The sequence below is a fragment of the Vibrio sp. ED002 genome, from assembly GCF_023277445.1.
GTDB lineage: Bacteria > Pseudomonadota > Gammaproteobacteria > Enterobacterales > Vibrionaceae > Vibrio > Vibrio jasicida.
Genome location: NZ_CP080239.1, coordinates 2,188,057 through 2,296,652, shown reverse-complemented (window position 1 = coordinate 2,296,652; position 108,596 = coordinate 2,188,057). Strand labels below are relative to the sequence as shown.

General features: G+C 45.5%; 97 protein-coding genes and 1 pseudogene (1 of these 98 running past the window's edge). 45 read left to right on the top strand and 53 right to left on the bottom strand.

What is annotated here, in order from left to right; all coding sequences use genetic code 11:
- Positions 1 to 17 precede the first annotated feature (17 nt).
- The 9 genes from ITG12_RS27010 to ITG12_RS26970 all read right to left on the bottom strand — a co-directional run bounded on the left by ITG12_RS27010 (position 18) and on the right by ITG12_RS26970 (position 13,813).
- On the bottom strand, positions 18 to 674 hold the full coding sequence (locus ITG12_RS27010) for a hypothetical protein (RefSeq protein ID WP_038873301.1): 657 nt from the start codon (positions 672 to 674) through the stop codon (positions 18 to 20).
- The gene (locus ITG12_RS27005) at positions 658 to 3,072 is read right to left on the bottom strand and encodes a DUF2235 domain-containing protein (protein ID WP_038876301.1); all 2,415 of its coding nucleotides are present in this window, start codon (positions 3,070 to 3,072) and stop codon (positions 658 to 660) included. The genes ITG12_RS27010 and ITG12_RS27005 overlap by 17 nt, the downstream gene beginning before the upstream one ends.
- Positions 3,073 to 3,260: 188 nt before the next feature.
- On the bottom strand, positions 3,261 to 3,833 hold the full coding sequence (locus ITG12_RS27000) for a DUF1566 domain-containing protein (protein WP_038876303.1): 573 nt from the start codon (positions 3,831 to 3,833) through the stop codon (positions 3,261 to 3,263).
- Position 3,834: 1 nt separating this feature from the next.
- Entirely contained in the window at positions 3,835 to 5,286 is a 1,452-nt protein-coding gene (locus ITG12_RS26995) for a DUF1566 domain-containing protein (RefSeq protein WP_038876306.1), read from the bottom strand.
- 25 nt (positions 5,287 to 5,311) lie between these two features.
- Positions 5,312 to 7,564, bottom strand: coding sequence for a proprotein convertase P-domain-containing protein (locus ITG12_RS26990; protein ID WP_038876308.1), 2,253 nt, complete (start codon positions 7,562 to 7,564; stop codon positions 5,312 to 5,314).
- A gap of 9 nt (positions 7,565 to 7,573) precedes the next feature.
- Entirely contained in the window at positions 7,574 to 9,715 is a 2,142-nt protein-coding gene (locus tag ITG12_RS26985; protein ID WP_038876310.1) for a TonB-dependent hemoglobin/transferrin/lactoferrin family receptor, read from the bottom strand.
- The gene (locus tag ITG12_RS26980; protein ID WP_248874595.1) at positions 9,716 to 11,728 is read right to left on the bottom strand and encodes a prolyl oligopeptidase family serine peptidase; all 2,013 of its coding nucleotides are present in this window, start codon (positions 11,726 to 11,728) and stop codon (positions 9,716 to 9,718) included.
- Positions 11,729 to 12,111: 383 nt separating this feature from the next.
- On the bottom strand, positions 12,112 to 12,285 hold the full coding sequence (locus ITG12_RS26975) for a hypothetical protein (protein WP_164492035.1): 174 nt from the start codon (positions 12,283 to 12,285) through the stop codon (positions 12,112 to 12,114).
- A 184-nt stretch (positions 12,286 to 12,469) separates the two neighbouring features.
- Positions 12,470 to 13,813: a DEAD/DEAH box helicase gene (locus ITG12_RS26970; RefSeq protein ID WP_248874594.1), complete on the bottom strand. Its 1,344-nt coding sequence runs from the start codon at positions 13,811 to 13,813 to the stop codon at positions 12,470 to 12,472.
- Between the two features lie 422 nt (positions 13,814 to 14,235).
- Between ITG12_RS26970 and ITG12_RS26965 the strand changes: the two genes are divergently transcribed.
- Positions 14,236 to 14,484, top strand: a complete 249-nt coding sequence (locus ITG12_RS26965) for an Lpp/OprI family alanine-zipper lipoprotein (protein ID WP_005441096.1) — start codon at positions 14,236 to 14,238, stop codon at positions 14,482 to 14,484.
- 26 nt (positions 14,485 to 14,510) lie between these two features.
- On the opposite strand, the gene ITG12_RS26960 is transcribed toward ITG12_RS26965, so the two are convergent.
- The 4 genes from ITG12_RS26960 to ITG12_RS26945 are packed head-to-tail and all read right to left on the bottom strand — an operon-like array spanning position 14,511 to position 18,625.
- Entirely contained in the window at positions 14,511 to 15,437 is a 927-nt protein-coding gene (locus tag ITG12_RS26960; protein ID WP_081634923.1) for a L,D-transpeptidase family protein, read from the bottom strand.
- Positions 15,438 to 15,443: 6 nt separating this feature from the next.
- Positions 15,444 to 16,859, bottom strand: coding sequence for a deoxyribodipyrimidine photo-lyase (gene phrB, locus ITG12_RS26955; RefSeq protein WP_038876317.1), 1,416 nt, complete (start codon positions 16,857 to 16,859; stop codon positions 15,444 to 15,446).
- A 22-nt stretch (positions 16,860 to 16,881) separates the two neighbouring features.
- Positions 16,882 to 17,685 (bottom strand): MerR family transcriptional regulator, encoded by an 804-nt coding sequence (locus tag ITG12_RS26950; RefSeq protein WP_038876318.1) that lies wholly within the window; start codon positions 17,683 to 17,685, stop codon positions 16,882 to 16,884.
- Positions 17,675 to 18,625, bottom strand: coding sequence for a DUF523 and DUF1722 domain-containing protein (locus tag ITG12_RS26945; protein WP_038876320.1), 951 nt, complete (start codon positions 18,623 to 18,625; stop codon positions 17,675 to 17,677). The genes ITG12_RS26950 and ITG12_RS26945 overlap by 11 nt, the downstream gene beginning before the upstream one ends.
- Positions 18,626 to 19,023: 398 nt before the next feature.
- On the opposite strand from ITG12_RS26945, the gene deoD reads away from it, so the two are divergent.
- The 4 genes from deoD to ITG12_RS26925 all read left to right on the top strand — a co-directional run bounded on the left by deoD (position 19,024) and on the right by ITG12_RS26925 (position 24,496).
- Positions 19,024 to 19,734 (top strand): purine-nucleoside phosphorylase, encoded by a 711-nt coding sequence (gene deoD / locus ITG12_RS26940; RefSeq protein WP_248874592.1) that lies wholly within the window; start codon positions 19,024 to 19,026, stop codon positions 19,732 to 19,734.
- A 68-nt stretch (positions 19,735 to 19,802) separates the two neighbouring features.
- Entirely contained in the window at positions 19,803 to 21,272 is a 1,470-nt protein-coding gene (locus tag ITG12_RS26935; RefSeq protein WP_038876325.1) for a lactate dehydrogenase, read from the top strand.
- Positions 21,273 to 21,444: 172 nt separating this feature from the next.
- Complete coding sequence (locus ITG12_RS26930; RefSeq protein WP_038868473.1) at positions 21,445 to 22,929, top strand: hypothetical protein; 1,485 nt, start codon at positions 21,445 to 21,447, stop codon at positions 22,927 to 22,929.
- Complete coding sequence (locus ITG12_RS26925) at positions 22,913 to 24,496, top strand: GGDEF domain-containing protein (RefSeq protein WP_038876327.1); 1,584 nt, start codon at positions 22,913 to 22,915, stop codon at positions 24,494 to 24,496. The genes ITG12_RS26930 and ITG12_RS26925 overlap by 17 nt, the downstream gene beginning before the upstream one ends.
- Positions 24,497 to 24,559: 63 nt before the next feature.
- Here the strand turns inward: ITG12_RS26925 and ITG12_RS26920 are convergent, their stop codons facing one another.
- Complete coding sequence (locus ITG12_RS26920) at positions 24,560 to 25,450, bottom strand: DMT family transporter (RefSeq protein ID WP_038876329.1); 891 nt, start codon at positions 25,448 to 25,450, stop codon at positions 24,560 to 24,562.
- Positions 25,451 to 25,596: 146 nt separating this feature from the next.
- On the opposite strand from ITG12_RS26920, the gene ITG12_RS26915 reads away from it, so the two are divergent.
- From ITG12_RS26915 to ITG12_RS26895, 5 genes are all read left to right on the top strand, one after another.
- The gene (locus tag ITG12_RS26915) at positions 25,597 to 25,983 is read left to right on the top strand and encodes a DUF3302 domain-containing protein (protein ID WP_038868469.1); all 387 of its coding nucleotides are present in this window, start codon (positions 25,597 to 25,599) and stop codon (positions 25,981 to 25,983) included.
- Positions 25,983 to 27,113 (top strand): HlyD family secretion protein, encoded by a 1,131-nt coding sequence (locus ITG12_RS26910; RefSeq protein ID WP_248874590.1) that lies wholly within the window; start codon positions 25,983 to 25,985, stop codon positions 27,111 to 27,113. Before ITG12_RS26915 ends, ITG12_RS26910 begins: the two co-directional genes overlap by 1 nt.
- 312 nt (positions 27,114 to 27,425) lie before the next feature.
- Positions 27,426 to 27,974, top strand: a complete 549-nt coding sequence (locus tag ITG12_RS26905; protein WP_038868496.1) for an ECF-type riboflavin transporter substrate-binding protein — start codon at positions 27,426 to 27,428, stop codon at positions 27,972 to 27,974.
- 6 nt (positions 27,975 to 27,980) lie between these two features.
- Positions 27,981 to 29,762: a DUF3744 domain-containing protein gene (locus tag ITG12_RS26900; RefSeq protein ID WP_038876331.1), complete on the top strand. Its 1,782-nt coding sequence runs from the start codon at positions 27,981 to 27,983 to the stop codon at positions 29,760 to 29,762.
- Positions 29,759 to 30,598, top strand: coding sequence for an energy-coupling factor transporter transmembrane component T (locus ITG12_RS26895; RefSeq protein WP_038876333.1), 840 nt, complete (start codon positions 29,759 to 29,761; stop codon positions 30,596 to 30,598). Before ITG12_RS26900 ends, ITG12_RS26895 begins: the two co-directional genes overlap by 4 nt.
- Positions 30,599 to 30,702: 104 nt before the next feature.
- On the opposite strand, the gene ITG12_RS26890 is transcribed toward ITG12_RS26895, so the two are convergent.
- Positions 30,703 to 31,884, bottom strand: coding sequence for an MFS transporter (locus tag ITG12_RS26890; RefSeq protein WP_038876335.1), 1,182 nt, complete (start codon positions 31,882 to 31,884; stop codon positions 30,703 to 30,705).
- A 331-nt stretch (positions 31,885 to 32,215) separates the two neighbouring features.
- Between ITG12_RS26890 and ITG12_RS26885 the strand changes: the two genes are divergently transcribed.
- Positions 32,216 to 32,962 (top strand): metalloregulator ArsR/SmtB family transcription factor, encoded by a 747-nt coding sequence (locus ITG12_RS26885; RefSeq protein ID WP_038876533.1) that lies wholly within the window; start codon positions 32,216 to 32,218, stop codon positions 32,960 to 32,962.
- Between the two features lie 835 nt (positions 32,963 to 33,797).
- Complete coding sequence (locus ITG12_RS26880) at positions 33,798 to 34,043, top strand: hypothetical protein (protein WP_038876337.1); 246 nt, start codon at positions 33,798 to 33,800, stop codon at positions 34,041 to 34,043.
- Positions 34,044 to 34,080: 37 nt separating this feature from the next.
- Here the strand turns inward: ITG12_RS26880 and ITG12_RS26875 are convergent, their stop codons facing one another.
- From ITG12_RS26875 to napG, 3 genes are all read right to left on the bottom strand, one after another.
- Positions 34,081 to 34,332 (bottom strand): hypothetical protein, encoded by a 252-nt coding sequence (locus ITG12_RS26875; RefSeq protein ID WP_038876536.1) that lies wholly within the window; start codon positions 34,330 to 34,332, stop codon positions 34,081 to 34,083.
- Positions 34,333 to 34,536: 204 nt separating this feature from the next.
- A complete protein-coding gene (gene napH / locus ITG12_RS26870; protein ID WP_038876339.1) occupies positions 34,537 to 35,391 on the bottom strand; it encodes a quinol dehydrogenase ferredoxin subunit NapH in 855 nt (284 codons plus the stop codon).
- On the bottom strand, positions 35,391 to 36,161 hold the full coding sequence (napG, locus tag ITG12_RS26865; RefSeq protein WP_038876341.1) for a ferredoxin-type protein NapG: 771 nt from the start codon (positions 36,159 to 36,161) through the stop codon (positions 35,391 to 35,393). Before napG ends, napH begins: the two co-directional genes overlap by 1 nt.
- Before the next feature lie 405 nt (positions 36,162 to 36,566).
- Here napG and ITG12_RS26860 point away from each other — a divergent pair, with 405 nt between their 5' ends.
- Entirely contained in the window at positions 36,567 to 37,067 is a 501-nt protein-coding gene (locus tag ITG12_RS26860) for a GNAT family N-acetyltransferase (protein ID WP_038876343.1), read from the top strand.
- Between the two features lie 96 nt (positions 37,068 to 37,163).
- Here ITG12_RS26860 and ITG12_RS26855 read toward each other — a convergent pair.
- Positions 37,164 to 38,137: pseudogene (locus ITG12_RS26855) on the bottom strand (phosphotransferase).
- Entirely contained in the window at positions 38,137 to 38,412 is a 276-nt protein-coding gene (locus ITG12_RS26850) for a GNAT family N-acetyltransferase (RefSeq protein WP_063344707.1), read from the bottom strand. Before ITG12_RS26850 ends, ITG12_RS26855 begins: the two are co-directional and overlap by 1 nt.
- Before the next feature lie 150 nt (positions 38,413 to 38,562).
- Between ITG12_RS26850 and ITG12_RS26845 the strand changes: the two genes are divergently transcribed.
- A complete protein-coding gene (locus ITG12_RS26845; protein ID WP_227741120.1) occupies positions 38,563 to 39,300 on the top strand; it encodes a flagellar brake protein in 738 nt (245 codons plus the stop codon).
- A 111-nt stretch (positions 39,301 to 39,411) separates the two neighbouring features.
- Here ITG12_RS26845 and ITG12_RS26840 read toward each other — a convergent pair whose 3' ends face one another.
- The 3 genes from ITG12_RS26840 to ITG12_RS26830 form a co-directional block, all read right to left on the bottom strand.
- Positions 39,412 to 40,392: a porin gene (locus tag ITG12_RS26840; protein ID WP_038876351.1), complete on the bottom strand. Its 981-nt coding sequence runs from the start codon at positions 40,390 to 40,392 to the stop codon at positions 39,412 to 39,414.
- A 407-nt stretch (positions 40,393 to 40,799) separates the two neighbouring features.
- Positions 40,800 to 42,428: a methyl-accepting chemotaxis protein gene (locus ITG12_RS26835; protein ID WP_038876354.1), complete on the bottom strand. Its 1,629-nt coding sequence runs from the start codon at positions 42,426 to 42,428 to the stop codon at positions 40,800 to 40,802.
- Between the two features lie 226 nt (positions 42,429 to 42,654).
- Positions 42,655 to 45,015 (bottom strand): ATP-binding protein, encoded by a 2,361-nt coding sequence (locus tag ITG12_RS26830; protein ID WP_038876357.1) that lies wholly within the window; start codon positions 45,013 to 45,015, stop codon positions 42,655 to 42,657.
- 197 nt (positions 45,016 to 45,212) lie between these two features.
- Between ITG12_RS26830 and ITG12_RS26825 the strand changes: the two genes are divergently transcribed.
- Both ITG12_RS26825 and ITG12_RS26820 read left to right on the top strand, forming a co-directional pair.
- The gene (locus ITG12_RS26825; protein ID WP_248874588.1) at positions 45,213 to 45,710 is read left to right on the top strand and encodes a hypothetical protein; all 498 of its coding nucleotides are present in this window, start codon (positions 45,213 to 45,215) and stop codon (positions 45,708 to 45,710) included.
- A gap of 80 nt (positions 45,711 to 45,790) precedes the next feature.
- Entirely contained in the window at positions 45,791 to 47,422 is a 1,632-nt protein-coding gene (locus ITG12_RS26820) for an ABC transporter ATP-binding protein (RefSeq protein WP_248874586.1), read from the top strand.
- Between the two features lie 220 nt (positions 47,423 to 47,642).
- Here ITG12_RS26820 and ITG12_RS26815 read toward each other — a convergent pair whose 3' ends face one another.
- Both ITG12_RS26815 and ITG12_RS26810 read right to left on the bottom strand, forming a co-directional pair.
- Positions 47,643 to 49,682, bottom strand: a complete 2,040-nt coding sequence (locus tag ITG12_RS26815; RefSeq protein WP_248874584.1) for a prolyl oligopeptidase family serine peptidase — start codon at positions 49,680 to 49,682, stop codon at positions 47,643 to 47,645.
- A gap of 137 nt (positions 49,683 to 49,819) precedes the next feature.
- Positions 49,820 to 50,719 (bottom strand): LysR family transcriptional regulator, encoded by a 900-nt coding sequence (locus tag ITG12_RS26810; RefSeq protein ID WP_042601209.1) that lies wholly within the window; start codon positions 50,717 to 50,719, stop codon positions 49,820 to 49,822.
- Positions 50,720 to 50,875: 156 nt separating this feature from the next.
- On the opposite strand from ITG12_RS26810, the gene ITG12_RS26805 reads away from it, so the two are divergent.
- Both ITG12_RS26805 and lldD read left to right on the top strand, forming a co-directional pair.
- Positions 50,876 to 52,567, top strand: coding sequence for an L-lactate permease (locus tag ITG12_RS26805; protein WP_042604831.1), 1,692 nt, complete (start codon positions 50,876 to 50,878; stop codon positions 52,565 to 52,567).
- A 290-nt stretch (positions 52,568 to 52,857) separates the two neighbouring features.
- A complete protein-coding gene (lldD, locus tag ITG12_RS26800; protein WP_005439035.1) occupies positions 52,858 to 53,997 on the top strand; it encodes an FMN-dependent L-lactate dehydrogenase LldD in 1,140 nt (379 codons plus the stop codon).
- Between the two features lie 74 nt (positions 53,998 to 54,071).
- On the opposite strand, the gene ITG12_RS26795 is transcribed toward lldD, so the two are convergent.
- Positions 54,072 to 55,127 carry a glycosyltransferase family 9 protein gene (locus tag ITG12_RS26795; RefSeq protein WP_248874582.1) on the bottom strand — a complete coding sequence of 352 codons (1,056 nt, stop codon included), beginning with the start codon at positions 55,125 to 55,127 and terminating at the stop codon, positions 54,072 to 54,074.
- Between the two features lie 92 nt (positions 55,128 to 55,219).
- On the bottom strand, positions 55,220 to 55,567 hold the full coding sequence (locus ITG12_RS26790) for a helix-turn-helix transcriptional regulator (protein ID WP_005439037.1): 348 nt from the start codon (positions 55,565 to 55,567) through the stop codon (positions 55,220 to 55,222).
- Between the two features lie 349 nt (positions 55,568 to 55,916).
- Here ITG12_RS26790 and ITG12_RS26785 point away from each other — a divergent pair, with 349 nt between their 5' ends.
- On the top strand, positions 55,917 to 57,020 hold the full coding sequence (locus ITG12_RS26785; RefSeq protein ID WP_039988581.1) for a mechanosensitive ion channel family protein: 1,104 nt from the start codon (positions 55,917 to 55,919) through the stop codon (positions 57,018 to 57,020).
- Positions 57,021 to 57,086: 66 nt separating this feature from the next.
- On the opposite strand, the gene ITG12_RS26780 is transcribed toward ITG12_RS26785, so the two are convergent.
- Positions 57,087 to 57,806 (bottom strand): carbonic anhydrase, encoded by a 720-nt coding sequence (locus ITG12_RS26780; RefSeq protein ID WP_248874581.1) that lies wholly within the window; start codon positions 57,804 to 57,806, stop codon positions 57,087 to 57,089.
- Between the two features lie 574 nt (positions 57,807 to 58,380).
- Between ITG12_RS26780 and ITG12_RS26775 the strand changes: the two genes are divergently transcribed.
- Positions 58,381 to 59,361, top strand: a complete 981-nt coding sequence (locus ITG12_RS26775; protein WP_248874579.1) for a cytotoxin — start codon at positions 58,381 to 58,383, stop codon at positions 59,359 to 59,361.
- Positions 59,362 to 59,491: 130 nt separating this feature from the next.
- Here the strand turns inward: ITG12_RS26775 and tdh are convergent, their stop codons facing one another.
- The 9 genes from tdh to ITG12_RS26730 all read right to left on the bottom strand — a co-directional run bounded on the left by tdh (position 59,492) and on the right by ITG12_RS26730 (position 71,115).
- Entirely contained in the window at positions 59,492 to 60,523 is a 1,032-nt protein-coding gene (gene tdh, locus ITG12_RS26770) for an L-threonine 3-dehydrogenase (RefSeq protein ID WP_248874577.1), read from the bottom strand.
- Positions 60,524 to 60,726: 203 nt separating this feature from the next.
- Complete coding sequence (locus ITG12_RS26765) at positions 60,727 to 61,920, bottom strand: glycine C-acetyltransferase (protein WP_248874575.1); 1,194 nt, start codon at positions 61,918 to 61,920, stop codon at positions 60,727 to 60,729.
- A 212-nt stretch (positions 61,921 to 62,132) separates the two neighbouring features.
- A complete protein-coding gene (locus ITG12_RS26760; RefSeq protein WP_038876373.1) occupies positions 62,133 to 64,460 on the bottom strand; it encodes an EAL domain-containing protein in 2,328 nt (775 codons plus the stop codon).
- Positions 64,457 to 65,389, bottom strand: a complete 933-nt coding sequence (locus ITG12_RS26755) for a transporter substrate-binding domain-containing protein (protein WP_248874574.1) — start codon at positions 65,387 to 65,389, stop codon at positions 64,457 to 64,459. Before ITG12_RS26755 ends, ITG12_RS26760 begins: the two co-directional genes overlap by 4 nt.
- 63 nt (positions 65,390 to 65,452) lie before the next feature.
- A complete protein-coding gene (locus ITG12_RS26750) occupies positions 65,453 to 66,859 on the bottom strand; it encodes an aminotransferase class V-fold PLP-dependent enzyme (protein WP_038876377.1) in 1,407 nt (468 codons plus the stop codon).
- A gap of 491 nt (positions 66,860 to 67,350) precedes the next feature.
- Positions 67,351 to 68,745: a HAMP domain-containing sensor histidine kinase gene (locus ITG12_RS26745; RefSeq protein ID WP_038876379.1), complete on the bottom strand. Its 1,395-nt coding sequence runs from the start codon at positions 68,743 to 68,745 to the stop codon at positions 67,351 to 67,353.
- A 103-nt stretch (positions 68,746 to 68,848) separates the two neighbouring features.
- Complete coding sequence (locus ITG12_RS26740; RefSeq protein WP_038876381.1) at positions 68,849 to 69,580, bottom strand: response regulator transcription factor; 732 nt, start codon at positions 69,578 to 69,580, stop codon at positions 68,849 to 68,851.
- Between the two features lie 146 nt (positions 69,581 to 69,726).
- Entirely contained in the window at positions 69,727 to 70,422 is a 696-nt protein-coding gene (locus ITG12_RS26735; RefSeq protein ID WP_038876384.1) for a spondin domain-containing protein, read from the bottom strand.
- A gap of 9 nt (positions 70,423 to 70,431) precedes the next feature.
- On the bottom strand, positions 70,432 to 71,115 hold the full coding sequence (locus tag ITG12_RS26730) for a spondin domain-containing protein (protein ID WP_005384002.1): 684 nt from the start codon (positions 71,113 to 71,115) through the stop codon (positions 70,432 to 70,434).
- A gap of 297 nt (positions 71,116 to 71,412) precedes the next feature.
- Between ITG12_RS26730 and ITG12_RS26725 the strand changes: the two genes are divergently transcribed.
- The 3 genes from ITG12_RS26725 to ITG12_RS26715 all read left to right on the top strand — a co-directional run bounded on the left by ITG12_RS26725 (position 71,413) and on the right by ITG12_RS26715 (position 73,269).
- Positions 71,413 to 71,886 carry a hypothetical protein gene (locus ITG12_RS26725; protein WP_038876386.1) on the top strand — a complete coding sequence of 158 codons (474 nt, stop codon included), beginning with the start codon at positions 71,413 to 71,415 and terminating at the stop codon, positions 71,884 to 71,886.
- A gap of 77 nt (positions 71,887 to 71,963) precedes the next feature.
- On the top strand, positions 71,964 to 72,893 hold the full coding sequence (locus tag ITG12_RS26720; RefSeq protein WP_038876388.1) for a LysR family transcriptional regulator: 930 nt from the start codon (positions 71,964 to 71,966) through the stop codon (positions 72,891 to 72,893).
- Entirely contained in the window at positions 72,886 to 73,269 is a 384-nt protein-coding gene (locus ITG12_RS26715; protein ID WP_038876390.1) for a VOC family protein, read from the top strand. The genes ITG12_RS26720 and ITG12_RS26715 overlap by 8 nt, the downstream gene beginning before the upstream one ends.
- 51 nt (positions 73,270 to 73,320) lie before the next feature.
- On the opposite strand, the gene ITG12_RS26710 is transcribed toward ITG12_RS26715, so the two are convergent.
- The 5 genes from ITG12_RS26710 to ITG12_RS26690 form a co-directional block, all read right to left on the bottom strand.
- Complete coding sequence (locus tag ITG12_RS26710; protein ID WP_038876392.1) at positions 73,321 to 74,760, bottom strand: PepSY domain-containing protein; 1,440 nt, start codon at positions 74,758 to 74,760, stop codon at positions 73,321 to 73,323.
- 415 nt (positions 74,761 to 75,175) lie between these two features.
- A complete protein-coding gene (locus ITG12_RS26705; protein WP_038876394.1) occupies positions 75,176 to 75,535 on the bottom strand; it encodes a hypothetical protein in 360 nt (119 codons plus the stop codon).
- Positions 75,536 to 75,708: 173 nt separating this feature from the next.
- Entirely contained in the window at positions 75,709 to 76,098 is a 390-nt protein-coding gene (locus tag ITG12_RS26700; protein WP_005436021.1) for a cytochrome b562, read from the bottom strand.
- A gap of 100 nt (positions 76,099 to 76,198) precedes the next feature.
- Positions 76,199 to 76,951 (bottom strand): phosphatase, encoded by a 753-nt coding sequence (locus ITG12_RS26695; RefSeq protein WP_038876396.1) that lies wholly within the window; start codon positions 76,949 to 76,951, stop codon positions 76,199 to 76,201.
- An 87-nt stretch (positions 76,952 to 77,038) separates the two neighbouring features.
- Positions 77,039 to 77,479, bottom strand: coding sequence for an SRPBCC domain-containing protein (locus tag ITG12_RS26690; RefSeq protein WP_038868406.1), 441 nt, complete (start codon positions 77,477 to 77,479; stop codon positions 77,039 to 77,041).
- A 256-nt stretch (positions 77,480 to 77,735) separates the two neighbouring features.
- Between ITG12_RS26690 and ITG12_RS26685 the strand changes: the two genes are divergently transcribed.
- Both ITG12_RS26685 and ITG12_RS26680 read left to right on the top strand, forming a co-directional pair.
- Complete coding sequence (locus ITG12_RS26685) at positions 77,736 to 77,921, top strand: hypothetical protein (RefSeq protein WP_038876398.1); 186 nt, start codon at positions 77,736 to 77,738, stop codon at positions 77,919 to 77,921.
- A 7-nt stretch (positions 77,922 to 77,928) separates the two neighbouring features.
- A complete protein-coding gene (locus tag ITG12_RS26680; RefSeq protein WP_038876399.1) occupies positions 77,929 to 78,639 on the top strand; it encodes an EAL domain-containing protein in 711 nt (236 codons plus the stop codon).
- A 6-nt stretch (positions 78,640 to 78,645) separates the two neighbouring features.
- Here ITG12_RS26680 and ITG12_RS26675 read toward each other — a convergent pair whose 3' ends face one another.
- On the bottom strand, positions 78,646 to 79,596 hold the full coding sequence (locus ITG12_RS26675) for an XRE family transcriptional regulator (RefSeq protein ID WP_248874571.1): 951 nt from the start codon (positions 79,594 to 79,596) through the stop codon (positions 78,646 to 78,648).
- Between the two features lie 356 nt (positions 79,597 to 79,952).
- The gene (locus ITG12_RS26670; protein ID WP_248874569.1) at positions 79,953 to 80,891 is read right to left on the bottom strand and encodes a DMT family transporter; all 939 of its coding nucleotides are present in this window, start codon (positions 80,889 to 80,891) and stop codon (positions 79,953 to 79,955) included.
- A gap of 143 nt (positions 80,892 to 81,034) precedes the next feature.
- Here ITG12_RS26670 and ITG12_RS26665 point away from each other — a divergent pair, with 143 nt between their 5' ends.
- From ITG12_RS26665 to ITG12_RS26655, 3 genes are all read left to right on the top strand, one after another.
- Positions 81,035 to 81,925: a LysR substrate-binding domain-containing protein gene (locus tag ITG12_RS26665; RefSeq protein ID WP_248874567.1), complete on the top strand. Its 891-nt coding sequence runs from the start codon at positions 81,035 to 81,037 to the stop codon at positions 81,923 to 81,925.
- 127 nt (positions 81,926 to 82,052) lie between these two features.
- Positions 82,053 to 83,093, top strand: coding sequence for a serine protease (locus tag ITG12_RS26660; protein ID WP_042601229.1), 1,041 nt, complete (start codon positions 82,053 to 82,055; stop codon positions 83,091 to 83,093).
- A gap of 123 nt (positions 83,094 to 83,216) precedes the next feature.
- The gene (locus ITG12_RS26655) at positions 83,217 to 85,442 is read left to right on the top strand and encodes an EAL domain-containing protein (RefSeq protein ID WP_039975785.1); all 2,226 of its coding nucleotides are present in this window, start codon (positions 83,217 to 83,219) and stop codon (positions 85,440 to 85,442) included.
- A gap of 23 nt (positions 85,443 to 85,465) precedes the next feature.
- On the opposite strand, the gene fliJ is transcribed toward ITG12_RS26655, so the two are convergent.
- The 8 genes from fliJ to ITG12_RS26615 are packed head-to-tail and all read right to left on the bottom strand — an operon-like array spanning position 85,466 to position 93,496.
- A complete protein-coding gene (gene fliJ, locus ITG12_RS26650) occupies positions 85,466 to 85,906 on the bottom strand; it encodes a flagellar export protein FliJ (RefSeq protein ID WP_248874565.1) in 441 nt (146 codons plus the stop codon).
- Positions 85,907 to 85,914: 8 nt separating this feature from the next.
- On the bottom strand, positions 85,915 to 87,267 hold the full coding sequence (gene fliI / locus ITG12_RS26645; protein WP_042601230.1) for a flagellar protein export ATPase FliI: 1,353 nt from the start codon (positions 87,265 to 87,267) through the stop codon (positions 85,915 to 85,917).
- The gene (gene fliH / locus ITG12_RS26640; RefSeq protein ID WP_039975788.1) at positions 87,260 to 88,015 is read right to left on the bottom strand and encodes a flagellar assembly protein FliH; all 756 of its coding nucleotides are present in this window, start codon (positions 88,013 to 88,015) and stop codon (positions 87,260 to 87,262) included. Before fliH ends, fliI begins: the two co-directional genes overlap by 8 nt.
- A gap of 4 nt (positions 88,016 to 88,019) precedes the next feature.
- Positions 88,020 to 89,039 carry a flagellar motor switch protein FliG gene (locus ITG12_RS26635; RefSeq protein WP_038868389.1) on the bottom strand — a complete coding sequence of 340 codons (1,020 nt, stop codon included), beginning with the start codon at positions 89,037 to 89,039 and terminating at the stop codon, positions 88,020 to 88,022.
- Positions 89,002 to 90,753 carry a flagellar basal-body MS-ring/collar protein FliF gene (gene fliF / locus ITG12_RS26630; RefSeq protein WP_038868387.1) on the bottom strand — a complete coding sequence of 584 codons (1,752 nt, stop codon included), beginning with the start codon at positions 90,751 to 90,753 and terminating at the stop codon, positions 89,002 to 89,004. Before fliF ends, ITG12_RS26635 begins: the two co-directional genes overlap by 38 nt.
- 3 nt (positions 90,754 to 90,756) lie before the next feature.
- Positions 90,757 to 91,113: a flagellar hook-basal body complex protein FliE gene (gene fliE, locus ITG12_RS26625; RefSeq protein ID WP_038868386.1), complete on the bottom strand. Its 357-nt coding sequence runs from the start codon at positions 91,111 to 91,113 to the stop codon at positions 90,757 to 90,759.
- A 14-nt stretch (positions 91,114 to 91,127) separates the two neighbouring features.
- Positions 91,128 to 92,459, bottom strand: a complete 1,332-nt coding sequence (locus ITG12_RS26620; protein ID WP_248875094.1) for a sigma-54 dependent transcriptional regulator — start codon at positions 92,457 to 92,459, stop codon at positions 91,128 to 91,130.
- Positions 92,459 to 93,496, bottom strand: a complete 1,038-nt coding sequence (locus ITG12_RS26615; protein ID WP_248874563.1) for an OmpA family protein — start codon at positions 93,494 to 93,496, stop codon at positions 92,459 to 92,461. The genes ITG12_RS26620 and ITG12_RS26615 overlap by 1 nt, the downstream gene beginning before the upstream one ends.
- A 385-nt stretch (positions 93,497 to 93,881) precedes the next feature.
- Here ITG12_RS26615 and ITG12_RS26610 point away from each other — a divergent pair, with 385 nt between their 5' ends.
- From ITG12_RS26610 to lafA, 9 genes are all read left to right on the top strand, one after another.
- On the top strand, positions 93,882 to 94,700 hold the full coding sequence (locus ITG12_RS26610; protein ID WP_248874561.1) for a flagellar motor switch protein FliM: 819 nt from the start codon (positions 93,882 to 93,884) through the stop codon (positions 94,698 to 94,700).
- The gene (gene fliN, locus ITG12_RS26605) at positions 94,697 to 95,065 is read left to right on the top strand and encodes a flagellar motor switch protein FliN (RefSeq protein WP_038868377.1); all 369 of its coding nucleotides are present in this window, start codon (positions 94,697 to 94,699) and stop codon (positions 95,063 to 95,065) included. Before ITG12_RS26610 ends, fliN begins: the two co-directional genes overlap by 4 nt.
- Positions 95,066 to 95,083: 18 nt before the next feature.
- A complete protein-coding gene (gene fliP, locus ITG12_RS26600) occupies positions 95,084 to 95,851 on the top strand; it encodes a flagellar type III secretion system pore protein FliP (protein ID WP_042604855.1) in 768 nt (255 codons plus the stop codon).
- Between the two features lie 11 nt (positions 95,852 to 95,862).
- Positions 95,863 to 96,132 (top strand): flagellar biosynthesis protein FliQ, encoded by a 270-nt coding sequence (gene fliQ, locus ITG12_RS26595; RefSeq protein WP_038868373.1) that lies wholly within the window; start codon positions 95,863 to 95,865, stop codon positions 96,130 to 96,132.
- On the top strand, positions 96,132 to 96,908 hold the full coding sequence (gene fliR / locus ITG12_RS26590; RefSeq protein ID WP_248874559.1) for a flagellar biosynthetic protein FliR: 777 nt from the start codon (positions 96,132 to 96,134) through the stop codon (positions 96,906 to 96,908). The genes fliQ and fliR overlap by 1 nt, the downstream gene beginning before the upstream one ends.
- A complete protein-coding gene (gene flhB, locus ITG12_RS26585; RefSeq protein WP_042604856.1) occupies positions 96,905 to 98,032 on the top strand; it encodes a flagellar biosynthesis protein FlhB in 1,128 nt (375 codons plus the stop codon). The genes fliR and flhB overlap by 4 nt, the downstream gene beginning before the upstream one ends.
- A gap of 31 nt (positions 98,033 to 98,063) precedes the next feature.
- On the top strand, positions 98,064 to 100,154 hold the full coding sequence (gene flhA, locus ITG12_RS26580) for a flagellar biosynthesis protein FlhA (protein WP_038868367.1): 2,091 nt from the start codon (positions 98,064 to 98,066) through the stop codon (positions 100,152 to 100,154).
- A gap of 19 nt (positions 100,155 to 100,173) precedes the next feature.
- Positions 100,174 to 100,944: an EAL domain-containing protein gene (locus tag ITG12_RS26575; protein ID WP_042601236.1), complete on the top strand. Its 771-nt coding sequence runs from the start codon at positions 100,174 to 100,176 to the stop codon at positions 100,942 to 100,944.
- Positions 100,945 to 101,180: 236 nt separating this feature from the next.
- Complete coding sequence (lafA, locus tag ITG12_RS26570) at positions 101,181 to 102,050, top strand: lateral flagellin LafA (protein WP_038868362.1); 870 nt, start codon at positions 101,181 to 101,183, stop codon at positions 102,048 to 102,050.
- Between the two features lie 108 nt (positions 102,051 to 102,158).
- On the opposite strand, the gene ITG12_RS26565 is transcribed toward lafA, so the two are convergent.
- Positions 102,159 to 102,449 carry a hypothetical protein gene (locus tag ITG12_RS26565; protein WP_038868358.1) on the bottom strand — a complete coding sequence of 97 codons (291 nt, stop codon included), beginning with the start codon at positions 102,447 to 102,449 and terminating at the stop codon, positions 102,159 to 102,161.
- A 415-nt stretch (positions 102,450 to 102,864) separates the two neighbouring features.
- Between ITG12_RS26565 and fliD the strand changes: the two genes are divergently transcribed.
- The 8 genes in view from fliD to ITG12_RS26525 are tightly spaced (at most 23 nt apart) and all read left to right on the top strand, a layout consistent with a single transcriptional unit that may run on beyond the window.
- A complete protein-coding gene (gene fliD, locus ITG12_RS26560) occupies positions 102,865 to 104,202 on the top strand; it encodes a flagellar filament capping protein FliD (RefSeq protein ID WP_042601237.1) in 1,338 nt (445 codons plus the stop codon).
- Between the two features lie 19 nt (positions 104,203 to 104,221).
- Positions 104,222 to 104,608: a flagellar export chaperone FliS gene (gene fliS / locus ITG12_RS26555; protein ID WP_038876432.1), complete on the top strand. Its 387-nt coding sequence runs from the start codon at positions 104,222 to 104,224 to the stop codon at positions 104,606 to 104,608.
- A complete protein-coding gene (locus ITG12_RS26550; protein WP_038876435.1) occupies positions 104,592 to 104,912 on the top strand; it encodes a hypothetical protein in 321 nt (106 codons plus the stop codon). The genes fliS and ITG12_RS26550 overlap by 17 nt, the downstream gene beginning before the upstream one ends.
- Positions 104,909 to 105,961, top strand: coding sequence for a flagellar hook-length control protein FliK (locus ITG12_RS26545; RefSeq protein WP_248874557.1), 1,053 nt, complete (start codon positions 104,909 to 104,911; stop codon positions 105,959 to 105,961). The genes ITG12_RS26550 and ITG12_RS26545 overlap by 4 nt, the downstream gene beginning before the upstream one ends.
- Positions 105,962 to 105,984: 23 nt before the next feature.
- Positions 105,985 to 106,494, top strand: coding sequence for a flagellar basal body-associated FliL family protein (locus tag ITG12_RS26540; RefSeq protein ID WP_038868346.1), 510 nt, complete (start codon positions 105,985 to 105,987; stop codon positions 106,492 to 106,494).
- A 12-nt stretch (positions 106,495 to 106,506) separates the two neighbouring features.
- Entirely contained in the window at positions 106,507 to 107,235 is a 729-nt protein-coding gene (locus ITG12_RS26535; RefSeq protein ID WP_038876441.1) for a FliA/WhiG family RNA polymerase sigma factor, read from the top strand.
- A 9-nt stretch (positions 107,236 to 107,244) separates the two neighbouring features.
- Positions 107,245 to 108,102: a flagellar motor stator protein MotA gene (motA, locus tag ITG12_RS26530; protein ID WP_038876444.1), complete on the top strand. Its 858-nt coding sequence runs from the start codon at positions 107,245 to 107,247 to the stop codon at positions 108,100 to 108,102.
- Positions 108,102 to 108,596 carry the 5' end (the start) of a flagellar motor protein MotB gene (locus tag ITG12_RS26525; RefSeq protein WP_248874555.1) on the top strand. It continues 498 nt past the right edge of the window, so the window shows 495 of its 993 coding nt (coding positions 1–495); its start codon is at positions 108,102 to 108,104; the stop codon falls past the right edge of the window. Before motA ends, ITG12_RS26525 begins: the two co-directional genes overlap by 1 nt.

Sequence of the window (108,596 nt, the reverse complement as noted above, 5' to 3'; positions counted from 1 at the left end):
CTGGCGGAGCTTTTTATTTAATATGATTCACTGAATGGCTTATCGGATTCTTCACCGTATCCATCATAGAGAATAACAGCGGTTCCTTTTCCGGTCTTACTCCAAGGAGGTGGCACAACCCAGCCATGAGGATCGGCATTTTCTTTAATACTACAGTCATACCCTCGCTTAGGGTTGCAGAGCTTGACATAGGCTAATACAACCCGCTTACCGTCAACATATACTTCCATTGCTCCACGGCCTAACTCATCCTCATTGAAATAGTTATCCATTATCTCAATTTTCTTGGCGGCAAGATCGCTGTCTATCGTATCTTTGATATAAAACCATTTGTCTTTAATATAGTTTTCTTCAAAGTTTCCCCAAGCAGGCTTCCAACGCTGACGCCATTTTTCTTCCCATTCGCCGCCAGTATCCCAACCTTGTGACCATTCCCCTTCAATGCCATTTGGTACACTTAATTGAATACCAGATCGCGCACAACAACCAGATACAGCCCCCGCTATAAATCCCGAACCTTTGCCGCGAACATCCGTGACAAGCATTTTCGAAATCCAATGCGGTTTTCCTAATGTTCCCGCACCGCCAGAAGTCGCCACAATGTCCGGCTGAGCTATAGAGCAAGCTGACAGAAACAACATAAGCCCTGTGATTATTTTACCCTTCATTTTCATACACCACTCGTTTTAATTCGTTTCCTTCTCTGGTCACAGCATTGACTAATTTTTCATAAGCAGAATCATAACCAACGTTAATTAACGCATCATGAGGTCGGTGTATCCACATTGAACCATATTGACGAATTTCACTATACCAATGGGACCGTGTCACTTCCCCTAGAGGCTGCGCAAGTAACTTCTGGTTTAACTCGACCAATTTGGAATCAATCCCCTTTAAAGCGGTAAAATCTTGAGGAAGGATGTAATTACGCTCCAGCCAAGAAATTCCCATCTGTTCGCCTTGTTGTTTCATTCGTTCGAGTGCAAGCGCTGATAGCCCGTTACTGACTGGCTGTAGCTCATAGTAATACAGCATATCGCGGTCTAACTTCACTTCACCGTATAAACCTTTCTGTTTACAGATTACGGACCATCGCTCTTGTTCTTGCTTGCGAATTGCGATTCGTTTTTGTGTACCAAGATCAGAGCGAGCATTGTCATAAGGTCGCACTTGGCCAGCGATTGATTCAGTATTTATGAGCTGACGGTTAAATGTCGAAGACAGAGGCATACCGTAACGGTCAGGTAAACCTTGCTTGTCATACTGCTCTTTCGATGGGTAACCACCACCAATATCAGAATGGCTACCCGCAAATTCTTCTTCGAAGAAATGTGCAGGGTTGACGCCATTTTGTTTAACTGAAGTCAAAGGAAAGTTTTTGCGAAACTCATGTTGTGCCGTGATTTGAAATACCCGCTCGGCACAATTCATATCGAGATCCAGTTCAAAGTTCCCCTCATCCTCATTACCCGCCATATAGAACGAACCAACCGTATCAAATAGGCCTAAGAATCGTACTGTACTTGTACGAATTTCGTCAGGGTAATACCCCTGATTATTATCATATTGCTCAATAGATGCTTTACCGAGCAAGTTGGGGTGAACGCTGCCAAACATCTCACCGTCTCTTGGTTTGGCTACGTCTGGTAATCCATCTTTAAGTGCATTAACAAAGTGACGTGCCAACGCTGCGCCACGGCTAAACCCAAAGACATCAAATTCAATATGAGTGATGCTCTCGAATTCTCCATTTAGTTCTAACGTATCCGTGATTCTTGCATACTCATCAGCCCACTTTTGCCATTTATAGAACGCGCCTGTTCTTGAACTGGTGTAATCTGCAATGAGATTCGGTAAAGAAATCTCCCACAACAACGAATCACTGACATTGTTAACGTCTACACCAAAGGCTTGCGCAGCATTTGATTCATCATCACCATCATCAATCGTTTTTGGGGTTTGCCACGCACCATCAACTGTCCCCACACCGGATATGTAGATTTTTTCGTGTTCCTCATCTATCGGATACGCCTCAAATAATCGTGCCACATTGGTCCGCGATTTCACGCCGCGCTGTTCTTTGTACGCATCGTTTAAGTTGTTCTGTCCCGTACCATCAAAGAACACACCAATGCGCAGCACCTTCTCAATCACTTGCTTAACGTTCATTACCGGAGTATTCACTAACGATTTTGATTGCGGGTAAATATGTTTAACGGTCGGGGACAACTTCGGATCATCATGTTCTTTACTGACGCTACCAAACGGGCACGCTTTCCCCACCTCGACGGTCGTTATTGAACCTTCATCTGTTGGTTGCCCTACTGCATCAACCAGCAAGCACGGGTCGATCAGTGTGGCGTTCTTGTCTAACCATGATTGATTAACTTCACCTAAACCGTCAGTGGTTAATCGCGCGCGAGTGTAGTAGATATATTGCGTTGGAGGCGCAGCCCCTTCGATAGATACCGGAACAGTGATCGATGTATAAACCTTATCGCTCACGTAGTCGTCGCTGATAATATCATATGTCGAGCGGGTGACACGCCAAGCCCAACGCCCCTCCCCTAAAATATCCATTTCATAGACTAGCTTCCCATCCACAAAGTAATACAAATAACCATGTGTTGGATAACCTAACTGTCCGTTCACATCTACTGCTGGGATAAACGGTACAAACTCGGCATTAATATGTTTTTCGTCAGTTTCTTGTGGGTTGATCTTGAACGGCTCACTCATACCAACCATCGAAAAAAGTTCATGAACTAGAGATTTTTCCTCCTGCTCATTACAGGAACAAACTAAATTGACGTGCCGATATGGCTCATTGATTTCTTCTTTACTCCAAGCAGTAATTTCTTCTTCGTTACTGGTTTTGCTAAGTGAAAACACGCCCGTTTGTAATTGTTCCAAATCTACTTTGGGTGCATGTATCTTAATGCGACACTCAAACTCAGCGTCCTTGCTTTCGTCGTCGTCACTCATAAGTGGCATCGGCGTCAGTGCTGTTGTGTCTTGCACTGGCGCATAGCCTCCACCTAACTTATTAGGCTTAGGTACATTGTATTTCAAAGCAACTTCCTATCCTTTAGGGTAAAAGGTCAGTCTAGCAACGCACCCAATATGAAGCTCTAGGCATAATAACGGTTTACATATCCTTTCTATCTGAATTAGAAAAAATGAGAACATCGGCACATACAAAAAGCTCCGCACTGGCGGAGCTTCTTAGTAACAACATTATTAACTGTTTAAGGTGACGATTACTCTTCGTCTGTCACTAGAAGAAGAGAGAATATATAGGTCGGTTCTAGTGGGCTCCAGTTGTAAACCTCACCATTAACTGAATCAAACACCATGACGTTTGAGCCATCACCGTTCGGTGTGTTACTCCAGATGTAACCTGCATAGTCACCCGCTTCTATCGTGTAACCACTTTCGAATGCAGTGCCGTTCATCGCAGGGCTGTGGCAAGCACGCTCCGTCAACGCGACCAGCTCCTTAATATTTGGTAAGCGCCAGTTCTTTTTGCCCGCGAAGTCATGCAAAGCATGGTTACCAGATTCATTACGGATTTGCTCAGCGGTTGATAGCGCTAACTGCCATGACATCTTAGTCGCAGCGCCATCACAGGCTTCATTTGCCGCATTCCACGTTGAGCCAACAGGGCAACGCATCCATGTAAGACCTGTTTTTAAGTCAGTTACGGTACCGTTATCAGAATATGTATAACGCGTGTTAGGTGCCGTTTTAGCAAAGTCAGTAGAACACTCTTGTGCAGCCATTGCAGTTTGAGAAGCCAAAGCAAGAGATAGTACAGTTATTAATTTCTTCATCTTATTGGCCCTTTACTGCTACTAGACGGATTGGAAATTGGTATGAGTCATCGGCGTCTGCACTTGTGTTGCTTGAGCGAATATCGACGAGTGAAATAGTGCCTCTATCTACGCCCCGAGAGATAATAGCAGGGAAATAAACCTCAGCATCAACGAGCTGTGGTGATGTATTCACAAACGTAAAGTCGCTATGCCAAAACGCACCATACTCTAAATAAGGACTGCCTATCGTTTGCTGTGGGAAGTATTTAACATTAAATCCATACACGTTGTGTGGCGCATATTCCTCGTTCGGAGCGAACAGTGTTTGTTCACCAAAATCTAATAAGTCATACGTTTCACGGTAAGTAGGCAAGCGCCAACCATTGATTCCACATAACGATTGTTTGTTTATGTACTCAACATATTGGCTAGTGGTACAAACTTCATCACCAGCGTCTTTACAACCTGCAAGCTCTACATCTTTGCTAAATGGCTTAAATGTTTCAGATTCAAACGCAAATAGGCGGTCTTTAAATTGAACCGAGCTCGCATCCGCACTCTTGTTTTCCCAAACAAGACCAGTACGCTCGTCCATAGTACAAGCCCACTCAGTCGCATCTGCAGCTAAAGCAGCACCTTGTGAATCTAGCTTAACGAACTTAAAGCCAGCGCCTGTCGACGTTTGCTTGTCCTCTTTGTCGAAGCCGTATTCCGCATCTTGACCAGGGTAAGCAGCTTGAACCTCAGCAACGTCTGCTGCGCCATCAGCAAAATGGAGAACGGCGCCCGTATCGTTGCTGCCAACCGTTTGTTCAGCAACCGCTGCAATTTCTTCTGCAAATGCAACCACTTCCGCTTCAGACAGAAGAGAAGAGGCCAACGATTTACCTTGGAAGCTAAGGCTTTGAGCAAGCAGCGCTACACCTTTGGTCATTTGTTGTGGCTGCATCGCAGCTAATAGTGCAACCGTGTTTTGCTCTAGCTTATCTAGCTCGCTGGCTTCTGCGTTAGACATCACCGTACCAGACAGAGAAACGCCGGCATCGGTGAGTTGCGCTTTCACAATCTCTTCAGCTTGAGCAACGGTTTTACCGTCAACCACAAGACCTGCGAGCAACGTTGTTACACCATTGACCGTGTTACCCGTTGCTAAGTTTTGGCCCGGAGCCGCAAGACGCAACGTTTGGTTCGAACCTTGATTAACTTGAGCAAGAATGGTGCTGGTTAGTACGTTTTTGTCGCTTGAAGTCAGGCTAAATTTACCGGCATTATCCGTTTTAGCACTCGGCTCGGTCGTATCACAAACGTAGTTTTGGTTTAAATCGATGCACACTGGCGTATCAAGAAGTGTACCTGCAGAAACGATGGTGCCAGCTACATCATAGGTCGGTGCCGACGTGTCACCACCAGAACCACCGCCACAGCCAGCTAGGGCTAGTGACATAGCAACGAAAGAATATTGAAACTTCATAGATTTTATCTTCTTTTGATTTTAATTAACGAGAGCGAATCACTCTCACCATTGAAAGCAGGAAAAGTCCTAACAAGGTCCAAGGCGAACCACTGCCACCTGAACCACCACCACTGCTTTCTTTAGTGGTATCAGCACTGCACTGATACTGAGCAAAGTGACTCACACCCCACTCTTTCAACACCCCAGAGTTTCCTGACACGCGGTCAGACACTTCGAGACGCCAAGTTCCCCAACTCGGTTGACCGACAAGTGCTTGTAACTCCTCGTCATACTGAGCTGTGAAGTAACCTTTAAATCCATTGGTATTGCTTGATTGATGACTAAGTAGCACGACCGATTTGCCTTGTGGAGACACAATCGTCACTTGCAGATCCTGCAGTGAGTCATGTTCGATGTTCAGGTAAACCGCAAACGAGTCATCAATCGTGAGTGACTTGTCCGATAGCGTCTGAGAGAACAATCTGTCGCCTTGCTCTGGCAAAGCGGAATTCACTGATTGAGGCTGGATATCTAGCTCTGGCGTACCATTAACCAACATCGCCTTTTCACTCCACTGGTGAGTCTTTAAGCCTTCTGCAAATTGGTAATCCAATGAAATAGAGGAATCGAATTGCGTACCACATGTCAGCCCGCTTGGTAACGCCACCTTCATTGAGGTCGAGTCAGAAAGCGCTTCATCAAAGTCGAAAACGGATGCGTTGTTTAGCTGCCATTGCCCTTTGATGCTCGCTTCGCGGCCAGTTTGGCTCAAGCTCACACCAACGTCTTGACCTTGTGCGATGTATCGAGCGTCATAGCGAACGCGAAGAGGCGCTTTAAGTAAGTTGTGTCTGTTGAAGCTGTCCGTCAGGAATTGGGCGTAATCTTTATTTGGGAACAAGGTATTTGCGGCAAACACGGTCGATTCCGCCAAATCATGCATTTTAACGCCACGACCAATGCCATACATGCCTTCAAGAACAATGGCGTCAAACTCTCGGAACACGTTATCGGTATCATCACCGTATCGTTCAACCGATGCTTTAAGTGCTTGGAACAGTGGCGTTGACCATAGCTCGTCACCTAGTTCACCGCCCACACTAACGTGCGCTGGATACTCTGAGCCCTCAAAGTAACGCGCTCTTTGGTTCCATAAGCTACGAGTTGTTTTGCGTGTTCCGAACACACCGTCCCAGTTGAACACCGTATCTAACTCGAATTCTTGACCACGACGCGAAGCATCCAAATATTGAGTGCGGTAGCTCGCGCTGCCCGCCCAGTAATCAGCAAAACCTTCTGCGATAGCACCAGTGTGACCGTACGCCCAATCCGGTACTATTTGGTAATGAATGCCATGCCCAAGCTCGTGTATCACGACATCAGCATCGACTGCATCCGGAGAAACACCACCGACACCCAGCATGAGTGCTTTCGGGCCGTAATAGTAAGTAGAGTTATCTTTTGATAAACCGCGAGCATCAAAACGAAGCGGTTCGTCAAACAAGTCGTAAGTCAGGCTTGTCAAATATTGGATCGAGCTATCAAGATGATAAAAAGCCATCAACTGTGGGAACGCATTGTCACCAAACTCGGTGCTTTGCATCTCATCAACACTGTCAAATGCTTGAACCCCTTCTGCGCTGAGAAAGTCCAACGTATCAAGTACAGGTGCTTCACCAGGTGCTGGGGCTGCAAATAAACCCGTCGCATCCACTTGCTTTAATCTTGGGTTAGACAAATAGAACTTGCCGCCCGACTGTAAAACCTCAATCGACTTGGTGACGTACTCGATCGGCTGAGGGTAATCGGACAGTGCTGACCACGTCGATTCTGGTGCCGCTTGCTGTTGCATGGTACGAAGATCTGGGTTGAATAAAGAAACCTCAACATCAACCAGACTTCCAGAGCTCAGAGCAGGTGGCTCTTGTGCTTGCAGTTGGCGAGGCGATTCCAATTCCATTGCAACCGTTGGTTTACCGTTGCGAATTATCGTATCTTCAAGGCTCTTAAACACTCGCACAACGTGATGATTTTTATCGGTTGTTACTACTAGGGCACGCTGTGCTTGATATTCACCGTTTACCCAAACATCAAAATTGTAATGCTCACCAAGCTGAGACTGGGTTTTGTAACGGAACTTAAACTCGCCCGCTTCTGAGTAGTGGCTGTCTAGATAAGTTTTCGCTTGCGCTTCATTCGTTACCACAGAGTCCGTTGCGGGATAATCCCACTCTGCAGACTGCACCGCTGGGGTACATGCAATAAGCAGTGAAAACGCCAATGGTTTTAGCTTCATGATTTCGTCCTAGAATTCGTATTTTGCATTTAGCGTGAAGTAGCGCCCAGGCTCAGTTGAGTAACGCTTACTTTCCTCAGCGATACCCGCTACGTCTTGGTATCGGATGTACTCTTTGTCGAACAAGTTGACGATGTTTGCGCTAACACGAAGGTCTTTGGAAACGTGGTAAGTTGCGCCAAGATCAAACGTATTCCACGCGCTTGTCTGCGCACACTCTGTCGCTAGGCCAAGCGTGGTCTGGCATTTAGGAACGCGATCCATAGCTGCGGCCCAGTTCCAAGCCACGTAAGCGTTGAAGTCTTGGTTGGCGTATTTCAGTTGAGCGTTACCTTCGAATGGCGTAATGCTTCGAACGTATTCGCCTTCCGCGTCTTTGCCATCTACGTAGCCAAACTTAGTGCTGATGTCCCATTGTTTGGTGAGCGCGTAACCCGCAGAAAGCTCTGCGCCATAAGTCTCTACGCCATCAAGGTTTTGGTACTGTTTGATGTAATTACCAGTGCTTGAGTCAAAGCCTGTGGTCACAACATCGATGAAGTTTTCAAACTTGTTGTAGAACACAGACGCATAGACATACGCACGACCGTTATCGAACTTGTTACCGATTTCAAATGAGTCCGAAGTCTCAGCTTCTAGGTCTAAGTTAGGTGCGATAACAAAAGGCGTTAGCGGTACGAAATCATGGTTCACGAAGCCATATGCTTTGTCGTATTCCGGAGCACGGTAACCGTGGTTGTACGACACATAAACGATGTTGTTGGCAAACATTTCACGAGAAACCGACAGGCTTGGAGACACCTCTGAGCTATCCATGTCTTTTAATGGGAAGCCGCCCACTTCGCCCTCACCGTCCGGCGTTAAACGGTGCGAATCAAAGCGCAGGCCACCTGTGATGGTCCATTTATCCAGTTCCACCATGTCTCGAACGTACAAACCAATGTTATAAGCACGAGCAGGAGCGAAAGGTTGTTTGGTCGAAGGCGTTACGCCGTTCCAATCAATCTTGGAATCGCTATCTGTGCGTTCATAATAGTCAGTAGCAAGCTCAACACCGTAAGCCAATTGGTGCTCAGCATTTGCTGCATAAATCGTATTGGTGAAGTCGCCACGAAAACCAATTGTCTCGTCGATGAAGGTTTTGTGTTCCAGCTCGCGACGTTTGGTGACCAAACCATTATGATCCACTTGGCGCATTAAACGGTTGGTGTCTTCCACAACTTCGGTGTGACGCCAGTAAACTTTGGTATCCAACTCTTCGAACCAAGTTGGATTAATCGGGGTTACCTCTGCACCAATGTAAGCACTGTACTCTTCGGAAGTTTCATCTTCAGCAAAGTCTTCAATGTGCCAGATTCCATCAGGTTGAATGGACGGTGAACCCTCCAAACGCTCTTGATTCTGGGTGTAGAGTTCCGCTTTGGCTTTCAACATCACCTCTTCATTGAAAAAGTGGTTGATCGTATAAGCACCGCTGTAACCATCTAGATCGCGGTTATACAAATCTTCATCAAAGTTACGCGTCTCTTGCCCTTGCCAATATGAAACGTTGAACAAACTCTCTGTATCACCGGAGCGGAAAGCTAGGTTGCTCGTACCTTTGTACTTGTTGCTGATATCGGTGTAAGTACCAGAAACATCGGTGTAGAAGTCTTTGTCTTTTAAGAAATCACCCGGCTGACTGGATTCTAAAATCACCACACCGCCGATCGCGCCAGAGCCATGCACCGAAGAGCTTGCACCTTTAATGATTTGCAGCGATTCAAAATTGGATAAATCAAAAGTATCTCGCCCAACTGCATCATTAATGTCGTTCGCACCGAAGCCATCCGCAGAACGAATGCCATCACGAACGATCATAATGCGGTTACCTGTCATACCACGGATGGTAATGTTTTGCGGACGTCCTGCACCGCCCGTCACGCTTACACCAGGTTCGCTACGCAGCACATCATAAAGCTCGGTTTCGCCTCGCTCTTCGATTTGCTCGTTTGTGATAACCGCGACACTACCTGCCACTTTTGACAATGGCTGATCGATTTTATTAGCGGTTACGACCACCTCTTCCATTGAGAAAACCTTAGATTCGGCGTGCACTTGACTGGCAGCAAGTACCGAAAGTACTGCCGCTGACACTGGGGTAAGCTTCATTTACTGCTCCGCTTTAGATGTTTTAATTAGTGATAGTAGAAATGCGTATTCCTTCGCTTGTTGCTCTTTTGCCTGCCTTGGATCCATGCGGTGGCCAGAGTGAAAATCCGTTTGCAACAAATAAGGGCCTGTCGATTCACTGGTCGACGAAATTTGAGCGAGATACTTCGCGCCTTCCCAATAAGGCACACGTTGGTCGTTTAATCCGACTTGAACCAACATGGGTGGATAAGCGTCTTTGTGGATATTGAGAATAGGATCATAAGCTTGCATCGCTTTGAGCTGCTCTGGGAGTGTCGGATTCCCCCATTCCCCATATTGTTGTGCGGTAAGTGGTAACGTCGTATCGGACATGCTAGCAACGACATCGACAAACGGAACCTTCATCACCGCGCCAGCAAACAAGTCCGGAGCTTGGTTGATCGAGCCGGCAACTAAAGTACCACCCGCACTCGATCCAATCGCGTAGACATCACGTTCACCACCATCAAAGTGCTTAAGTGCTTGTGCAGCCGCCGTGAAATCATTGATAGAGTTAGCTTTAAGAACGCCTCGGCCTTGCTCGTGCCAGTCGGCACCAAAGTAACCGCCACCACGGACATGCGCTATGGCGTAGATAACGCCTTGATCTAGTAGGCTCACGGTTTGAGGCATGAAATAAGGTTTCATGGTAAACCCGTAAGCGCCATAGCCGTACAGCACAACAGGAGCGTTGTCGCTGAGCTTATCTTTGCGGTAAGCAAGAGAAACGGGCACTTCCACACCATGACTTTTGACCATAATGCGTTGAGAAACATAATCTTGGCTGGAGAAGCCGTGATAAACATCTTGAGAGAGATTTGCCTTTGTCAGTGCTTTAACATCAAACTCTTCCCACAGCGGCGGTGTCGTCATCGACATACTACGAATGCGGATTTTGTTGGAGCGGTAGTCACCAAGAGTGCTCAACCAAGCAACGCGACCTTCCGACTCTAAAGGCAGAGATTTCTTCGCCTTGCCATCGTAAGAGTAAACCGAGATTGTCGTTTGATTGTCTTGCTTGGTTAATACCACAAGTCCCGCTTCATACAAATAGAATTGCTCTACGCTATTTTCCGAGCGTAAGAAAGACTTCCAATTAGATTCAGCAGTGTCCGCATGTTTCTCGGGCATCGTAGCTTCAAACAAACCAAACTGACCATTAAGATTGCTGTTGATAAAGACTTGGTCTTGAGCAACATCTGCATAATACTCCACACCGGTTTCTGGTTTACGTAGCGAGGCCGTTAGCTCTCCAGAATCAAGGTTTAGGATCTTTTGTTCGGTGGTCGATTCATTGTTACTTTGTACCAGTGCGAAACGCGCGTCGGCTGAGGGATAGAAGGACATGAGCCAATCGGTCTTGTCCTCTTGCCAAAGTACTTTCTGCTCGTTGGTTTGAGTATTAATTCGAACGATTTGGTAGGGACGCTGAGCTTTCGCTTCTTTTGATACAGCGAAAGCAAACTTGCCATTTGATGAAAGCAGAACCCCATTATCAATGTTGCTGATAAGCTCGCGTGCTGCACCACTCTTTAGATCAACTAACACAGCACGATACTGCTCGCTGCCATCAATATCTTCTGTAAACAACAAAGAATCGCCTTGAATACGCCATTGACCAATTTGGAAATACTGACGTTCTTCTTGGCGAGAAGAGAAATCGTAAACCACTTTCTCTTGCGCGTTGTTATCAGCTCGCGAAAGCAAAACAAAGTTGCCTTGTCGACGAGTGAGATTCCATTCTTGGCCGTTTTTAATCACCCAAGGCTTCTCGCCTTTTTCTGCTGCCATGGCTTCCCATTGGCTCAAGAGATTTTGGGTAATCTCGTCATAGCGTTTCTGAAATTGTTCTGTTTTTTGGTTCTGTTGCTTGAGGTAAGAAAGGACTCGCTCATCTTGTCTGGAATCGTCTCTCAGCCAATCAAAGTTATCCGAGGCAACACTGGGCATAGAGGTGACTAAAAGCCCCAAAAAAACATGACTAAATTTCATATAAATGGCACAACTATTTATAGGATTAATATTATGTCGCGTATTCTGCCCTTAAATAAAAATGAGATCAATTATCATTTACATATTTTCGTGACATTTTTATCGGTTTTTATTATGCCAAACGTTTAAATCATGGATGAATGCACTGTGATGCAAAGCTATTGTTAGATAAGTCATCTATTGCTATGCAATTAAGAATCTAGAAATGAAAACGTCACCTAAAGAAGGTGACGAGGGTAACTTTTTTACTTTAGTCAGTAGCTCAAAAGAGGTAGAAAAACTAGAAAAGATGACTAGTTACAACCCAAAGTAAAGCAAGAAATCCAACAAAATAAAGGGAGGAAAAAACGACCGATTTAATCAATTCACCCATTTGAGACTTTTCAGTAATCATGTGAGCCTCTGCGATTGTGTACTAAGGTACAACTCACCAACGCTACGCAGAGAAACGCCAACATCTCAACCCAAACGTCTTTCTTTCCCCAACCTAACGATTTGCATTGTTGTTCTGTAAGGCTCAGATCGATGTCTTCTAACCACTGTTCTTCTTGATACATATTCTGTCTCCTCTTCTGGAAACCTATGCTAAGCAAAATTGGCGTTCAGAAAAATCAAAGACTATTTAACCCTTGTTTAGAGCAGCTAAACAATAGCCCTTGAGAAGACAAATTCCAGATATAAAAAATCCGAGCTCGTAAGCTCGGATTTGAATTCAGTTAACCTCTAACGCTGAGTTGAGGATTAATCTTCAGCTTTTGATTCCGCTGGCTTTTTCTTCGGGATAAACACATTGTCACCCACTGCCACGTTTTGATAGAAACCTTTATCACGCTGAGCGGGTTTCTTCGCCACTTTCTTCGCTTGAGGGCGAGCCTTCTTCGGTGCTGCTTTATTACCACGGAAATCAGGTTTACGCGGCTTCAAACCTTTAAATTTGCCCTTTAGGTCATCAAATACCGAGAATTGTAAATCTTGTTGTAGGTAGAGCTCAACACGCTTGAAGCTGTCCCAGTCTTTAGGGCCAACCAGCGAAATCGCATCACCTTTGTTACCAGCACGGCCTGTACGACCAACACGGTGCACGTATTCTTCTGTGTGTTTCGGCATATCAAAGTTGATAACGTGCGTAACTGTTGAGATATCAAGACCACGTGACGCTACATCTGTCGTAACGAGGATCTTAAAGACTGCGCGTTCAAACTGACTCATGATGGTATTACGCTGAGTCTGGTTCAAATTACCACTCAATGCGACTGCTTTTAGCTTTTTCTCGTTAAGCTTAGTAGTCAAACGTTCAGTATCGTCACGAGTCGCCGTAAAGATGATCACTTGACGATATTCAGCTTCTTCCAACACACGCTCAAGAATCGCTTCTTTGTGGTCAAGGTGATCACACAAATAGAATTTCTGAGTAATGTCTTTGTGCTCTTCGTTTGAAACACCTACAGCAATGCGTTTTGGTGCATTCAACATCTCTGATGCAATACCGTTCACTTCTGCGTGGTCCAATGTTGCAGAGAACATCAACGTCTGACGACGGCGGTGTTTAGCTGCGTTGTGGATGCGGCGAAGCTCTGGTGCAAAGCCAAGATCGAGCATACGGTCAGCTTCATCAAGAATCAGCGTTTCCAATCCATCTAGGTACAATGAACGGTGTTCTAGATGGTCAGCCAAACGTCCTGGTGTAGCAACGATAAACTTAGGGTAACGACGCAATGCTTTTACTTGGTCGTTAAAGTTTTCACCACCTAAGATCAAAGTAGCATCGTAAGACAAGCCAACTAACATTGAGCGTAGCTCGCCATATACCTGTTTCGCTAACTCACGCGTTGGCGCAAGAATGACCGCACGTGGGTCTTTCGCAGAAAACGACTTCGTCTTTAATGACTTGTGAAGCATTGGTAATACAAACGCCAAAGTCTTGCCAGAGCCCGTTTTCGAAGATGCCAATAGATCCTTGCCTGCAATCGCAACAGGAATCGCCTGCTGCTGAATATCAGTCGCTTTTTTGAAATCGTAGTGTTTTAGGTTCTTCAACAATCGGTTGTCTAGGCCTAGATCTTTAAATTGCAAAGTATTCTCCAATAAATAGTCATCGTTTGAGCGCTTTTTCGGTGTCGTTTCCGCTCTAACGCAGCAAAAAATAAAAGCTCGGTATAATACCGCAAATCATAGGAGTATAGATAGAGATCACACAAACTAAATGTACAAGAAATAATAAAGTTTCATGTTAGAAACTTTCATTTGCGTCAATATCGTCTAAATTATTGATATCAGGAACGTGGCGAGAGAGTTGCTGTACTACCTGATACAGGCGTTAAAGGTGAGTAAACGCTCACTTATGTAAATTAAAGGTTAGCGTCCGTATCAGGTACTCTATGAAATCCTTGGATTTTTTTGACTTTTGCTACATCATGTACTGATAGAATGTATTCACATTTACCACTACGACTATATGACACAAAACGTATAGCGTAGGAATTTAACTATAGGCAAGGAGTTCTAATATGAACAAAACGTTGATCGCAGCTGCAGCAACTTCAGTACTTCTACTAGCAGGTTGTGCTTCTTCTGACGAAGCAGCAACAGCTACTAAACTAGACGAACTAAGCAACCAAGTTAGCCAACTAAGCCAAGACGTTCAGTCTCTACAATCTGACGTTCAAAAGTCTAACGACGCGGCTATGGCAGCTCAAGAAGAAGCTGCACGTGCTAACGAGCGTATCGACAACATCGCTCAGTCTTACACTAAGTAAGATGTGATTCCGCGCTTTAACGCTTGTTAAGGCGCGGTTATTTCTACTGGAACACCATTCTGAGCAGCAATCGTTGCTTTAGCTTTCGCATTCGTCATCCCATATTCATCCAACCACCAATTCAACTCTTGTGGAATTTGTAGGTGATCTTTCTCGCCGTTACTGCGAGTCAATGGTTCATGCGCCTCAACAAATACACTGCGGTCTGGTTCTAGCGTGACTTTAACTGGCTGATTGATGATTTTCACTTTTTCACCACGACGTACCTTGTCGAATAGCCACTCGATGTCGTTAGGGTCCATACGAATACAACCCGCACTTACACGCATGCCAATACCAAAGTCTTTGTTAGTACCGTGGATCAAGTACTCACCATGACCATACGCCAAGCGCAGCGCAAACATACCGAGTGGGTTATCAGGCCCAGCTGGTACGACTGCAGGTAGGTCAATGCCCTTCGCCTTGTATTCCGCACGGATAGATGAAGGTGGTGTCCAGGTTGGGTTTGGACGCTTCTGGCTGATGCTCGTTGTCATCTCTGGCGTGTCTCGACCAATACGGCCAATACCTACCGGGAATACATGAACCACATTTTCTTTAGCCGGAAAGTAGTAAAGACGCAGCTCTGCCAAGTTAATAACGATTCCTTTATGGGGAACGTCTGGGAGAATAAGCTGAGTAGGAATAGTCAGAACGTGGCCTTCTTTTGGCAGAAAAGGGTCCACGCCTTTGTTGGCCGCCATTAACGCCAGCATGCCAACATCGTACTGCTTAGCAATGTTTGCCATGGTTTCGCCTTGTTCAACCACGTGGTTTTCCATGCGGCCGATCACACGAGCGCCGTCTTCTGGCAGTTGATACATTTTGGCGAATGACAATCCACTCACTAAAGACAACGATATCGACAACAGGGTGCGCTTTGCGATACTCATAGGACGCTTCTTGCTTGGCATCTCTCTCTATTCCTTGGCGTTTTTAAAGAGCCGTAAGGTTATCTCTCTTTCTACCTTGTGATCAACCATCGGCTTGTGATAATCCAGTAAATTAAAGCCGCTCCATAACCAAGGGCTATGAATGAATTTATTCGGTACCTCTTTTATTTCCGGTACCCAATGGCGAACAAAGATCCCATCGGAATCAAACTTTTCGCCTTGGCTTGTCGGGTTAAATATACGGAAATAAGGTTGGCCGTCACACCCCGTTGACGCTGACCATTGCCAGCCACCATTGTTTGCCGCGAAATCACCATCCACCAGCTTACTCATGAAGTACGCTTCCCCCCAACGCCAGTCGATATGCAAATCCTTGGTCAGAAAGCTCGCGACAATCATGCGCAGACGATTGTGCATCCAACCAGTCGTGTTCAGTTGGCGCATAGCAGCATCAACAATAGGGTACCCTGTTGTGCCTGTTTTCCAGCGTTCGAAAGCTTGCTCATCATAAGACCATTGGATCTTCTCTTCCCATGGAATGAAGCCCTTTCCTCTAACAAGCTTTGGTTCAAACACCAATAGGTGTTGGTAAAACTCTCGCCAGATAATTTCACTTAACCAAGTGGCCTTCCCTTCAGTGAGATCAGGAATTTGGTTTTCTGCATAAAGCCTTGCGATACATTGTCTTGGTGACAGCGCGCCAATTGCAAGATAGGGAGATAACTGACTCGTGCCATCAACCGCAGGCAGATCTCGCTCAGATTGATATGCATTGCTGCGCTCACGGGCGAACTCTCTCAGTTGCTGGACAATGTCTGTGGTTGAGGCATGCCAACGTTCACTGGACTCGCGCGGATAAGAAAAAGGCACATCAGCATGATAGCGATAGGCTTCAACCTCTTGGAGCACGTGTTTAGGCAGCTCGGCTTGCGGTTGTGGCTTGAACACCATTGGCAGTTGGAATTTCAACAACCATGCACGTTTAAATGGTGTGAAGACTTTGAAATACTGCCCCTGCTTGTTTAACACCGTGGTTGGTGCATGAACACATTTGTCGTGGAAAGCTTCAAACGTAACTTCGCTTTCAGCCAGAACTCTCGCTACGTCTCTATCTAAAGCTTGCTCGTTGACCTCATAATGAATATTCGCCATGACACTTTTCACGCTCAACGATAATGCCCAGCTCTTGATGACCTCAGTCACGTCGGTAAATTCATGCACTTCTTTATACAGAAGCGGGATATTAAGATCAGCAAGCTCTTCTTCGAGATGCATTAAACGTCTCGCAATGAGGTCTGCTTGCATTGGTGCCATATGGTGCGTTTTCCATTGCTCTGGCGTTGCAACATAGCAAGCGACCACAGGGTGCCCAGTATCAAGGGCGGCCTTCAATGCAGTGTGATCTAACGTTCTAAGGTCTCGTCGAAACCAAACCAGAATCATGTCGTCTCCTTACGAGGGTAAGCTAGTTAGCAAAATGCAACTTCTCAATAACTTCAGAGAACTGAACTTGCTCAGGGCATTGCGTTTTCAGCGTGGATAACGCTTCTACTTGCTTAATTGGCAGGGCCTTGTTTGAGAAGAAATGAAGTTTTTGGTATAGAGCCACTACATCATGATCGATAAGACCCGAAACATCTTCGACTTTGTCTATCAAACTAATATGGAAGCCTTGCTCGCATAATCTTGCCGCTTGTACCCAGCTTTCAAATTCTCGAGCTTGCTCGAAACTAATAAGCAGACATTTGCCTTTCGAAGAGGCTTTGTTTTCAGACTCAACAACCATTGCAAGGCGTGTAATTAAGCAAGTTTGAAAGAGGCCCGACTGAAGTGAGCGTAGTGAGACCTTCACGAGTTCAAGAGCTTCCACCACCGGCGTGATCAGCGAATCGATGACAATAGTTAATGGGTACTCTTTCAAAACGTTGGTTAGAAGCTTCTCCGTTTTACCACGGTTTAGTTCGGCAAGAGCTTTGAGCAAAGATTCCACTTCTTCTAAAGGCTGCACACTAACAGCAATATCAGCATTTTCTTCTTGTCCAAGCAGACCTTTTACTTTGCCAATGGCAACCCCTTTCGACAACCAACCTTGTATCTCTTTAATCGTATCTAGATCTTGTTGGCGGTATAAACGATGACCCTTTTCGGTTCGTTGAGGTTGGATCAAGTTGTAGCGTCTTTGCCAAGCTCTGAGTGTAACGGGCTTAACACCCGTTAACTCAGATACATCTCGAATGGCGTAGAGTTTTTCTTCTTGGCTACAATCCATAACGTAATCTCATCTCCTGCGGGTATGGTTCTAGATATTTTTGCTCTTGCAAATACTCATCTGGGTATGTGTTGAGATAATGCTTAATAAGCGTTAACGGGGCAAGTAATGGTAACAATCCTGTGCGGTAATCACTGATGACTGTCGCGAGTTCTTCTCTTTCTTTACCAGTTAATGAACGCTTGAAGTAACCTTGTAGGTGCATCAGAACATTGGTGTTGTTCTTGCGACTCGCTCGGTTTTGCAGCGCTTTCATTAAGCCCAAACGATACTCGTTAAAGAAGTCGTCAATCTCATAGCTCGCGACATCTGCCACCAACCTACCCAGAGAGCGGTAGGATTCTGGGTGGTGTGCCATCAACGTCAGTTTGTAACGAGAGTGAAAAGCGATGATTTTACCGCGTGTTGGTTCTCCACCCATGGATTCATAGAAGTCGTTCAAACAGTAAATGCGCGTAATGAAGTTTTCTTTTAATACTGGGTCGTTAAGGCGGCCGTCTTCTTCTACCGGTAACCACGGCATTTTTTCCATCAAAGTTTTGGTGTACAAGCCAATGCCTTCTTTCGCAGCACTGTTCTTGCTGTAAACCTTCACTCGTTCCATGCCACAAGTTGGAGACTTAGCACATACGATGTAGCCACACAGCTGTTCCCCTTGGAGCTCGTTCACTTTGTTTTCTGAGTACGTCAGCATTTTATCGGTATGGTCGTTTTCAGGATTCTTTGTTTCGACCAAAGCAATACGCTCTTCGTTGCTCACTAGACGAATGGTTGGGCGAGGCACTGTCATGCCAACACCGACTTCCGGGCATACAGGCACGAAGCTGAAGTACCCATCTAATTCTTTAGTAACGAAGTTGCTGATTTTGTGCCCAGAGTCGAAACGTACACGTTCACCTAACACACAAGAGCTGATACCTACTTTGATTGACGATTCCATGATGACGCATCCCTATACAAAATGTTTTGTTGTATAACTTATAGCAAGCCTTTCCAGATTGTACAAGAAAATAAATTGTACAATTTAACCGTTTTACTCACTTATATGGGAATTCGATCAGCACAATTTCAGAAAAAATTTTGGCGAAGAAAGGAAGAATTTGTGCGCGCAATCGACAAACTGCTCAAAAGCAAATCGATTGCCTTTTTGCTTTCAACAGATTTAGTTATCAACAGAATATTTAAACACTAAAACCGACCGTTTTGTGACTTAACTCTCAAGTCCCCTTACCCTGTCCCGATATTATGGCCTCAACGAAAACGAACAAGTTCAACAGAATTGGTAATAGCATTCTATAATTGATGCGTTTTACCTGAACAAAACTTTGGAGAGCACTTATGGCAACCCCACACATTAACGCACAACTAGGTGATTTCGCTGAAACAGTTCTAATGCCAGGCGACCCGTTGCGCGCTAAATACATCGCAGAAACGTTCCTAGAAGATGTGAAACAAGTTTGTGACGTTCGCAACATGTTCGGCTTTACTGGCACTTACAAAGGCAAGAAAGTTTCTGTAATGGGCCACGGTATGGGTATCCCATCTTGCTGTATCTACGTACACGAACTAATCGCTGAGTACGGCGTGAAAAACGTTATCCGTGTAGGTAGCTGTGGTGCAGTACGTGACGACGTGAAACTAATGGACGTTGTTATCGGTATGGGTGCATCTACAGACTCAAAAGTTAACCGTATCCGTTTCAACAACCACGACTTCGCTGCAATCGCTGACTACGGTCTTCTAGAAGAAGCGGTTAACCAAGCACGTACTCAAGAAGTACCGGTTAAAGTTGGTAACGTATTCTCTGCAGACCTGTTCTACACACCAGAAGCAGACCTGTTCGAGAAAATGGAAAAACTAGGCATCCTAGGTGTAGACATGGAAGCGGCTGGTATCTACGGCGTTGCTGCTGACCTAGGCGCGAAAGCTCTAACTATCCTAACAGTTTCTGACCACATCATCCGTGGTGAAAAACTAAGCTCTGAAGAGCGTCAAAAGTCGTTCAACGACATGATGAAAGTTGCTCTAGAAACAGCAATCAACATCTAAGAAACACCTAAGTAGTAAATAGCAGCCGGGGCCTGACCGGCTGCAAGAATTATCCCGAGGGGGCGATTGTGTCTAACGGCGAACTGCCAAGGGACGCAGATGGGTTACAACTCAACTTTTGTAAAACATTGGCGTGTGACAACTTTGGATTGAGTGATGCGAAGCGATACGTTTTGCAACATGCTAACCCTAAACGTCCGGCGATGGTATGCCGTGAGTGTGGAGCTTTCCCCCCCTTACTTAATAACCGCGATGTAGTGAACGAACTTCATCGTCTGCGTCACGTCCACAGTGACGGGTTACCTGCTTGTCGCAACGATGACTGCGATAACTTTGGGCTTTCTGTCCATACTCATAAACACCTCTATCATGCTTTCGGTTACAGTGGCGACCGCCAACGTTACCGCTGCAAAGTGTGTCAAAGTACCTTTGTCGATAAATGGTCTGGTGCCAATAAAAAGCTTCAGTTCCAAGAGAACTTGATGGGCTTGTTGTTTACCGGTTATTCCGTTCGCGAGATCTGCCGTAAACTCAGCATTAATCCAAAAACCTTTTACGATCATGTTGATCATATTGCTAGCCGCTGCCGCCGCAAACTGGCAACGATCGATGCTCGCTGGGTAAACCATGCCGAGCACTATGAGTTGGCGTCGAACTATGTTTCCCTGCAACCACATAGCAACAACGGCGTATACTGGATCGCTTCTGGTGAAGCACACTCTGGCTATATTCTATGTCAGCATGTGAACTATTCTTCTAATGATGAGCCGGTCGCAGCACTGGATCATAACCCTTACGATGAAGTGTCACGTTTTGTATCACAGGAATACACCGCAGAAGCAAGTGAAGCACCCGGCGAACCTTCGAAGAAACTTCGCGAGCGTATCGACCAGAAGTACCAAACCATTTTGGCGCGTGGTAACGTAGAGGACCCACTGGGCAACCTTTCTGTTTTCCATTACCCGTCAAAAGGTGCTTTGATTCGCCCGCCTTACACCTCTTACGCTCACTACCTACATGTATTGGATATGTGCTGCCCAGAGAAACGGGTTTCTATTTACATGCCTCAAGATCCCCTGCTCCGCTCTGCCGCGTTGAGCGTTTGTTTATCTCGTATTCAAGAGAAAAACGTTGACTTGATGTACGTTGAAGAAGATGCAAACTGGGATATGACTGCGCCATTTGGCAAAGTAGACATTGCTTACATGAGTTGGTGGCGAGATCGTTGGGCGATTTCACGTCAATACGAAGCAAACAAAGGCATTTGTTACTTAGCTGGCGACAATAACGAACCTGAGTCATGGTTCAATGTTGCGACAACACGCCACATTCAATTCTATCAAAATCGTTTTCAGCTTCTGTTTGAGAGCTTCATCAACGAGCCACGTCGCAAATTACGACCTGCTGGCATATTACCTCTTTTAGATATATTCAGAGCTTGGCATAATTTGTGCTATCAAGATAAGCAAGGGCTTACCGCCGCTCAGAGGCTGAAAGTAACGGACGCACCTCTGACGATCAAACAACTGCTGTCGTGACTATTTAACACTTTACTCATTTAAATGTGGTAAATAGATGCTGACCACGGTATATATTACGGTACCCAATACCTTATTGGTGTAGCATTCTTCCTACACCTGAAATGATAGTCGCATCTAACCACATAATATTTAGGTGTAAATTCCAGTTCGATAGTCATGGATGTGAACGTTGGATAAAAGCCAAATTCAGCTAGAAGCAGAGCTAAACGCCCTCGATGGCCAGATAAAATCTGATCCGGAACGCGCATTTCGAATCGCCGAACAATGCAGAATTCGTGCGGAGCAAATCCTATTTGTTGATGGCGAAATTCGAGCATTGATCATCATGGCACATGCCTGTTGGTGTAGCATGGACTACCGACACGGGCTCAAACTCGTCAAAGACGCCTACAGCCTTCAAATTCAACTCGACACCGACGATCATTTACCTGAAATCCTTCACCTCTTCGCCTTGCAATACTGGGGACAAGCTAAATACTACTCCGCCCAACAGTACTGGATAAATGCGTTAGAACAATCCGCATTGGTTGATGACATTGAAATCCAAATCGAGGCCCTTATCGGACTTGGTAACGTTTGGCGCATCACCAACGAACACAAACTAGCCGCATCCACACACGAATTAGCCGTCAAAGTGGCAAACAACGTCCGTATTGCATGGTTAGAAGGCAAAGCTCGAATCCTACTCGCATGGGATTATTATCTGCTGAATAACTTCGTTGAAATGCTGACGGTGCTAGATGGCGCTACCGAGGTACTTCGTGATCATGACGACAACACATGGCAAGCTGAAATTTGGGATTTTAAGGGATTGGCATTACTGGGATTAGAACGTCTCGATGCAGCAGAAGAGGCGACTCAGAAAGCACATCAACTCGCGATTGAACAAGACCTAACTTGGATGAAGGCGCACTCCTTCATCAGCCGAGCCCGACTCGAATTGCTGCGCAAGAATACCGAAAACGCCGCCTCCTTACTGCAATCTGCAGAGCAGTCCGCCCTGAGCTTTGATAATGGTGAACTGCTCAGCCAAATCTGCTTTCAGCAATCGCGCGTCGCAGAAGAACAAGGCGATTATGAAGGCGCTTTCCAAGCCTTCCAAAAATATCGCAAACATGCGCTTAAAATGCTCAAGGAGCAGACGCATCGAGTAAGTATGGATAAAGCGCGAGGATCTAAACGTCAGTTAGAGCAACGCGCGAGAAAGCTCATTAACCGTATTCGTGCCCAGCATGAATACGATCCAGAAAAACAGTTCTCCAACGTTGTATCCGAAACCTATTGGTGGGAGCAACTGGTTCTATTCAAAACAGAGCTTAAGCAATCAAACCACGCGATCATTATGATCCGCCATACTGAGCCAGCTTTCCTTGATGTGTGTACTGAGCTCGTTCACTCATTAACGACATCCAGTGACTTGATCTCTCGTTTGAGCAGCGATCGCTTAGCTATGTTGATCGCAGAGAAAGATCAAGCGGCAGAAGACTTGTACCGCACGGTTTGTGCCATGTTAGACATTTACCCTTGGAAACGACGTGGCTTAGCCGGAGCTAAACCGACCCTCTATCTGCAAGATATCCTGACCTTCCCGTTCACATTGGAGCAATTGGAAGAAAGCCACATTGAGGTAATGAAGAATGGAACAACTGCTTAGTAAAGTGACCGATGCAGGCATGGACCCTTCTTCTGTTACTGGCGAAGAAGCGCTGAACCTTTGGGAACATATCCGCTTTCATATCGCGTCAACAAATCGTGAAAAAGCCCATTGCCACATCATCAGCGCAGAATATCGCAGCAAAATCAAACAGCTGAGTACCAGCATTGAAGAGCTTAGACAAGCTTTAGACTTACTCAAATTGCCTGAGGATGTCGAAGACATTCTATCCGTCAAAGCGAGCCTGAGCGATCGTCTGGTTGAAAAGGGCGATTACAACGCAGCGTTAACGGAATACATAGCTTCCACCAACATTGCGGTGGAATACGGTTATATCGACGAATACGTACTTGCCATTATTGGCATGGGCAACTTGTGTGACGCTTATGGTGACCATAACAAGGCGCTACGCTACTACCAAAAGATTGATGCTATAGACCATGCTATTGGCAGTCGTTCGCTTAGGTTGCGTTACAAGCTTTACATGTTAGCTTGCTATATCAGTATACAGCGCATTGGTTCAGCAACTGACTTACTTAGCGAATGTGAAGAGTTGAGTATTTTGGTGAGTGACAAAAACCTCACCAGCCAAATTCATTTATACCGTGCTAAGTTATTGCGTCTACAAAACGAGTGCAACCAAGCCCTGATTGCGATTTCACATATTCAATACTCGACAGGTAAGCAGCACACTCAATGGCTATCGACCATGGTGAAAATCGAAACGGCTTACTGCTTGAACGAAATCGGACACCAATCTCTGGCAAACCTGCTTTTATCCTCGACAGGCAAGCGCATTAATGAGTATTCCTCTCCACTGATCGCCAATCGCTTTTACAATGCAATGAGTCAAGTGTGCTCTTCTCAAGGCCAATTTAAAGAAGCTCTCAACTACGAGAAAAAAGCATTCCGTGTTGAATCCGACCTCATCAAACATATCCCAATCGGTGAGCTAGGTGCAGCCCAATTACGTCGCCTCACTCGCTTTGAGTTGCAGCTTAAATTGATTCTTTCTGAGATTGAAAACAAAGAGCTGAAAGAAACCACTAAACAACACAAAAATACCGTAGCGCAGCTACAGCAGGATGTATTTACCGACCCACTCACTTCGCTGCACAACCGCCGTTGGTTAGAAGTGAAGCTGAAAGACTTGTTGTTGCATGACACGTCATTTGCACTGATGGTGATTGATATTGACCATTTCAAATCAATTAACGATGAACTGAGTCATTTAGTCGGTGATAAAGCAATTCAGAACGTATCAAAAGAGCTGTCTGGCTACTTTAAATTCCGAGGGTCATCTTGCGTTCGCTTTGGCGGTGAAGAATTTTTGGTGATTCTGGAAAATACAGAACTTGCCCGTGCAGAGATGCACGCAGAAAACTATCGCGAACGTATCTATCAGTTTGGTTGGCATGAAATATTAGGTGAGCGTGGCTTGACCGTTTCCATCGGTATCACACTTCATCGTGAAGGTGAGAACACACAACGTACCTTCTATCGCGCTGACAAAGCCCTGTACCGAGCCAAGGCCAACGGCCGGAACCAAGTGTGTACGGAGCTTTAAAGCAATCAATAAAAAACGCCCCAGCATCAACTGGGGCGTTTTCTTTGGATTCAATCAACAATATTACAGGAAGAAAAGCGAAATACCGCCCAACGCCATCAAGGTTCCCATGACACTTTTCACACCCACCTTTTCCCCGCGCACAGCATAGATCACCAAGATAAACAACGGACTGGTTGCAATGAGAGTTTGTGCAATCGCTGGATTGGCGTATTTCAATGCAACTTGCTGTAACCATAACGCTAGGAAAGTCCCAACGAAAATCGCCAGCAATAGCCAACCCATGGCTTTATTCCCCATTGTTGTGATGTGCCGTTTAATCCCTTTAAATGGTTCAGGTTCGACAACCTTAATCACAAGACACACGGCAAGCACACCAATGCTCAATCGAATCAATGCGCCTAAGAGCGGCGGCAAATCACCCGCGACGAGGGCATAGTGAGAAATCACCACACCTGAAGCTTGGCAGACACTGGCCAATAAACCAAAACCAATGCCACTCCAATTTGTCGCCTCACCGGAAGAAGAAGGCTGGAACACAACAAAAGTCACCGCTGCGGTGGTAACCACCACACCCAGCCAACTCTGCAAGGTTAACTCCGAACCTAAAAAAACCAACGCAAGCACACCAGACAACGGCGGAGCTAGAGATTCCAACAGTAAGGTTTTGTTTGGCCCAATGCGCTTGAGCGCGGCGAAATAGGCAGAATCACCAATCGCAATACCAATCACCCCAGACACCGCCAACACCGCCAGATGCAGAGGCTCGATCTGGGTAGGTAAACCTTGCGGCAGTAATGGCATCACCACCAGCATCATCATTGATGCAATGATGCCTTTCACAATGTTCAGCTGCATCGCCGAAAAGCGGTGGCTAAATTGGCTATATATCCAAGTGGCCAAAGCCCATACTATCGCAGCGCCAATGGCCGCGATCTCACCAGAATATTGCACTGCTTACTCCTTCGTATTGCATGCCGTATCTCTCAATAACAGTGAATCAAATTATAAATAACTTGATTCACTTATTGTTCTATCAAATACTTAAACAGTTAATTTACGTAAGTTTTTCTATTTGGCAACAAGCACAGGGAAGTAAGATGTTTCTAGACTATTTTGCACTTGGGTTACTCATTTTCGTTGCTTTGGTTATCTTCTACGGAATCATTGTGATTCACGATATTCCTTATGAAATAGCGAAAGAGCGCGAGCATCCTCACCAAGATGCGATTCATTATGCAGGCTGGGTTAGCCTTTTCACATTACATGCACTTTGGCCGTTTCTGTGGATTTGGGCAACCTTGTGGCGTAAAGAACGTGGCTGGGGCTTTAAGCAGCTCGAACAAGAAACACATGATATACATCATCGACTTGAAGAGCTAATTGATGAAGTCAACGAATTGAAAAAAGAAGTCTCAACGCTGAAAGGTAAACAACCTGTATCAAGCGTTTCAGTTCAAAAAGAACAAGGTAAGGAGGAACAATAATGGATTTACTACTGGTTCTGACTTACGCAGCGCTATGTATCGCGATTTTTAAAATCTTCAATATCCCATTGAATAAGTGGACAGTACCAACGGCTGTACTCGGTGGCGTAGTGTTGGTCGGTACACTTATCTTACTGATGAACTACAACCACCCATTCACACAGATTGGTAACCAAGTATTCTCAACCTCACCGGTGGTATCAGGTGTCCGTGGTCGAGTGATTGAAGTACCTGTTCAAGCAAACCAACCGTTGCAAAAAGGCGATGTTCTTTTCCGTATCGACCCGATTCCGTTCCAAGCAGAGGTCGATAAGCTACGCGCGAAAGTGAAAGAAGCAAGCCAAGGTGCATTGGGGTTAGAGTCGGGCGTTCAAGAAGCAGAAGCTGCGGTCATCAAAGCCCTTGCAGAGCGTGATAAAGCGCAACGCGAATTCGACCGTTATCAACGTGGTTTTGATCGTGGCGCGTTCACTGAGCAACAACTGGATACTCGTCGACAAGCGTTTAAAGCCGCCCAAGCAGCACTAGAGGTGTCGCAATCTAAACGAGAACAAGCACAAATCGCACTTGACTCGGAAGTTGGTGGAGAGAATACGCAAGTTGCCTCATTGCTAGCAGAACTTCGCCAGGCTGAATTCAATCTTGATCAGACCGTTGTTAGAGCCCCAACCGAAGGCTATGTAACGCAGCTTGCTTTGCGCCCGGGAGTGATGGCGGTGCCTTTACCGCTAGCACCGGTGATGACTTTTGTGCATACCGAGCAAAAACTGTACACAGCCGCTTTCCGCCAAAACTCTTTGCAACGTTTAGAACCCGGATTTGAAGCGGAATTCATGTTCCGTGCACTACCTGGTAGTGTATTCAAAGGCAAAGTGATTGAAGTACTGCCGGCAATCGGTGAAAGCCAATTCCAAGCTCGTGGTGCGCTACTTGGTACAGAGGCCCTCCGTACAAGCGGACGTGTATTTGTAACGCTTCAAATCACTGACGATCTAACTGAATATCATCTACCACTAGGTACAGCCGTAGAAGTCGCAGTTTACTCGGACAGTTTCACCCACGTTTCTATCATGCGTAAAGTACTTATCCGAATGAAGAGCTGGCAAAACTACCTATACCTAGATCATTAATTTAACGAACAAAAATCGTACTAAAAAGTGTAATCAGGGGCTGACAGTTAGCCCCTGGTTGCATTCTAGCCATCCAGACAGATAGCATTCCCACTTTTATCAATATTCTGTATAATGCGCGCCTTATTTTTGATGCTTGCTGTAAAACTAAGCCAGTCAAAAGGATGCGTGAATCCAATCACACATTTCTTGAAGAAAGATAGAGCAAACAATAAGCAGCTTGGTTGTTTCCAAACTTTGTTACACAATCAGCGCTATAAAAACAAAGCAAGTGAACGTTCTTTAAAATCGACAATTGAACTGAGGTTATCTATGAATCTTTCTGCTAAAACCGTAGTGGTTATTGCAATCGGTGCTGCGCTATACGGCATCGGCGGTTTGCCAATGTTTGGCATTCCTGTGTTTGCAAACACGACGCTGAAACCAGCAATGGCGGTATTGGCATTGTTCTCAGTGTTATTCGGCCCTCTTGTAGGCTTCTTGGTTGGCTTCATTGGCCACTGGGTTACTGACCTATTTGCAGGCTGGGGCGTATGGCTAACTTGGGTACTTGGTTCAGGTATTGTCGGTTTGATCATCGGTCTTTTCCCTTCTCTAACACGTAATCGCTTAGAGACAGGGGACTTCAATATGAAAGATTTCGCGTTGTTCGTGGTGCTTGCTCTATTGGGTAACGTATTTGGTTACGGCTGCTCAGCCTTCCTAGACACCATCTTGTATGCAGAACCGTTCACTAAGGTATTTACACAGCTGTCGATCATCGCACTGGGTAACACCATTCTTATTGCTATTGTTGGCTTCTTCATTCTTAAGTCTGTCGCAAAACGTAACAAGCAAAGCCGCAACTTAACAGAGGCTTAATGTCGAATGACAATCGAATTTTCTAACTTCTCTTTTAGATATGAGTCGCTGGACAAACCGACGCTAAAAAATATCAATCTAAGGATAGAGAAAGGAGAGAAAATCGTCATTATCGGTCCAAGTGGTAGTGGTAAATCTACCCTTGGCCAATGTCTTAACGGACTGATCCCACATGCGATTAAAGGGGAAACCAGTGGCCAGCTGACCATCAATGGTCAAGACACTGCCCCTTTTGACATGCACCAATTCACCGAAAAAGTTGGTACCGTACTGCAAGATACGGACAGCCAATTTGTTGGTTTGAGTATTGGTGAAGACATCGCATTCGCGTTGGAAAACCAATTGATGTCTAACATCGACATGTACCCATTGGTCAAAGCGACGGCCAAAATGGTCGATTTGGAACAGATGTTAGATCGCTCCCCTCACGATTTATCAGGCGGTCAGAAACAGCGCGTTTCTTTGGCGGGTATTTTAGTCGATGACGTCGACATCTTGTTGTTTGACGAACCACTTGCTGCCCTTGATCCAAAGACGGGTAAGAAGACCATCGAGATTATCGATGATCTGCACCGCGAAACGGGCAAAACCATCATCATTATCGAGCACCGTCTTGAGGATGTGCTGCATCGCTCTGTTGACCGCATTATTCTGATGGAAAGTGGTGAAATCATCGCAGATACCACACCAGATGAGATCTTAGCGTCCCCGCTTCTTGAAGAATACGGTATCCGTGAGCCTCTTTATCTTTCTGCTTTGAAAGAAGCAGGCTGCGCGATTGAAGGCGATGCAAAGCCATCGAGCTTAAGCACATTGCCATTGGCGCAATACCAATCCACCGTCAGCGCATGGTTTGAAGCCTCACAAGTAGCAGAGGTTGCAACCCCAAACGATACGCTTCTAGAAGTTCGTGATCTTACTTACTCATACGATGGCGAAAAGAACGCGCTTGAAGGGGTCAGTTTTGATGTCAAACGCGGTGAGTTTTTATCGGTATTGGGTAAAAACGGCTCTGGGAAATCCACCATCACTAAGCTTGTGATGGGCGTGATTGAACCAGATAACGGCTCGATGATCTTGAATGGTCAGGACCTCAATGAACTAAGCATTTTTGAGCGCAGTCAAAAGGTTGGCGTGGTAATGCAAAACCCAAATCATATGATTTCGCATCACATGATTTTCGACGAAGTGGCTTTTGGCCTGCGTAACCGTGGCGTTGAAGAGAAACAAGTCGAAGCGAAGGTATTGGAAGTCCTTGAACTGTGTGGTTTGAGCAAGTACCGCCATTGGCCAATTGAGGCATTAAGCTACGGTCAGAAGAAGCGTGTGACAATTGCATCGATTCTTGCCCTAGAGCCTGAGCTTTTGATTCTGGACGAGCCTACTGCTGGACAAGATTACCGTAACTACACATCAATGCTGAGCTTTATCGAGAAGCTTAATCGTGAACTTGGCATTACGGTGATGATCATCTCGCACGACATGCACTTGGTCTTGGAATACACCACTCGTTCCATCGTGATTGCTGATAGCAAGTTGATTGCCGACGCACCAATGATCGAAGTGTTTAGTTCCCCAGCACTGTTAGACCAAGCGAACTTGGCGACAACTAGCTTGTATGAACTGGCTACTGAGTTAGGTATTGAGAACACGAACGACTTTATGCAGCACTTTATTGACGTTGAAAAAGCGCGTCGAGAACGTGAAAACAACGCCGATATCCAAGCTTCAAAAGCTCAAGATTCACAAAATAATGATGCTAAAAACATTGAGACAGTAGTGGCATGAAAGACAACAAGATGAAGTTTGGTATCAACTACATCGATACCCAATCGCCACTGCACAAACTCAATGGCATCACCAAGTTTTTGATGTTCATTGCATGGGTAACGGTGGTACTTACAACCTTTGATTTGCGCATCATTACTCTACTGATCGTTGTAGGTCTTGGTTTGCTAAAAATGACCAAGGTACCTTTCCATGTGTACAAGCCTTTACTGATCGGTACAGGCAGTGTTTTGTTGATTAATGCGCTGTTTATGTTTGCATTAGCGCCGCAACAAGGCAGTGAATACATGGGCTCAACAACAGTATTGTTGTCGTTACCGGGTAATTACTCACTCACCCAAGAGACCTTGTTCTATCTGGTCACCGTGACACTGAAGTACTTCAGTATGTTCCCAATTGCCTTGGTGTTTGTATTTACCACGCATCCTACTGAGTTTGCAGCAAGTTTGAACCGCATGGGTGTGCCTTACAAAATCGCTTATGCCGTCAGTTTGACCTTGCGTTACTTGCCAGAAGTGAAGAAAGACTTCGTGAACATCATGCACGCTCAACAAGCTCGTGGTGTTGAACTGAGTAAGAAAGCGCCGTTCTTTACCCGTATGAAGAACGTTTCTAAGATCTTAGGTCCGCTGATTTTCTCTAGCCTAGATCGCGCTGACCAAATCTCTAACGCGATGACATTGCGTGGTTTTGGTCGTCATTCGTCTCGTACTTGGTACAGCCTAAAGCCGCTGACCAAAGCCGATATGGTGTGTATGGCAGGCATCGTCGTGATTATCACCGCTGCGATTAGCAAACGCGTTATAGACACTCAACTGTTTTGGTATCCGTTCTAAACGAACCAGTCTCACGTTGAAAACCGAATACAAAAATGGGATGCCTCTGCATCCCATTTTTATAACCCAATTTCTCGGTAAGTTATTGAGTAGTAAGTACTAACTTAGTTCCATCTCAACACACGAGTTTCGTTACCCTCTTCCGGCTTAGCTGGGATATTCAAGGACAGTAACAAGCTCACTGCGGCCATAACTGCGCCAATGTAAAACACGCTTGAAGGCGAAACCAACCAAATCACACCAAAGGTTACCGGAATCACGACCGCTGCAATGTGGTTGATGGTAAACGCTACACCAGCGGTTGATGCCATGTCCGCCGGATCGGCTATCTTCTGGAAGTAAGTTTTGATTGCAAGTGCCAGTGCAAAGAACAAATGGTCAATCACGTACAATGCTGCCGCCCACTCCGCAGTTTGCACTAAACCGTAACCGACGAAGACAAAAATCAGTCCCACATATTCAAACATCAATGCTTTGCGCTCACCAACGGCTCCGATAAAGCGGCCAATACGTTTAGCAAACAGGAAGTTGAACAAGTAGTTGATTAAGAAAAGCAGTGTGATGTCCGCAGCCGAATAGCCAAACTTCTCCACCATCAAGAAACCAGCGAAGACCGTGAAGATTTGACGGCGAGCACCACTCATAAAGGTCAATGCATAATAAAGCCAGTAGCGCTTACGCAGCACCAACTTTTTGTTTTGTGGAACTTCCGTTTTGAATTCAGGGAACGCAAACGCCATCACCAGAATCAATACAAAACCGATACCGCCCGCCAGCAAGTAAACCGTTTTGAATTCTAATTTGAGCTGCTCAAGCAGAATCCAAATCGCACCATAAGTAATCAAAGACGCTAGTGCACCAACCGATATAAACTTGCCTAACATTTCTGGTGCTTCTTCTTTGGTTAGCCATTGCAAAGAAAGGGATTGCTTCAACGTTTCAAAGTAATGAAAACCAGTCGACATCAACAAGGTTGTAAAAAGAAGTCCAAACAAAGATGGGAAGTAACCTGTGATTGCCGTGCCCAGTGTCAGCATAGCGAGCGAGACCAACATAAAACGTTGCTCGCGGATAAACAGCAAAACAAAGACAACAGTGAAAGCAAGAAAACCGGGAATCTCACGCACACTTTGCAGTAAGCCGATATCTGCGCCATCAAAGTTGGCTTTTTCGATAACGAAGTTGTTCAGTAGCGCCATCCAAGTGGAGAAGGCAATAGGAACAATAATGGAAATCAGCAGAAGAAAGTTCTGTGGCGTTCTCCAGCTTTTATGTGGCGTATTCATGATGAGTCCTTAGAATATGAAGCCGCCATCATACCGCCAAATGTAACAAAATCGCAATATCCTTATAAATTATTTACCTAGCAACTTTCGTAACATTATCCTAAACTTAGCGACAAATTCCATTTAAAATACTCACTACTAAGATTGCAATCTTGCTACTTTTAAACATTTCTTTACATCCTCTTCCTTTGAAACAAACCCGTTTTCGTCGGCAACAATTGAAGCTTATGCCTGGAGATAAAAGGTTGTGAGCTTCTTGTTGAACGCGTGCAGAGTTATACTATTGCCATTCGTCTTTCTTTTCGGCATCAGCCACACTTTTTGTCTCGATATTATGAAAAAACAAGTCCTGTTTCTTTGCACTGGTAATTCCGCACGATCTCAACTTGCTGAAGCGATATTTAACCATATGGCGGGCACGCTCTTTCATGCTGATAGTGCAGGTGTTCACCCTAGCGAAGTAGACCCAAGGGTGTTTGAAGTATTAGATGCACATTCAATTTCTGGCGAGTCACTGCATTCGAAGGATTATGCCGACGTTGCGAACAAGTCTTATGACTTTGTGGTTACATTGTGCGATAACGCCAAAGATGAATGCGTGATCTTCGAACAAAACATCGACCAATTACATTGGAACCTAGTCGATCCAAAACCACTCGAAGGCACAGAACCGTTCCAAAATACGGCCAAAGAATTGATCGAGCGCATCAGTCTATTTCTACTAGTAAACAGTGAAGAAAACCGTACACAAGTGGATCCAAGTAGTTTCTTTAAACTGATGAGCGATCCGTTGCGACTCAAAATATTGATGCTGCTAGAAGATGAACAAGACTTAACCGTCACCGATCTCAAAAACGCTTTGAACGAAAGCCAGCCAAAAGTCTCTCGTCACTTAGCATTGCTACGAGACACGACATTCTTAAAAGATACACGCCATGGCTTATGGATCCATTATCGTCTTTCCCCTTCGCTTCCTATGTGGATTAAGCATCTACTCCAAATAGTGCGTGTCGGTAATCCAGGCATCATTAATATTGAAAAGAACCGCTTGAAAGCCGCACAACAAAGTGAGCAATAACCTTTTTCACTCAGCTTAAGACATACTGATGCCTCGATGAAAAACCGCTGCATAAATGATTTGGAGCGGTATCACTTTGTCAGCGACAAGTCAGTATCAAAACTTGGTGTTAACCCAACCCACCCTTACAAATAAGACGCTGATAATATTGGTAAAAATCACCTTCAATTCGTCATGTTGGGTACAACCCAATATCATAAATACCCCATGAACAAGTGAAATGCCTTCGTGGTGAGCATCGTTAAAATACCCTTTATTCAAGATGCCTTTTGCAACCGTAACCAACACGATATTGTTGAACTCGATTTGCTACTTATTGTCCCGACTCCAGCTAGTAGCAGTTTGTGACTCCACATAAGCCTTTCCCACCCACTCCTAGGGTGGGCTTTTTTTTCAAAAAATGCAGTGTGTAGGCATTCCAGTCCTATATCTTTTAAAGGTGATAACTTCGGCTAGTATTCATTGAGGTATCATCTGAACATCAGCCAATAAACGGCTCAATCAATATTTCATCTTTGATAATCGAGAATACCCATGCGAAACGCTAAAATCGCGAAGACCATTTTGTGGGTTGTGGTCGGCAGTTCGATGCTTTGGCGTCAGCTAGTCAGCATGGACTACCTGCTCCATTAAACAAGCAGACCGCACGCCTAGTGATAATGAGGTAAAGCCTCATCGAAAGCCCTTTTCTCACGGAAGAGAGAGGGCTTTCAACTTTCTGTTCCTATCTAAACGTCTATAGTCATCTGGATGATGAACAATCTTGGGAATGCCTAAACCCTTTTTAGTACCGATGCTAAATTAAGCACCGAATTGAGAGATTAGGATTCATGAGATGAAATACGCATTTTCAGTGATGTTATTGTCACTGCTTCCTGTGGTCGCAAACGCTGGCCCTATCGACCCAAAATGTAGCCCTAAGAAGCTGGCTAAAGGTGTAACGAAGGTTGTAGGTAACCGTTGTACGCTTGATGAGACGATCGCGGATACTACGAAAGAAGCGCTAGGCGTCGACCATCGCGTTAACCCTAAGAAGCGACTAGAAAGAAAAGGTCTTATCAAAGACGAAAAGTCGGACTAAGCGCCCACCTTCCATTCCTTCCTAAAATGGCCAGTGTTTATCGACACTGGCCATTTGGTTTTAGCTCAACCGAAGCCCCCTCGCCTTTAATGGTCGTAGGCCCAATATCAAAGCGGCATGCTTCGCCACTAAGGTAAACGGTATTCAATAGATTGTGCTCTTGATAAGTGACTCTGACTTGAGACTTCATAGGAGCAACAACGATGATGTCAACTTCACGACCAGTGGGTTGAGCTTGGTTAACACAACCAGCGCCAAGTAAAACAAGAGGAACTAAGAGGCTTTTCATAACAATAGAGTCTTTCATTCACGTCATAACAGTCAAAAAAAACCACCCAGATACAAGGGTGGTTAATAAAAAAGAATACGCTATTTCTATAACAGTGATGAATCTTAATTAAGCTCAATAATATTTTGATGGCATCGTAAAATTAAGCAAAACTAGACTGCCTACCAGCTAAACTCGCTCTTTGTTCTCTTACTCTTTGTTTTGTTACTCAATGTTCTTCACATTCAGTCGATTCTGGAACTCAAACACCTTTTCAGGACAAACATCTAAACAACGCCCGCAACTCATGCAGGTTTGATCCATCACGCGACGGTCGCCTTCTTTTAATGGTTGACGCAAAATCTCCGGCTCGGGGCAAACATAAAAACAATCCATGCACTTAGTACAGTCTTCTCGGCGCACGGCAGTGACTCGCATTAAACTCTTGCTACCAATCACGCTGTACGTTGCTCCCAGTGGACACAAGTGTCCGCACCAACCATGTTCTACGAGCAATAAATCGAGAACAAACACCAGCAAAATAAGTACCCAACCTGCTCCCATGCCAAACACTAGGCCTCGATGCAATGCCGCTACTGGGTCTAACCAAGTCCAAAGCACTGAGCCCGAAATCGCGCTGCCAAACATCAATGCAGGAATTAACCAATAGCGAATATTTGGCGACCAACGATAACTCGCTTTGAGATTGAGTTTTCTGCGCAGCCACGCAGCAAAATCCGTCACGATATTGAGTGGGCATACCCAAGCACAAAAAGCGCGCGGAGCAAGAATCGCGTAAAACACCAACACAATCGCTACACCTAGGAAAGCGTTAAACTCTGGAATATGACCTGTGGCGAGAGACTGTAATACAATCAGAGGATCGCTTAATGGCACCGTATTAAGCAGCATACTGGAAGACAAATTGCCTTGCAGAATGCCCCATGTTGGCCCTGCCATAAACAGAACAATGATGGTCAGTTGGCATAATCGACGTAGAATGAGAAAACGATGCGCACGCCACCAGCCCAGTTTTTCGATGGCTTCTTTGCCAGCATCTTGCGCTAAGTTCTTGGCCATTATTGACCTCCTTTGAGCGACTCAAGCGCACCACTTGGCACTGGATTATCTGCTGGTAAGACATTTTCAAGCGGCTTGTCGATTTCTTGCCAGCCAAAATTGTAGTGGCTACCAACCTTACCTTTCGCTAGATCCGTTGGCACCACTTTGATCGCAGCCACATCAAGCACACAAGCTTGTTCGCATTTGCCACAACCCGTACACACATCAGAATTGACGGTCGGGATCAGTTTCGCGTGATAGCCCGTTCTATCATTACGAATGTTCTCCAGCGTTATCGCTTCATCAATTAGCGGGCAGACACGGTAACAAACATCGCAACGCAAACCTTGCCAGTTCAGACAGGTCTCGTGGTCGATCAGCACAGCCGTCCCCATTCTCGCATCGTCTATATCGGTAAGATCATGATCCAACGCACCGCTAGGACAAGCCACGACACAAGGGATGTCTTCACACATTTCGCAAGGAATATCGCGCGCAGTGAAGTACGGTGAACCAGTTGCAACTGGGGATAGCAGACTCGCAAGCTTCAAAGTGTCATAAGGGCACGCCTGAACACACAGCCCACAACGAATACAGGCAGACTCAAAATCACCTTCTGGCAAAGCGCCAGGCGGACGAATAGGCACACCTTTAGTTTCGCGTGCTTGGCTCTGCAAAGACTGCAAACCAAGAACACACGCTGCCGCACCTACACCAGCGGCGGTACGGGCAGTGTCACGCAAGAATCGACGTCGACTTTGCGAGGTTTTTGATTGAGAGGATTTCATTATTATTTTCCTCAAACACGCTCTAATTGCTCTTAAATAAGTTAAGCATAAATAGCGCTAAAAAGGTGTGCTCCCCATACCCCATAAGAGGTAACTCAAGTGTCTCTTGATTAAAATCAACTCGTTGCAGATACCGACTTCACACTTTAGTGAAAATGGCTTTATTTCGTTATTTCAAAGTTCACCATTATTCTCCATAAAATGAGAGTTACTCAGTATAAAAATTCAACACAAAATCACTCTCATTGGTATTTTCAATGATAATCCACTATGAAAACTTAAAATTAGAAATACGTAACATACTAAATTAAAAGTAGTTTGGTGCCTAAAGCTAAAAAAATACTATTCAAACCGCATTTCTCTGGTTAGATTGAAATTAATTCCAATAAACCAAAGGAGAGAAGCATGGAAATCATCGTACGTCCAACCACTGTTGAAGACGCTGCTGCACTAGTCGAAATCTATTCACAACCGAAAGCACAACGTGAAACCCTGCAACTCCCTAAGCCATCTCTCGCGATGTGGGTCGACCGACTATCCAACATGCCCACAGGTGTTTACAGTTATGTCGCAGAAATCGATGGTAAGGTGGTCGGAAACATTGGCTTTCATCACTCCCAGCGCCCAAGAACATCACACACGGCCTCGTTTGGAATCGGTGTGCACGATGAGTTTCACGGTTTAGGGGTCGGCAACGCGTTGATCAGCACCGTAACGGAGCTCGCCGACAACTGGCTCAATGTTCGACGTATTCAAATCGAAGTGAACACCGATAACGAAGCTGCCATTGGCTTATACAAGAAACACGGTTTTGAAATAGAAGGTGAATTGGTCGATGCCTCTTTTAGAGACGGTGAGTTTATTAATACTTACAGCCTAGCCCGTATCAATAAACCGAAAAACTAACGTCTATTGACCTAAAAACTGCCTTTATATACCCAAGTAACCTCGAGATACTTGGGTATATCTACCTTCGGGTCGATTTTGTTTTCTTCGCTGTTTCTACCCCAAAGAGTCCAGGACACGTTTGGTGAGCGCTTCGGTATAAGGGTTAATCTTCCAATGATCTGGACTCCATCCTTTTACAAAGCGTTGGAAATCCGCCCAAGCCACGGCAAATAAAGGTCGCCACTCTTGTTCGACCTCAGATGGTTCTAACTCGGTTTGATAATGTTTCAGTGCTGTATTTAACGCAAAAAATAGGTATCAAGCACCCAAGGTTCCATTTCAGCACATTTATCAGGATCGACAGCACTGCTCATAAATAGCGCGACATCTTTCATCGCACAACCATGACCGACGTATTGAAAATCGACCGCGGCAACCGCCGAGTTTTGCGAATTGAAGCAGAAGTTTGCTAGCTTCGCATCGCCATGAATCAAGGTTTGAAATCGCGCTTGTTTTAGAGTTTGGTCGATTAACCCTGCCCTCTTTTTCAACCGAGCATCTTGAAGGACTGCCAATTCATCAGGTCGAGTATCTAAGTGCCAATACGTTCCCGTTTTCCATAAAGCATCATGATGAACGCCAATGTATCGCGCATGAAAGTTAGCAAGCCATTCTAAACACGCTTTTAGTTGGGCTTTTCCTGCACTTTTCATTACGTTTGGATACCCCGCCAGAGTAAGATCTTCCATCACGATCAACCATTCCGTTTCATTCTGAAAGCATTTAAGCCCTTGAGGAATGCGGCAACGCTCATCAACTGTTTGACTGAAGTATTGATACCAACTCACTTCAACTTGGTAAGAATGCAGCTTACGTTTATGGGAGCGGTCGGTATTCCAGCCTCGCGGATGCTCAGACGGTTTTGGTAATTGAACATGCTTTACGATAATGGAGCGCTGCGAAAAGGTCAGTCTGACCAACTCTCCGTATCCGCCCCATAAAGACTGGATCACATCGACACCTTGAAGCAAACCAAGTTCCAGTTCATCTCCGATGCTTTGATAATGTGGGTTATTCATTGATTCCATCAAGCGAGTAAATGCGACCATTCTGGGTGTGTTGCCATGTATTTAATCACGTATGGGCAAATGGGCACAATAGTGTAACCAAGCGCTTCAATCTCAGGTAGAACCGACGCCATCATGACGTTTCCATAACCTTTGCCGCGAGCTTCTTCCGGAATAAGCGTCGAAGTAATATGCATCTCCCCATTCTCGAGTTTATAAGCCACTTTCGCTTTATGGTCTTGGTCTAAATCGACCCAGAAAATCTGGTTTGTTGTGTCATGTGTCACTTTCTGCATTATCTACCTCCCACTTTTAGCCTCTGTTTTATTGAATCAATCTATATGACTGCATAGAATGATATCAACGCAATAATCTAGTCAATTCCTACTAATTATCATAGCGCGGAACACCTTCTCGAATCAGGTACGACAATAAGAATGAGAAATATGATGGCGAGCGCCAGGGACAGTCGAGCGTCTCTACAGAACAAAAACGCCCCAGAACGTCAGGCAAGCACATTAAATAGCACCGATGCAATGGCAATGGTGGAACACGGCAGTGAAGTCACATTGAACGTGACGACACCTGTTGGAACGAAGTTCATCACCACGAGCACCTTCATGGGTTGCCATTCAAATAATACCGCGCTGATAGAAATTCCAAACATTTCAGATGAAGATTTGAAGTTCTATTTCCAAGAAGGTTTTTGGATTAACGTAAAAGCGTATTCGCATCGCGGCGAAGGTGCGGTTATCCCTTTCAGAGCACAATTACAGCACCGCTTGGGTGATCCATACCCGTTACTGGTGCTGAGTTTGCCAAATACCATGCAAGTGTATCAACTAAGAAAAGAAGTGCGTTACGAAGTAAATTTACATTCTCGACTTCAGTTTGAACAGTACCGAGCTGAGTGTGAAATACGCGACCTATCAAAGAGTGGTTGCCGTTTTGTAACTTCACCAATGAGTCGAACACTTCAAGTCGGAGATCAGATTACGTTAGATATCACCATGCCAGGAAATGGACGTCTGCTTGCACCATTAAAAGGGAAAATTTGTAATCTGCAAAAATCGGTGCATTACGCGCGTTACGGCGTGGAATTTGATGACTTTGGCAAAGCAAACGCTAAGAACTTATTAAGCCACCTAAAATTTGATGGTACCAAGCTAAAGCTGAAAGGTTGACGCAAAGCTTCTGTTCTGAATTTTAACGTTACAATGGAAAAACCCCTTACCATCTGGCAAGGGGTTTTAAACAACTAAAAATAAGGCAGTATATTTTCAGTCATATTCGACTTAGAAATCGTAGCGTAGGCCTAGTGCTAGCTCGTCTTTCTCTTCAGTACCTTTGCTGTCCATTAGGTCGAAGTTGTATGACGCGTAGCCACGGAAGTTAGGCTTGAAGTAGTAAGTTACGTCAACCGCTAGGTTATCGACGCTGTCGTCGTTATCTTGCTCTGCTTTGTTGTACGTAGAAGTGAACACTGTTTGGCCCATTGTGTAAGCTACTGCTAGCTCATAACCTTTGTAGTCAACATCACCAGAAGCAGGAGCCACATTAGCATCTTGATCTAGGTTATCACCACCAGTGTAAAGACCAGAAACGTAGAAGTTACCAACAGTGTAAGCAGCCGCTAGCATGAACTCGTCACCTTCGTTCTGATCTGCGTAGCCAGCACCAACTTCGAAACCAGTGTCAGCAAATGCGTAGATTGCTGATAGAGAGAAGCCATCTTCATCGTTATCACCAAAGCCATTCGCTTCTTCAGTACGGTCAGCAAAACGGTAGCTTGCACGCAATGCTAGTTGCTCGAACTGACCAGCGTAAGAAACCATGTTGTCTGTACGATCAGCCACTGCTAGTTTGTATGCTGCAGTATTGCCGTGGTAAGCCATGATATCTGTAAAATCAGTGATTACACCTAGTGCACCATCGTTTTTACCGTAAGTGATTTCACCGTACTTGCCACCAAGACCTGCGTAAGCGTAGCGAGTTTCAAGATCACTGCTCTCATCGACAGCGCCTTTTTCAGAAGTTTCGAATTCACCTTCCCAAAAACCAACACCGTACAGGCTGTCGTTGATTTCCTGTTTGCCTAGGAAGTTAAGACGGATACGAGAAGCATCTTCTGCTTTGCCATCCATCATAGAAAGACGCGCTTCAGCACGGCCGCCCATGTTTAGTGAAGTACCGTCTTGGTTGTATAGTTCTGAAGCGACAACTTGAGATCCAGATGCTAACAGTGCCACTGCTACAGCTAATGTTTTCAATTTCATTTTAATTTTCCATATCTTTGTTTTTAGTTGTTTCCTCACCAGAAAACAGGACATTTCTGTACCAACGAGAAAACGGACGGCATAGTAGCAGCCTCGATTTATAGCGCAACAAGTTGAATAGACAGGATATATAGAAGAAAACACCATGCGAGATGGCAATATGAATACAGCAAAACCATCAAGTTAGCGGATAGATAGGAAAATGTGTGTGTGTCAAAAAAATTTTGACGCAAAAAATACACTCAAAAGATTTATAAATGTGACATCAGTCACACACAATTTCATGTAAACATCTGATTTATATGATGTTGATTTTATCAATATTGAATTAAAGGTAAAAAAAATCCCCAAGCCAACGCTCAGGGATTCTTTTCGATCAGTCGATGTTTATCACTTACCGCTTTTTATTAAAGCTTGAAGAAGCTCAACTGTTCTTTTTGCTTTTCAGCGAGGTGAGAAAGCTCTGTACTTGCGCTCGCGCTTTGGCTGATGCCTGCTACGTTTTGGTTCACAAGCTCAGACATGTTTACCACGTTGCGGTTGATGTCTTGAGTCACCTGAGACTGTTCTTCTGCCGCTGTTGCCACTTGCGTATTTGAATCGTTGATGTTGGCAACAGATTCTGTAATACCAATCAACGCATCATTCGCTTGCTGCGTTAGTTCATTGTTGCGGTTCAGCATTTCTAAGCTCACCTGCATACTGTCATTTGCAAGGCCAGACTGTGCTTGAAGCTCTTCAATGATAGAAGAGATTTCTTGCGTTGAATCTTGAGTGCGCGCTGCCAGCATACGAACTTCGTCTGCTACAACAGCAAAACCACGACCAGATTCACCAGCACGTGCTGCTTCAATCGCCGCATTCAGTGCTAGAAGGTTAGTTTGCTCAGATACGCCACGAATCACTTCAATAACATCGTTGATTTGAACCGATTGCTCTTTCAGACGAAGAACCACTTGCGCCGCATCGTTAAGTGCTTGAGACATTTGCTCGCTTGCTTGTGCACTCTCTTGGAAGATCGTTAGGCCAGATTGCGCTAGACCATCCGCTTCACGAGCTGTCGCATCTGCTGATGTAGCATTATCGCTAACGTTATTTGCCGTGCTTGCAAGCTCATTAACAGCGGATGCAACTTGTTCGATTTCCGCCAGTTCTTGCTGCGCATTGGCTTCAGCTTGCGTCATTACCGCCGCAAGTTCAGTTGAAGCAGACGCGACTTCTTCGCTAATACGCATCAATTGATCAACCGTATCATGAAGCTGTTTCGCTGTTTGGTTAACGTCTTTGCTTAGCTGAGCGATCTCGTTGTCACCATCAATGTCTGCACGTACTGACAGATCACCACCCGCGAGTTTACGCATCACTTCTTGTAGTTTTTGGATTGGCGTAACAATCATGCCTGACAAGAACCACGCGCCTAGCAAGGAGAAGGCAAAAACAGCAATCACTGACATCATTGCGTTGTTTTGTACGCGAACGTGTTCACGAGCACTTGCTTCTGTCGCTTGTGTTGCAATTTGGTTTACGCGTTGAGACAGCGCATTGATCGTTGCAACCATTTCATTACCGACACGACGGTAACCAGAAATAAAGTTTGTGTATTCACCATCAGAGACCAAGCCACGATCATGACGATTGAAGAACTCAACCGCACGAGTTGAATAGTCGATGTATGTATCGATGCTTTGGCGTACTTTTTCCGCTTCTGATGCAAAAGTGCCACGCGCATCAATCTTGTCGATATCCATATCAATGGCTTTCGCGCCTGCTTTAAGATCAGCAAGGAAGGCATCACGACGAGACGCATCATAAATCGCGTAAACCGCGCTAATACGTAGTGGGTAAACTTGGTCGTCAATTTGAGCCAGTGTGTCTTTATAGAACACGAGCGATTCGGAGTTAGAAGCAACCAATTCTTGCTCTGCTTCTAGATTGTTTTGCGTGATCCACAATGCAATAAACAAAGTGATCGCGGTGAATAGAACTGGAACCAAAATTTGCGTTCGAACCGACAAATTTTTCAGGGATAGCTGCATGAGTGACCTCAGGTATTTGCGTGTGGCTTCCTTGCGATGGGATTATTCCCAGACGAATAGACAAGGGGGCAAATACTAGAGGTAGATCACATTTTTGTCCAGAGCGAAAAGTCATCAATTTCATAACGTTAGTGACAATATCCCGTCAACTGCGACGGGATATTGTCGTTATGACAAATTATGAAAACTTGTACACTTTTTTATCAGCTTTTACGCCAATGAGTGCTTATTTTCTAAGCGCATTCAACTTAGCTTGTGCCAACCCGAAGATGGTGTCGATTGGGTATGTACCTTCGTCGGTTGCTTCACCAGCCGCTTTGCCTGTGAATAGCTCTATTGCTTCCGTTACGTGGTCGATAGCCCAAATATGGAAGTCCCCCTTCTCTACTGCTTTCACTATATCTGGACGAAGCATAAGGTTGTGCACATTTGAACGCGGAATAATCACCCCTTGCCCCTCGTGACGGCCTTTGATAACACAAACATCGTAGAAGCCTTCGATCTTCTCGTTCACACCACCGATAGGTTGTGACTCACCAAACTGGTTCATTGAACCGGTAATCGCAATATCCTGACGGTTTGGTTGTTTCGAGAACGCAGAAACGACAGCACAGAACTCAGCCATACTCGCACTGTCTCCGTCCACACCACCATACGATTGTTCGAAGGTGATGGTGGTCGTTAGTGGAACACGAGCGGTTTTGCCAAATACAGAAGATAAGTAAGCCGACAGAATCATCACGCCTTTAGAGTGGATGCTGCCACCCAAATCAACACTGCGCTCGATATCAATCACATCACCGTCACCGAAACACGTCGTTGCCGTAATTCGGTTTGGCGCACCAAACATGTGGTCACTGGTACTTAATACAGAGAGCGCATTCACTTGGCCCACAGCCATGCCTTCGGTGCGAATCAAGGTCGTGCCATTAACGAAGGTTTCCATCACGCTATCTTGCAAACGGCTGACTCGCATTTCTTGATTGCTCAAAGCCTCTTCCACGTGTCCGATGCGAATCATGTTCGAGTTCGCTTGGCGAGCCACGTAGTTAGATTCACGCAGCAAGTTGGCAATATTCGCAGAGTGCAGTGACAGTTTCGTTTGGTCACCTGATAAACGAGAACTGTATTCGATAATGCGTGCAATGGCTTTCTTATCGCAATGCAACATGTTGTTGTCATTCACGACACTTGAGATAAAACGCGCGTACTGCAGCTCTGAGTCAGGTGTACGCTTCATCTCATCTTCAAAGTCTGCTGTTACTCTAAACAACTCACCAAACTCCGGATCATAATGCTGGAGCAACTGGTAAGTGCGGTAATCACCAAACAGGATTATCTTTATATCAAGAGGGATCGGTTCTGGATCGAGAGACACCGCACCAGTTAGCGTTACCTCTTTCTCTAACGAGGTAAAACTTAACTGACGCGAACGCAACGCTCGTTTGAGACCATCCCAGACGTAAGGCTGCTCTAGTACTTTTTGTGCATCCATCAAAAGAACGCCACCGTTGGCTTTATGTAGACTGCCCGCTCGAATTAACGAGAAATCAGTAAATACTGTGCCTTTGAAAGTTGCGGTTTCAATCGAGCCAAACAGAGAGTGATAGTTCGGGTTTTCTTCCACCACAATTGGAAATTCACACTTGCTGCGATTGACCAACACATTCACTTTGTAACGACGTGGTAACTTCTTATCTAAAGAAGCTGTGGCAATCTCACCTTGCTCTCCACTCTGCTCCAAGAAAATATCAGCATTTTCAACGATGTCTTTTTGCAGATCAGTGAGATACGTTTTGATCTCAGAGTACTCCGCATAATCCACTTTCAACTGTTTGATGAAGTGGGTAATTACATCCAGCGTGACATCATCATTGAGCTTTTTGATCTTTTCACTGAACGACTCTTCCCACTCGGTCAGCTCACGAATCATGTTACGTAGACTGACCTCTAGTTCATCAATGCTACTGGAGAAGTATTCTTGCTCTTTCTTACTCAGGGCATCAAACGTCTCTTCGGTATGCAACTCTTCGCCATCCATCGCGACGAACTGGTAATCACCTTGAGTCGTTATCGTTAAGCTAATGCCTTTTTCTTTTGCTTCTTTACTGATGCTGTCCAATTCAAGCTGTTGCTTGTTCGCCAATTGGTTTTTTAGGCGATCGGCACGGCTGTAGTACATCTCGTTATCGAATGCTAAAGGCAGTGCATTCAGCAACTTCCCCATCAACTTTTCAATATCAGCTTTCAGTTTGTTACCGATACCGCAAGGTAACTTGAGGACTTTGGGAACACGTGTGTCTTCAAAGTTCGCCACGTAGCACCAATCAAACAGTGCCGCTTCATCATGTTGATGACGATTTAAATAGCGCAGAATCATGGTTCGCTTGCCCAGACCATTCTGACCAATAGCGTAGATGTTGTACCCTTTCTCCTTGATTGACATCGCGAACTCGACCGCCTTTTGAGCGCGCTCTTGTCCAACGATTTCATCAATCGGAGGCAATTCCTTGGTCGACTTACATGGCATATTCTCTAGATCCGCTACAGAATATAGCTGTTTAGGTTCCAATCTTTGTACTGCCATACTCGCCTCCTTTTTCTTATTGTCGTTACCTCAGTGTAGAGATTATTTGTTTAAAATTAAGTGATTTATCTTCCACACCAGTTCGTTTGGACATTTTACGAGCAGTCACTCAGCAACAAAATGAAAACAAGTCGCACTTGCAATTGATAATAATTTTCATTTAATATCTCTTCAAATCGAATTTTGCGGAGATGAACATGAATATTGAGCAATGCTGGATGCGCTATTTGAAAGCAGAGCAATTGATGGAGCAAGGACATTGGCCTGAAGCTCACCGTCTATATGAAGACGTGCTCAATCATCTACCTAACCATATTCAATCCGCACTAGACAATGAACAAACCAAACCGTGTCAGTTCGTTTGTTTGATAAGTGGTTTGCGTGATGCAAGCGTCGCGCAATCAGAGATTCTAAACAAACTGGGCTTGCATCAAGAAGCGTTCGCTGCACTCAATCAATCCTATGCTCTATTTCAGTTCTTACAGCTCGAAAGCCATGATCTAATTTGCCGTGTAAGCCAATTGCTTAGTAAACAAAGTGAAGACTTGTTAGCACACATGGCCGCATTTTGCTCTGCACAGCGCAATGCGCAATGGATGATTGAATTAGACCATGTCACACGAGCTCATGAGCAGTTCTTGTATCTACAAGCGATGAGTTCTGCAGAAGCGGGAGCGTCTCAGCTATATAACTAAACCGTACCGCATAATTAAAGCCGCACTGTGTGAACAGCAAGTAAGGCAATACATAACAACTCGATACACAAGGAAACGTGATGTCCGCACAAACCATTCTTTCGGTGAAAAACCTGTCTGTCAGCTTTACGACAAACGATGGTATCGTCGATGCAGTAAAGAATGTGAGCTTCGACTTACAAGCAGGAGAAACACTGTCTATCGTTGGTGAATCAGGCTCAGGCAAATCTGTCTCAACCAATGCGTTGATGAGGTTGCTGCCAGATAATGCCATTTTGCATAATAACGCTTCTATCGTCTTTGAAGGCGAATCAATCCTAGAGAAAACCGAACGCCAAATGCAAAGCATCCGTGGCGATCGCATTGGTATGATTTTCCAAGAGCCAATGACGTCTCTAAACCCATACATGCGTGTCGGTATTCAAGTGGCGGAAGCCATTATGTGTCATCGTCCAGTGAGTAAGAAACAAGCGAAAGACAAGGTGCTTGAGTTGTTTGACTTGGTGCATTTACCAAATCCTCAACAAGCTTACACTAAGTATCCGCACGAATTCTCCGGTGGTCAGTTGCAACGCATCATGATTGCCATGGCTCTAATCAACGAGCCAGACATTCTGATTGCCGATGAGCCAACCACGGCGCTAGACGTTACCGTTCAGGCAGAAGTGCTTTATCTGATCAAAGAGATCCAAGCCAAGATGGGCATGGCAATTTTGTTCATCACTCACGACTTAGGTGTAGTGAAACACTTTGCTGACCGAGTATTGGTGATGTGTAAAGGTGAAGTCGTCGAAGAAGGCATCACAGAAGCACTCTTCTCCGAACCGCAGCATGATTACACCAAGATGCTGATTAACTCGATTCCTAAAGGCAGCAAAGACCCGATTGAAGAAAACGCCGCTGAACTTCTTAAAGCCGATGATATCCGCGTTAAGTTTCTTGTTAAGCCGCACTTCATCGCCAGCAAGAACGAGTATTTTGAGGCAGTTAAAGGCATTTCACTAGAGTTAAAGCAAGGCGAAACGCTTGGTATTGTTGGTGAATCAGGTTCCGGTAAATCGACACTAGGACGGGCTTTGATTGGTTTGCTGCCATCAAGTGGCAAGATTCAATTCAAAGGACAAGACCTTTCCCTACTCTCTACCAAACAGCGTTTTCAGTTAAAGAAAGATGTACAGATGGTGTTCCAAGACCCTTACGGTTCGCTTTCTCCTCGCATGACGGTCGGTGATATCATCACTGAAGGTCTCACAGTGCATCAACCTCAAATCGGCAAAGCAGAACGAATGCAAAAAGCACGTGATGTTCTGCGAGAGGTACGCTTAGATCCAACATCTATTAACCGCTACCCGCATGAGTTTTCTGGTGGTCAGCGTCAACGTATCGCGATTGCACGTGCGTTAATTCTTGAGCCTTCTTTCATTTTGCTTGATGAGCCAACCTCTGCTCTCGACCGCTCTGTTCAGTTGACCGTCATTGATCTTCTGAAAGATCTGCAGAAGAAACACAACATCGGCTTCTTGTTTATTAGCCACGATCTCTCTGTAGTCAAAGCGCTGTCGGACCGTGTTCTGGTGATGCAAAAGGGTGAAGTCATGGAGCAAGGAACCGCAGAAGAAATTTTCCACAACCCGCAAAGTGATTACACAAGAAAACTGATTGATGCCTCATTTGATCTTGAAAACAATGAAAATCAAGATGATGCAGCCTAGATTCATCACAATTTCATATTCATAAACTAGGATTAAAGTATGGCGAATTTTTCGCCATAACTACGAAAATGGTATAGCTGCCATTCGGTTTGGCCGCCGAGACTGGTTGGTTCAAAGTTAGGCTTAGTCACCCTAGCTAACACATTGAGTTCCCCCAACCATGAAAAATGCCGCGATGGATGTCGCGGCATTTTTTATTATGTTGAGTCAGTGAGTTGAACTAAACATCGAGCGTTTCGATACCCATGTTATGTAATGCAAACGCGTAAACGTCGGTAGTCAGGTCGATTTGTTTGCTCAGCGGCATCCCCGCGCCATGGCCAGCATTCACATCGATACGAATCAGCACCGGATTGTCTCCTTGATGCTTCTCTTGCAGCTCTGCAATGAACTTATATGAGTGCGCAGGGACAACACGGTCGTCGTGGTCTGCGGTCGTAACAAGTGTAGCCGGGTACGAGACACCCTCTTTCACGTTATGCACTGGTGAATAACCAAGTAGATATTGGAACATCGCCTCGGTTTGCTCTGACGTGCCGTAGTCGTACTTCCAGCCCTCACCAGAGGTAAAGGTGTGGTAGCGAAGCATGTCTAATACGCCAACTGCAGGAATCGCCACTTTAAACAGCTCTGGACGCTGAGTCATACACGCACCAACCAACAAGCCGCCATTCGAACCACCGCGAATAGCAAGGCGTTCTGAGCTCGTATAGTCGTGCTCAATCAAGTATTCCGCCGCAGCAATAAAGTCATCAAACACGTTTTGCTTTTGTTGCTGAGTACCTGCATTGTGCCAAGCTTTGCCATATTCGCCGCCGCCACGCATGTTTGCCACCGCGTAAATACCACCAAGCTCTAACCAGTTCGCGACATTTCCCGAGAACATCGGCGTCAAACTGATGTTAAAGCCACCATAGCCATAAAGCATGGTTGGTGCTGTACCATCGAGTTTGGTGCCTTTCTTATACGAGATGATCATCGGCACTTTCGTCCCGTCTTTTGAGGTATAGAACACTTGTTGAGACTCGTATTCTTTACGGTCGAACGGGGCTTTCGATTCTTGGTAGAGTGCAGACTCACCACTTTCTACATCAAAAGAGAAGATGGTTGGAGGGGTCACGTAGTTAGTAAAGGTGTAGTAAAGCGTCTTATCTTCTGCTTTGCCCTGTAAGCCATATACGGTGCCTTGATCAGGCAGAGTAACCTCACGCACTAACTCGCCTTGGTAAGTAAACTGCTGAACCTTAGAGAGAACATCAACCATGTAAGTCGCAAACAAGTAGCCACCACCTTTGCTTATATCCAGTGGTTGTTCCTGCTCGGCAATGATCTCTGTCCATTGCTGGGTTTGAGTGTTGTAGCCAACCACTTTGCCGTTAGGCGCATCTAGGTTGGTATAGAAGATTAAGGTGTCATCTTGGTTATCAATCAGATGTGTATCACCATCGGTTGTATCTCGAAGCGTGATTACGTCTTGCTCTTCTGAAGCTAGATCGACATAAAACAGTCTGTTACCCGATGTCGACTCTGCGCCTGTAATAATAAGGAAGCGGTCATCTTTGGTTGTCACTCCCCCTACATAACGGTGCTTCTGCGCGTCCAACGCACCAAAGACAACTTTGTCTTGAGATTGTGGTGTGTCTAATTCATGGTAGTAAAGCTTGTGCTGCTCAGTGCGCGCCGAAAGCTCACTGCCCTTAGGTTTGTCATAACTCGCGTAGTAAAAGCCCTTGCTACCAAGCCAAGAAATTGTGGTGAACTTAGCGTCGACAATTTCAGGCTCAAGCTGCTCTTTGGTTTCTACATTAATGACGAAGATCTTACGCCAGTCGCTGCCGCCCTCAGAAATGGAATACGCGACAAGAGAATCGTCTTTAGAGAACTTCACTTCACCAAGTGATGTTGTTCCTTCTTCTGAAAAGGTATTCGGGTCTAAGAAGATTTCCGCTTCTTCATCCCCTTTGCGACGGTATAAAACGCTCTGGTTCTGCAAGCCATCGTTTTTGTAGAAGTAAGTGTATTCACCATGAACAAAAGGTTGAGAGTACTTTTCGTAGTTTTGGCTGCTCGCCACTAAGTCGCGAATTTGTTGGCGGAAAGGAATCTGACCTAAGTAATCAAAGGCCACTGAGTTTTGTCCTGAAACCCACTCCGCCGTTTCTTGGCTGAGATCGTCCTCTAGCCAGCGATATGGATCTGCGATGTCGTGACCAAAATAAGTGTCGACGACGGAATCTTTACGAGTTTTTGGGTAATGCATAACGTCCGTGTTACTCCGTTTGAAGTTAAGTGTTTTGTTTTATTATTTTGTTGAGATTTATTCTCAATACCTACCTTAGGGCTCAGGTATAGAATTTCAACCAATAGATTGAAACATTTCTTGTATTTATGAACTAATTAAAAGTAATGCGAAATAGTGAGGTATCGCTCTCGAATGTGCTCAATCAAGAGTTTTACTTTGTTCGGAGGTTGACGAGTAAATGGATAAACTGCGTAGATACCCAGCTTTTTACCGACTAATTCAGGGAAAATATCCACCAGCTCACCACTGCGAATGTCGTGATAAACCAAGCAACGTGGTACGTAGGCGATACCATGCCCACCTAGGGCTGCTTTTCTTAGTGCAGTAGCGTTATCCGTAGAAAAGCTACCCGACACTTTGACGATGTAGTCCCCTTGTTTACCTTTGAACTGCCAATCGGTAGCACCGGTAGTTTGATAGGCGTATTGCAAACAGTTGTGTGCGGTTAGGTCGATAGGCTCAATCGGTTTGCCATTCTTCGCGATGTAAGAAGGCGAGGCACAAACCACCCATTGTGAGTCCAAAATATGTCGCGCAATCAGGCTAGAATCTTCGAGATAACCAGTGCGAATCACTAAGTCATATCCACACTCCACCAAATCCACAAAACGATTATCCAATGACATGTCGACCGTTAAGCCTGGGTGCATATTGCAAAACTCAGCGACCGCGTCCGCTAAAATCAAATCACCCGAGATAGTCGGTACCGACATTTTGATATGGCCACTAACATTCTCACCAAAGCCTGAAACTGCATCCATAGCCTCTTGAGTGGCTTGCTTCACATTTTTAGCACTGTGTAACAAAACCTTTCCCGCTTCGGTCAGGGTCAATTTACGCGTTGTTCGATATAATAGCTGAGCGCCGATTTCTTCTTCTAGCCGAGCAATCCTCTTACTAACTACCGAATTTGTAAGGTTATTTTCTTCCGCCACCTTACTAAAGCTGCCCATTTCTACTACCTGAGAGAACAGGATTAGGTCATCTGCACGCATCGATTATGTCACTTTTGGAATAAATTAATTTCATTATTTCCCTATATCTATAAAAAATAAAGGGGTAAATTCACGCCAAATTAACAAAACCATTACAACAAAAATCATCTCTACAGCATAAAGCCGTTCGAGAAGTCAGCGTACGAGGATGTACCAATGAGTGAAACCCTACTTGCCCTTGTGGCGTTTTCGCCAATTGTTGTCGCCGCCATATTATTGGTTGGTCTCAACTGGCCTGCGAAAAAAGCCATGCCCGTTGCGTTCGGAATAACCGTCGCTATCGCCCTAATGTTTTGGGATATGTCAGCAACTCGCGTACTGGCGTCTGTCTTCCAAGGATTAGGTATTACTGTCTCTGTTCTATGGATCGTGTTTGGTGCCATCTTCTTGCTCAACACTTTAAAGCACACCGGCGCGATCACCACTATCCGTAACGGATTCACCGATATTTCAGCCGATCGTCGCGTACAAGCCATCATTATTGCTTGGTGTTTTGGCTCCTTTATTGAAGGCGCATCAGGCTTCGGTACACCTGCTGCTATCGCCGCTCCTCTATTGGTAGCCATTGGCTTCCCCGCTCTTGCAGCAGTACTGATGGGCATGATGATCCAATCTACGCCAGTATCCTTCGGTGCGGTTGGCACACCAATCATTGTCGGCGTGAACAAAGGCTTAGATACGCACAATATAGGTGAAGCACTGGTTGCTCATGGCTCAACATGGGACGCGTACCTACAGCAAATCACAGCAAGTGTGGCAATGATTCACGCAACGGTTGGCACTATGATTCCAGTGCTAATGGCGATGATGCTGACGCGCTTCTTCGGTAAGAATAAGAGCTGGAGCGAAGGTCTAGACATCCTACCTTTCGCGCTGTTCGCAGGTGTTGCCTTTACCGTGCCTTACGCACTAACAGGCGTATTCCTAGGTGCTGAGTTTCCGTCATTAATCGGTGGTCTAGTTGGTCTGGCTATTGTAGTTACTGCAGCGAAGAAAGGTTTCCTCGTTCCAAAAACCAAATGGGACTTCGAAAGCGAAGATAAGTGGCCAGCAGAATGGCTAGGTTCTCTAAAGATCAATCTTGATGACAACCCAGGTAAACCAATGAGCCTAACCAAGGCTTGGGCACCTTACGTGATGCTAGCAGTTATCCTAGTAGCAAGCCGCGTAAGCCCTGAATTCAAAGGTCTGCTTAAAAGTGTAAGCCTATCGTTTGGTAATATTCTTGGCGAAACGGGTATCAGCACGGCAATTCAACCTCTTTACCTTCCGGGTGGCATCTTAGTCTTCGTAGCATTACTTGCAGTACTTCTTCAAGGTGGCGGCGCTAAGTCATTGGGCAAAGCATTTGGCGAATCAAGTAAGACGTTAATCGGCGCAGGTTTCGTTCTTGTGTTCACCATCCCTATGGTTCGTATTTTTATTAACTCAGGAGTCAACGGCGCCGAGCTAGCAAGTATGCCTGTAACGACGGCGAACTTTGCAGCAGACCTCGTTGGCTCAGCATTCCCGGCGTTGAGTGCTACTGTTGGTGCCCTTGGTGCATTCATCGCCGGCTCTAATACCGTGTCGAACATGATGTTCAGCCAGTTCCAGTTCGAAGTAGCGCAGACATTGACTATCTCAAGTGCCATTGTGGTTGCTCTTCAAGCGGTTGGCGCTGCTGCGGGTAACATGATTGCCATCCACAACGTTGTGGCAGCCTCTGCAACGGTTGGCCTGCTAGGACGAGAAGGTGCAACGCTACGCAAGACGGTTATCCCAACGTTCTACTACTTGGTGGTCACCGGCATCATAGGTCTGATTCTGATTTACGGATTCCAACTTACAGACGCCTTAATGAAGTAACACTTACGCAGGGTCTCCCCCGCCCTGCACTTTCTCTGGCACAGCGGTCAGCACTACTACCCCGACACTTTTGGTGTGGCTTGCCGCATCAATCCCCCGACCGATGTGCCAGTCTTTTTCAGTACAGATAATTGATTGTTCCGTGTATGGAATGTCTCACAGCTCAATCACTTATCTATACTCTATTCTGATGTCGACTGCCGAAAGGATGGCAGTCAGTGAAACACTGACAGAGCAGGTGCTCATTGACTCAGGACGCAATCTTAGAATAACAGCCAGGACACACGAATATGATTATCTCTGCTTCTACAGATTACCGCGCTGCTGCGAAAGCCAAGCTGCCTCCATTCCTTTTCCATTACATTGATGGCGGTTCATACGACGAGCGCACGTTAAAGCGCAACACCGATGACTTAGGTGACGTAGCACTGCGTCAGCGTGTTCTGCGTGATATGAGCGATCTAAGCCTAGAAACAGAAATCTTCGGTGAAAAGCTGGCAATGCCAATCGCTCTTGCGCCTGTTGGCCTGACCGGTATGTACGCGCGACGTGGTGAGGTTCAAGCAGCAAAAGCGGCAGAAAAGAAAGGCATTCCTTTCACCATGTCGACCGTATCTGTTTGTCCAATTGAAGAAGTGGCACCTGCGATTGAACGCCCAATGTGGTTCCAGCTGTATGTTCTAAAAGACCGTGGCTTTATGAAGAACGTACTTGAGCGCGCGAAAGCCGCCGGTGTAACAACGCTGGTTTTCACAGTAGATATGCCAGTTCCGGGTGCTCGTTACCGTGACATGCACTCTGGTATGAGTGGCCCTAATGCCGCAATGCGCCGAGTATTCCAAGCCATGCGTCACCCTAGCTGGGCATTGGATGTCGGCGTATTAGGTAAACCTCACGATTTAGGTAATATCTCTACTTACCGTGGCGAACCAACTAAATTGGAAGACTACATTGGCTGGCTGGGCGCAAACTTCGACCCTTCTATCTCTTGGAAAGATCTAGAGTGGATTCGAGACTTTTGGGATGGCCCAATGGTCATCAAAGGCATCCTAGACGAAGAAGATGCAAAAGACGCGGTTCGTTTCGGTGCCGATGGTATCGTGGTATCTAACCACGGTGGTCGCCAGCTTGATGGCGTACTTTCAACAGCAAAAGCGCTGCCAAGCATTGCAGATGCCGTAAAAGGTGACCTAAAGATTTTCGTCGATTCAGGTATTCGTACTGGTTTGGATGTCGTGCGCATGCTGGCACTTGGTGCAGACTGTACGCTTCTGGGTCGCTCTTTTGTATACGCACTCGCAGCCCAAGGCGGTGCTGGCGTAGAGAACTTGCTTGACCTTTACGACAAAGAAATGCGCGTAGCAATGACGCTTACAGGAGCGAAAACCATCTCTGACTTATCGCGTGATTCTTTGGTGAAGATTCCTTAGGCAAATCGCTCTAAACCATGTTCATATAAAAAGTGACAGCCTATTGTGCTGTCACTTTTTCATTTCATCCGGCGTTACGCCATTCTTAGCACAGGCTCAAACTCGGCTTGTTCCTCCGAAAGAAACAATCGAATCGCATGGCATTTCTCTCCCATCAATCCGAATCGCTGTGGGCACGTCTCTGTATAAAAACCAAAGCAAGTCGCACCTGCGGCATCCGCTAAATGCAGCGGCCCCGTATCACAGCATAGAAAGCCATCAAGATAACGCAACGTTGCACCCAATTGACGCAGATCTTTGCACGCCAAGGTTCGGGAGCCTTTTAATAGCGGTTGCTGAATATCCGGGCTTAACACTTCCACCCAATTCACACTCTGTCCTTGCTTACGTTCAAATTCAGCCAGAATGTTTAACCAAGCATGATCACTGAGCTTTTTCTTGCCTCGCGCACCACGGAAGAAAGCAAATGTTGGCTTGCCTTCTTCGCATAATTTACGTGCTTGCTGAATACCAGAGGAAAGCTCTTTTGAATCAAACACAATATGATGATCCAAGGTGCTATCAAGCTCATGTCCCATCGCTTCAAGGATAGAAAGTGGCTTGTAGGCACCGTGACGAAAAGGCGAATCGGCGACCGAGGAGTGAGTAAATACTTGCTCTGTTTTCACTTTCTTAAAAGCGATCTTGTTCTTCGCGGGAATAACAGCGGAAAGAAAAGTGTCACACGCGCCCGCCGTCGGTGCGAACAACAAGTCATATTTCTGTTGCTTTAACAGACGGATGGTCGCAAGTGCTTTATCTGGCGATTTGAATGACAAGTTGGAGTAATGAATCTGATTGATGCCAAGATTCTTGAAGACTTCACCTTGCCAAGGCGAATTCAACAATAGATCAACTGTCGCATTTGGGTATAAGCGCAGAACCTGATGAACAAACGGAAGCAGGAAGTACATATTTCCGATACGACTATTGTTTCTCACGATCAAAATACGTTTCACCTGATCGTGCGGCATTGGTTCGTGAACAGTGAGAGAGTCGTCATTCAACCAACCTGCAAGTTTAGGCTCAAGTTGGTGCGTCAAACGACGACGTTGTTTATCGAAATTACGGAGAAAAGTCTTCACAGCCATTCCTTTCATTCAAAGGGACATCATGACTGTTAGTTTTATCAGTAGAGATGTGAATAAATTGTCTACGACAAAAAATACACGGATGGAATCGGTTAGTTCACCGTGTGTTCGTACTCAATCACAACTTGGTTGCCTTCAATGAAGACATTACGGATTTCACCATCTACGGTGATACGGTTTTGTAGATACACGGAGCCCGAAGAAGAAATATCGCGTTTGCTCATAGATGGAATCACTTGACCAGGACGAACATGCAATTGTTCGCAAAGTTGTTTCACGAAGCCAAGTGTTAGCGGAGCATTCCCACGTAACAATGCAGAGAACTCATGCAAGCTTAAACCTAGGCGCTTTGCCATCTCCATTTGGGTGAGGTGCATTTTTGCTTTTTGCGACATCCAAATGTCGTAGAGCGCATTTCTATCTAGCTCTGTGAATTCCATGGTTTATCTCCGTATGTCAAAGTGACACTAAAGTCTCATATTTGAGCTTGATAAATGTTAGCGATGAGTCAAAGAACCTACAATTGATGGTTCGAATGATAGCGCTTATCTTTCAAAGTTCGAGTTTCATCACACCATGTAGGTTGAACAGCACAAACTTTACATTTCACCATACGTATCATCACCTTGTATTTACACATTAATCATTAACATCATTCTAAACACTCTCCTCTTTAACAGCAGTGATAAGAAGACAAGAACGGATTATTCGAATCACATCATTTTGCTAGGGCGTAAACTCAAACTCTGCTACCTTTCACTCATTGTTCCAAAAAATGAAACTTTACTTATGCCACAGTGGTTTACAGAACTTCAAACTTACATCATGGCCCATCATCAAGACTGGAGCAGCAGCGTACTGTTCATTACGATTGCGAGCTTTTTTGCTTGGATTGCGTGGCGCGTATTGCATTCTCGATTAGCTATTTTGGTCGAGAAAACCCCCTTTCATTGGGATGACCTTTTATTAGAAGCACTCAAAACCCCCGTCAGTACCTTAATCTGGTGTTGGCCTGCAACGGTATCTTTGGGCATTGTTCTGCAAAGTGAGTTGGGGAACGAGTTCAACTGGCTCAGCACTCTTAAACTCATTCTTGTTATCAGCATCCTAGTTTGGATTGTGATGCGTCTTATCACCAACGTCGAAGACTACGTGCTGGAGCAGAAAACCCGTGACGAGACAACCGTACAAGCCGTCGCGAAAGTAGCTCGCCTGTTCTTTATCGTCATCGGCGTATTGACCGTTATGCAGGCATTTGGCCTTAGCCTTTCTGGTTTGCTGACCTTTGGTGGTGTCGGCGGTTTGATTGTCGGTTTGGCAGCCAAAGATCTCCTATCAAACTTCTTTGGTGGTTTGATGATTTACTTCGATCGTCCGTTTAAAGTTGGCGATTGGATCCGCTCTCCAGACCGTCAAATAGAAGGAACAGTGGAACGTATTGGCTGGCGTATGACCAGCATTCGTACCTTCGATAAGCGACCTATCTATGTGCCTAACTCAGTATTCAGCAACATCGTGGTAGAAAACCCGTCTCGCATGTTGAACCGCCGAATCTTTGAGACAATTGGCCTGCGCTACGACGATGCAGACAAAGTACCGGTAATCATTGATGAAGTGCGCGAAATGCTGAAGAACCACAAAGACATCGATACGCGCCAGACACTTATCGTCAACTTCGATGCGTTTGGTGCATCTTCACTGAACTTCTTTATCTATACCTTCACCAAAACAGTGAACTGGGTTCGCTACCACGAAGTGAAGCAAGATGTGCTTTTGCAGGTCATGGCGATCATTAAGAAGCACGAAGCGGATATTGCGTTCCCAACGCAAACACTCAAGCTTGACCCGATTCAAATGGCGAAAGCTCAAGCGCAAGACGACAGTGGTTTCTAATTTCAAAATACCAAATACAAAGCCCGCTAAATCAGCGGGCTTTTTTATGACTGGTCACTTCAACCATTATTGCTGCGCTAGAATCATTCGAGCGTTAAGCGGTTGGATTGGACGGTTGTTTTGCCCCATCGCTTTCGCAAACTCTTTCACCTGCTCTGGGGAGATAGTTTGTGTCTCTTTAATCACCAACCAACGAACACCTTCAGAACACGGTGGCGTGGTTAGAGAACCATTGAAGCGGTAGTAATCTTTGTCACTTGGGATTAGCGCGTTAGCATCAAATGGAACCTTGATGGCAACATCTTGATCTTTAGTTGGGATGTTAGCGAGCAGCTTAGCTAGAGTTGGATTCGCGTCACCTAATTTAAAGAACACCGCCACAACAGCCAGATGGCCTGCTTTATCGGCATGCACAAAGTGTGCTTCTAGTGGGTATTCTTTACCATCTACATGGTTTTCAGATGGCGTATGGAAGTGGAATTGTTTTAACGTAAACTCTTTACCATCAATATTGAGCGTGTTTTTGCCTTCTAAACTGGTCTGTAAAGTGTGGCCGTTATTCAGCAGTGAAATCGCCTTACCTTCGTAATCAAAATCCAGTTTTTCTAGCTTGGCTTCAGTCGCTGATTCAATATTAATCGGACTTTGGTTTTGACCTTTCGCACATTCAGAAGCGAACTCCCCCCAATTTGCAGGGCCGTGCTCACCCTCATACCCCCAGTTTGCCGCGTTTGCTGAGCCGGCAAATACCAATGCTAAACCAAGTGCTGTCAGTGACTTTCTCATTTTCATTTCCTTTTTTTGATTATTGATTAATGAACCGTTTTTATATACCTACGTTCATCGCATGCAGTATTAGCAAAGGAATGACAGAATTGGATTAGCTAGCACGGTGCAATCTATGTTTACCTGCTAATTTTGGAAATGATCTCTACATTTTATGTAATTGATAAGTCGACGATTAGAGAGCGTAAAGGTACGGCTACGTACAAAAATGTCACAGCAGAAGATCACCCTAACCTACGTTTAGAATACGTAAGAATATAAAATTACAACAGCGATTAAACCATTAAAACACCATTAGATATATAAATAACAAGATTATATTCATGTGCTATTTCTTTTATTATCTTAATACCCCCACTGAGATATTAATAATTAAAATAAATCAAAAGAGACACATAAAAAATTATTATTAGTGTTTTAACCTATCAAAAACAAACCTGATCACATAGTAAAACTTAAAATACAATTTCATTTTGAGCTTTTTATTAGTAAATATCACCTTTTATACAGTCACCTACTGATATATCGACAATCATTGGTATTCTCTTATTTATTTCTTATTGGAATGCCTACCATGCGATATCAATCAGCACCTGTTAATACTGAAGAAACGCAAGAAACAACAATAGAAAGAGCTGCGCGACAGCAGCAAGAACGCAGAGCTGAATTAACTTATTCATCAAGCGACTATAAGCGCTGGAATGATAATCGAGATAAAGTAGTCGCGGACCGTAAAGTAGAAGAGCAGAACAACCATATTCACGTAGGCGAAGAACGTGAGTTTCCCGATGCAATTCTGTCACCGATGCCGACATCAAGAAAGGAAATGATCGATGCGGCCGGAACACGTGTGCTACCGTCAGACTTACTAGGCTCTAGCTTTAATAACCAATGCGTCAGCGCAGAGATCGTTGCTCACCAGATGACATCTCTCAGCCCAGCGACAAAGAAAGAAGTAGAAGAAAGTGGTGAGCTTGTTTTCAGTGGCATGCAATATAAACACGCACATGGAACAGTAGGCACTATCGAAGTCATTGATACCTTCGCAGGGCAACAACCCGACAAAAAAACATCACAGATGGCCTACTGGGTCGCGCAAGGCAAGTATCTCGATATACCTAAACACCCTGCCCCTCATCGCGATCATTTGTATGTTTTCACACCAAACTTCAGCGGCTGCTCTTTTGTTGTTGATGATTGGAGTGATGATCTAATTAGGGTTTATCACGTGGAAGGCAGCAAAGAAGATAAGCAATACAATGACGTGAAGGACCATCGCAACGGTTTAATCAATTATATGAGTTTTCGCGACTACGGTTTCTACCAAAAAGGGAGCACCACCATCAAGAGTGTGAATGGCTTTGCGTTTATGCGCTACAACATTCAAGCTCGTCATTGGGAAATCCATTATCAAAAACAAGAGCATGCACCTGCACTTGGGCGGCCAACGACTTCGGCTAAAACATTATTCTCCTCAGAAAAGCACACTGTAAAAGTCATGGTTTCGAAGGAATCTCGCGTAGTTGAAACCGGAACCATCGCGATAAACCGCTAAGGCTGAATTAATAGAAAATAAGCAGTAGCGAGTTTCAAACCAACTCGATAAAACAAAAACGCCCCAAGGTTCACTTAGGGCGTTTTTATTGATCTTATATCAAGAGGTTTTAGGCTGCTTTATCGCGACCTTATTCCCAATCAAGAATAACCTTGCCTGAGATGCCGCTGCGCATTACGTCGAAGCCTTCTTGGAAGTCATCAATCTTGTAGTGGTGCGTGATGATTGGCGATAGATCCAGACCAGATTGGATCAGTGAAGCCATCTTGTACCAAGTTTCGAACATTTCGCGGCCGTAGATACCTTTGATCACCAAGCCTTTGAAGATAACTTGGTTCCAGTCGATACCCATGTCTGATGGTGGAATACCTAGTAGTGCAATACGACCACCGTGGTTCATTGTGGTTAGCATTGAGTTGAATGCTGCTGGGTTACCAGACATTTCTAGACCTACGTCGAAGCCTTCTGTCATGCCTAGCTCAGCCATTACGTCTTCTAGCTTCTCTTCAGCTACGTTTACTGCGCGCGTTACGCCCATTTTACGAGCAAGTTCTAGACGGTATTCGTTCACGTCTGTGATCACTACGTGGCGAGCACCAACGTGTTTCGCGACTGCAGCTGCCATGATACCGATTGGGCCAGCACCTGTGATAAGCACGTCTTCGCCTACTAGGTCGAAAGAAAGCGCTGTGTGTACTGCGTTACCAAACGGGTCAAAGATAGACGCTAGATCGTCAGAGATGCCTTCAGGGATCTTGAACGCATTGAACGCTGGGATCACTAGGTATTCTGCGAAGGCACCTTCGCGGTTAACACCCACACCAATTGTATTACGACATAGGTGAGTACGGCCGCCACGACAGTTACGACAGTGACCACACGTGATGTGACCTTCGCCAGATACGCGGTCACCGATTTCAAAGCCACGAACTTCCTGACCAATCGCAACCACTTCACCCACGTATTCGTGGCCAACAACCATAGGTACTGGAATTGTCTTTTGTGACCATTCGTCCCAGTTGTAGATGTGTACATCTGTACCACAGATAGCGGTTTTCTTAATTTTGATCAGAATGTCGTTATGGCCAACTTCAGGTTTATCAACCTCAGTCATCCAGATGCCTTCTTCAGGCTTTAGCTTTGATAATGCTTTAATTTTCATAGTATTCACCAAACATTGCCCCGCTCTATGCGTGACAAAAAATTCTTTCATCTAATGCGTTTAAAGAAGAAATAAAGGCTTTGCCCATGAGCCGACTCAGAAGAGTTGGGAAAGCCTTTTATCTTTAAACGTAAGCGCTTTTCTTCTTCTAATCTAACCCCTCCCCTCAGTTTTAGGAGGAGGCTAGGAAGAGGAGACGAAACTTAGATGATGCCCATGTCCTTACCAACTTGGATGAACGCATCGATTGCACGGTCTAATTGCTCACGAGAGTGCGCTGCAGACATTTGAGTACGAATACGCGCTTGACCTTTTGGTACAACAGGGAATGAGAAGCCGATTACGTAAATGCCTTTCTCCAGAGCGCGCTCTGCGAATTCTGCTGCTACTTTTGCGTCACCAAGCATGATTGGAATGATTGCGTGGTCAGCACCACCCATTGTGAAACCAGCGTCTTCCATACGAGTACGGAAGTGTGCTGCGTTTTCCCATAGACGGTCACGTAGGTCACCGCTCTCTTCTAGTAGGTCTAGAACGCGGATAGAAGCACTTACGATTGCTGGTGCAACAGAGTTAGAGAATAGGTATGGACGAGAACGCTGACGTAGCCAGTCAATCACTTCTGCTTTACCAGACGTGTAACCGCCTGAAGCACCGCCCATTGCTTTACCTAGCGTACCAGTGATGATGTCGATACGGTCAATCACGTTGTGGTGCTCGTGCGTACCTGCACCTGTTTTACCCATGAAGCCAACAGCGTGAGAGTCATCAACCATAGTCAATGCGCCGTACTTCTCTGCTAAGTCACAGATAGCCGGTAGGTTTGCTACTACACCGTCCATTGAGAACACGCCGTCCGTTACGATAAGAATGTGGCGAGCACCTGCTTCTTTCGCAGCGATCAGTTGTTGCTCTAGCTCTTCCATGTTGTTGTTTGAGTAACGGAAACGCATCGCTTTACATAGACGAACACCGTCGATGATTGACGCGTGGTTTAGTGCGTCAGAGATGATTGCGTCTTCTTTACCTAGAATCGTTTCAAATAGGCCCGCGTTTGCGTCGAAACATGATGTGTAAAGAATCGTGTCTTCTTTACCTAGGAACTTAGAAAGCTTCTGCTCAAGCTCTTTGTGGATGTCTTGAGTACCACAGATGAAACGTACTGAAGCCATACCAAAACCGTGCTCGTCCATGCCTGCCTTACCCGCTTCGATAAGTGCTGGGTGGTTAGCAAGACCAAGGTAGTTGTTCGCACAAAAGTTTAGTACTTCTTCACCGGTAGAGATTTTAACAGCCGCTTGCTGTTGAGACGTGATGATACGCTCTGCTTTGTAAAGGCCTTCCGCCTTCACTTCTTCAATTTGCTGTTCAATCTGTTGGTAAAATGCAGAAGACATTCGCAATTCCTTCCTGTTTATTTTGTCGAGTTTTCACTCGATTAGAATTAGGTTGAGCCTTTATGTGACGGGGATCACAGGCACTTACTTATCAATTAAGTGTAGTGTAATTCAAGGAAGGAAAAACGATTATCCCTCAAGGTGGAAAAGCATTAATGAATCTAAGGCACGAATCTGATTAATGCTTTTCTATGAGGTTGTAATGAAAGGGGTTATAGCCAAGTCGGCTTAGCTAAAAGTGCTTCAAAGTCCTTAGCAGGTAATGGTCGGCTATAGTGGAAACCTTGTCCGAACTCACAGTTTAGGTTTTTCAGGTAATCCACATGACGCTGTTCTTCGATGCCTTCTGCGACGATCTTCAGATTCAGTGCTTTCGCCATTGCAATAATCACGTTCACAAGTTCACGGTCGGACTCATTCTCAAACATGTTCTGCAAGAAACTGCGATCGATCTTGAGGCGATCAAACGGGAACTTCTGCAAGTAACTTAATGCGGAATAACCGGTACCAAAATCATCAATGGTGAGCTTCGCGCCCAGAGTTCGTAAGTTATCTAGCATCTCCATCAGGTCGCTGCTGTGGTTAAACAACAAGCTCTCTGTCACCTCTACATCGAACAATTCTGGAGACAACCCCGACTCTTCTATGTGCTGCTTGATCTGTTCGAAAAGTCGATCACAGTATCTAAACTGCACACTTGAGAAGTTTACCGACACAAACAGAGGTGTAACGTCCTGCCATTTTGCCGCTTGTTGGCACGCTTGACGAATGGCAAACTCACCCAGTTGATGAATCAAACCATTCTTCTCAGCAATCGAGATAAACTCTTCTGGATTCACAAAACCAAACTTCTCGTCATTCCAACGCATCAGAGCTTCTGCTCCAACAATCGCCCCGCTGTCGAGATCAATGATTGGTTGATAATAAAGCTCTAACAAATCGTGAGAAATAGCATGACGTAAGCGACTTTCCAAGTCTAAGAAACGCTGCAAATCTTGGTTCATGTTGTGGTCATAGAAGCAGAATGCATTACGGCCGTCTTGCTTCACACGGTACATCGCCATATCAGCACAAGCGAGTAGCTGCTCTGAATTATCGCCATCTTCTGGATAAACAGACATACCTACGCTAGCGGACAAGAAGAATTCATGATTTTGCCAAACAAACGGCTCGTTAAACACAGACAATACAGTTGCGGCAAAGCGCTTAGCACTGTCGGCATTGTCTAAGTCTGGAATCACCAATAGGAACTCATCGCCGCCAATTCGTGCCAACAAATCGGTTTTCCGCACCGCCTGATGAAGCCGCTCAGCACTCAGTTTGAGGATCTCATCACCAACAAAGTGTCCCATCGAATCATTGATTTGTTTGAAATGGTCAAGGTCGATGAACATCACCAATACACTAGAGCCTGTGCGTTCAGCGCGTGACAGCTCTAAACCAAGGCGTTCAGAACCATAAACTCGATTTGGTAAACCGGTTAATGCATCGTGCTTGGCTTGGTAAGCCAACTCCATTTCTGACGATTTACGACGCTCTATCTCACTGGTTAAACGTTGGTTTTGCTGAGATAAGAAGTCTTTGCGCTTCTTCTCTTCTTCCAGTTTGATCTTCAGCTCAACACGTGTGTTATTAAGGTTGAACGCATACAACAAGCCAAACACAATCAAAATTGCGAGGATACTTAACCCGGAAATAAATATTCGAGACGTGTAGATATCGCGTTCGCTAAGTGACTCAAACCAAGCTATCAATTTAAAGTGATGGTGCTCGATTGGCACTTCGAAATAGATCTTCTCTTTTAGCTCTTGAGCCAGTGCTTCAGGCTCAGTGATGTTTTCCTGTTCCAACTTACGGCTGATAGAATCCCATACTTCCATTTCCACATTATTGATCTTCAGCACCATGCGACTGTAACTGTCTTCATGCTCCTGATTAGTCAATTGGGAAATGACTACCTTCTCGTTGATATCCGCAATCAAATAGCCGACAGGTTTGCCTGAGAACATGACTTGCTTTATCACCTGGATGAGTACTTTGCCATCTTCGCGCACCGCTCTGACTTCTTCACTGTGGTCGTGATCATTCAGTAAACGCGAAGTATCAACACGATGATCGGACTTTTGACCTGTTGTGATAATGGTCGAGCCATCAAGACCTATCAAAGTTAACTGCTTGTAGATCAATTGATTATTGACGATTTTGGTTTCAGATTTCTCTTGCAGTTTACGTTTTAGATTGATCAAACTTGCGCCTAAACCATACTCCATCGACATGCCTGAAGCGAGGTTGGCAAAGAAGGTTTGTACCGTTTTATCGGTCGATAAATGGTCTATATCTTCACTGGCAATCGTAAATAAATTATCAAGGGTACCTGCATAACTTTTCACCTTTAGATCGAGTTCTCGATGCTGTGATTCTTTTAGTTTATGTTGACCTAAACTGGTGACCGTAATAATCATCGCCAAATAGAGCGACACCAATATCGCACTGACTGTGATGATCTTCTGACTTGATATTTTTTTTACAGACTTTCTCATATATCTTTCTTACTATCTTCTAAGAAGTAGTCATTATAAAAATAGTAAATAGATGGGTAGTATTTCTCGACTAAGGCTTGATACGTCCCATCTTGCTTAATTGAATTTAAGTATTGGTTAAACGCGGTTTTTAATTCAGGAGAGTCCTTACGGAAGGCAACCGCCATTTTTTGGTTTTCTGATACTGGACCAATGACTTTGATTTCCCCCGGCCACTTTTCGAGTGCAATCAATGTATCTGCAACATCAAGCAACGTACTTTCCGCATCGTTTTTCATTATGGCAGGCACCATTTCGTTCAATCGGCGCTGACCATCTGGCAAAATCACTTTTGCGCCAGTGTCATAGAGGTTATACAAGTTCGGGTCGAGACAAGAATGCTCCATCGCTAAGACTTCACGACCTTTAATGAGTGACTTCACCATTGAAATATCGTCATCAATAGAACCTGTTGGCTTAATCGGAGTTAATGAAGAGTCAGTGCGTGCTACTAGCCAGACTGCGGATGGGAAATAGTCCTCCGAGAAATCAACAATTTGTGCTCGCCAATCAAGAATCGTGACGCCGTTAGCGATCAAATCGCCTTCAATCGCCATCTTTTCACCAACCATCAATTGCGCATCTTTGTATTCAACTTGCTGCCCAGTCAGTTTACCAACCACATTGTTCCATTGGGCTGGGACGTATTGGTAACGTACGCCAAGCGACTTAGCAAATCCCTTGATGATATCGACATCCAACCCCGTCAATGTTTGCATTTCACCTTGATCGATGTAGGAAACAAAGTTGGCATAAGGCACACCAATATGGCGTAACACGCCACTGTCCTTAATGTCTTGCAGATCGCCAGCAAAGGTCTGAATTGGTAGCACCGTGACCATCCCTATCGCAAGAGTGGTCATGGTTTGCTTAATTGTTTTCACTGACATGATGAATATCCTTCTCTTTCACAAAGCGCCCAATTAAGGGCGCTTTGATACTTAACAACAGCGTTAGAACGAGTAGTACAGGTCTGCAATCGCTTCGATTAACCCTTCTACATCTCTCTCATCGTGGAACAAGTGAGTAGAGATACGCAGTGCATGCGTTTCAAACGAATCGTCTTTGTACAACTTGAAGCTTGTCGTACGAATGATGTAACCATAGTCCTCGCGAAGACGATCACGGAACAATGTTAGTCGTTCCTCATCCGTCACATCATCAAACGGGTTAAAGGTCGTCAGACCGCTGGTTAGTCCTTCCACGTTTGGTGAGTACATCTTCGCATAAGGTAACGCTTCACTAAGCTGCGTTTTACATTGGTCACTCAATTCTAAAATGCGTGCTTCAATTCGGTCACGACCAATTTCATCCCACATTTTACAACTATCAGCAAGTGCTTGTTTTGACGGATAGTTATCGTTACCAATGTATTGCATTTGTAGCTGTTTGCCTAGGTAATCAGCATGAGAAAGCGATGAGTTGATCAACCACAATGGATTTTCACGATCGCTCCAGTACTCATTTAAACGGTTACCGTTATCACGTACATACAAGATACCTGTCGCGCCTGGACCACACTGCCACTTATGGCCAGATCCTGCATAGAAATCACAATCCATATCGTGAAAATCTAGGTCGAACATACCAACAGTGTGCGCGCCGTCAACTAACGTTGGGATGCGGTGTTGCTTTGCTAAAGAACAGATAGCGTTAGCAGGGAGAGTCGTACCGGTTTTGTAGGTAATATGAGAGAACACAATAAGGCGCACATTGTGGTGGGTTTCAATCGCATCGCGGAAGGCTTGAATGTAATCTTCTTCCGTGACGTTTTCTGTACCAGTGAAAACCGGAAGCTGAATTTCTACCACGTCCACACCAAAGCGATGTTTTGCCACGTTCATTGGTGACGTTGCAGCAACGTGTTCATGGTGAGTCGTTAGAATGACATCACCTGGCTCAAAATGCAGGCCATTGATGATAGAACATAAGCCATCGGTGGTGTTGCGGCTTAGAATGATTTCATCTGGGTTAGCACCAAAGCCCGGCGCAACTTGCGTCACCATTTCAGAAACATGAGGCCAAGCACCAAACTTGTCTTTCATGTCCCACGGGTACTTAGCAACGATTTTATTGTTGTCTTCGTACCCTTCTAAAACATGTTTTGGCATCGAACCTGTCGTGCCGATATTCATGTAAGTCGTTCGTTTATCCAATACGAACTGCTTTTGTACTTTACGCCAGAAGCGTTTGTCGTTTTTTCTACCTAGTCCGTTGTTGCTCCAATCAATTTTCGGTTCTTTTGCTTGAACTGTACCGGAAAATGCGGAAGCACTGACGCCAGCCACAACTGCACCAGTTGCACCTTTTAAGAAATTGCGGCGGCTGCGATTAGTCTGAATAGATTCCTTGTCGCTCATCTTTTCGATCCTTGTCGGAAGTTTAGCCATATTATTAATTATGAATCCGTAACTATCTGTTACTAAACCATTATTACCTCATCACCCGATAGTTTAGATCTTTCAGCTGCCATTAAGTGACTTTAGTTCCACTTTTTCATTTCATATGATGATATAAGCAACAATTTAACCCCTTTACAATAAACAACTATGAGCATAATGAAATATTCATTGAAACACTTATCACAAACATAAAAGATGGCGCATTTTATAATCTTTGAATCGCGCAAAAATAAACGTTGTAATATTTTCATCACAATTTGGGCGCCAAGGTTAATATTTAAATTGAATACGTTAAATCTGTAACAAATTCAGGTTCATTCATTACAATTATTAAAGTGCCATCCAAATAACAAATCAATTGAATCATTGTCCGAGAAATAAATAAGGCCACTATGCACGCCAAAAGATAGCAGGATAAAGAAGGTCGATGAAAGTAAGGCGCTTTTAAGCTAAGCGCCCGAAGACGGAAGTGATACGGCTCGCAAGGTAAATCGCTGTTGGTACTGAGAAGGGGTAACACTGGTTTCTAGGTAACTATGGTGCAGCATCAAAATAGACTGCACAATCTTCGTGCCGATGCCCAAAGAGCCACCTTCAGCATTCTTTTCGATATGGTTAATGAAGGTAAAATGAATTCGAGTCTTATCTTCACTCAAATGTGCTTGGCAATGCACTGCTGAACCAATTGGGCTGTGACGGAGTGCATTCTCCAATAAGTTAAGCACTAAACGCTCTAGCAACCCTTTATCGCCGACAGTTTCAATCTTATCTTCCACTTCAACTTTGAGTTCTACCGTTTTTCGTGAAAACTGGCTTTGCATTGTCTCAGCACATTCGGCCATTAAAGCGCTAAGCTCGACAGGGCAATATTCATAATTCGGCATTGGCGCTTCTTTTCTTGCCGCATCAAGTAACGAATGCAATTGTGTAGAAAGCTTCTCACAATTTCGGAAAGCGACGTCAATCAAAGGATCGGATTCCGGATGTTGCAAGCGCCACGTTTCCAAATAACCAAGCACGCTCGATAACGGCGTTTTCAGATCATGGCTCAGTTGCAACAAGCTTTGACGACGATGAGACGATTGATACTCCAACTGTAAAAACTGCTGCTGAATGTGCTTCGCCATCATCTGATAGGAGTGCGCAATCGGTACTAGCTCTGGCACTTGGCGAGTAAAATCAGGTTGTAGGCGGAAGTCATGCTCGGCTTGTTGTTCAAGTTGATTGGTTACGCGCTCAATGGGATTCAGTAAGCTGCGTTTTACCAGCACATACGCACCCAATGCAAAACCCAAAATCGACACCAACACTAATCCTGCCAGCGCGATGTAAGGGGTATCGACTTGAGCATTGGCAATGGCGTCATGTCGGGTACTGCCAATCACCACATAGAGATAACCGACCGTAGAGCCTAATTCCTCTATCGCCGCGACAGAAAAGACTTTGTGCTCACCACGATTGCGTGGGTCTTCACCCAAAATAGGAAAGGGTTGGTCATTTAAGAATTGCTTAATGGGATTGAGATCCACCGCTCCCATGATCTTCGCCCCTTCTGGTGCTGCATGAGTGGTGATGTTGCCTTGGCTATCGAGGAAGTAGATTTCAAAATCAGGGCCGATCAGCATGAGCGTATGAAAGATCGACTTGAGCGCTTTAGGGTTGTAATCCGTCCCGATCATCAGCGGATTGTCGTCACGCATGTGGCTAGCTAGCTCTTTATGCAGGCTTTGCTTAGTGCGTAACTCAATGGTTTCTTTTTGCCAATTGTAAGTCAGTGCAATCACTACCGCCGCGAGACAGAACCACAAGCTAGTAAATACCACTAAGCGAGATTTGAAGCTCATCCTATCGCCTCCTTAAACAGCGATGTTTTTGAAACACCCGTGATGATTGAAAAATGACGGTGAAAACAACTGCCGACTTACTGTCTTGGCTTACTTCCGTGCATTAGTGTCTTGGCTGAAACTTATATCCAACACCCCACACGGTTTGAATGAAGTGATGATCAGAATCAGACAAAGACAACTTGCTGCGTAAACGGTTAATGGTGCTACACACCGTATGGTGATAACCAGAATGACTGGTGTTCCAAACGTGATCGAGCAATTCATCTTTACTGTAGACTCTGCCCGGACGAGTCGCGAGAAACTGCAGCAAAGTAAACTCTGTCGCGGTAAGAGTGACATCTTTGTCGTTTAGGGATACTTGGTGCAACTCCGGAATAATTCTCAGCGGGCCAAAATCCATCGCATCGTCGAGGACTTCATCTGCCACCTTTGCTTCAGCGGTTTGGCTGACTCTACGCAGCACGTTTCGCACTCGTGCTTGGAATTCTAATACGCTAAATGGCTTAGTGATGTAGTCATCAACGCCCGCTTCTAAACCATCAACCTTGTCCATTTCACCGTCTCTGGCTGTCAACATGAGCACTGGACTCCAATCTTGTTGCTGACGCAAATAATGGCAGATGTCTAGGCCATCACCATCTGGTAAACCTCGGTCAAGGATCAATAAATCAAAGGGTTGTTGCTGATATTGCGCTTTAGCATCGGCGACATTTGTGGCTCGCGACACTTGGTGTCCTTGAAACTTGAGATGCATCTGAACCAGTTCTGCCAAATCATCATCGTCTTCCACCAGCAAAATGTTCGCGACTAAATTGATTGCCTGTTGTTCCATGGTCCTTTCCTTGCCTTCGAGTATCCTCACTTTGCACATGACCGGAACAAATTAGAAATTCTTTCAAAAAAGGTTCCGATGACGCCATGAGGGATAAAGCGCTCGGCTACAAGCGCTTTGGAAAGGAGACGTCATCGGAGCCTGTGTTACTCGACTCGAGTGATGGTGACTTTCGCACCTGGGTTCAAGAAACGATGGTTCGCAGAGAGTGCTGAGTTTGCTAATCCATCATCTTGGCTAATAACACCCGCATGGAAGGCAACAACGTCACTGCTGTCATTACGAGCGGCATTTAAACCCTCACCGCCACCTGCTGGGCCCGGAATGGTTGCGGCAAGCTCATCGTTTAGCTCTGTACCCGAATCCCAAACGTTCATGCTCATTTCATAGCTTTCACCCACTGCGAGCGATTTGAGCGATAGCCCCGTTTCGCCAACAAAGGCATCGTTGGTATTCACGAACATAGACGCCACAGACAAGTAACCGTAACGACTAGGGTCAACCGTGATGGTGACTTCGTCCGATGCGCCAGGCAACACCAATCCATTACCTGAAATACCTTGATAGACACTGTCATTGCTGTTCATCAATTCAATCAGCTCGGCGTTACTACCGCCTTCGGCAAGATGCTCAAGTTCAACAGATGCCGCTTGGCCAATTTCAAACAGTTGGTAGTCACCATTGTGAGTGAGTACCGCAAGCGGAGACATAGGTTGATTCGCAGTCAAGTTCGCCACGTTGACGGTGTAACGGTACGATTTCACTACGTCATTATCATCATCGCTTGGACAACCGGCGAGCAAGCCGACTGAAGCTGCTACTAGTAAGATTCTGTATTTCATACATCCCCCTTACTTCACAACGATTGTGATGGTTGCGACTGGGTTTAACCAACGATGGCTGCTGCTGTCTAGGTCACTGATGCCGCCGGTTGGGTCGCTATCACCAAGGTTACCCGGATGCACGTGAACTTTGTCGTTAGTTACCGTTGCTTCAACGCCTGTGCCGCCAGTACCAAAGGTAATGAAAGGTGGGTTTGGCATGCTAGACGCAAGTTCATCGTTCGCTTCTGTACCGGCATCGTAGCTTCTTAGCGTTGCTCGGTATGTACCCGCTTCCGTTGGAATCTTCCAGCTATCTAGACCGACGAAACCGTCATTGGTTGGCAGCAGCATCGCGCTCAAAGAAAGATAACCGTGGTCGCCACTGTCCAAGGTGAAGGTGGTTGCAACACCCGGATTCAAAATGCCACCAGCAGGATTCTCAACCACCGCACCACCAGCGTTACCAATCACACTAGCAAGACCAGAGATATCACCGCCTTCTGCCATTGCTTCTAGTTCTGGCGTTGCTGCTTGACCCGTTCTGAACATTTGAAGATCAGAACCATGTGCGGCAACAATAAGAGGCGTAAAGTAGATGCCTTTGGTTGCGTTTGTCACGGTGATTTCCAATTCCGCTGCATTCACTGATGCAGAGCCTAGTGCCATAGCGACTGAAGTCATGACGAGTCCGAGTTGGGTACGTTTTTTCATTGTGATTCCATCCTTTAATGAGGGGTGAACTACCCAAGCCCATGTGTACGGCTTTACTTCTTTGTTCGTGACTTGAGTAGGTTAAGCATTACGTTTCGAACGTTTCGAACGTTTTGCGTTCTTGCCTCTAAGAATGACGAGCAAATCTATCAGCAACTTCATCGAATTCTCATAAAATTCTCACAAGTTCTGTTCGAATTCTGTCAGCAGCACTTTTTTACTCTTAATCAGGTGTTTACACTTCGCGCTTTCCCCTCCTACAATGCGGTATTCTCTGTTTAAATCACGATTCTCACCATGATTCATAACGTTCTGTCTGCCTACTATGGCGAAATATACGGCATCGCTTTTTTCAACCACTACTTGAGCGTTTACGACCAAAGTGAACAACAAACACTGTGGCAAACCTTGATTGAAGTGGAAGAACTCACCGCAGAAAAGCTCAAACCTGTACTGCTGACAAATTGCATGGATATCGAAAGTCAACACCAAGAGATGTTGGATAAAGGCTTGGCAGATGCAACCAAGTGGATTGGTTTACCATGGCAAGAGTTGGTGGCGACTCTTCTGAAGTGGGTAGAACCTTATGAGGTCAAATATCGAGAGTGGCATGAAGAAGTGAACGCTTCACAACAGTATTCAATCGCTGAGCGAGAAGCTATCGAATTGATTGCAGACCACGAAACGGCCATTTATCACTGTTGGCAGCAATACCATACTGGTGAATCTGGCTTGCCTGCACTCAATGCATTTTTGGCAAAATATCGTTAAAGCGAGACGGTGACACTTGAACCTCGTGAAACCGTACCAGACAATATCGTTATTCCGCTGCGCAGAACTGAACAATTATGGTTAATCCAAAACTCATTGCCCTACTTCCTGATCTTGCGTCGTTTATCTTAGTGGTAAACGAAGGCAGTTTTACCGCTGCTGCTAAACAACTCGGCGTAACGCCATCGGCTTTAAGTAAGTTGATCACACGGTTGGAACAAGCCCTCTCGGTCAAACTGTTTGAGCGCACGACTCGTAAGTTGATCATCACTCAAGCTGGGCAAAAGGTTTACGACCAAAGCATCGCAATGGTGAATGCCGCGCAGCAAGCCGTTGAGCTATCTGCGGAAGATCATGCTGAGCCAACAGGCGCACTCACAGTGGCAGCCCCTGAAGCATTTCTTAATTCGGTGCTTCAACCGTTTGTATTGCCATTCCTAGAACGTTATCCAAATATTCAGCTTAAGCTGCGTGCAGCAGATGGTGAGATCGATCTTTTTCGCCAAGGTATCGACGTAGCATTTAAGCTCACCGACAAACCCGATGAGAATCTGGTACTCAAAGAGATCAGCAAGACCAATCTTGTTTTATGTGCCTCTCCAGATTACCTCACTAAACACGGTATGCCTGAGCATCCGACTGAACTTGAGCAGCACGATTGTATTTACCTTGCCGAGAACGACAAAGACAACATCTGGTCGTTCTTTAAAGAGGAAGCCTTTCATTCGATTGCAGTAAGCGGGCGTTACGCCGTCAACCATTCTCAAATGCGCTTGAACGGGGTTAAGTCTGGCTTGGGAATTGGGATCTTCCATGACTTCGTGATCAAAGACGCGTTAGAGCAAGGTGAAGTGGTGGAGGTGCTACCGGATTGGATGATCAAGAGTAACTACCACGGTGCTATCGCGATGCAGTATGCACAAACCAAATACATGCCTGCTCGTCTGCGCGTGTTTATCGACTTCGTTAAGGAGCATTTAGTCTCTGAGGAGGCTAACCATGTTTAATGCCATTCATCACGTCGCGATCATTTGCAGCGATTATTTCAGGTCAAAACGCTTTTACACTGAAGTGTTGGGATTGAAAGTCATTGCTGAAAACTATCGTGAAACCAGAGACTCCTACAAGCTTGACCTCGCTTTACCTGACGGCAGCCAAGTGGAACTGTTTAGCTTTCCGGGCGCACCAGAGAGACCGAGCTTTCCTGAAGCACAAGGGCTACGACATCTCGCGTTTTTGGTTGATGATGTTGAACAAGTGAAAGCCTACCTAGAATCGAATGACGTTGAAGTTGAGCCAATTCGTATTGACGAATTCACAGGCAAAGCCTTTACCTTCTTCCAAGATCCAGATGGCTTGCCGCTAGAGATTTACCAGAAATAAAAAGAGCCAGTACGTCCCTGGCTCTTTTACTATTCCATTCTTTGTCTGTTACTAATTCAACGCCGTTTTCAGCTTCTCAACGCGGTTGAACAACAGCCAATCCAGTGCGAGTACTGTAACAATCGCCAAACCGCCCATCGGGAACGCCAGACACAATATCACCAACGTTACTAAGCCAAGCTTCCAAATACCGTCTTGCTGAAACTTAGGTGGCGCACCCAATGCAGCACTGCGACTAGGACGACGAATCCACCACATCACCACGCCTGTGATTGAGATTAAGATGAGCGCCAAACAGAACACTACGTTGAGCACTTTGTTAAGCACACTGACATCACCTTGATGCAGTGACACACCTGCCGCCATGAACTTGGCAAACAAACTGTAATCTTGCCACGTTACATCCACCAACAAGCGACCGGAATATTGGTCAAAGTGACTGGTGCGATCTTGCCTCGGGTCGGAAATATCGCCGCCCATAGAGTTAGCTGCAACGGTATAAACGCCCGTCTCAGAACGTGGCAAAAACAGCTTATAGCCAGTAAAGCCCATCATTTCAGCCTTGAGGATGATATCATCAATGGAGAGCGCATCATGGCTGCCTGCATATGCCACCTCTTCCTTCATATTGGCATGATCATGAGCAGACTTATCTTTCGATTCTGGCACAGCAGCAAGCTCTAAGTTCCATGGCATTTCTTCTGAAGCACCGTGGTTAAGATCTTTGTGTGTCAGTGTGGATTCCGGTTTCTCACCCCATGTGTAATAGGTTGGGAAGGTATTCCAAGCTTGCACCATTTTCGCGCCCCAGATCCCTGCCCACGACAAACCTGAAATCAAAAAGAACAACAAAACAATCGACAGCACACCACCTAAATTCGCATGCAGGTCACGCATCAAAATTCGAGGGCCATTGTTAAGGCGAATTTTCAAAAAGCCGGCGCGGCTGGCGTTGTCTCTCGGTAACCAAAGGTACAAACCAGACACCAACAGCAAAATCCCCAGACTTGCGGCGATTTCAATTAAACGGTCGCCTAGGTCGCCGATGAGCAACGTGCCGTGAATGCTGTTCATCAGTTCATAGATACTATCACTACGGTTAATGGTGCCTTGTACGTCTCCTGTGTAAGGATTTACTGCAACAATCAGCGAGCTGCCTTCTTGGTTTTGAATCGAGAATCGGTTGGCAATATCGGCCGTTTTAGCAGGTACAAATTGAGTGACATTAAAATCGGGATACGCCTGCTTTACGGTTTCCAATTGTGCAGAGACAGGAACCATTTGCTCTTGTGGTGAAACTTGTAATGTCGCTTCGTATCGAGCCAGTTCGATTTCATCATCAAACAACATCACCAACCCCGTGAGGGAAAGCATGAGCATAAATGGAATGACGAACAAACCTGCGTAAAAGTGCCATCGCCACGTCATAAAGTAGATGGATTTTGCGCGTGAGGCTTCCTTGAGTTGAGGCTTTGCCGAGTTTCTCAACATGTGTATTTTCCTTTTTTCATTGTTGAACACCCAAATTCAGCCAAACGCATCCTGCACATACGCATTCGTATGCGGCGCTATTTGACTTAGATTCGGGAGTACCACTGCTCGAAGTGGCAGTGTTGCTGACTATATACCCAAGTGACTTCAAGATGCTGGATTCAGAGCGTTGTCATTGATTCGAGTGCAAAGAAAACAACGCTGTGTAATAGACAACTCTTTCCAAGTTGTTTGAAGCAGCAATCGGAGCAATGACACGCTCCCGAAGGGCGAGTTGCCTTGGCTTGTATACTTTGTTGTCGATATCTTGATTTAGACCCACTAGACCTTTAAATCGCCGCCGCGTCTACAAACCAAGTCATTCTCGCTGAACCAAGCATCTCGAGGTTACTTGGGTATCGTGTAATTGTTTTTGTTATGAGAAAAGGGAAACTGGCGGCGCTCGAGGAACTGGTGTTTCAAATCGCACACTTAGAGCCAAATAAGCGTAGCTGTCAGAAATCACCAAGCTCAGTCTTGAAAGTATCGGTGTCGTTGGAAGTGTATCGTGATGAAAAGTCGAGAAGTGGCTAAACGGACAAGGCTTACCTTTGTGGCTGACAAAGTTGTCACCCTCTTCTATTTGAACCAATTCAAAACCGTTAAGCGTACATAGCGTCGCCCACACGCCCATGCTGTTACCATGAGCATTGATAACAGGCATCAGCGTCACTAGCACCCAACTGAGAGCACTAGCAAATAACATCGAGCGGTAAAAAGGAATTAATCTACGCATAACGGTGACTTAACAAATTTCACACAGCGTAACCAATTCTGAGTGGTAGCTCAAAAACAGGATCAATAAGTGGCTGCTACCTCACAGGTTTTCTTGAATACCTCGATTGACAGGCACAAAAAAGCCCGCCGAAGTGGCAGGCTGATGGTCATTTCTTCAAGTTGGATAAACGGTTAGCTAAACAGTTTGCTCCAGATACTTGGGTTGCGTTTGTCGTGGTACTCTTCACGAAGGCTATCGATTTCACGCAGTTGGTCTTTCGCTTCTTCTAGCTTGCCTGCATCAAGATCCGCTTCAATCTTATCAAGCGTTACCGTCAGCTTGTTAAAGCCTTCTAAGTAGATATCGAACTTCTCTGGTGGGTAATTACCACGCTTAGATTGTTCAACGATCGCTTGCAAACTATCAATCGCAGATTTCATGGTTTCAACATCAGACGCTTCTGCCGCCTGTTTGAATTCCATCTTCATCTGCTTCATGTTTTGTTTTAAGTCGACGGCTTCTGCCATTGCGTACGTTGAGCCTAACGCAATGACACACCCCAACACTAAAGGACGTAACATCTTCACTTCTCCATTGAATGCCGAATTCTGAGCCGGCTTTTTAATGCCAGCAGTGTAAAGCAATCCCTTAACACTTGCATAACCAAAAATGTAATCAAGTTTATGCGTTGCGAATCTCGTCATACTCTGCAATTGGCGTGCGGCCACGCAGCTCTAAGAAGGCTAAGAATTGTTGTGCTGAGTGCGTAATAACTTTACCACTATCGATGCCGACTCTATCCATTAACTCACCCACCAAGCTCAGGTTACCCACATCGTGGCAGAAGTGCGCATCACTGCCTGTGGTGAAGAAGACACCGAGCTCTTTACCGATTTGGGCAATCTCATGGCAACGGTCTACGCTGCCAACACGGCTGTTACCTTTCAATGTGGTGTTATTGATTTCAATCGCGACATTGTGCTCTTTAGCGCACTTCAGTACAGCTTCAAAATCGAAGTCAAAGTTGGGGTTACCTAAATGGCCTAGCGCATCAACGCGACCGTTTTTGATGATGTTCAACAGAGCTTCAGTGTGCGTAGCACTATCTGCTGGGCGGAACACTGGCTCATGAAAGCTAGCAATCACCCAATCCAAGTTGCGATCAACGCTATCTGGAATATCGATGTCACCCTTGGTGTTCATGATGTTAGATTCAACACCGCGAATAATGGCAACGCCTTCAAGAAAGCGAGGCAGAATTTTCTGGTTAGAGAAGAACCAGTAATGAGGCGCACCCGGCATTGATTCCGCGTGGTCGGTCGTGCAGAACATATCCAGCCCGTTCTCTTTTGCCGATTTAGCGTTTTCAATCAACGTACTATAAGCGTGGCCACTGGCGTACGTGTGCGTGTGGGTATCAACCTTAAATTCCATCATCAACTCTCTTGGTGCGCAAATTGGCGGCTATTGTATACCCACATGTCAGTGATCGTCAGCCCAATATTGGGACGAAATCTAACCTTATTCCTCACAGATCGTTTTAATCAGCGGCAATGCTTTCTCCCAACCATGATTGAACATCGACACAAAATCACTATGGGTAGAAATGGTGATACTGAGCAACAAGCGATCTTGCAGCACATCGATCTGGTAGATCTCCCGTGATCCGATCCACTTAGAAGCCAAGTCAGCGTCTAATTGCTGCCTATTGTCTGGGTTGAAGATGGCAACATGATGAAACTCAAGTTTATGCAGTGGCAAAACAGTGTCCACTACTGCCCGAGTCCCCCCCATGTCTGGGTCGTAAAAGGTAATATCCCCTCCCTCTTCCCAGTCGCCATCAAATTGAGATTGCGGTGAAAAAGCTTGTGCCCATCGTTTGTACAATTCGATATCCGTCAGCACGCTCCATACGCGCTGCGGCGTGGCTGCAATCTCGACGTGATAATTTAAAGTCAGCATGTTCTCTCCCTTAGCTACTTTCTTGACGCTAGTTCATCCTGATTAAAAATCAAACAATTCGGTTGTAACCAGAAGAAGAATTGCGAAGCCCGACATCAATGGGGCAAGTTCGCATGCAAAGGAGCCACGAAGGCGACATTTAGCAGTCGCTGCATAATAAATACAACTCTGCCAACTCAATATTTGGTGCTTTTCATTAAACTTCGCCATATGGATCGAGATAGAAACAAAGCGAAGCACTAACAACGGACAAAACATGAACGGCTTAAAAAACGGTGAATTTCAATATATAAAACAATGCATTAATGAAATGAAGCCGGAACAATTACGCGAAATAAAAGGCGTAATTGAATTTAGAAGGAAAGCGTTAATCGATGAGAAACCGCTTATCTCTGACGAAGAGATGGAGTTTATCACCATCATGTTCAAGAAAATGGAATAGCAAACACATGTGTTTTTTGATTGAAGACTATTTAAACAAAAAAAACAACGGCATCAACCTCATCGACATCAATTACAAACTGCAAGAAATTGTCGATGAAGGCGGAGTAAACCTCGGATATGAGGTGCTTATTAACCCCGCTAATTTAACAGATAGCGCAGCAAACGAAGTGTATGATCGAGAAATCAAATACCCGCACATGAGCCGAGCATTAATCGCACGCTTAGATAGGTATATTGCTCGCCATGCATGCGACTTTAAAGGGAAACATCTATTCATAAACCTAGAGCGAAGTAACCTATGCGATAAATATTTGCTGTGTGATATCGTCATTCTCAAGAATAGCCTAGAAAATCTAAAGGCGAATTTGGTGATTGAAATAACGGAAAGAGATTCATGTAAGCGCTGTTCCGAGATCAGAAAAGGATTTGAGTTTCTGCAAAAACAAAAAGTGTTACTGGCCGTTGACGACTATGATTTAAACTCTGACTTTCGAGAAGAAGAGCTCCTTTCCGGCTTCTATCACTTCCTGAAAGTAGAACACTCTGATGAAGCAGATTACTACAAAAGAGTGCTGGCACTGAGCAAGAGGACACGAACAAAATTAATCATCGAACGTGTTGAAACGCAAGTGGCACGCAAGCAAATTACCCAAAGTGATGTCCAGTTCTGGGGTTTACAGGGGTTCTTGTATACCACTATCGCAGTGAGCCTTTGAGAAAAATCACTCCTGACGGAAGTCCTTGAGATTACATCTATTGCATTCTACAAAATTACACAATTCCAAACAGCGAAGTTTCTTTTTAATTTTTGGAATTAAAACAGGATTAGAAATTGATCTAATAATATCGAACTTCACAAGGTACAATCCCATTCTTTGGTTATTATCAACAGGGGGATAATATTTTATTTCTTCTGCATTAAATACTTTTTTTGAAAACTCTAGAATGGGGTATCCGGCAATAAAAATATAGACATAATCTTTAGACTTACATTGCCTTATCAAATAATAACAAATAGCCTGAACAACTAACTCAAAGAAATGTTCTGAATTCATAGCATGGCCCAACTTGACCAAACAACTGCGCTTTAGTTCGTTTTCTGGAATAGGAATAAAAGATGGAAGATTATCTAACTTCTCTAAGTTTAAGATGCCAGCCCAATGTCCAACTATGTCACCTTGACTGTTTGTTAATAGGATTCCCTTGTATTTAACCTCATTTTTTAACGCGTACAATTCGTCAATAAAGCCACGTAGCGCAGACACATTGTCATAGAAGTCATGAAATAATTCGATATGTTCATAGTATGTGTGAGATTTAATTTCACTGGTCACTTTGTCTGGCATACGATTATAAGACAAAGCGGTTAGCGAGAAATCAAACGCTTTTATAAGGTTCGTCAGGACTGCCGAGTAACGAGACGGGCTCTTTTGTTCACTTTCGTCAATGGTAACGATGATGTCCGCAAGATCCTGTTCAAGAGACTTAGCAATAAGAAACTGCTTGTATAATGGAGGGACGACTTTTCCTGTTAGCCACCGACTTAATGTAATTGAGTCTAAACCTTTAAAGTCATCGTAATATGATTGTTGTAATATCGCGATCAACTCTTTTCTAGAAATTTCTCGCTCCTCTAACCAAGAAGCAAGTTCCCTTTCGAAATTGTAACTCATAATCTCACCACTAAAACTGTATTTTTATTTATTAACGAACCTATTAACCAATATCTTTGCCAATAACAAGCCATACAGTCATTCATGTTTTTCTTTCGAGATTTAACTATGACTGACTAAGATTAATAGATTTTAGTAATGAGTGGATCATACACTAAGATAATAAGGCGTCAGGTTAGCAGCTCCTTCGATACTAAAAAACCGATGCTAACACAGTTGATTTTTGTTAAAGATATTATCCTATGTATACTGGAAGTTATTATAAGATAAAATACGAAGCAGCCATTAATATAAAACATAATTTTTGAAGTCACTCTAAACAATATTGTCGAGAACGATTTTCCACTTAATGTTCATTAATCAATACGTTTAAATAAATTAACAGTTCGATTTTGAGCCTTATACGCAACTAATAACCGGACCCAACAAGTGTTCAGCACTGTCGCAAGGACAATCAAAGTCACGCCTATGATTTGTCTGTGGCTCATTTGGTCATCGAAAAACATCCATTGCCACACTGCGGTAAACAGTAGATTGGTGAAAATAAGCGGTGCAAGTTGAGAGCCACTGCTAGCTAACTGATACGCTTTCGAACGAAATACCTGTGTATTGATGATCAAAAGAGACATCAAAAAGACAAACAATGTATTCGGTGTTTCAAACGCGTGTAATGAAAGCGAGTGCAATAAAACATTTGAATCATTGAAGAGCACCAGCGGTAATATCAGTAAAGCAGCGCAACCGAACGTCCAGAAGTTGATTTCTAGTGGCGACATGCCGCTCTTACTGGCTTTATAAAGTGTCAGCTGCGAACCCGAGTTAAACAAACCACCCGCCAAGCCCAATAACAGGTCGACTCGCCATGTAAACTCACCATCTGAGCCTGCCAACAGAATGACTCCAGTAAATGCCATAACAAGTGCCATTATGGTCGATATTCGTATCTGACCGCGCATAAATAGCTTCTCGACGATTGGCATAAACAGTGGTCCAGTAGCGAAAAGGACCACGCCTTCAACAAGAGTTAGCGTTTGTAACGAGGCAATAAAACAAAGCTGACACAGCCCAATACAAAAAGCGCGAAGTAAAATGGGTTTAAACGTACTGGCTGTCGGTAACCTCAGTCTTTTGAACCGTAGCATCACTAACAGAATGATCGCTGGAGTAAAGAAGCGTAAAAAACTGAACATGGTGACCGAAAAATCATTACTAAGCTGCTTTGCTAACAAGCCAGTAACAGATAAGCTTAATGTAGACATCAACATGAAGACGATGGGTTTGTTTTCTACGTTCATTGGATACTCCTTAATTCATGGAGTATTTTAGGCAAAGGCGTTAATCAGAAATAGCGAGTTATTTTAAACGCTAATGTAAGAAAAACTTACAGATTGAGAGTCAGCCTACCGCTAACTACAAAGTTAATAGGAGTGAAGACACTATGCGCAAATTAGTCCCATTGAAGTCGATCTATGCCTTTGTTGCTGTAGCAGAGACTGGCAGCATGACAGAGGCTGCTCAACTGCTCTCTGTTAGCCATTCCGCTGTTAGCCAAGCCATTAAATCTCTAGAAAACCAAGTCAACAAACCTTTATTTGATCGTGTTGGTCGCCAAGTTCGCCTCAATAATGAAGGCAAAAAATACTACCGAAAAGTAGCTCCGGCACTCGAACAAATCGTTGATGCCACCGAAGCCTTAATTCACGACCAAAATTCCAAACGGATAACACTTAATATGGTCAACTCACTTGCGTTGCACTGGTGGATCCCACGCATGTCGAGCTTGCAAGATTTCGCTCCTCAGTTAGATGTCCGCCTATCCAATCTGATTGGGCAGTTCCGTTTAGAGCAGGAAGGCATTGACGCCGCAGTGGTGCATGGCAGCCCTCAAGAGTGGCAAGATTACTATTGTGAAAAGTTGAGCGAAGATGAGTTAGTGTTGGTGTGCAGCCCCGAGTTACTAGCGCAACCTGATAATCGAGACATTCAACAACTGCTATCAACTTACCCCATTATTGAAGTCACTAATGATCGCAGAAAGCACGACTGGCAAGTTTGGGAAGAAGAGACAGGATTACTGCGGCCTACCAACAAAAAACCAATGACCTTCAACATGTCGATTCAAGCTGTGCAAGCCACAACTCGACGGCTGGGCTTATTGGTAACACATCGCTTGTTTGTGAAAGACGACATCAAATATCGACAATTAGTGGAATTGGGTGAGCCAATCACTAACCCCTATCAACAATTTTACTTTGTATGCCCACCCCATAAGCTCAAACAAGAGGCATTTCATTTGTTGAGATCTTGGTTGAGGCAAGAGTTCAGCTAATTCGAGCGCAGCCCATCGTTTCGTCGTCTATAGGCGTTATGAAATATATTCGTTTCTGTAGTGAATAGATTAATGCCGGAATTGGTATAAAGTAAAAGAAGTACTTTTGAACTCCAAGGATGGCTTTATGAGGTTGTATCATGTCTTAATAAGTGGCGTTTTACTCATTGTGCCAATGACAAGCTCCGCAGAACAAACAGTCAGTGCAAATGACTCGGATTTAAAAACGTTTATTATTGGCGGCCAACAAGCCACTGCCAATCAACTTCCTTTCTTTGCTCGCCTGATATTACACCGTACTGGCTCAAGCCAGTTTGCCAACATCTGTGGTGGTACCATCGTCAATGATAGATACATCATGACCGCCGCACACTGTGTCGAATCCGACGTGTTTACCGATGGTTGGACAATCGATGATCTTCGAGTTTTAGTCAAAAACCCAACCATGAATGATGTGTTTGTTGAAGAATTCAAAGACGTACGCGCTATCACGATTCATCCCGATTACAACGCGAGTAACTTGTGGATCAATGACATCGCGATATTGGAACTAACCCGCCCTATCACAGACAACGTCCAATCCATCACATTGCCACAGGATTTTGGTGACTACAGTAACCGGTCAGTGTTCCAAATCTTTGGCCTTGGTCAAACCTCAACCAACGATGCGACAGGACCGAATTACCTGCGCTGGGCAGAAATCCAACCTCTTACAGATTCACAATGTTCTTCACTGGTTTCAGGTTTTAACTCTCAAGAAAGTTTGTGTGCGAACGGCTTCCCAAACCGAGCTTACACGGGGATATGTAGTGGCGATTCAGGCGGCCCGTTAACGTATCAAGATGGTAGCGGTAATTATCAACAAATCGGTATCGTCAGTTACGGCTCATCGGTTTGTGAGTCCCCTGCCATTCCAAGCGTGTTTACTGAAGTGCTCAATTACACCCCTTGGATAGAAGCCCAAACCAGTGCTGGGGCGAAGACAAATTACGACGCTGCTTTAGCGGCAAGGGAAGATTATCACAGTCAAGGCGACTCTGGGTTTGACCCAGAAGACACCACAAGCAATGACTTCGGTAATAATGGCAGTGATGGTGGCTCTGTCGGTTTTGGCCTACTGACGCTTGGCAGCTTATTCGTATGGTTACGTCGCCGCCAGCCCTTGTAGCACGTAGCTTCACCCACAGTTACACTTTATAGAATAAAAACTCTAAAAGTACGTATATTCCAGTTCATTTGATGCCGATAATCCTGTTATTATCGGCTACCCAACTATTTTCAGATCAAACTAATGAATAATGCCGCATCGAGTCGCCATATGAGTGCGATGCTGTTCCTGACTCTCGGCGTCACGTTGTCCATCTTTGCTGGGTTTGCCCTCTCGCAAATGTTTGTTATCCAGAAAGATGCGTTTCAGCTTATCTCTGTGGTCAGCTCCGTGATGATCGTCAGCTGCTTGCGCTATCAATGGCGTGCACTGCCTGCCATTATTCTGAGTTTATTGGCTTACTATATCGGAACGGGGCGTAGTCTAGAACATGCCTTACTCTACGCTCTCACCGTCCCTCTATTGCCTTTTGTTTTTTCGAGTTTGTTCCACTACCTCAATAACCGCTCACTTCATCAACCAGCCGCACAACGGATCAGCTTATTTTTTGTCATCGTAGGCTGCTTGTTCCCGTTCGCAAATACCATAAAAATGATGCTGGTGAATACCTTCGTTGACGGACGCTTTTTGAGTGCTGATTTTTTGTTTTATGCCACACTTGGCAATTACTTGACCCAATTACTCGTCACCCCAATTTTGTATGTAATGGTCAGCCTTATTACCGATACAGACACCCAATCTTATCTCGCACTCGATAAAAGGCTTAGGGTGTCCAACTCTCGCTGCCGAGAGTATTTAGCTTGGTTGGCAAGCTGCGTCATTTTATTTGTTGCCGCCGCTCTTTCTTCATCCTCATTTATGCTCAACTCGTTAAGCTTCTTTGCGGTTTTACTGGTCGTAATTGGATTAGCCAAACACGGATTAATTCGACCGCTGTTTGTGGGATCTCCATTCATTCTGTTGGTGATTCATGACGGCATCAGTCACTACAATGCCGACCGAATTTATGCTGACCAGTTTTATGGCCTGCTTGTCATCATTGCGGTATTGACCACGCTCGCGTATTTGTTGGGCGGTTACTCAGTGAAGCTCTTCGAGATGACTCAACGACAAATCCGCTCAGAAAGGATTGACCCGTACACCGGCCTGTCAAACATCGCTCAATTAAAAGAAGACATCAGCCATCAGTCTTATTCATTGCTGATTTATCTCGACCTGACACCAACGTTGTCGATGCTGACGGACTTAGGTCATGAGGGGAAATCACAACTCATCATGCAATTAAGCGAGTTTTTATATTCGCGAAATGAAAGCATCAATCGTTGCTATCGTCCGCCTTTTTCCACAGGGTTGCTGAGTTTCACTCACTATTCCGATGTTGCAGAACAAGAGCTTCAAGAAGTCGTGGAATATTTAGAGAGCTTTCAGTTTTACTGGCGTGGAACGTCTGTCGCCTTGGTCTCACCAACCGTTTATTGCTCGGTCGTCAACCAAGGGCAAGATATTGAAAAAGTCGTATCAATTCTGTGCGATCAACCACCACAGAGCGACAGCAGCATTCATTGGGTCAACGTGCAATCTTTTGAAATGGACCGCGTCGACAAGTTGAACCACATTCAGCAAGTGTTTAAACGAGAACAGTTCGAACTGTTCTGCCAACCATACATGCGACTTTCAGGCCCTGAAGAGAGTAAACAAAGTTTTGAAGTGCTGCTTCGCCTAAAAGAGCAAGATGGAAAAGTACTGCCACCTTCCGCATTTTTTCCTTTGATCAATCAATTCGGATTGGAAATCAAACTCGATCATTGGGTGATTCTGAATACCTTCCGTATGCTGAGCGACAAAGTCAAAAACTGGGATACGATAGGGCATTGTGCTATTAACCTTACGGCTAAAACACTAAGCGCGGAAAACCTTGCTTCTCGTATCATTGAGAGTGCACACAGCTTCGATATTCCCTTAGATAAGATTTGTTTTGAGATCACCGAATCGTCAGCATTGATCAATGAACAACAAGCTATAGAGACCTTGAATCTTTTACGTAAACTCGGTTGTAAAATCGCAATTGATGACTTTGGCACCGGTTACGCAAGCTTTGCTTACTTGCGTCGTCTACCGCTGGATATCTTGAAGATCGAGGGGGCATTCGTTCGTGAAATCACAGAGAGCGAGACCGATCGTTTGATCGTCAGTTCGATTGCGACTGTCGCTAAAGAGATGCACTTAGAAACCGTCGCTGAATTTGTCGAAACTCCCGCACACAGCCTGATTCTACGAGACTTAGGCATCGACTTCGCACAAGGGTATGGTGTCGCGAAGCCCTTACCTATGAATGCTTATTTGAATACATTGTTTGAAATCGAAGAACAGAGACAACATCTTACAAGGTCGGAAGCGGTCACATTATGACGCTTCACGCTATCAAATTTCGTCTATAAGATTTTGCGCTTTAAGCGAGAGTTAATGATGTCTTCAATCAGCTTTTGCTCTTTCTTCAATTTTTCGTAGTTCTGCTTGTTGCGCCAGCGTTCGAGGACTTTGTCTAACCCTTGAACTCGAGCATGTTTGTATTCAAGATGCTTTTGTACCGAAGCACACTCAGCCTGTATTACCGCTTGTTCTTGCTCATGGTGACGCAACATCTTTTGTAGCATCTGGTCGACACGATTTAAGTTCATCAAGGTGGCACTATTGAGCACTGGCGTTGTCAACGCCGATTGTCCCGCATGAACTTTAAGAGCGGAAAGCTGTTCTAACTGAACGGCAAGATGAGAGTGACGCTGACGCATCACATTTAATTGATCCCCTACTCTATCCCGTTGCTTTTCTTCCATTTGGCGCAACTTGCCGACGGCTTTTAGCTTTGATTCCATTTGCTACCTCATTGCTGCTCACTTTGGAACATTTGTGCCAATGCGGTCAAACTGGTTGGGTAATCAATAGACTCATTTGCCGACTGCTGTAAGTACGCTCTAAGATGCGGATACATAGAAACCGACTGATCCAGTTCCGGATCTTGTCCTGGTTGATATCCGCCAAGTGGCAAGAGTTCTTTAACTTGAAGATAATTGGAGTACATTTGACGGAAGTTGTTCGCTATCGTGCTGTGCGCTTCATGGGTACAGGCGTTCATGCAGCGGCTTATCGATGCGTTAATGTCGATCGCTGGATAATGCCCTTGTTCTGCGAGTTGACGTGAAAGCACCACATGCCCATCAAGAATCGCACGTGCAGAATCCACAACAGGATCTTGTTGGTCATCCCCTTCCGCCAATACCGTATAAATCGCCGTCAAACTACCATGTGGATTTTCACTGTTACCTGCACGTTCCAACAGCTGTGGTAACACGCTGAACACTGAAGGCGGATAACCACGTGACGCTGGCGGCTCCCCTAAAGACAGCGCTATCTCACGCTGCGCCATTGCATAACGTGTTAAAGAATCCATCAGTAACAACACGTCTTTACCTTGGTCACGGAAATACTCCGCCACACGGTGACAAAGCAGAGTCGCGCGCAAACGCATCAAAGGGGATTCATCGGCTGGCGCGGCGATAATGACCGCTTTCTGACGAGCCTCTGGTGTTAAGTTACGTTCAATAAACTCTCGAACCTCTCGACCCCGTTCGCCAATTAAGCCGACAACAATAACATCAGCTTCGGTATTTTGAGTGATCATCCCCATCAAGACACTTTTACCGACACCACTGCCCGCCATTAAACCAATACGCTGCCCTTTGCCAACGGTTAATAAACCATTAATGGCACGAACACCAACATCCAGCGGAGTATCGACAGGGCGTCGCTTAAGTGGGTTAATCGGTTTTGGTTCAAGTGAAACACGATCTCCCCCTTTAAGCGGCGCGCCATCATCGAAAGGTTCACCTAGACCATTCACTACTCGACCAAGCCATTGTGAGCTGAGTTGAACGGTGCTATCGCCATCCAGCGGGATCACTTTTGCTCCCGCAAACAAACCACCTAGACGACGAATCGGCATCAGGTAAGCAACTGTATGATCAAAGCCGACGACTTGCGCTTCAATCATGTCGCCTTCTGCGGTTTCCACTAAGCAGCGTTGTTCAAGCTTGAATCGACAACCTACGGCTTGCAGCATTAAGCCGTTAACTTTGATTAGTCGCCCTGTCACTCGTGCAACCGGAATCGAATCGAGCGATGCGAGTGCATCACTCAAGCGTTCGTTCAACAACTCGTGGCTGGAAGTACTACTCATGTGCAACATCAACCTGTGGCAATACGGCTTCATCCAGCAAGTGTTGTTTCACGTTATCCATACAAGCTTGTAAGCGAGAGTCACAGCTCGCATCGGCTTCTGCATCCTCAGTCACTAACTGACACCCGCCAACGGGTAACTCCGCGTTTGCGACAAGCTTCCAAGCGGTTGGTAAGTCAGCATTGATTTGCGTGATTCGCTCTAGGTCTTGTGGATTCAGATGTACAATCACGCTTTCTGCTTTGCCCGGCATAGCGGATAAGGTTTCATCCACCAAAGCCAAAATCTGTTGTGGCATCAGAGTCAGCTCAGCACGAATCACTTGCTGTGCAACCTTCTGTACCAATTCACAGATCATATGGCGTTGCTGTTGTTCTTTCTCGCTTTGCCAACGCGATAATGCTTGGAACAACTCATGAACGGGTTTTGCCGCTTCCACAAAGCCTTGCTTGCCAGATTGCTCTCCAGACACAAATCCTTTTTGAAAGCCTTCTTTTTGGCCATCGAGCAGACCTTGTTGCTTGCCTTGCTCAATACCTTGGCGAATGCCCTCGTCATGCCCTTGCTGCAAACCTTGCTGAAACCCCGCTTCCAGCTGTTGTTGAACGTCGGCTTGAGTATCTTGCCAGCCTTGGTTCTCCATCGCGAAATCGTCTTCGATGTTCACAGGTTGCGCCAAAGGAGGAAAACGATGTAAGCGGTATCCACTTGGTGGTAATCGCATGGTGTTATTTGCTTTTTCTGCCATGGTCTTACTCCACTGTTGGCTCTTCGTAGAGCAGTAGCTGAATTTCACCCGCTTCATCCAACTCACGCACCATCTGCATAATATCCTGACGCGCGCGCTGTACTCGGCTCAACACGACGGCTCCACGCAGTTCCATATCGTCTTCTAACGCTTTCACCATACGTTGCGGCATAGAACGCTTGATCGCCTGTTGCAGTAGGATATCGGCACCTTTCAATGCCACCGCCCACAGTTCCAATGGGATCTGTTGCACCAACGCATCCATGGTTTCTTCGCGCTGACGGCCCAGCACCATGAAATCAAACATATTCTCTTCGATTTCGTTTACCACATTCTCGTCATGCAACTTAAGCATTTCCATCAAGGACGCGCGGTCGCCTTCAAATCGGTTAATGATGTCAGCGGCTTGTTTCACGCCCGACAACGGGGTGCTTTGACTTGCAGACACTTTCTCGATACAACGTTCCACCAATTCGTGCAAATCGTTCGCAACCTGATGGTCAATATCTTGCAACTGAGCAATACGGAACACGATTTCATCATGGTAGTCCTGCGGCAGATGCTTCAAAACAGCCGACGAACTGTCTGCTGGTAAATACGCCAAGAAAATCGCCTGCATTTGCGGGTGTTCGTTAACAATGAATCGCGCTAATGTCTCGGCCTCTACCCATTGTAAGCGCTGCATGTTGTTACGAATTTCATCGCCATACAGGTTGTTCAGCAGACCTTTTGCCAAATCGTTACCTAAAGCTTTGCGTAAAGTGTTCGACAAGTATTCTTTCGATGCGCCACGAATGCCGCTGTGCTCGCGAAAATCTTCAAAAAAATGCTGAATCACACCGCGAGCAGAATCACTTTTGATGCCATTTAACTTTGCCATCGCACGTGTCACTCGCTGGGTCTCATCACGGCTGAAGTGCTGCAACACTTTTGCTGCGGCATCCTCACCCATGCCCAGCAGCACGAGCGCGGTTTGTTCTACATAACTAAGCGTCTGCTTTGACGTTGACTGAGCTGTGTTCATTGATGTTTACCCATTGTTTCAGAATTTCGGCTACACGCTCAGGCTCTTCATTAGCAATAAGCTGTAGGTGTTTCAATTGGATTTCTAATGGAGAGCCGGCTGGCGGTAACATGTCGCTGTTGACGTCCAAACCAGAGGAGACGGCAATCCCTTTCTCGGACAGTCGGCGATTCAATACTTCTTCACGTTCACGCTCTTCACGCGTTTGCAGATTGTCGTATTGCGGCTCTTCCTGTGGTTCAGCAAACTCCAGCTCCTGTGACGGTTTATCAGCTCCAGTTAAGTGCATGATCAAAGGACGAAGCACAAAAAAGATCATCGCTAATCCCAACATCCCGCCAATCACATAACGCAAGGGTTGCTGTACGGTTGGGTCTTGCCACCAAGGCAGTGCTGGCGGCGCATCAATCTCGATTGGTGTGAAGTTGAAGCTCATCAAACTCAAACTGTCGCCGCGAGTCGCAGAAATGCCGACAGCGTCCATGATCATTGTTGAGATTTGGGACTTGTCCGCTTCGCTCCATGCCACACCATCTGGTGATGCTTGTGAATTCAAGAGGACTGACACACTTAGCTTGTCAATTTGCCCCTGCTGATATTGAGTACGACGAACACTGCTGCCAACCGCATATTGACGATTGATCTCTGAGCGCGCGTTAGTGTTTTGGCTATCGTTAGTTGGCGTTTCACCCGTAACCGGAGGTTGATTGCTTAGTGAGCCAGGGATGCCCAAAGCAATTTGATCAATTGAGTTGTTTTGAATGGTATGTTCATTGCGAACCACTGGCGCATTATCGAGGATCTCTTGCGTCTCTTCGACTTGACTAAAGTCCATATCGGCTGCAACTTGCACGCGGAAGTTACTTGGGCCAACAATCGGCGTTAGCATGTCTGAAGCACGCTGGATGATTTGCTTCTCGACACTCTTTTGGTATTCAAGGTATTTAGCGTTAACTTTACCCGCTTCTGCAGAGGCAACATCTGCACTCAATAGTCGGCCATATTGGTCAATCACCGAGACAAATTCTGCCTTCATTGCCGTCACACTACCCACCACCAAATTGATGATGGCTTCCACTTGTTCTGGCTTGAGATCTTCACCTGGTTTCAGTTCTAACATCACTGATGCAGAAGGGTTTTCTGTATTCTGGCGGACAAACAAGGTTTGACGAGGAATCGCTAAGTGCACACGCGCATTCGCGACTGCATTAAGCGACATGATAGTGCGTACTAACTCACCTTCTAAACCATGACGATAACGCGCCGTTTCCATAAACTGACTGGTGCCAAGAGAGCTGTCTTCTTTTAGCGAATCTAAACCCGTAGGCAATTTCGCTTTAACTCCTTTTGATGCCAACAACATGCGGATACGAGCGACTTCACCTTCTGGCACTAATACTTGTCCATTTTGCTCTTGCATGCGGTAGCTGATGCCTTCGCTTTCCAGTACCGACACAATCTCACCGATATCAAAGCGCTCTTGCTGGCTGTAAAGCGGACGGAAACTTTGGGAAGAGCTCCATAACGCAACCACGATAATCGCAGCAACAATCGCGGCTAAAACCGCAGACAACACCAGATTGCGTTGGCTGCTAGACCACAACTGTTTGATTTTATTTGTGACATCATTCATCCCATTATTCGATGAAAGCGTCTGTGTCGTGCCGGAATGCATCGCAGAATTTCCGGCCACTTGAGTGGTAAGTTCTGACATGAATTACACCGGCATCTTCATTATATCTTCAAACGACATCACTACTTTGTTGCGCACTTGCATCAAAGCATTGAAAGAGAGACTCGCCTTCTGACTGGCGACCATTGCCCCTACTAAATCATCACTTTTACCCGTCTCAACGGCTGTCATTTTTTGACTGGCGACCGATTGGTGTTGGTTAACCGTGTCCAAAACGCTGGTCATTGCTTGCGAGAAAGACAATGGTGCATTCAAAGATTGCTGATCCAAAGGGTTAGCACTCACTACAAATTCTGGCGGCTGAACATGCGTTCGCATCGCCTCCATTTTCGACAGCATTAATTGCTCTGCTGAGACCGCATTGGTAGGTTGACTTGCCATCTACATTTCTCCTTTTAGGCAGCCGAGCCAAGCGCCGACTGTAAATCAATACCGTGTTCGCGCATTGCTGCAAGCTTGTAACGTAACGCTCGGGTAGACACACCCAAGGCATTTGCGGTTTTGGTTCGGTTTCCACCAAACTGACGTAATTTATCGAGGATGAACTGGAACTCAGCTTGCTTCTTCGCTTCAACATGACCAAAACTTGAGGTTGGCTCTGTGCTAGGGACTGGCGTCAGCAATTCAATTGGTAGCATCAGATCATGCGCAGTGATGTAATCACCGTGACGCATGACCAAAGCGCGTTGAATGACGTTTTCGAGTTCACGAATATTGCCCGGCCAGTGATATTGGCTTAGGGCAGCAATCGCATCTTGAGAAAGGTGACAGCGACTGCCATCTTGATATTTCCCAATAAAGAATTGGCTGATCGGTAAAATATCTTCTTTGCGTTCACGAAGCGGTGGCCAGTGCAGTGGCAAAACATCTAAGCGGTAGTAGAGATCTTCGCGGAACGTGCCTTTCTGCACTTCTTCACGCAAGTCTTTGTTGGTCGCAGCAATCACTCGAATATCGAGTTGAATGGCTTTGTGGCTACCAACGCGTTCCACTTCACGCTCTTGTAATACACGTAACAACTTCGCCTGTACCGCAGGTGACATCTCACCAATCTCATCTAATAAAATGGTGCCACCGTTGGCTTCTTCAAACTTACCGCTTTGAGAATTGGTCGCCCCTGTAAACGCCCCTTTAACGTGGCCAAACAGCACGGCTTCCAGCATGGATTCCGGAATCGCAGCACAGTTCACCGCAATAAAAGGCCCATCAAGGCGAGAAGATTGCTCATGGACATAACGAGCCAGCACTTCTTTACCCGTTCCCGACTCGCCAGTGATCAATACACTGGCGTTGGTGCAAGCTGCACGATGAGCCAGTTGTAAAACTTGTTTACTGCGCCATGACTCTGCAACAATGTTCGCTAAAGGTTTACCCAGAGCCTCAACACGCTTGAGCAAATTGAGTAACTGATTGGTCTCAAAAGGACGAAGCAAGTAATCAGTCGCACCGGACTTCATAGTCTCTGCGGCCAAAATACCTTGGTCTTGATCTACAATCGCAATCACGACACCCGAATTACGCTGTTTCTGATGACAAGCAACAAACTCGCGTACACACATATCCGGCAAGGTTGAGCTCACCAAGGTGATGCTCGCTCGCTCTTCCAGCAATGCACTTCGCCCAGTACGACTGTGCCTAGCGGTATACCCTGCGCTCCCCAGTACATCCAGTACCGGTTGAGCAAGACGTTCATTTGGCTCAACCAACAAAATATCCGTTTTCGTCATCATTGAACCTTTACCTTCTCTTGTTGGGATTGTTGTTTTACTTCTGAGTTGTTGTTAGCAAACTCGTTTTTGGTAATCACACGCTCGTTATCTCGAACTAAGCGCAACGTCACGCGGCGGTTCTTAGCCTGCCCTGCTTGGGTGTTATTGCTTGCAATTGGGTAGCGAGCTCCGTGCGCACGAACTTCAATCAAGTGAGGAGCAATGCCATTTGCAATGAGCTCATCTGCGACCTGTTGAGCTCGTTGGCGTGAAATCTTCAGATTAATTAATTGAGCACCAACATTGTCGGTATAACCGTCAACTAAGATTTTAGTGACGCGCTCATCAACAACAACATAACTATGCAAAGCAGCTAATGTGTTTTTTTGAGATGAGTTCAGTGCCTGTTGGCCAAACTGAAAAGGAAGAATCAGATCTCGAGCTTGAGAAAACGACAGCTTAGGAAACTGTTCTCGACATTGATTGAAAGACGCTAGTGCATGTTGGATTTGAATGGTTGGCAACGTGACACTATCTATGGCGGAAGGATTGCTTCCACTTAGTGACAGTGTAACCCAGTTACCTGATGCCATTTCAAGAATGAGCGAATCTGCACCAGTTAAGAACTCAAATCGGTGAGTAGGCTGCGCAAACGTATGCGATGCCTTTTCCTTTCTATAAAGCTCTTTATGCCACGGAGCACTCTGACTTCCTAACACAGCCTTTTCCCATTTATTGTTGTTATCTTGAACATCAGCAATAAAGAGAACTCGGTTGTTTGGCTCTGCACGGAAATAAAACTTCCCCTGCGGAACAGTTGAATGCACTAAGTTGCATTCAAATTTATCACCCTTATATGACCAAGTGGAAATATCCATAGGTATTGTGACACTCTCACCAGCCAATGTGAAATTAGTTGATGATAGTCCAAACAAAAAAACTATTTTTAAAAATATAATTAAGCACCTTACACCTTGGTATATCTTACATACCTCTGACTTAGATGATTTAATTAAAAATGCCATTGAATTAGAAGATTCGGCATAGGTAATCATATTAATTCCCTATTCTGAAATATAAAAAATGGTCATTAAACGTTCAAGAAAGCTTAGAGAAATGCTTAAAAAATCGAACTTAATACCATAAAAACAGAGAGTTAAAAAACTCAAGTTCTAAAACTTATTCTACAACCACGACTGCACTTGGTTTAAATAACAACGAATTAGCTCACTACTTGTTATAATTATTAATAACTGATTTATTAGTTCAAACTACCGTTTTTTAATTTTTATTAAAAGTGCCTATGCTTCGATTCAAATCAACATATGAACTAAAGTCACAATCTTTAAAGTTGAAACTAAAAGAATCTAAAAAAGTCTGTGTATGCTGTGCGCAATTAAGTTAAAACAGTTTCGTTTGTTAAGGCACGGTAAAATATAAATGGAAAGTAGAGTTAATGAGCCTATTTCTGACATCAAATTGCTTGATGTAGAACTGCTAGGCAAGCCAATTCATATCATTCGTGAAAAGCTCGAAATTTTAATTTCAGAATCTTGTACTAGCCTGACCAACGAGTTACAAAATTGGCTCAGCTCCAACAAAATTGAGGCGACCTTAACTTCGGTAGAGCTACATCGCTTCTCACCAACCTTGTTGGATAAAGACCAAACATCGAGCTATCTGCATCAAGAGGGTGGCATGGTCTTTATCCACAGTGATGCCCATACCTTAGTCAAGCTCGCCGACCGCTTTTATGGCGCAAGCAACGACCGCGCCTCGACCACGTTGACGGCCAGTGATCTTCGCCTTCAAGAACGTATCAGCCGTATCATTACCAACTGGCTTGCCCCCCAAGAGATGTGGCAAACCTGCGAGTACGAAACGCCGCGCGGAATTGGTTTGCATGCGGATCTTGCGATCACATTCGAAGACTACCAAGGTGCCATTCATCTCAAACTCGATAGCACATTAATCCAAACCTTAATTGAGCAGCTTGAGCTTCATACCGATGCTGATCTCTATCAACCGTTTTGTCGTTCATTGGAAACGACGCCTGTTCGCCTCAATGTCGTACTGAGCAAAAAGACCATGGCGCTCAGTGATGTAGCGGGCTTACAGCCTAACGATATTCTGCCTATCGAGCTGCTCAATACCGTACCAGTCAGCATCGGTAATCAACCTCTTTTCACTGGTCGTGTTGCAGAACAAGACGGTCAGCTTGTATTGATTTTTAACCCAGATAAGGAATCGCAGCGATGAGCGAAGCGCAAGAGAACCAAGCATTCGACGCCGATGAATTAAATTTTGACGACTTTCAGTTAGAGGACTTTGAAACGGAACAAGCCTTCAAACCGGAGCCTGCCGCTGAGCGCGATTTAAGCTTTTTCAAAAGCATTCCCGTCACTGTGACCTTGGAAGTCGCTAGCAAAGAAATCCCATTGGGGGATTTGATGAAAGCGGGCGAAGGAACCGTGATCGAATTGGATAAACTCAATGGCGAGCCTTTAGATGTAAAAGTAAACGGGTCTCTGATGGGGCAAGCGGAAGTCGTGGTCATTAACGACAAATATGGTCTTCGTCTTATTGATGTACACGACTCAGCGTTGAGCGGTGTTGGACGCTAAATTCCGGTGGGTTGCGTAATGAATTGTCTGAGTGTTTGGCAGCGTCGTTTGCCGTTACTAGTATTGGGGTTGGTTGGCGTGCTGTTGTTTGCCTTCCCAGCCATGGCGGCAGATAACGGCTTGACCATTTTGTCGGTGTCCGATGGGGACACGCAACAAGAATACAGCGTTAAGCTCCAGATTCTGTTGCTCATGACCGCACTCAGTTTCTTACCAGCCTTTGTTTTGATGGCCACCAGTTTCACGCGAATCATTGTTGTTTTGGCGATCTTACGCCAAGCCTTGGGCCTACAACAAAGCCCACCGAACCGCGTGCTGGTTGGCATTGCATTGACACTCACTCTGCTCATCATGCGTCCGGTTTGGACTGACATCTACGATAATGCCTTCCAACCTTACGACAACGGTGAAATTACCTTGATACAAGCGTTCTCCGTTGCAGAAAAACCGGTCAGAAACTTCATGCTGGCGCAAACGCATCAAAGTTCGTTAGAGCAGATGCTACGCATTGCCAATGAACCCATCGACCAAAACGTCGAGGATATTTCTTTCGCCGTTGTACTCCCTGCGTTTGTCATCAGTGAACTGAAAACCGCCTTCCAAATTGGCTTCATGCTGTTCATTCCGTTTTTGATCATTGACCTTGTGGTCGCCAGTGTATTGATGGCAATGGGTATGATGATGCTTTCACCTCTGATCATTTCATTGCCATTCAAGTTGGTGATATTTGTTCTTGTCGATGGCTGGGCAATGACGGTTGGCACGCTTTCCGCCAGTTTCGGTTAGCAGGAGGCAATATGACACCTGAGTTAACCGTTACACTGTTTTCTGACGCAGTATGGCTGATCATTTTAATGGTAGCAGTCTTAGTCGTTCCGGGATTGATCGTCGGTCTTGGCATTGCGGTATTTCAAGCCGCAACCCAAATCAACGAACAAACCTTAAGTTTTTTGCCACGTCTACTGGTCACCCTGTTGATGGTGATTTTTGCAGGGCATTGGATGCTACGAAAAATCATGGAGCTGTTTGACTTCTTGTTCCATAACATTCCGGGAATGATCGGCTAATGGCGATCACGTTTGCGGAACTGTCTGTGATTCTCGGTCAACTTTGGTGGCCGTTTTTTCGCATCGGTGCGGTCTTTATTTCCATGCCATTCTTTGGCGATGCGTTGATTCCAGTTTGGGTCCGTAGCTTACTCGCCTTCTCTATCGTGGTGATCACCGCACCACTGATGCCACCCATGCCAGCAGTCGAACTGTTTTCTATGACTTCCTTGTTCCTTGCATTCGAACAAGCGATATGGGGGCTGATGTTTGGCCTTATTCTACACATGCTATTCAATGTTTTTACCATGCTTGGTCAAATCGTTTCTTTGCAAATGGGCTTAGGCATGGCAATGATGAATGACCCAGTCAACGGCCTTTCGGTGGCGATTCTTGGTCGCATGTTCTTAATCTTCTCGACCTTATTATTTCTTGCTCTGGAGGGGCACTTGTTGGTTATCGACATCGTCATACAAAGCTTTGTCATCTGGCCCGTTGGCTCTGGGTTAACCGCACTCTCGCTGAAAGGCGTGGTCAGTATTTTCGGCTGGATGTTCGCTTCTTCACTTGCTTTGGCTCTACCTGCCATTGTATCCATGCTGCTTGCAAACATTAGCTTTGGTGTGATGAATCGCGCCGCGCCTTCATTAAACGTTTACGCTCTGGGCTTCCCTATGACTATGCTGCTAGGTTTGTTCAGCGTCTTGATATCCGTTTCTGGTGTCCCTAGCCGTTACACCGCATTAGTGCATGACACCATTCGCCACTTGAATAACTTTATGTTGGGGGGCGCATGAGCGATCAGTCATCACAAGACAAAACCGAAAAAGCCTCCCCCCAGAAAGTTAAAAAAGCTCGCCAGGAAGGACAAATTCCTCGTGCAAAAGAATTCACCACCGCAGTGATTTTCTTAGCGGTCGCCTTGTACTTTTACTCTCAGCTCAGCAGTATTTGGGAAAGCATGACAGGTATATTCCGTTACAACATGGCCTTAACCCGTGCTGATTTAGACAATCCAAAACAAATGGTAGAGCAACTTGGGCAGAGTTTGGCGGTCATCATTGAAATGCTATTGCCCCTCTTCACAGTCATCATTATCGTGACATTTGGCAGCAGCATGATCTTGGGAGGTTGGATGTTCCGACCAGCCAATGTGTTACCAAAGCTCTCCAAACTCAATCCTATTTCGGGCATCAAACGTATTTTCTCAACCCGCTCAGTTGTAGAACTGGTGAAATCGACATTCAAGGTCGCGGTCATCTTTGGCATTCTCTATGGCTACTTAGATAATCACCTCCAGCCTTTACTTGGTATGCAAAACTTGCCGCTTAGCCAAGGCTTTTCAATGGTCATGTCGATACTGTTTGAAGGCTTACTACTGATGGGGTTTGCCTTACTTCTGTTTGGTGTGATTGATATTCCCTACCAACGTTGGGAGCACCTAAAAGAACTGCGCATGACGAAGCAGGAGCTCAAAGAAGAGTTCAAAAATAACGAAGGCCGCCCAGAGGTCAAACAGCGTATTCGTCAGATTCAACAACAGTTCGCGCGACGTAAAATCGACAAGATGGTGCCCACTGCAGATGTGGTCATCACCAACCCAACCCACTACGCCGTCGCATTGAAATACGAACCTTCACTTTCAGACGCCCCATTTGTGGTCGCAAAAGGCGTCGATGAAACGGCGATGCACATCCAACGCATCGCACGCGAGAACAAAGTCGAGATCATCAACTCGCCGCCACTGACTCGTTCGATTTATCACACAACCGCGATTGAGCAAGCCATTCCGAGCCAGCTCTTTATCGCTGTTGCACACATTCTTACGTATGTTTTGCAATTGAAAGCCTTTCGTAAAGGCGACGGACAAGCGCCGACGCCTTTGCCTCATTTTTCAATTCCAAAGCATTTGCAGCACTGATTAACCCGCGTTTACCCAAGGACACGAAAGTATGCTTAACCGGTTAAAACAACTTCAATCCTCCACCAAAGGCTACATTGGTATTCCAATCGTCTTGTTGATGGTGTTGGCAATGGTCATATTGCCACTACCGCCACTATTGCTGGATGCGCTGTTTACCTTCAATATTGTCTTAGCGATCTTGGTATTGCTGGTCAGCACCACGGCGAAGCGACCGCTCGACTTTTCGATTTTTCCAACCATCCTTTTGGTCGCCACGCTACTTCGCCTTACGTTAAACGTCGCATCTACCCGTATCGTCTTGTTAGAAGGCCATAACGGCAGCGATGCCGCAGGTAAAGTCATCCAAGCCTTTGGTGAAGTGGTGATCGGCGGAAACTACGTAGTCGGTATGGTGGTGTTCATCATTTTGATGATCATAAACTTTGTCGTGATCACCAAAGGTGGTGAGCGTATTTCCGAAGTATCCGCACGTTTTACCTTGGATGCGCTACCGGGTAAACAGATGGCCATCGATGCCGATTTAAACGCTGGCTTGATTGACCAAGAAACCGCCCGTCAACGTCGTAAAGAAGTGGCAAACGAAGCCGACTTCCACGGTTCTATGGATGGTGCGTCTAAATTTGTTCGTGGTGATGCGGTCGCAGGTTTGCTGATCTTGTTCATCAACATCATTGGTGGTATCAGCATTGGTGTGTTCGAACACGGTTTACCAGCATCAGAAGCCTTTAAGACTTACGCACTGCTAACCATCGGTGACGGCTTAGTTGCACAGATCCCATCGCTATTACTGGCAACCGCAGCCGCCATTATCGTTACTCGCATTAACGACAGCGATAACGGCATGTCGGAAACCATGCACAAGCAGCTTCTAGCAACACCTGCTACTCTGTTCACCGTTGCGGTAATCATGACCGTGATTGGTTTAGTTCCGGGAATGCCTCACCTCGCCTTCTTTACCTTTGCTGCCGTATTGGCGTTTGCAGGCTGGCGACAAAGCAAACAACCGGTTCAAGACCCACAAATAGAACAAGTCGAAGCCCTTTCTCAAGCGATGCAGGAAGAAGAAGCCGCACTGACTTGGGATGATATTCCACACGTCCATACCCTATCTTTGGCGCTCGGTTACCGTTTGGTGCACTTGGTAAACAAAGAACAAGGCGCCCCTTTGGCACAGCGTATTCGCGGTGTACGCCGCAACCTGTCTGAGCAAGTGGGTTTTCTGCTGCCAGAAGTTCGTATCCGCGACAACCTCAGCCTAAAACCAAACCAGTACACCATCGCGCTAAATGGCGAAGTAATTGAGCAAGGTTTGATTGAGCCAGAACGTTTAATGGCGATCGCCGTGGGGGAAACCTACGGTGAAGTCGACGGTATTTTGGGCAGCGACCCTGCCTACCAACTGCCTGCAGTTTGGATTGAACATCAAGATAAAGCCAAAGCACTGAATATGGGTTATCAAGTCGTTGACGATGGTACTGTCATCGCCACGCACATCAGCAAAATCATGAAAACCAATTTGGCTGAATTGTTTACCCATGACGATGTTGAAGCTATGACTCAACGACTCACGGCACAAGCACCTAAATTAGCCGAGGCCTTAGCCGCTGCACTGACCCCAGCACAGCAGCTTAAGGTTTACCGTCAGCTTCTGCTTGATCAAGTGCCTCTAAAGGACATTCGTACCATTGCTAACACCATGTTGGAGTCTTCTGAGAACACTAAAGACCCAATTTTACTTGCGGCAGATGTACGCTGCGCACTAAAACGTACCTTGGTGAACTTGGTCGCAGGACAAAAGAACGAGCTCAATGTCTATGCGCTTTCAGACGAGTTAGAGCAAATGTTGATGACCTCTCTGCAACAAGCACAAGCTGCGGGCACCGTGATGCTAGACAGTTTCCCGATAGAACCGAACATTCTTGGTCAGTTCCAACAAAACTTGCCTTTAATTCGTCAACAACTCAAGCAACAGGGCTTACCACCAATCTTATTAGTGATGCCTCAGTTACGCCCATTGTTGGCTCGTTATGCTCGTACCTTTACTCAAGGACTCGCGGTATTGTCCTACAATGAAATCCCAGAAAATAAACAGATCAACGTGGTAGGAAACCTTGGTTAATCTCATATCAACGAAAGCGATGTACGATTATTTATGTGGCCTTGCGCTGCAACACATTGTCACGGACGACGACCAACTGGTGTTTGATGCACTCAAGCACAACGACATTCAACACGCCTGTCAGGCCATCCGTGAAACTAAAACTGGCGAGGTGGAATACCAACACCTTACATTGCGCTTTGGCCTACGCGGCGAGCAGAGTGTCTATCAGTTTCAGTTATCAGAGCAAATGCAATATTGCTTAGATCTGTACAGCTTGTACTTAGCTCTAAGACAGACTCAATTCCAACTCGAAACGTTTCACCCTGATTTAATCAGCAATGTGGTGGTTCCCATCCGCATTGATGCCCTGCTCTGGCAGCCTGGTGCGCACTTCTTGAATCAGATGATTCAGTTCCATAATGCGGCCTTTCAACATGTTATCCCTTCCCTTCAAGCCGATGAGACCCTATGTCTGCACGATAGAGTGACTCCTTTGGTAGAACAATTGAAAGAGAACGCCTTTGCCTTGTGGTTTGAAGTCTCGACACATCAAACACACTTCGAGCGCATCACCGAATTTGACCCTGATATGATCAAACTATCCGTGACGATGGAAAACAAACAAGAGCAACATGCATTTCTACCCATTGCGCGATTTTTAAGGGGTAACCACATTTCTTGGATTGCCGGAAGAGTCGCAAGTCAAAGTGAACTCAACCGCTATCGATTACTTGGTGCGAGTTATTACTTCGGCTATTTCAGTGATATTCCCACCTCATTGTCGTTTAAATCGTTTGATGATGAATAAACCACCCAAAAGCAAAAGGGCGAATTCCGAGACAAGAATTCGCCCTTTTTTCTGTCTAATTAACCTTAAACAGTCAATATTCTGGAATGTAAGTCACTAAAAACCATCAAACTAGCGCTTTTCGATAAAATTTTTAAATTTCCAATTAATCATTAAAACGAATCGACCGCCTCTAGTTAGTGAGCAAGGGAGAATCCCGAAGCCTGAAAGAATAGTGAAAAACTAAGGAGACCAAGATGGCTTTATCTATGCATACTAACTTCGCATCGCTTGTAACTCAGAACACGCTGAACAATACAAGTAACCTACTTAACACGTCTATGGAACGTTTGAGCACGGGTTACCGTATCAACTCAGCAGCAGACGATGCAGCAGGTCTACAAATTGCTACCCGTCTTGAGTCTCAAACTCGCGGCATGAGCGTTGCAATGCGTAACTCGCAAGACGGCATTTCAATGATGCAAACTGCGGAAGGCGCGATGGATGAAATGACAAACATCGTATACCGCATGAACGACCTAGCAACACAGGCTTCGAACGGTTCTGTATCGGCAAACGACCGCACGGCACTAAACGAGGAATACCAGCAGCTAGGTGAAGAGCTCGCGAACATCATGGACTCAACGAGTTTTGGTGGTAACAAGCTTCTACAAGATGCTGGTACATTTGGTGCAGCAGCTGTTAACTTCCAAATTGGTACTCAAGCAGGCGAACAACTTGAAGTTGACGTATCAACGCAAGTGCAAGCAATCAACGCTTCAATCGGCACATCTGGTGCACTAGCAGTTGGCGACCTAACATCTGAAGCAAATGCTCAAACTGCAATGACAGCACTGACTGGCGCGACCGGTGATGCAGGTCTTCTAGGTCAAATCGGTACTGCACGTTCAGCATTGGGTGCGAACATCAACCGTCTTGAGCACACAATGACTAACCTAGGCAACATGGTTGAAAATACGTCAGCTGCGAAAGGCCGTATCACTGACGCTGATTTTGCCGTTGAGTCTTCAAACATGACGAAGAACCAAATGCTAATGCAAGCAGGCACAACGGTTCTTTCTCAAACGAACCAATTGCCAGGTATGGCAATGTCGCTACTTCGTTAATCAACGATTAAGCTCAGTAGCTCCCAATAAGGCTGTTGATTTAATCCGTCCGAAAGTCAAACCTCCCAGTATTTGGGAGGTTTTTTTGTTCTTGATGATGCCAAACACTTAGCGACGAATATAGATACCGCTAGCATCACGGGTTTGGTTCGCAGTTGGGACACGAAAACCCGCTTTGAGCATGGTGTTATGTAGCACCTTATTAAACAGCTCCAATTCAGCCGATTCAACACCACGGTCACGTTGGTAGCTTTTTAACTCAGGGAAACGAGAAACCGCTTCAATACGGATGCTTGCCAGCTCCTCGGCATTAATGTTCTGTTTACTGCGCAGTTTGGTTCCAATAAATGCCTCGTAAGCACGTGCACACTTCATCAGTCGTAAAACAAATTCATTCATTACTGTCGTTCTTTTAATTTTTAATTGGGGGAAATAGCCAGACGTAAGCAACCACAAAAATTGCAGGGGCATAAGATAACAAAACTTCACCTTCCGACAGGGTCAGAAAAATCCGAATCCTTTAGCAGTAAACACCGAAATCTGCTCACTATGCGTACATCAGCATAGCCAGTCATTTCTCTCCTATTTAATTAAATCATTTGCTTATTCTGGTCGCCTTTTCTCTTTGGGAAACCCCGGGAATTACCAAGGGGAAAGCGGAACCATCAAGGTGGAAAAAGCGCTTCCTCTCAAATAGAAAAAACCACTACAAGATGCTGTTATATATACAAATAAATAACAGGCACGCATCTTGCGATTGTTCATTTATTACTGGCACAAGACGCCAAATACAGATGAGAGAGGGAGCGACCTCATGAGTTCATTAGATCCAATCACCATGGCAACCCAGTTCGCCACGTTAGATGTTCAGCCATTTCAACAACGCTACCAGTTTCAAGCGGATAAATACCAAGCTCAACTGACAGCACTAGGAAAAGTAGAAAGCGCGCTGCGTGATTTCCGCACAGCCGTCAATGAGATGAACAGCAGCACCAGTAGCATCATCAAGAACACGGCGACGCTCTCTCAAGATGGGTACTTCTCTGCTAGCGCCGATGCCAACGCCATGTCGGGCAACTACCAAATTTTCGTTGAGCAAGTCGCGACCTCACATCAGCTCTCTACAGGCATGCCAGCAAATTTGGATGCCACAACAGAAATACCGACCACAGGCACATTGGAATTCACCATTGATGGCGAAACCATGACGTTGGATCTATCAACTGTTGATACCGATGGGGATGGCAAAGCAACCGTGACTGATTTGGTCAGTGCTATCAATAACAATGCTGACAATCCCGGTGTCAACGCCACATTAGTGCGCTCAAACGGTCAAACGCATTTCATGTTGTCGAGCACTGAAACAGGCGTTGCGAACACCATCAATGTAAACGCCTCTGGCACGGGGCAAGCTTGGTTTGAAGATGCCTTTACCAACACAACTGAAATCAGTAAACCACAAGATGCCGTGATTTGGCTCGGCGCGGAAGGCACTGGACTTCAGTTGACTAACGCAAGTAACACCTTTGAAGGCGTGATTGATGGCGTCGACATCACGGTCACGAAAGCACAAACCTCAGGTGAAGCGGCAGTAGGGCTGGGGATTGGCGCTGACAGCGAAGGCACAAAAGAACAACTCAATAAGTTTGTTGAAGCCTACAACTCTCTGGTTTCGACGCTTGATGAATACACTCAAATCGGCGGTGAAGACAAAGCTCGTGGCGTGCTCGCCAGTGACCCAACACTACGCTCAATTGAAAGCCAGTTGACTAATTTGGTGCGCGGAGAACATGGCGGAATGCGACTGAATGAAATCGGCATCACCCTTGACCGCAGCGGCAAAATGAAAGTGGACCAAGATAAGTTTACCGAAGCACAGAAGAACAACAGTGCTGGATTAGAGGCGATGTTTAATGGCGACGGAGCCTTATTGGATTCGCTCGATGATATGGCGGAACCTTTCCTAAAATTCTCATCTGGCACCTTTAATTCACGTAAAGACGCCCTGCAAGCCAACTTAGACCGCATCGAGGACAAGCAAACTACGCTAGAGCGTAAATACGAGATGTCGTACAACCGCTACCTCTCCCAATTTACCCAAATGAACACCTTAATGACGCAAATGAACCAAACCATGTCGATGTTTGGTTAAGCCTTTAGGAGAAATAATTATGCTCATGGATTCTGGCTACGACTCATACCAACAAGTCGATCTGGATGCGCAAGCCGCATCCGCCAACCCACACCAACTGGTGGTGATGTTAATTGATGGTCTGCTTGATGAAGTTGAACGTGTTCGAGGCCATCTCGCGGCCAATCGTCTGGCAGAAAAAGGCACAGGCATCAACAAATGCATGAACATCTTAATTGGTTTAAGTAGTGCCCTAGATGAAGAAAATGGCGGCGAAATTGCAGAGAACCTACGCCAACTGTATGACTTCTGCCAAGTTGAGCTGTATTACACCAGCGTGCAAAACGACGCAACCCGTTTAGACAATGTCGAGCGAGTAATGGGCAACATTCGAGAAGGATGGGTGAATTTTGGACAGCAAGCATAAAGTGTCGCCAGAGCGATTTCGCCACTTATCAAAACTGATCCAAATCGCCACAAAAACGGCCGATTGGCCAGCACTGAAACGCTACGACCTACAGTTGCGTGAACTGCTGATCAGTCATAAGCCGTATCTTAAAGATCCAAAACTCGCTCCTGAAATTCAGCGGGCAAAAGCGGTGCATGCGTGCGCTTTCACCGCTCTAGAAAAAGCCACCAGCGAATTAAAACAAGAGATGAGCAAGGTGAATGATCAACAAGAACGTGCGATGGCTTATCAGCTCGCGATGACGATGGAGCTCACGCAATGATGGTAACCAATTCAATGCCTGCAAGTGGGCCTTCTCAGTCGTCAGCAGGGAAAATCTCACAAGCGCGTTCAGAGCAAGGCTTTTCGCACCCCAGTTCAACCGCGGTAAACCAACAGCACCAAACCAACGCACCTCTTGTTGTCGCGGGGTTCCGTTTAAATGCGCAAGCCTTACCGACGGAAGTTACCCAGCCAAAAGCTGAAACATCGGAACTCAACGCTGAAGTGACCTCAGCTGAAGCATTGCTGATTGCGGTTCCTGCCACCATGGATCTCGCCACTCAAGCGCAAGCCCTAATCCAAGGAATGAGCAAAACCGCGGTTAAGCAAGGCGAAACAAATCAACTTGCGCAAGTATCGGCAGGTAATGCGTCTCAAAGCACAAATGTCGGAAACCAAGTAAACCCAATACTTAACACCACTGTGCAGGAGAACCAAAGCCCCCCTATAGCCAGTGCAACGAGCGTATTAAAGGTATCAGCTTTGGACTTGCAAACTCTACTTAATCAACCAGCTCAAGGGCAAGTGCTAGCGGCCAACTCACAAGCGCAAACAGCAACAGCGCCGCATTCGAACCCAACCTCACCACTGGCAGCTACTCAAGCTCAAAGCGTGGAGTGGGCGGCCGTACGTGTTGATACCAACTCTAGTAAATGGGGTGAGCAAATGATGCAGGTTTTACACGACCGTGTGACCTTACAAGCGCAGCAAAACTTGCAAGAAGCCAAAATCCGCTTAGACCCACCAGATCTCGGTAAATTGGATTTATTGGTTCGTGTCGAAGGGGATCGTTTGAGCGTGCAAATTAACGCCAACACAGCCGCTACGCGTGAAGCATTAATGCAAGTGTCCGAGCGTTTACGTGCTGAGCTTCAAGAGCAGAACTTTGTTCATGTGGATGTCAATGTCGGTTCGGATCAAGGTCAAGACCGTCATGACCATGAGAGCCCACAAGAAGACACCACTATTTTTGCGGCTCGTGAATCCGGCACTTTTCAATCAAATACAACAACAAACTATTCAGAGCATTGGCTGAACACTCAAGCCTAATTAATCATCGAGGAAAAAAGGTTATGACCAAACAACAAATGATCGCCCTGTTTATCGCCATGATCATCACCAGTGCCCTCGTTTCGGCCGCCACGGTGGTTGGCGGTATTTGGTACATAAATAAAAGTTCAGAATCCGCCTCATCGGAATCAGGCGTCAGCGCTTTTTTGGAAGATTCTCCACTCGCGTTCTTAACAGCAGAAGAACCTACCAGCAACGGACCGAGTTTTCACCCATTGGACAAAGTGGTGCTGACTATCAAAGGTAAAAAGCAGACGCACTTTGTGATGCTGGAACTGGCCGTAGAAACGCGTCGTCCAGAGCGCATTAAGAACATCGATAACTACATGCCAATGGTACAAAACTCATTGCTCAAGCTGTTCAGCGATAAAACCTTTGATGAGCTACAGCAGGCGGGATCTATCGATATTCTGCAAAACGAAGTCAAAGAGACCCTACTCTTAGCGTTTGCGAAAACTGACATCGTGCGTGATATCGATGATGTTCTATTGACCAAATACGTTGTGCAATAACGGAGCACGACTATGTTGGAGATGAACTTACAGGAAAGTTATACCGCGACGGAGGAAGTGAATACACCGTCTCGCCAGATTGACGAAAACGCACTGCTGCAACGCCATCAAATCATGGTGAAACGCGTCGTAAACCAACTCCGCGTTCATGCTACTTCGCATTGCAGCATTGAAGACATGCAGCAAATTGGCCTAATTGCGCTCGTCGAAGCAGGACGTCGTTATGGGGATGTGGATGACACACACTTCCCCGCTTTTGCCGTTTGTCGGGTTCGTGGCGCTATTTTAGACGAGCTTCGCCGCTTAGATTGGCGCTCACGTAAGACCCGTCAACAAGCACACGAACTAAACGACGTCACACGTGACCTAACCCGTGAACTTGGCAGAATGCCTACCGATGCCGAGATCATTAAAGCACTCGGCACTGATGAGCAAGACTTCTACAACCGCCAAAATGCAGCGCTGGCGGGCGAAATGCAGAGCCTTGATCAATTAATGGAAACAGGGGGAGACAGCCACTTCGGCGGTCAATACGACGGGATGGAACATGAACATATTCGTCGTAGCTTAGATTGCGCACTTAGCAAAATGTCGAAGCGCGACCAGTTGCTACTGACTCTGTTTTATCAACACGAACTCAACCTACATGAAATCGCGCTCGTGCTCGATCTGACGCCACCTCGCATCTGTCAGTTGCACAAACAAGCGCTTAAACAACTCAATCAATTAATGTCCTCTTAGGAGTCAAAGATGCAAAAGTTTTTTGGAGCCATTACCGTCCTGTTGTGTGTCTTTGGTGGATACATGTGGGCAGGAGGTAAACTTGGTGCGATTTGGCAACCGGCCGAGTTTCTGATCATCATCGGAGCCGCAGCTGGCTCTCTGATCATAGGTAACCCGCCTCAAGTGTTAAAAGAAATGCGTCAGCAAGTGCGTGCAACGATTTCTGGCCCGCGTCAGGAATACGAGTACTACATGGAGCTGATGGCACTACTGAATAACCTGCTAGAAACCGCACGCAGTCGTGGTTTTAAATTCCTAGATTCACACATTGAATCACCGGAACAAAGTTCGATCTTCCTCGCGTACCCAAAAGTGAGCAACGATCATCGCCTTATTTCGTTCATTACCGACAATTTACGTTTAATGGCAATGGGACAAATGTCGCCTCATGAATTAGAGGGACTGCTAGAACAAGAAATCGAAGCCATTCAAACCGAGATGTTACTGCCTTCACGCTCAATGCAGCGCACTGCAGAAGCGCTTCCCGGATTCGGTATTCTTGCCGCAGTCGGTGGCATCATCATCACCATGCAAGCCATTGATGGTTCCATTGCGCTGATTGGTTATCACGTTGCCGCTGCCCTCGTTGGTACGTTCATTGGTATTTTTGGTTGTTACTGTTGTTTAGATCCACTCAGTAATGCCATGGCTCAGCGAGTGAGACGAAACATGACGGCTTTTGAATGCGTGCGCGCCACCTTGGTTGCTTACGTCGCGAAGAAGCCAACATTGCTCGCCATCGACGCTGGCCGTAAACACATTCAGTTAGACATCAAACCAACTTTCAACCAAATGGAGAAGTGGCTAGCTGAACAGGAGGGATAATGCAAAAACAAGAACATGTGGTGTTCAAACGCGCGAAAGCACATAACCATGATGAGTTTCATGGTGGCGCGTGGAAAGTCGCGTTTGCCGACTTCATGATCGCGTTGATGGCGCTGTTTCTTGTCCTTTGGGTCATGCAGGTGGTCGACAAAGAAGAGCGCAAGGCCATTGTCGCGCACCTTCATAGTTCGAGCGTTTTTGATAAGAGCTACGGTAACCCTTTCGATACCTCACAAAGTATCTCTCCTATCGACTTGGCACAGGACTCTTCTGTGCCAAGTAAACACAACTCCAACCATGTCGTCAGCTCTTTCTTCCAAGGTGATGGCGACGGCCCAGAGATTGACTCACTTATCCCTGGCAATTTCGACACCCAAGAGCAACTTGCTCTACTGGCTAAAGTGATTGATGAAGTCGTCGGGCAAATCAGCGCGCAAGGTAACGTGAATGTCACCATCACTCCACAGGGTCTGCGCATTGTTCTGCAAGATGAC

What these genes read in the sequence shown, in the direction of transcription:
- ITG12_RS27010 (WP_038873301.1), bottom strand. Translation starts at nt 674, where the DNA reads ATGAAAATGAAGGGTAAAATAATCACAGGGCTTATGTTGTTTCTGTCA.
- ITG12_RS27000 (WP_038876303.1), bottom strand. Translation starts at nt 3,833, where the DNA reads ATGAAGAAATTAATAACTGTACTATCTCTTGCTTTGGCTTCTCAAACT.
- ITG12_RS26995 (WP_038876306.1), bottom strand. Translation starts at nt 5,286, where the DNA reads ATGAAGTTTCAATATTCTTTCGTTGCTATGTCACTAGCCCTAGCTGGC.
- ITG12_RS26990 (WP_038876308.1), bottom strand. Translation starts at nt 7,564, where the DNA reads ATGAAGCTAAAACCATTGGCGTTTTCACTGCTTATTGCATGTACCCCA.
- ITG12_RS26985 (WP_038876310.1), bottom strand. Translation starts at nt 9,715, where the DNA reads ATGAAGCTTACCCCAGTGTCAGCGGCAGTACTTTCGGTACTTGCTGCC.
- ITG12_RS26980 (WP_248874595.1), bottom strand. Translation starts at nt 11,728, where the DNA reads ATGAAATTTAGTCATGTTTTTTTGGGGCTTTTAGTCACCTCTATGCCC.
- ITG12_RS26975 (WP_164492035.1), bottom strand. Translation starts at nt 12,285, where the DNA reads ATGTATCAAGAAGAACAGTGGTTAGAAGACATCGATCTGAGCCTTACA.
- ITG12_RS26965 (WP_005441096.1), top strand. Translation starts at nt 14,236, where the DNA reads ATGAACAAAACGTTGATCGCAGCTGCAGCAACTTCAGTACTTCTACTA.
- ITG12_RS26960 (WP_081634923.1), bottom strand. Translation starts at nt 15,437, where the DNA reads ATGCCAAGCAAGAAGCGTCCTATGAGTATCGCAAAGCGCACCCTGTTG.
- phrB (WP_038876317.1), bottom strand. Translation starts at nt 16,859, where the DNA reads ATGATTCTGGTTTGGTTTCGACGAGACCTTAGAACGTTAGATCACACT.
- ITG12_RS26950 (WP_038876318.1), bottom strand. Translation starts at nt 17,685, where the DNA reads ATGGATTGTAGCCAAGAAGAAAAACTCTACGCCATTCGAGATGTATCT.
- ITG12_RS26945 (WP_038876320.1), bottom strand. Translation starts at nt 18,625, where the DNA reads ATGGAATCGTCAATCAAAGTAGGTATCAGCTCTTGTGTGTTAGGTGAA.
- deoD (WP_248874592.1), top strand. Translation starts at nt 19,024, where the DNA reads ATGGCAACCCCACACATTAACGCACAACTAGGTGATTTCGCTGAAACA.
- ITG12_RS26925 (WP_038876327.1), top strand. Translation starts at nt 22,913, where the DNA reads ATGGAACAACTGCTTAGTAAAGTGACCGATGCAGGCATGGACCCTTCT.
- ITG12_RS26915 (WP_038868469.1), top strand. Translation starts at nt 25,597, where the DNA reads ATGTTTCTAGACTATTTTGCACTTGGGTTACTCATTTTCGTTGCTTTG.
- ITG12_RS26910 (WP_248874590.1), top strand. Translation starts at nt 25,983, where the DNA reads ATGGATTTACTACTGGTTCTGACTTACGCAGCGCTATGTATCGCGATT.
- ITG12_RS26905 (WP_038868496.1), top strand. Translation starts at nt 27,426, where the DNA reads ATGAATCTTTCTGCTAAAACCGTAGTGGTTATTGCAATCGGTGCTGCG.
- ITG12_RS26900 (WP_038876331.1), top strand. Translation starts at nt 27,981, where the DNA reads ATGACAATCGAATTTTCTAACTTCTCTTTTAGATATGAGTCGCTGGAC.
- ITG12_RS26895 (WP_038876333.1), top strand. Translation starts at nt 29,759, where the DNA reads ATGAAAGACAACAAGATGAAGTTTGGTATCAACTACATCGATACCCAA.
- ITG12_RS26890 (WP_038876335.1), bottom strand. Translation starts at nt 31,884, where the DNA reads ATGAATACGCCACATAAAAGCTGGAGAACGCCACAGAACTTTCTTCTG.
- ITG12_RS26880 (WP_038876337.1), top strand. Translation starts at nt 33,798, where the DNA reads ATGAAATACGCATTTTCAGTGATGTTATTGTCACTGCTTCCTGTGGTC.
- ITG12_RS26875 (WP_038876536.1), bottom strand. Translation starts at nt 34,332, where the DNA reads ATGAAAAGCCTCTTAGTTCCTCTTGTTTTACTTGGCGCTGGTTGTGTT.
- napH (WP_038876339.1), bottom strand. Translation starts at nt 35,391, where the DNA reads ATGGCCAAGAACTTAGCGCAAGATGCTGGCAAAGAAGCCATCGAAAAA.
- napG (WP_038876341.1), bottom strand. Translation starts at nt 36,161, where the DNA reads ATGAAATCCTCTCAATCAAAAACCTCGCAAAGTCGACGTCGATTCTTG.
- ITG12_RS26860 (WP_038876343.1), top strand. Translation starts at nt 36,567, where the DNA reads ATGGAAATCATCGTACGTCCAACCACTGTTGAAGACGCTGCTGCACTA.
- ITG12_RS26850 (WP_063344707.1), bottom strand. Translation starts at nt 38,412, where the DNA reads ATGCAGAAAGTGACACATGACACAACAAACCAGATTTTCTGGGTCGAT.
- ITG12_RS26845 (WP_227741120.1), top strand. Translation starts at nt 38,563, where the DNA reads ATGATGGCGAGCGCCAGGGACAGTCGAGCGTCTCTACAGAACAAAAAC.
- ITG12_RS26840 (WP_038876351.1), bottom strand. Translation starts at nt 40,392, where the DNA reads ATGAAATTGAAAACATTAGCTGTAGCAGTGGCACTGTTAGCATCTGGA.
- ITG12_RS26835 (WP_038876354.1), bottom strand. Translation starts at nt 42,428, where the DNA reads ATGCAGCTATCCCTGAAAAATTTGTCGGTTCGAACGCAAATTTTGGTT.
- ITG12_RS26830 (WP_038876357.1), bottom strand. Translation starts at nt 45,015, where the DNA reads ATGGCAGTACAAAGATTGGAACCTAAACAGCTATATTCTGTAGCGGAT.
- ITG12_RS26825 (WP_248874588.1), top strand. Translation starts at nt 45,213, where the DNA reads ATGAATATTGAGCAATGCTGGATGCGCTATTTGAAAGCAGAGCAATTG.
- ITG12_RS26820 (WP_248874586.1), top strand. Translation starts at nt 45,791, where the DNA reads ATGTCCGCACAAACCATTCTTTCGGTGAAAAACCTGTCTGTCAGCTTT.
- ITG12_RS26815 (WP_248874584.1), bottom strand. Translation starts at nt 49,682, where the DNA reads ATGCATTACCCAAAAACTCGTAAAGATTCCGTCGTCGACACTTATTTT.
- ITG12_RS26810 (WP_042601209.1), bottom strand. Translation starts at nt 50,719, where the DNA reads ATGCGTGCAGATGACCTAATCCTGTTCTCTCAGGTAGTAGAAATGGGC.
- ITG12_RS26805 (WP_042604831.1), top strand. Translation starts at nt 50,876, where the DNA reads ATGAGTGAAACCCTACTTGCCCTTGTGGCGTTTTCGCCAATTGTTGTC.
- lldD (WP_005439035.1), top strand. Translation starts at nt 52,858, where the DNA reads ATGATTATCTCTGCTTCTACAGATTACCGCGCTGCTGCGAAAGCCAAG.
- ITG12_RS26795 (WP_248874582.1), bottom strand. Translation starts at nt 55,127, where the DNA reads ATGGCTGTGAAGACTTTTCTCCGTAATTTCGATAAACAACGTCGTCGT.
- ITG12_RS26790 (WP_005439037.1), bottom strand. Translation starts at nt 55,567, where the DNA reads ATGGAATTCACAGAGCTAGATAGAAATGCGCTCTACGACATTTGGATG.
- ITG12_RS26785 (WP_039988581.1), top strand. Translation starts at nt 55,917, where the DNA reads ATGCCACAGTGGTTTACAGAACTTCAAACTTACATCATGGCCCATCAT.
- ITG12_RS26780 (WP_248874581.1), bottom strand. Translation starts at nt 57,806, where the DNA reads ATGAGAAAGTCACTGACAGCACTTGGTTTAGCATTGGTATTTGCCGGC.
- ITG12_RS26775 (WP_248874579.1), top strand. Translation starts at nt 58,381, where the DNA reads ATGCGATATCAATCAGCACCTGTTAATACTGAAGAAACGCAAGAAACA.
- tdh (WP_248874577.1), bottom strand. Translation starts at nt 60,523, where the DNA reads ATGAAAATTAAAGCATTATCAAAGCTAAAGCCTGAAGAAGGCATCTGG.
- ITG12_RS26765 (WP_248874575.1), bottom strand. Translation starts at nt 61,920, where the DNA reads ATGTCTTCTGCATTTTACCAACAGATTGAACAGCAAATTGAAGAAGTG.
- ITG12_RS26760 (WP_038876373.1), bottom strand. Translation starts at nt 64,460, where the DNA reads ATGAGAAAGTCTGTAAAAAAAATATCAAGTCAGAAGATCATCACAGTC.
- ITG12_RS26755 (WP_248874574.1), bottom strand. Translation starts at nt 65,389, where the DNA reads ATGTCAGTGAAAACAATTAAGCAAACCATGACCACTCTTGCGATAGGG.
- ITG12_RS26750 (WP_038876377.1), bottom strand. Translation starts at nt 66,859, where the DNA reads ATGAGCGACAAGGAATCTATTCAGACTAATCGCAGCCGCCGCAATTTC.
- ITG12_RS26745 (WP_038876379.1), bottom strand. Translation starts at nt 68,745, where the DNA reads ATGAGCTTCAAATCTCGCTTAGTGGTATTTACTAGCTTGTGGTTCTGT.
- ITG12_RS26740 (WP_038876381.1), bottom strand. Translation starts at nt 69,580, where the DNA reads ATGGAACAACAGGCAATCAATTTAGTCGCGAACATTTTGCTGGTGGAA.
- ITG12_RS26735 (WP_038876384.1), bottom strand. Translation starts at nt 70,422, where the DNA reads ATGAAATACAGAATCTTACTAGTAGCAGCTTCAGTCGGCTTGCTCGCC.
- ITG12_RS26730 (WP_005384002.1), bottom strand. Translation starts at nt 71,115, where the DNA reads ATGAAAAAACGTACCCAACTCGGACTCGTCATGACTTCAGTCGCTATG.
- ITG12_RS26725 (WP_038876386.1), top strand. Translation starts at nt 71,413, where the DNA reads ATGATTCATAACGTTCTGTCTGCCTACTATGGCGAAATATACGGCATC.
- ITG12_RS26720 (WP_038876388.1), top strand. Translation starts at nt 71,964, where the DNA reads ATGGTTAATCCAAAACTCATTGCCCTACTTCCTGATCTTGCGTCGTTT.
- ITG12_RS26715 (WP_038876390.1), top strand. Translation starts at nt 72,886, where the DNA reads ATGTTTAATGCCATTCATCACGTCGCGATCATTTGCAGCGATTATTTC.
- ITG12_RS26710 (WP_038876392.1), bottom strand. Translation starts at nt 74,760, where the DNA reads ATGTTGAGAAACTCGGCAAAGCCTCAACTCAAGGAAGCCTCACGCGCA.
- ITG12_RS26705 (WP_038876394.1), bottom strand. Translation starts at nt 75,535, where the DNA reads ATGCGTAGATTAATTCCTTTTTACCGCTCGATGTTATTTGCTAGTGCT.
- ITG12_RS26700 (WP_005436021.1), bottom strand. Translation starts at nt 76,098, where the DNA reads ATGTTACGTCCTTTAGTGTTGGGGTGTGTCATTGCGTTAGGCTCAACG.
- ITG12_RS26695 (WP_038876396.1), bottom strand. Translation starts at nt 76,951, where the DNA reads ATGGAATTTAAGGTTGATACCCACACGCACACGTACGCCAGTGGCCAC.
- ITG12_RS26690 (WP_038868406.1), bottom strand. Translation starts at nt 77,479, where the DNA reads ATGCTGACTTTAAATTATCACGTCGAGATTGCAGCCACGCCGCAGCGC.
- ITG12_RS26685 (WP_038876398.1), top strand. Translation starts at nt 77,736, where the DNA reads ATGAACGGCTTAAAAAACGGTGAATTTCAATATATAAAACAATGCATT.
- ITG12_RS26680 (WP_038876399.1), top strand. Translation starts at nt 77,929, where the DNA reads ATGTGTTTTTTGATTGAAGACTATTTAAACAAAAAAAACAACGGCATC.
- ITG12_RS26675 (WP_248874571.1), bottom strand. Translation starts at nt 79,596, where the DNA reads ATGAGTTACAATTTCGAAAGGGAACTTGCTTCTTGGTTAGAGGAGCGA.
- ITG12_RS26670 (WP_248874569.1), bottom strand. Translation starts at nt 80,891, where the DNA reads ATGAACGTAGAAAACAAACCCATCGTCTTCATGTTGATGTCTACATTA.
- ITG12_RS26665 (WP_248874567.1), top strand. Translation starts at nt 81,035, where the DNA reads ATGCGCAAATTAGTCCCATTGAAGTCGATCTATGCCTTTGTTGCTGTA.
- ITG12_RS26660 (WP_042601229.1), top strand. Translation starts at nt 82,053, where the DNA reads ATGAGGTTGTATCATGTCTTAATAAGTGGCGTTTTACTCATTGTGCCA.
- ITG12_RS26655 (WP_039975785.1), top strand. Translation starts at nt 83,217, where the DNA reads ATGAATAATGCCGCATCGAGTCGCCATATGAGTGCGATGCTGTTCCTG.
- fliJ (WP_248874565.1), bottom strand. Translation starts at nt 85,906, where the DNA reads ATGGAATCAAAGCTAAAAGCCGTCGGCAAGTTGCGCCAAATGGAAGAA.
- fliI (WP_042601230.1), bottom strand. Translation starts at nt 87,267, where the DNA reads ATGAGTAGTACTTCCAGCCACGAGTTGTTGAACGAACGCTTGAGTGAT.
- fliH (WP_039975788.1), bottom strand. Translation starts at nt 88,015, where the DNA reads ATGGCAGAAAAAGCAAATAACACCATGCGATTACCACCAAGTGGATAC.
- ITG12_RS26635 (WP_038868389.1), bottom strand. Translation starts at nt 89,039, where the DNA reads ATGAACACAGCTCAGTCAACGTCAAAGCAGACGCTTAGTTATGTAGAA.
- fliF (WP_038868387.1), bottom strand. Translation starts at nt 90,753, where the DNA reads ATGTCAGAACTTACCACTCAAGTGGCCGGAAATTCTGCGATGCATTCC.
- fliE (WP_038868386.1), bottom strand. Translation starts at nt 91,113, where the DNA reads ATGGCAAGTCAACCTACCAATGCGGTCTCAGCAGAGCAATTAATGCTG.
- ITG12_RS26620 (WP_248875094.1), bottom strand. Translation starts at nt 92,459, where the DNA reads ATGACGAAAACGGATATTTTGTTGGTTGAGCCAAATGAACGTCTTGCT.
- ITG12_RS26615 (WP_248874563.1), bottom strand. Translation starts at nt 93,496, where the DNA reads ATGATTACCTATGCCGAATCTTCTAATTCAATGGCATTTTTAATTAAA.
- ITG12_RS26610 (WP_248874561.1), top strand. Translation starts at nt 93,882, where the DNA reads ATGGAAAGTAGAGTTAATGAGCCTATTTCTGACATCAAATTGCTTGAT.
- fliN (WP_038868377.1), top strand. Translation starts at nt 94,697, where the DNA reads ATGAGCGAAGCGCAAGAGAACCAAGCATTCGACGCCGATGAATTAAAT.
- fliP (WP_042604855.1), top strand. Translation starts at nt 95,084, where the DNA reads ATGAATTGTCTGAGTGTTTGGCAGCGTCGTTTGCCGTTACTAGTATTG.
- fliQ (WP_038868373.1), top strand. Translation starts at nt 95,863, where the DNA reads ATGACACCTGAGTTAACCGTTACACTGTTTTCTGACGCAGTATGGCTG.
- fliR (WP_248874559.1), top strand. Translation starts at nt 96,132, where the DNA reads ATGGCGATCACGTTTGCGGAACTGTCTGTGATTCTCGGTCAACTTTGG.
- flhB (WP_042604856.1), top strand. Translation starts at nt 96,905, where the DNA reads ATGAGCGATCAGTCATCACAAGACAAAACCGAAAAAGCCTCCCCCCAG.
- flhA (WP_038868367.1), top strand. Translation starts at nt 98,064, where the DNA reads ATGCTTAACCGGTTAAAACAACTTCAATCCTCCACCAAAGGCTACATT.
- ITG12_RS26575 (WP_042601236.1), top strand. Translation starts at nt 100,174, where the DNA reads ATGTACGATTATTTATGTGGCCTTGCGCTGCAACACATTGTCACGGAC.
- lafA (WP_038868362.1), top strand. Translation starts at nt 101,181, where the DNA reads ATGGCTTTATCTATGCATACTAACTTCGCATCGCTTGTAACTCAGAAC.
- ITG12_RS26565 (WP_038868358.1), bottom strand. Translation starts at nt 102,449, where the DNA reads ATGAATGAATTTGTTTTACGACTGATGAAGTGTGCACGTGCTTACGAG.
- fliD (WP_042601237.1), top strand. Translation starts at nt 102,865, where the DNA reads ATGAGTTCATTAGATCCAATCACCATGGCAACCCAGTTCGCCACGTTA.
- fliS (WP_038876432.1), top strand. Translation starts at nt 104,222, where the DNA reads ATGCTCATGGATTCTGGCTACGACTCATACCAACAAGTCGATCTGGAT.
- ITG12_RS26545 (WP_248874557.1), top strand. Translation starts at nt 104,909, where the DNA reads ATGATGGTAACCAATTCAATGCCTGCAAGTGGGCCTTCTCAGTCGTCA.
- ITG12_RS26540 (WP_038868346.1), top strand. Translation starts at nt 105,985, where the DNA reads ATGACCAAACAACAAATGATCGCCCTGTTTATCGCCATGATCATCACC.
- ITG12_RS26535 (WP_038876441.1), top strand. Translation starts at nt 106,507, where the DNA reads ATGTTGGAGATGAACTTACAGGAAAGTTATACCGCGACGGAGGAAGTG.
- motA (WP_038876444.1), top strand. Translation starts at nt 107,245, where the DNA reads ATGCAAAAGTTTTTTGGAGCCATTACCGTCCTGTTGTGTGTCTTTGGT.